At 65.5% G+C, this 113,577-nt stretch carries 107 protein-coding genes (2 of these 107 only partly in view); 34 read left to right on the top strand and 73 right to left on the bottom strand.

All coding sequences use genetic code 11. The annotated features are described in order from the left end of the window. A protein-coding gene (gene malQ, locus BDOA9_RS13085) for a 4-alpha-glucanotransferase (RefSeq protein WP_025034389.1) crosses the window boundary here: on the bottom strand, window positions 1-1,695 show its 5' portion. It extends 267 nt beyond the left edge of the window; the window shows 1,695 of its 1,962 coding nt (coding positions 1-1,695); it begins with the start codon at window positions 1,693-1,695; its stop codon lies beyond the left edge, outside the window. 204 nt (window positions 1,696-1,899) lie between these two features. Between malQ and BDOA9_RS13080 the strand changes: the two genes are divergently transcribed. The 6 genes from BDOA9_RS13080 to treY are packed head-to-tail and all read left to right on the top strand — an operon-like array spanning window position 1,900 to window position 15,915. Beyond that, window positions 1,900-3,846, top strand: coding sequence for a maltotransferase domain-containing protein (locus BDOA9_RS13080; protein WP_025034388.1), 1,947 nt, complete (start codon window positions 1,900-1,902; stop codon window positions 3,844-3,846). A gap of 11 nt (window positions 3,847-3,857) precedes the next feature. Next, a complete protein-coding gene (treS, locus tag BDOA9_RS13075) occupies window positions 3,858-7,151 on the top strand; it encodes a maltose alpha-D-glucosyltransferase (RefSeq protein ID WP_025034387.1) in 3,294 nt (1,097 codons plus the stop codon). After that, window positions 7,144-9,282 (top strand): 1,4-alpha-glucan branching protein GlgB, encoded by a 2,139-nt coding sequence (glgB, locus tag BDOA9_RS13070; RefSeq protein ID WP_025034386.1) that lies wholly within the window; start codon window positions 7,144-7,146, stop codon window positions 9,280-9,282. Before treS ends, glgB begins: the two co-directional genes overlap by 8 nt. A 3-nt stretch (window positions 9,283-9,285) precedes the next feature. Then, window positions 9,286-11,364, top strand: coding sequence for a glycogen debranching protein GlgX (glgX, locus tag BDOA9_RS13065; RefSeq protein ID WP_025034385.1), 2,079 nt, complete (start codon window positions 9,286-9,288; stop codon window positions 11,362-11,364). Continuing rightward, window positions 11,361-13,112, top strand: coding sequence for a malto-oligosyltrehalose trehalohydrolase (treZ, locus tag BDOA9_RS13060; protein WP_025034384.1), 1,752 nt, complete (start codon window positions 11,361-11,363; stop codon window positions 13,110-13,112). The genes glgX and treZ overlap by 4 nt, the downstream gene beginning before the upstream one ends. Before the next feature lies 1 nt (window position 13,113). Further along, a complete protein-coding gene (treY, locus tag BDOA9_RS13055) occupies window positions 13,114-15,915 on the top strand; it encodes a malto-oligosyltrehalose synthase (RefSeq protein WP_025034383.1) in 2,802 nt (933 codons plus the stop codon). Window positions 15,916-15,917: 2 nt separating this feature from the next. On the opposite strand, the gene BDOA9_RS13050 is transcribed toward treY, so the two are convergent. Then, on the bottom strand, window positions 15,918-16,235 hold the full coding sequence (locus BDOA9_RS13050) for a polyhydroxyalkanoic acid system family protein (RefSeq protein WP_025034382.1): 318 nt from the start codon (window positions 16,233-16,235) through the stop codon (window positions 15,918-15,920). A gap of 179 nt (window positions 16,236-16,414) precedes the next feature. Here BDOA9_RS13050 and BDOA9_RS36750 point away from each other — a divergent pair, with 179 nt between their 5' ends. After that, window positions 16,415-16,579, top strand: a complete 165-nt coding sequence (locus tag BDOA9_RS36750; protein ID WP_082847817.1) for a DUF3309 family protein — start codon at window positions 16,415-16,417, stop codon at window positions 16,577-16,579. A 129-nt stretch (window positions 16,580-16,708) separates the two neighbouring features. Here the strand turns inward: BDOA9_RS36750 and ligD are convergent, their stop codons facing one another. Next, entirely contained in the window at window positions 16,709-19,384 is a 2,676-nt protein-coding gene (gene ligD / locus BDOA9_RS13045; RefSeq protein WP_025034381.1) for a DNA ligase D, read from the bottom strand. 118 nt (window positions 19,385-19,502) lie between these two features. Between ligD and ku the strand changes: the two genes are divergently transcribed. Continuing rightward, entirely contained in the window at window positions 19,503-20,381 is an 879-nt protein-coding gene (ku, locus tag BDOA9_RS13040) for a non-homologous end joining protein Ku (RefSeq protein WP_025034380.1), read from the top strand. 126 nt (window positions 20,382-20,507) lie between these two features. Here ku and BDOA9_RS13035 read toward each other — a convergent pair whose 3' ends face one another. From BDOA9_RS13035 to BDOA9_RS13010, 6 genes are all read right to left on the bottom strand, one after another. Next, window positions 20,508-21,197, bottom strand: coding sequence for a response regulator transcription factor (locus BDOA9_RS13035; protein ID WP_025034379.1), 690 nt, complete (start codon window positions 21,195-21,197; stop codon window positions 20,508-20,510). Beyond that, window positions 21,194-23,917 carry a sensor histidine kinase gene (locus BDOA9_RS13030; protein ID WP_025034378.1) on the bottom strand — a complete coding sequence of 908 codons (2,724 nt, stop codon included), beginning with the start codon at window positions 23,915-23,917 and terminating at the stop codon, window positions 21,194-21,196. The genes BDOA9_RS13035 and BDOA9_RS13030 overlap by 4 nt, the downstream gene beginning before the upstream one ends. Before the next feature lie 40 nt (window positions 23,918-23,957). Beyond that, a complete protein-coding gene (locus BDOA9_RS13025) occupies window positions 23,958-24,563 on the bottom strand; it encodes a K(+)-transporting ATPase subunit C (protein ID WP_025034377.1) in 606 nt (201 codons plus the stop codon). Window positions 24,564-24,672: 109 nt separating this feature from the next. Further along, window positions 24,673-26,790: a potassium-transporting ATPase subunit KdpB gene (gene kdpB, locus BDOA9_RS13020; protein ID WP_025034376.1), complete on the bottom strand. Its 2,118-nt coding sequence runs from the start codon at window positions 26,788-26,790 to the stop codon at window positions 24,673-24,675. 24 nt (window positions 26,791-26,814) lie between these two features. Further along, window positions 26,815-28,518 (bottom strand): potassium-transporting ATPase subunit KdpA, encoded by a 1,704-nt coding sequence (kdpA, locus tag BDOA9_RS13015; protein ID WP_025034375.1) that lies wholly within the window; start codon window positions 28,516-28,518, stop codon window positions 26,815-26,817. A 113-nt stretch (window positions 28,519-28,631) separates the two neighbouring features. Then, window positions 28,632-28,721, bottom strand: a complete 90-nt coding sequence (locus BDOA9_RS13010) for a K(+)-transporting ATPase subunit F (RefSeq protein WP_042336023.1) — start codon at window positions 28,719-28,721, stop codon at window positions 28,632-28,634. Window positions 28,722-29,150: 429 nt separating this feature from the next. On the opposite strand from BDOA9_RS13010, the gene BDOA9_RS13005 reads away from it, so the two are divergent. Continuing rightward, complete coding sequence (locus tag BDOA9_RS13005; protein WP_025034374.1) at window positions 29,151-29,612, top strand: hypothetical protein; 462 nt, start codon at window positions 29,151-29,153, stop codon at window positions 29,610-29,612. A 23-nt stretch (window positions 29,613-29,635) separates the two neighbouring features. Then, entirely contained in the window at window positions 29,636-29,821 is a 186-nt protein-coding gene (locus tag BDOA9_RS13000; protein ID WP_025034373.1) for a hypothetical protein, read from the top strand. Window positions 29,822-29,861: 40 nt separating this feature from the next. Here BDOA9_RS13000 and BDOA9_RS12995 read toward each other — a convergent pair whose 3' ends face one another. Then, window positions 29,862-30,443 carry a TetR/AcrR family transcriptional regulator gene (locus BDOA9_RS12995; protein WP_025034372.1) on the bottom strand — a complete coding sequence of 194 codons (582 nt, stop codon included), beginning with the start codon at window positions 30,441-30,443 and terminating at the stop codon, window positions 29,862-29,864. Window positions 30,444-30,524: 81 nt separating this feature from the next. On the opposite strand from BDOA9_RS12995, the gene BDOA9_RS12990 reads away from it, so the two are divergent. The 3 genes from BDOA9_RS12990 (at window position 30,525) to BDOA9_RS12980 (ending at window position 33,592) form a co-directional block, all read left to right on the top strand. Next, the gene (locus BDOA9_RS12990) at window positions 30,525-31,265 is read left to right on the top strand and encodes a crotonase/enoyl-CoA hydratase family protein (RefSeq protein WP_025034371.1); all 741 of its coding nucleotides are present in this window, start codon (window positions 30,525-30,527) and stop codon (window positions 31,263-31,265) included. 84 nt (window positions 31,266-31,349) lie between these two features. Then, window positions 31,350-31,985 (top strand): uracil phosphoribosyltransferase, encoded by a 636-nt coding sequence (upp, locus tag BDOA9_RS12985; protein WP_025034370.1) that lies wholly within the window; start codon window positions 31,350-31,352, stop codon window positions 31,983-31,985. Between the two features lie 32 nt (window positions 31,986-32,017). Next, the gene (locus BDOA9_RS12980; RefSeq protein ID WP_025034369.1) at window positions 32,018-33,592 is read left to right on the top strand and encodes an AMP-binding protein; all 1,575 of its coding nucleotides are present in this window, start codon (window positions 32,018-32,020) and stop codon (window positions 33,590-33,592) included. A 33-nt stretch (window positions 33,593-33,625) separates the two neighbouring features. On the opposite strand, the gene BDOA9_RS12975 is transcribed toward BDOA9_RS12980, so the two are convergent. Next, the gene (locus tag BDOA9_RS12975; protein WP_025034368.1) at window positions 33,626-34,792 is read right to left on the bottom strand and encodes an acyl-CoA dehydrogenase family protein; all 1,167 of its coding nucleotides are present in this window, start codon (window positions 34,790-34,792) and stop codon (window positions 33,626-33,628) included. Between the two features lie 142 nt (window positions 34,793-34,934). Between BDOA9_RS12975 and BDOA9_RS12970 the strand changes: the two genes are divergently transcribed. Further along, complete coding sequence (locus BDOA9_RS12970; RefSeq protein ID WP_025034367.1) at window positions 34,935-35,387, top strand: MaoC family dehydratase; 453 nt, start codon at window positions 34,935-34,937, stop codon at window positions 35,385-35,387. Continuing rightward, window positions 35,387-36,238 (top strand): HpcH/HpaI aldolase/citrate lyase family protein, encoded by an 852-nt coding sequence (locus BDOA9_RS12965; protein WP_025034366.1) that lies wholly within the window; start codon window positions 35,387-35,389, stop codon window positions 36,236-36,238. Before BDOA9_RS12970 ends, BDOA9_RS12965 begins: the two co-directional genes overlap by 1 nt. A 34-nt stretch (window positions 36,239-36,272) precedes the next feature. On the opposite strand, the gene BDOA9_RS12960 is transcribed toward BDOA9_RS12965, so the two are convergent. Beyond that, window positions 36,273-36,659 carry a hypothetical protein gene (locus BDOA9_RS12960; RefSeq protein WP_025034365.1) on the bottom strand — a complete coding sequence of 129 codons (387 nt, stop codon included), beginning with the start codon at window positions 36,657-36,659 and terminating at the stop codon, window positions 36,273-36,275. A 219-nt stretch (window positions 36,660-36,878) separates the two neighbouring features. Here BDOA9_RS12960 and BDOA9_RS12955 point away from each other — a divergent pair, with 219 nt between their 5' ends. Both BDOA9_RS12955 and BDOA9_RS38815 read left to right on the top strand, forming a co-directional pair. Then, on the top strand, window positions 36,879-37,097 hold the full coding sequence (locus BDOA9_RS12955) for a hypothetical protein (protein ID WP_025034364.1): 219 nt from the start codon (window positions 36,879-36,881) through the stop codon (window positions 37,095-37,097). Continuing rightward, window positions 37,094-37,270, top strand: a complete 177-nt coding sequence (locus BDOA9_RS38815; protein WP_192859565.1) for a hypothetical protein — start codon at window positions 37,094-37,096, stop codon at window positions 37,268-37,270. The genes BDOA9_RS12955 and BDOA9_RS38815 overlap by 4 nt, the downstream gene beginning before the upstream one ends. Before the next feature lie 134 nt (window positions 37,271-37,404). On the opposite strand, the gene BDOA9_RS12950 is transcribed toward BDOA9_RS38815, so the two are convergent. The 5 genes from BDOA9_RS12950 to BDOA9_RS12930 all read right to left on the bottom strand — a co-directional run bounded on the left by BDOA9_RS12950 (window position 37,405) and on the right by BDOA9_RS12930 (window position 41,654). Next, window positions 37,405-38,514: a trypsin-like peptidase domain-containing protein gene (locus tag BDOA9_RS12950; RefSeq protein WP_042336021.1), complete on the bottom strand. Its 1,110-nt coding sequence runs from the start codon at window positions 38,512-38,514 to the stop codon at window positions 37,405-37,407. Window positions 38,515-38,676: 162 nt separating this feature from the next. Continuing rightward, window positions 38,677-39,012, bottom strand: coding sequence for a hypothetical protein (locus tag BDOA9_RS12945; RefSeq protein WP_025034362.1), 336 nt, complete (start codon window positions 39,010-39,012; stop codon window positions 38,677-38,679). 87 nt (window positions 39,013-39,099) lie between these two features. Next, window positions 39,100-39,591, bottom strand: a complete 492-nt coding sequence (locus BDOA9_RS12940) for an Hsp20/alpha crystallin family protein (RefSeq protein ID WP_025034361.1) — start codon at window positions 39,589-39,591, stop codon at window positions 39,100-39,102. Between the two features lie 78 nt (window positions 39,592-39,669). Beyond that, window positions 39,670-40,131: an Hsp20 family protein gene (locus BDOA9_RS12935; RefSeq protein WP_025034360.1), complete on the bottom strand. Its 462-nt coding sequence runs from the start codon at window positions 40,129-40,131 to the stop codon at window positions 39,670-39,672. Window positions 40,132-40,352: 221 nt separating this feature from the next. Next, complete coding sequence (locus BDOA9_RS12930; protein WP_025034359.1) at window positions 40,353-41,654, bottom strand: MFS transporter; 1,302 nt, start codon at window positions 41,652-41,654, stop codon at window positions 40,353-40,355. A 397-nt stretch (window positions 41,655-42,051) separates the two neighbouring features. Here BDOA9_RS12930 and BDOA9_RS12925 point away from each other — a divergent pair, with 397 nt between their 5' ends. From BDOA9_RS12925 to BDOA9_RS12915, 3 genes are read left to right on the top strand one after another with little or no spacing between them, the layout of a single operon-like run. After that, window positions 42,052-43,266: an ABC transporter substrate-binding protein gene (locus BDOA9_RS12925; RefSeq protein ID WP_025034358.1), complete on the top strand. Its 1,215-nt coding sequence runs from the start codon at window positions 42,052-42,054 to the stop codon at window positions 43,264-43,266. Window positions 43,267-43,274: 8 nt separating this feature from the next. After that, window positions 43,275-45,008, top strand: a complete 1,734-nt coding sequence (locus BDOA9_RS12920) for an FAD-dependent oxidoreductase (protein WP_025034357.1) — start codon at window positions 43,275-43,277, stop codon at window positions 45,006-45,008. Window positions 45,009-45,024: 16 nt separating this feature from the next. Then, entirely contained in the window at window positions 45,025-45,819 is a 795-nt protein-coding gene (locus BDOA9_RS12915) for an IclR family transcriptional regulator (protein ID WP_025034356.1), read from the top strand. Between the two features lie 153 nt (window positions 45,820-45,972). On the opposite strand, the gene BDOA9_RS12910 is transcribed toward BDOA9_RS12915, so the two are convergent. Genes BDOA9_RS12910 through BDOA9_RS12895 form a run of 4 tightly spaced genes read right to left on the bottom strand, consistent with a single transcriptional unit; the run spans window position 45,973 to window position 50,473 of the window. Beyond that, the gene (locus tag BDOA9_RS12910; protein WP_025034355.1) at window positions 45,973-46,752 is read right to left on the bottom strand and encodes an SDR family NAD(P)-dependent oxidoreductase; all 780 of its coding nucleotides are present in this window, start codon (window positions 46,750-46,752) and stop codon (window positions 45,973-45,975) included. Between the two features lie 39 nt (window positions 46,753-46,791). Then, entirely contained in the window at window positions 46,792-47,532 is a 741-nt protein-coding gene (locus BDOA9_RS12905) for an aspartate/glutamate racemase family protein (RefSeq protein WP_025034354.1), read from the bottom strand. A 9-nt stretch (window positions 47,533-47,541) separates the two neighbouring features. After that, complete coding sequence (locus BDOA9_RS12900) at window positions 47,542-48,807, bottom strand: NAD(P)/FAD-dependent oxidoreductase (protein WP_025034353.1); 1,266 nt, start codon at window positions 48,805-48,807, stop codon at window positions 47,542-47,544. A gap of 4 nt (window positions 48,808-48,811) precedes the next feature. Beyond that, window positions 48,812-50,473 carry a thiamine pyrophosphate-binding protein gene (locus BDOA9_RS12895; RefSeq protein ID WP_025034352.1) on the bottom strand — a complete coding sequence of 554 codons (1,662 nt, stop codon included), beginning with the start codon at window positions 50,471-50,473 and terminating at the stop codon, window positions 48,812-48,814. 214 nt (window positions 50,474-50,687) lie between these two features. On the opposite strand from BDOA9_RS12895, the gene BDOA9_RS12890 reads away from it, so the two are divergent. Further along, window positions 50,688-51,377, top strand: a complete 690-nt coding sequence (locus BDOA9_RS12890; protein WP_025034351.1) for an aspartate/glutamate racemase family protein — start codon at window positions 50,688-50,690, stop codon at window positions 51,375-51,377. A 28-nt stretch (window positions 51,378-51,405) separates the two neighbouring features. On the opposite strand, the gene BDOA9_RS12885 is transcribed toward BDOA9_RS12890, so the two are convergent. The 6 genes from BDOA9_RS12885 to BDOA9_RS12860 form a co-directional block, all read right to left on the bottom strand. After that, window positions 51,406-52,191 (bottom strand): ABC transporter permease, encoded by a 786-nt coding sequence (locus tag BDOA9_RS12885; RefSeq protein ID WP_025034350.1) that lies wholly within the window; start codon window positions 52,189-52,191, stop codon window positions 51,406-51,408. Further along, complete coding sequence (locus BDOA9_RS12880) at window positions 52,188-53,000, bottom strand: ABC transporter permease (RefSeq protein WP_042336018.1); 813 nt, start codon at window positions 52,998-53,000, stop codon at window positions 52,188-52,190. The genes BDOA9_RS12885 and BDOA9_RS12880 overlap by 4 nt, the downstream gene beginning before the upstream one ends. Before the next feature lie 68 nt (window positions 53,001-53,068). Continuing rightward, entirely contained in the window at window positions 53,069-54,115 is a 1,047-nt protein-coding gene (locus BDOA9_RS12875) for an ABC transporter substrate-binding protein (RefSeq protein WP_025034348.1), read from the bottom strand. Between the two features lie 22 nt (window positions 54,116-54,137). Beyond that, window positions 54,138-55,445, bottom strand: a complete 1,308-nt coding sequence (locus tag BDOA9_RS12870; protein WP_025034347.1) for an NAD(P)/FAD-dependent oxidoreductase — start codon at window positions 55,443-55,445, stop codon at window positions 54,138-54,140. Between the two features lie 12 nt (window positions 55,446-55,457). Further along, entirely contained in the window at window positions 55,458-56,174 is a 717-nt protein-coding gene (locus tag BDOA9_RS12865; RefSeq protein ID WP_025034346.1) for an HAD family hydrolase, read from the bottom strand. 30 nt (window positions 56,175-56,204) lie between these two features. Further along, window positions 56,205-57,284 (bottom strand): ABC transporter ATP-binding protein, encoded by a 1,080-nt coding sequence (locus BDOA9_RS12860; protein ID WP_025034345.1) that lies wholly within the window; start codon window positions 57,282-57,284, stop codon window positions 56,205-56,207. A 213-nt stretch (window positions 57,285-57,497) separates the two neighbouring features. On the opposite strand from BDOA9_RS12860, the gene BDOA9_RS12855 reads away from it, so the two are divergent. After that, window positions 57,498-58,436, top strand: coding sequence for a LysR family transcriptional regulator (locus BDOA9_RS12855; protein WP_025034344.1), 939 nt, complete (start codon window positions 57,498-57,500; stop codon window positions 58,434-58,436). A 170-nt stretch (window positions 58,437-58,606) separates the two neighbouring features. Here BDOA9_RS12855 and uxuA read toward each other — a convergent pair whose 3' ends face one another. The 6 genes from uxuA to BDOA9_RS12825 all read right to left on the bottom strand — a co-directional run bounded on the left by uxuA (window position 58,607) and on the right by BDOA9_RS12825 (window position 65,064). Beyond that, window positions 58,607-59,797: a mannonate dehydratase gene (uxuA, locus tag BDOA9_RS12850; RefSeq protein ID WP_082847816.1), complete on the bottom strand. Its 1,191-nt coding sequence runs from the start codon at window positions 59,795-59,797 to the stop codon at window positions 58,607-58,609. Window positions 59,798-59,809: 12 nt separating this feature from the next. Further along, window positions 59,810-60,859: an L-idonate 5-dehydrogenase gene (locus tag BDOA9_RS12845; protein WP_025034342.1), complete on the bottom strand. Its 1,050-nt coding sequence runs from the start codon at window positions 60,857-60,859 to the stop codon at window positions 59,810-59,812. Further along, window positions 60,856-62,262, bottom strand: a complete 1,407-nt coding sequence (locus BDOA9_RS12840) for a TRAP transporter large permease (RefSeq protein WP_025034341.1) — start codon at window positions 62,260-62,262, stop codon at window positions 60,856-60,858. The genes BDOA9_RS12845 and BDOA9_RS12840 overlap by 4 nt, the downstream gene beginning before the upstream one ends. A 4-nt stretch (window positions 62,263-62,266) precedes the next feature. Beyond that, window positions 62,267-62,845, bottom strand: a complete 579-nt coding sequence (locus BDOA9_RS12835; RefSeq protein ID WP_025034340.1) for a TRAP transporter small permease — start codon at window positions 62,843-62,845, stop codon at window positions 62,267-62,269. A gap of 358 nt (window positions 62,846-63,203) precedes the next feature. After that, a complete protein-coding gene (locus BDOA9_RS12830; protein WP_445291821.1) occupies window positions 63,204-64,169 on the bottom strand; it encodes a sialic acid TRAP transporter substrate-binding protein SiaP in 966 nt (321 codons plus the stop codon). Window positions 64,170-64,251: 82 nt separating this feature from the next. After that, window positions 64,252-65,064, bottom strand: coding sequence for a FadR/GntR family transcriptional regulator (locus BDOA9_RS12825; protein ID WP_025034338.1), 813 nt, complete (start codon window positions 65,062-65,064; stop codon window positions 64,252-64,254). Window positions 65,065-65,207: 143 nt separating this feature from the next. Here BDOA9_RS12825 and BDOA9_RS12820 point away from each other — a divergent pair, with 143 nt between their 5' ends. The 4 genes from BDOA9_RS12820 (at window position 65,208) to BDOA9_RS12805 (ending at window position 69,550) form a co-directional block, all read left to right on the top strand. Beyond that, window positions 65,208-66,692: a mannitol dehydrogenase family protein gene (locus BDOA9_RS12820; protein WP_025034337.1), complete on the top strand. Its 1,485-nt coding sequence runs from the start codon at window positions 65,208-65,210 to the stop codon at window positions 66,690-66,692. Window positions 66,693-66,788: 96 nt separating this feature from the next. Further along, a complete protein-coding gene (locus BDOA9_RS12815; protein WP_025034336.1) occupies window positions 66,789-67,196 on the top strand; it encodes a nuclear transport factor 2 family protein in 408 nt (135 codons plus the stop codon). Between the two features lie 115 nt (window positions 67,197-67,311). Next, a complete protein-coding gene (locus tag BDOA9_RS12810) occupies window positions 67,312-68,160 on the top strand; it encodes an SDR family oxidoreductase (protein WP_025034335.1) in 849 nt (282 codons plus the stop codon). Window positions 68,161-68,281: 121 nt separating this feature from the next. Next, window positions 68,282-69,550: a serine hydrolase domain-containing protein gene (locus BDOA9_RS12805; RefSeq protein WP_025034334.1), complete on the top strand. Its 1,269-nt coding sequence runs from the start codon at window positions 68,282-68,284 to the stop codon at window positions 69,548-69,550. A gap of 57 nt (window positions 69,551-69,607) precedes the next feature. Here BDOA9_RS12805 and BDOA9_RS12800 read toward each other — a convergent pair whose 3' ends face one another. Further along, entirely contained in the window at window positions 69,608-70,495 is an 888-nt protein-coding gene (locus tag BDOA9_RS12800) for a dienelactone hydrolase family protein (RefSeq protein WP_025034333.1), read from the bottom strand. Window positions 70,496-71,110: 615 nt separating this feature from the next. Between BDOA9_RS12800 and BDOA9_RS12795 the strand changes: the two genes are divergently transcribed. After that, window positions 71,111-71,689, top strand: a complete 579-nt coding sequence (locus tag BDOA9_RS12795; protein WP_025034332.1) for a MarR family winged helix-turn-helix transcriptional regulator — start codon at window positions 71,111-71,113, stop codon at window positions 71,687-71,689. Window positions 71,690-71,701: 12 nt separating this feature from the next. Here the strand turns inward: BDOA9_RS12795 and BDOA9_RS12790 are convergent, their stop codons facing one another. Then, window positions 71,702-72,652, bottom strand: coding sequence for a hypothetical protein (locus BDOA9_RS12790; protein ID WP_025034331.1), 951 nt, complete (start codon window positions 72,650-72,652; stop codon window positions 71,702-71,704). A gap of 818 nt (window positions 72,653-73,470) precedes the next feature. Between BDOA9_RS12790 and BDOA9_RS12785 the strand changes: the two genes are divergently transcribed. Next, entirely contained in the window at window positions 73,471-74,241 is a 771-nt protein-coding gene (locus tag BDOA9_RS12785; RefSeq protein ID WP_025034330.1) for a response regulator transcription factor, read from the top strand. Window positions 74,242-74,468: 227 nt separating this feature from the next. On the opposite strand, the gene BDOA9_RS12780 is transcribed toward BDOA9_RS12785, so the two are convergent. The 37 genes from BDOA9_RS12780 to motA all read right to left on the bottom strand — a co-directional run bounded on the left by BDOA9_RS12780 (window position 74,469) and on the right by motA (window position 105,131). After that, the gene (locus tag BDOA9_RS12780) at window positions 74,469-74,927 is read right to left on the bottom strand and encodes a hypothetical protein (protein ID WP_025034329.1); all 459 of its coding nucleotides are present in this window, start codon (window positions 74,925-74,927) and stop codon (window positions 74,469-74,471) included. Further along, a complete protein-coding gene (locus tag BDOA9_RS12775; RefSeq protein ID WP_025034328.1) occupies window positions 74,924-75,436 on the bottom strand; it encodes a flagellar biosynthesis protein FlgN in 513 nt (170 codons plus the stop codon). The genes BDOA9_RS12780 and BDOA9_RS12775 overlap by 4 nt, the downstream gene beginning before the upstream one ends. Window positions 75,437-75,474: 38 nt before the next feature. Beyond that, window positions 75,475-75,939 (bottom strand): rod-binding protein, encoded by a 465-nt coding sequence (locus tag BDOA9_RS12770; protein WP_025034327.1) that lies wholly within the window; start codon window positions 75,937-75,939, stop codon window positions 75,475-75,477. Next, window positions 75,936-76,355, bottom strand: coding sequence for a hypothetical protein (locus BDOA9_RS12765; protein ID WP_025034326.1), 420 nt, complete (start codon window positions 76,353-76,355; stop codon window positions 75,936-75,938). Before BDOA9_RS12765 ends, BDOA9_RS12770 begins: the two co-directional genes overlap by 4 nt. 7 nt (window positions 76,356-76,362) lie before the next feature. After that, a complete protein-coding gene (gene fliR / locus BDOA9_RS12760; protein WP_025034325.1) occupies window positions 76,363-77,115 on the bottom strand; it encodes a flagellar biosynthesis protein FliR in 753 nt (250 codons plus the stop codon). Next, window positions 77,112-79,193 carry a flagellar biosynthesis protein FlhA gene (gene flhA, locus BDOA9_RS12755; protein ID WP_025034324.1) on the bottom strand — a complete coding sequence of 694 codons (2,082 nt, stop codon included), beginning with the start codon at window positions 79,191-79,193 and terminating at the stop codon, window positions 77,112-77,114. Before flhA ends, fliR begins: the two co-directional genes overlap by 4 nt. A 77-nt stretch (window positions 79,194-79,270) precedes the next feature. Further along, window positions 79,271-79,537, bottom strand: a complete 267-nt coding sequence (gene fliQ / locus BDOA9_RS12750) for a flagellar biosynthesis protein FliQ (RefSeq protein WP_025034323.1) — start codon at window positions 79,535-79,537, stop codon at window positions 79,271-79,273. Continuing rightward, on the bottom strand, window positions 79,534-79,953 hold the full coding sequence (flgD, locus tag BDOA9_RS12745; RefSeq protein WP_025034322.1) for a flagellar hook assembly protein FlgD: 420 nt from the start codon (window positions 79,951-79,953) through the stop codon (window positions 79,534-79,536). Before flgD ends, fliQ begins: the two co-directional genes overlap by 4 nt. A gap of 14 nt (window positions 79,954-79,967) precedes the next feature. Next, window positions 79,968-80,378 carry a flagellar biosynthesis repressor FlbT gene (flbT, locus tag BDOA9_RS12740; RefSeq protein ID WP_025034321.1) on the bottom strand — a complete coding sequence of 137 codons (411 nt, stop codon included), beginning with the start codon at window positions 80,376-80,378 and terminating at the stop codon, window positions 79,968-79,970. After that, on the bottom strand, window positions 80,378-80,722 hold the full coding sequence (flaF, locus tag BDOA9_RS12735; protein ID WP_025034320.1) for a flagellar biosynthesis regulator FlaF: 345 nt from the start codon (window positions 80,720-80,722) through the stop codon (window positions 80,378-80,380). The genes flbT and flaF overlap by 1 nt, the downstream gene beginning before the upstream one ends. Window positions 80,723-80,788: 66 nt before the next feature. Then, window positions 80,789-81,835 (bottom strand): flagellar hook-associated family protein, encoded by a 1,047-nt coding sequence (locus BDOA9_RS12730; protein WP_025034319.1) that lies wholly within the window; start codon window positions 81,833-81,835, stop codon window positions 80,789-80,791. A 3-nt stretch (window positions 81,836-81,838) separates the two neighbouring features. After that, window positions 81,839-83,314: a flagellar hook-associated protein FlgK gene (flgK, locus tag BDOA9_RS12725; protein ID WP_025034318.1), complete on the bottom strand. Its 1,476-nt coding sequence runs from the start codon at window positions 83,312-83,314 to the stop codon at window positions 81,839-81,841. A 34-nt stretch (window positions 83,315-83,348) separates the two neighbouring features. After that, window positions 83,349-84,581 (bottom strand): flagellar hook protein FlgE, encoded by a 1,233-nt coding sequence (locus BDOA9_RS12720; RefSeq protein WP_025034317.1) that lies wholly within the window; start codon window positions 84,579-84,581, stop codon window positions 83,349-83,351. A gap of 107 nt (window positions 84,582-84,688) precedes the next feature. Then, on the bottom strand, window positions 84,689-85,270 hold the full coding sequence (locus tag BDOA9_RS12715) for a transglycosylase SLT domain-containing protein (protein ID WP_025034316.1): 582 nt from the start codon (window positions 85,268-85,270) through the stop codon (window positions 84,689-84,691). Beyond that, window positions 85,221-86,564 carry a flagellar hook-length control protein FliK gene (fliK, locus tag BDOA9_RS12710; RefSeq protein WP_025034315.1) on the bottom strand — a complete coding sequence of 448 codons (1,344 nt, stop codon included), beginning with the start codon at window positions 86,562-86,564 and terminating at the stop codon, window positions 85,221-85,223. Before fliK ends, BDOA9_RS12715 begins: the two co-directional genes overlap by 50 nt. Continuing rightward, entirely contained in the window at window positions 86,561-87,736 is a 1,176-nt protein-coding gene (locus BDOA9_RS12705) for a chemotaxis protein (RefSeq protein WP_025034314.1), read from the bottom strand. Before BDOA9_RS12705 ends, fliK begins: the two co-directional genes overlap by 4 nt. Next, entirely contained in the window at window positions 87,733-89,049 is a 1,317-nt protein-coding gene (locus BDOA9_RS12700) for a MotB family protein (protein WP_025034313.1), read from the bottom strand. Before BDOA9_RS12700 ends, BDOA9_RS12705 begins: the two co-directional genes overlap by 4 nt. 6 nt (window positions 89,050-89,055) lie before the next feature. After that, window positions 89,056-89,736 carry a hypothetical protein gene (locus BDOA9_RS12695; RefSeq protein WP_025034312.1) on the bottom strand — a complete coding sequence of 227 codons (681 nt, stop codon included), beginning with the start codon at window positions 89,734-89,736 and terminating at the stop codon, window positions 89,056-89,058. Then, window positions 89,733-91,358 (bottom strand): flagellar basal-body MS-ring/collar protein FliF, encoded by a 1,626-nt coding sequence (gene fliF / locus BDOA9_RS12690; RefSeq protein WP_025034311.1) that lies wholly within the window; start codon window positions 91,356-91,358, stop codon window positions 89,733-89,735. Before fliF ends, BDOA9_RS12695 begins: the two co-directional genes overlap by 4 nt. A gap of 303 nt (window positions 91,359-91,661) precedes the next feature. Next, a complete protein-coding gene (locus tag BDOA9_RS12685) occupies window positions 91,662-92,576 on the bottom strand; it encodes a flagellin N-terminal helical domain-containing protein (protein ID WP_025034310.1) in 915 nt (304 codons plus the stop codon). A gap of 265 nt (window positions 92,577-92,841) precedes the next feature. Further along, window positions 92,842-93,750, bottom strand: coding sequence for a flagellin N-terminal helical domain-containing protein (locus BDOA9_RS12680; protein WP_025034309.1), 909 nt, complete (start codon window positions 93,748-93,750; stop codon window positions 92,842-92,844). A gap of 264 nt (window positions 93,751-94,014) precedes the next feature. Beyond that, window positions 94,015-94,755, bottom strand: coding sequence for a flagellar type III secretion system pore protein FliP (fliP, locus tag BDOA9_RS12675; protein WP_025034308.1), 741 nt, complete (start codon window positions 94,753-94,755; stop codon window positions 94,015-94,017). Then, window positions 94,752-95,195 (bottom strand): flagellar basal body-associated FliL family protein, encoded by a 444-nt coding sequence (locus BDOA9_RS12670; RefSeq protein WP_025034307.1) that lies wholly within the window; start codon window positions 95,193-95,195, stop codon window positions 94,752-94,754. Before BDOA9_RS12670 ends, fliP begins: the two co-directional genes overlap by 4 nt. Before the next feature lie 42 nt (window positions 95,196-95,237). Then, entirely contained in the window at window positions 95,238-95,945 is a 708-nt protein-coding gene (gene flgH, locus BDOA9_RS12665) for a flagellar basal body L-ring protein FlgH (protein WP_025034306.1), read from the bottom strand. Beyond that, on the bottom strand, window positions 95,946-96,692 hold the full coding sequence (locus BDOA9_RS12660) for a MotE family protein (RefSeq protein WP_025034305.1): 747 nt from the start codon (window positions 96,690-96,692) through the stop codon (window positions 95,946-95,948). A 67-nt stretch (window positions 96,693-96,759) separates the two neighbouring features. Then, window positions 96,760-97,890, bottom strand: a complete 1,131-nt coding sequence (flgI, locus tag BDOA9_RS12655) for a flagellar basal body P-ring protein FlgI (RefSeq protein ID WP_025034304.1) — start codon at window positions 97,888-97,890, stop codon at window positions 96,760-96,762. Next, window positions 97,887-98,363 (bottom strand): flagellar basal body P-ring formation chaperone FlgA, encoded by a 477-nt coding sequence (gene flgA / locus BDOA9_RS12650; RefSeq protein ID WP_244521473.1) that lies wholly within the window; start codon window positions 98,361-98,363, stop codon window positions 97,887-97,889. Before flgA ends, flgI begins: the two co-directional genes overlap by 4 nt. A 13-nt stretch (window positions 98,364-98,376) precedes the next feature. After that, complete coding sequence (gene flgG / locus BDOA9_RS12645; protein WP_025034302.1) at window positions 98,377-99,165, bottom strand: flagellar basal-body rod protein FlgG; 789 nt, start codon at window positions 99,163-99,165, stop codon at window positions 98,377-98,379. Window positions 99,166-99,183: 18 nt separating this feature from the next. Next, window positions 99,184-99,513 (bottom strand): flagellar hook-basal body complex protein FliE, encoded by a 330-nt coding sequence (locus BDOA9_RS12640; RefSeq protein ID WP_025034301.1) that lies wholly within the window; start codon window positions 99,511-99,513, stop codon window positions 99,184-99,186. A gap of 2 nt (window positions 99,514-99,515) precedes the next feature. Next, window positions 99,516-99,932: a flagellar basal body rod protein FlgC gene (gene flgC, locus BDOA9_RS12635; protein WP_025034300.1), complete on the bottom strand. Its 417-nt coding sequence runs from the start codon at window positions 99,930-99,932 to the stop codon at window positions 99,516-99,518. A gap of 11 nt (window positions 99,933-99,943) precedes the next feature. Continuing rightward, window positions 99,944-100,345, bottom strand: a complete 402-nt coding sequence (gene flgB / locus BDOA9_RS12630) for a flagellar basal body rod protein FlgB (protein WP_025034299.1) — start codon at window positions 100,343-100,345, stop codon at window positions 99,944-99,946. Between the two features lie 63 nt (window positions 100,346-100,408). After that, entirely contained in the window at window positions 100,409-101,494 is a 1,086-nt protein-coding gene (flhB, locus tag BDOA9_RS12625) for a flagellar biosynthesis protein FlhB (RefSeq protein WP_025034298.1), read from the bottom strand. Between the two features lie 13 nt (window positions 101,495-101,507). Further along, the gene (locus tag BDOA9_RS12620) at window positions 101,508-102,548 is read right to left on the bottom strand and encodes a flagellar motor switch protein FliG (RefSeq protein WP_025034297.1); all 1,041 of its coding nucleotides are present in this window, start codon (window positions 102,546-102,548) and stop codon (window positions 101,508-101,510) included. 2 nt (window positions 102,549-102,550) lie between these two features. Further along, on the bottom strand, window positions 102,551-102,925 hold the full coding sequence (gene fliN / locus BDOA9_RS12615; RefSeq protein ID WP_025034296.1) for a flagellar motor switch protein FliN: 375 nt from the start codon (window positions 102,923-102,925) through the stop codon (window positions 102,551-102,553). Window positions 102,926-103,001: 76 nt separating this feature from the next. Next, entirely contained in the window at window positions 103,002-103,316 is a 315-nt protein-coding gene (locus BDOA9_RS12610; protein WP_025034295.1) for a hypothetical protein, read from the bottom strand. Further along, window positions 103,297-104,238 carry a flagellar motor switch protein FliM gene (locus tag BDOA9_RS12605; RefSeq protein WP_025034294.1) on the bottom strand — a complete coding sequence of 314 codons (942 nt, stop codon included), beginning with the start codon at window positions 104,236-104,238 and terminating at the stop codon, window positions 103,297-103,299. Before BDOA9_RS12605 ends, BDOA9_RS12610 begins: the two co-directional genes overlap by 20 nt. Next, window positions 104,235-105,131: a flagellar motor stator protein MotA gene (gene motA / locus BDOA9_RS12600; protein ID WP_025034293.1), complete on the bottom strand. Its 897-nt coding sequence runs from the start codon at window positions 105,129-105,131 to the stop codon at window positions 104,235-104,237. Before motA ends, BDOA9_RS12605 begins: the two co-directional genes overlap by 4 nt. Before the next feature lie 142 nt (window positions 105,132-105,273). Here motA and BDOA9_RS12595 point away from each other — a divergent pair, with 142 nt between their 5' ends. The 5 genes from BDOA9_RS12595 (at window position 105,274) to BDOA9_RS12575 (ending at window position 111,666) form a co-directional block, all read left to right on the top strand. Next, window positions 105,274-106,062 (top strand): DUF1217 domain-containing protein, encoded by a 789-nt coding sequence (locus tag BDOA9_RS12595; protein WP_025034292.1) that lies wholly within the window; start codon window positions 105,274-105,276, stop codon window positions 106,060-106,062. Between the two features lie 3 nt (window positions 106,063-106,065). Further along, window positions 106,066-106,794, top strand: coding sequence for a flagellar basal-body rod protein FlgF (gene flgF, locus BDOA9_RS12590; protein WP_025034291.1), 729 nt, complete (start codon window positions 106,066-106,068; stop codon window positions 106,792-106,794). 36 nt (window positions 106,795-106,830) lie between these two features. Then, window positions 106,831-108,156, top strand: coding sequence for a flagellar protein export ATPase FliI (gene fliI, locus BDOA9_RS12585; protein ID WP_025034290.1), 1,326 nt, complete (start codon window positions 106,831-106,833; stop codon window positions 108,154-108,156). Between the two features lie 815 nt (window positions 108,157-108,971). Further along, window positions 108,972-109,607, top strand: coding sequence for a MarR family winged helix-turn-helix transcriptional regulator (locus tag BDOA9_RS12580; protein WP_025034289.1), 636 nt, complete (start codon window positions 108,972-108,974; stop codon window positions 109,605-109,607). Window positions 109,608-110,601: 994 nt separating this feature from the next. After that, window positions 110,602-111,666, top strand: a complete 1,065-nt coding sequence (locus BDOA9_RS12575) for a ketopantoate reductase family protein (RefSeq protein ID WP_025034288.1) — start codon at window positions 110,602-110,604, stop codon at window positions 111,664-111,666. A gap of 27 nt (window positions 111,667-111,693) precedes the next feature. Here BDOA9_RS12575 and BDOA9_RS12570 read toward each other — a convergent pair whose 3' ends face one another. After that, a complete protein-coding gene (locus tag BDOA9_RS12570; RefSeq protein ID WP_025034287.1) occupies window positions 111,694-112,278 on the bottom strand; it encodes a LysE family translocator in 585 nt (194 codons plus the stop codon). Window positions 112,279-112,489: 211 nt separating this feature from the next. Between BDOA9_RS12570 and BDOA9_RS12565 the strand changes: the two genes are divergently transcribed. Beyond that, window positions 112,490-113,577, top strand: partial view of an ATP-binding protein gene (locus tag BDOA9_RS12565; protein ID WP_025034286.1) — the 5' portion only. The gene runs 427 nt beyond the window's last position; 1,088 of the gene's 1,515 nt are visible here — the first part of the coding sequence; the start codon lies at window positions 112,490-112,492; its stop codon lies off the right edge, out of view.

Here is a 113,577-nt window from a genome sequence, read left to right as displayed (position 1 = left end):
GAGCCTGCCGAGCGCATCCCAGCGCGCCTGGTCGTTCTCACCGGGATCGAGCCCGAGCGAGCGCTTCATCCTGAGATCGCTGAAGGAGCGCCAGCCGGCATAGGTCGACAGATCGTGCGTGTTCAGCGTCACCAGCGCATTGGGCCGATAATGGTCGACATTGCGGAAATGTCCGGCATCGTCGCGCTCGAACATCATGACGAGATAGGACCAGATGCCGAAATCCTGCATCGTCTCGCGGAAACCTTCCGGCACGGTGCCGAGGTCCTCGCCGATCACGATGCATCGATGGGCTGCGCTCTCGCGCGCCACGGCGGCCAGCAGCGCCTCGAACGGCATCTGCACATAGGCCCCGTTATCGGGCTTGAAGCCGCGCGGCACCAGATAGAGCCGTTTCAGACCGAGCACGTGATCCAGCCTGATGGCGCCGGCATGACGCATCGAGGCCGCCAGCATGTCGGCGAACGGGACGAAGGATTGCGCTTCCAGCCCACCGGCGTTGAAGCCCGCAAGGCCCCAATCCTGGCCGATGGTGTTGAGCACGTCGGGCGGCGCGCCGACCGCGAGATGGCGCGAGATCGCCGTCTGCTCGTTCCAGGCATCGAAGCCGTTGGACTGCACGCCGACCGCAACGTCGAGATAGAGCCCGACGCGCATGCCGAGCTCGCCGGCGAGCGCCTTGGCCGCATGCAGCTGGCTGTCGGCCGTCCATTGCACGAATTCGACGAACTCGACCTCGCGCCGATCAGGGCCATTGCGCAGCTCGGCGAATTTCGCCTCGTCCGGCTGCTGCCATTCTTGCGGCCATTCCCACCAGGGTCCGGCGAAGCGATGCCGCAGCACCTCGAAACAGGCAAAGCGGGACAATAGCGGCGCGCGCTCGGCACGGAAGGCGTCGAACGCCTTGCGCCGCGCCGCGCTCGCGCTTGTCACGAAGCTGTCGAAGGCGGCGCGCAGGCCCAGCCATTTCAGCGCCGCCATGTCGGCATAAGGGACGCGATCGCCCTGGCGCAGACGGGCGGCAGTCGCGGCCGCGTCGGGCACGAGGTCGGCCGAGAATTCAGGGATAGCCTCGACGTCGATATAGAGCGGGTTGAGGAAAAGCCGGCTGTTCGGCGAATAGGGGCTGCAATCGGCCGGGTGGTCGTCGAACAGGACGTGCAGCGGATTGAGCCCGACGCCGTCGGCCCCGAGCTGCTTGGCGAGCCGGATGAGGCCAGCGAGATCGGTGAAATCGCCGATGCCCCAATTGCGGCCGGAGCGGACGCTGTAGAGCTGCACCGCGAGCAGCCAGCCGCGGTCGAAATCGCCGCCGAAGCAGCGTTCCGGCGCCACGATCATCGGCACGTCTTCGCTCGCGCCTTCAGCGTCGGTCAGCGTCAGGCGGTGATACCCGAGCGGAAGGCCCGCGGGCCAGGCGATCACGGGCTCCCGCGTCTCGCCCGAGGCGACCACCTTGCCGTTGCCGACGATCTTCCATTGCAGCGGCGGCGCGCCAACCGACGCCAGTTCCGTGCGCGGATGGCCGAGCGCGCGCACCACGACCGGACCGCTGACGAAGCGATAGACCCGCTTCTCCGGCAGGGCGTCGAGGATGGATTTGAGCGCCTCGGGCGCGGTGACCCGCAGCTTGCCGAGGGCATCGATGAATTCGGATTGAACGCCCTTGATCCGGGCTTGAGCTAAAAGATCCATTCGGCACGCAGCTTGCAGGCCATTGTTTGGCCAGGGGCATCGATTTTAACGAGATCGCGGAAGAGGTTAGTCAGGGGTAACTCGCAAACTGCGCTTGCCGTTCCCGAGGGAACCAATGACACACAAGCGGCTTTCTATCATGGTACCAAGCGTGGGTTCCCGACAAGGGAAACGGGCTCCTGCTTTCTTGTCAATGGCATCACCGTGAACAAGACAATTCAAACTGTCGAAAGTGCCGCGGCCGGCAGCGCTTTCCTGATCGAGGACGTCTATCCCGCGATCGACGGCGGCCGTTTCGCCGTGAAGCGGATCGCGAGCGAGCCGGTCGAGGTCTGGGCCGACATCTACCGCGATGGCGAGGCCGTGATATCCGCCGCGCTGATCTGGCGGGGCGAGCAGGAGCGCGAATGGCGGAGCGAGCCGATGATCCATCACGGCAATGACCGCTGGTCCGGAGCGTTCACGCCCCCTGAGCCCGGCCCATATGTCTACGCGATCGAAGCCTGGACCGACGAGTTCGCCACCTGGTCGCACGCCGTCGCGCGAAAACGACGCACCGGGGCCGATATCACCCTCGATGCGATCGAGGGCGCCGGCCTTTTGACCAAGGCGCATGGCGCGCGTCAGGACGCCGCAGCGATCATCATCAGGCAGTGCGAGGACTATTTGAGGAACGGCGACATCACCTCGCTGCTCGCAACCGAGCTCGGCGAAGCCATGGCCGACAGCCAGTCGCGACCGGACCTGACGCGCTCGCCGCTTTTCCCGTTGACCGCCGACCGCGACAAAGCCCGCTTCAGCACCTGGTATCAGATGATGCCGCGCAGCCAGAGCCCATTGCCGGGCCGGCACGGCACGCTGCGCGACTGCATCGCGCGCGTGCCTGACATCGCCGCGATGGGCTTTGACGTGCTCTACTTCACGCCGATCCACCCGATCGGCCACACCTGCCGCAAGGGCCGCAACAACGCAGCCGTCGCCGCTGAAGGCGACCCCGGCTCGCCCTATGCGATCGGCTCGGCCGAGGGCGGCCACGATGCGCTGCATCCCGAGCTCGGCACGATCGAGGATTTTCGCGCGCTGGTCGCCACCTGTCTCGAATACGGGCTCGAGCTTGCGCTGGACTTCGCGGTGCAGTGCTCGCCGGACCATCCCTGGCTGACGCAACATCCAGAATGGTTCAAATGGCGGCCCGACCGCTCGGTGAAGGCGGCGGACGGCCCCTATTCCGACATCGTCATCCCCGATTTCAATTCGGTCGATCGCCTCAAGCTGTGGAACGCGTTTCGCGATGCCATGCTGTTCTGGATCGACAAGGGCGTGACCATCTTTGCCATCGACAATCACGACACCGCGCCGCTTGCGTTCTGGGAGTGGCTGATCCGCGACATAAGCCGCCGTCATCCCGACGTGATCCTGTTCTCCAAGACCTATGCACGGCCGAAGCTGATGAAGGGCCTCGCCAAGCTCGGCTTCGCGCAGTCCTTCACCTACTTCCCCTGGCGCACGGAAAGGTGGGAGCTGGAGCAATATCTCGGCGAGCTGACGCGCTATCCCGAGCGCGATTTCTACCGTCCGAACATGTTCGTCAACACGCCTGACCTGTTGCCCTATCACCTCCAAAGCGGAGAGGCCTGGACCTTCAAGTCGCGCATCGCGCTGGCGGCGACGCTGTCAGGCAATTACGGCACCTACAGCGGATTCGAGCTGCTGGAGCATGAGGCCATTCCCGGCCGCGAAGAATATCTGGATTCCGAGAAGTACCAGATCAGGCAGCGCGACTGGGACAGACCGGGCAACATCAAACCCTACATCGCCGCGCTCAACCGCATCCGCAGCGAGAACGCGGCGCTGCAGCAGACCGCGAATTTGCGCTTTCTCGCCATCGAGGACGGCGAGACGATCGCCTTCGCCAAGGAAGCGGCCGATCCGGGCAACATTGTCGTCGTCGTGATCGCGCTGTCGCGCCATGTCCGTGAATGCTGGCTGCCGCTGGGCGATCTCACCGTTGACGCCGGCGGACGGCGTCACCATGTGACGACACTCGAAAACCTGCTCACCGGCGAACAATCCCGCATCGAATGGGGCGGCATCAAGTTGCGTATCGATCCCGACCGCGATCCGGCACTTCTGTTCCGCTGCCTGGCGTAAGGGGTCACGCCATGAATGTTCTGTCTTCCGTCGATACCAAGAAGGCTGAGGCCGCCGAGGTCGTGGATGAGCTCTGGTACAAGGACGCCATCATCTACCAGCTCCACGTCAAGGCTTTCGCCGACAGCAACAATGACGGCATCGGCGACTTCGCCGGGCTGACCGAGCGGCTGCCCTATCTGCAGGAGCTCGGCGTCACCGCGCTGTGGCTGCTGCCGTTCTACCCCTCGCCCGGCCGCGACGACGGCTACGACATCGCCGATTACGGCTCGGTCAATCCCGATTTCGGGACGATGAAGGACTTCAAGCGCTTCATCCAGGAAGCGCAGAAGCGCGGGCTGCGCGTCATCACCGAGCTCGTCGTCAACCACACTTCGGACCAGCACAAATGGTTCAAGCGCGCGCGGCGCAGCCATCCGGGCTCAAGCGCGCGCAACTGGTATGTCTGGAGCGACACCGACCAGAAGTACCAGGGCACGCGCATCATCTTCACCGATACCGAGAAGTCGAACTGGACCTGGGATCCCGAGGCCGGCGCGTTCTACTGGCACCGCTTCTTCTCGCACCAGCCGGACCTCAATTTCGACAATCCGCGCGTGGTCAGCGCCATCATTCAGGTGATGAAGCGCTGGCTCGATGCCGGCGTCGACGGCTTCCGGCTCGACGCCATTCCCTATCTGTGCGAGCGCGAGGGCACCTCGAACGAGAACCTGCCCGAGACCCATGAGATCATCAAGCGCCTGCGCCAGGAGCTCGATGCGTATTCCAAGGGCAAGCTGCTGCTGGCCGAGGCCAATCAATGGCCGGAGGACGTGCAGGAATATTTCGGCCGTGGCGACGAGTGCCACATGGCTTACCACTTCCCCTTGATGCCGCGGATCTACATGGCGATCGCCCAGGAGGACCGCTTCCCGATCACCGACATCCTGCGCCAGACGCCCGATATCCCGGCGAGCTGCCAATGGGCGCTGTTCCTGCGCAATCACGACGAGCTGACGCTGGAGATGGTCACCGACGTCGAGCGCGACTATCTCTGGACCACCTACGCCAACGATCCCCGCGCGCGCATCAACGTCGGCATCCGCCGGCGCCTTGCGCCGCTGATGGACAACGACCGGCGCAAGATCGAGCTGATGAACTCGCTGCTGCTGTCCTTCCCCGGCACGCCGATCATCTATTACGGCGACGAGATCGGGATGGGCGACAACATCTATCTTGGCGACCGCAACGGCGTCCGCACGCCGATGCAATGGAGCCCGGACCGCAACGGCGGCTTCTCGCGCTGCGACCCGGCCCGCCTCTACGCGCCGCTGATCATGGATCCCGTCTACGGCTATGAATCCGTCAACGTCGAGGCGCAGTCGCGCAGCCTGTCCTCGCTGCTCAGCGCCACCAAGCGGCTGATCTCGGTGCGCAAGTCGACGCTCGCCTTCGGCCGCGGCAGCATGACCTTCATCCGCCCGGCCAATCGCGCCGTGCTGGCCTATGTCCGGCAATATCGCGACGAGGTGATCCTCTGCGTCGCCAACCTGTCGCGCGCCGCGCAGGCCACCGAGCTCGACCTGTCGCCGTGGAAGGACCGCATCCCGCAGGAGATGCTCGGCCGCACGCGCTTTCCCGCGATCGGCGAATTGCCCTACATGATCACGCTGGGGCCCTACGGCTTCTACTGGTTCCAGCTTCAGGAGCGCGACAAGTCCGAGCCGGTGACGCCGCGCGCGGTCCCGGAATTCGAGACCCTGGTGGTACCGGTGAACTCGAACTGGGTCTCGCTCGCCCGCGAGCGCGGCGTGTTCGAGCGCGACGTGCTGCCGGGCTTCCTGTCACGGACGCGGTGGTATCCCGAGCACAATCCCAAGCAGATCAAGGCCTCGCTGACCTCGGCGGTGCCTTTCAGCGATATCGGCGACAACAGGCCCTGGATCGCCTTCTTTGAGTCCACGCGGAACGACGTCACGACGCGTTACGTGATGCCGATGCAGATCGAATGGGTCCGCTTCGACCGCGAACGCTTCAATCCGAAGGCGCTCGCCGCCGTCCGCCAGGGTGCGCGCGAGGGTACGCTGCTCGACGTCGCGACCGAGCAGATCTTCATCGGCCTGTTCCTGCGGGGTCTGTCGCAGAACCTGGTGGTGGAGGAGAACAATCTGCGGCTGGAGTTCAAGGCGACCAGCCGGTTCGCCGACTACACCATCAAGGAGCCTGAGCGCATCCGCGCCATCGAGCAGTCGAACAGCACGGCGCTGGTCGACAACCAGTACGTCGCCAAGATCTATCGCCGGCTCGAAAGCGGCATCAGTCCCGAGATCGAGATCGGCCATTATCTCACGGAGGTCGCGCGCTTCGCCAACACCCCGGCGCTGCTCGGCAGCATCGAGCTCGTCGACGGCAACCAGCGCAGCGCGCTCGGCGTGCTCCACGCCTATGTCGAGAACCAGGGCGACGGCTGGACCGTGACGACAGGGTATCTCGATCGCTATGTCGACGAGCAGCGCCTGGCGCCGGCCGATGAGATGCCACGCGAGACCCAGGAGCAGGCGCCGTACCTGCATTTCATCGCGCAAATCGGCCGACGGCTCGCCGAGCTGCACGTCGCGCTCGCCGCGGCAAAGCCTGGTGACCTCGCCCCTGTGCCGATCGCCCCCGGCCAGATCAGAACCTGGCTCTCCGATTTCAAGACGCGTGCCGAGCGGGTTCTCGAGCGGCTCGCCGACAGCCGCGACGGGCTGCGGGAGGCAGACCGGCCCCTGGTCGACCGGCTGGTCGCGGCACGCGGCAGCCTGTTCGACGGCCTGAATGCGCTCTTGCCATCCGGCATCGGCGGGTTGAACATCCGTCATCATGGCGACTTCCGGCTCGGGCAAACTCTGATCGTGAAGGACGATATCTTCATCATCGACTTCGACGGCGATCCGCGTGTGCCGCTGGCCAATAAGCGCCGCAAGGCGCCGGCCGCACGCGACGTCGCCGGCCTGATCCATTCGATCGACCTTTCGGTCAACACGGCGCTGAGCCGCGCGCTCACAGGCGCTTCCGAAGAGCAGGATCGGCTCGCGGCCGCGCTCGACGAATGGCGCGAACGCGCCGCCGCGACCTTCCTGTCCGCCTATCGCGAAGCCATGACGGATCGGAGGCTATGGCCGGAGGATCGGTCCTCCGCGGAAGGCCTGTTGAGATTCTTCCTGCTAGACCGAGCGTTCCACGACGTAGAGTACGAGCTGTCCCACCGGCCTGAGGGGCTTCATGCGCCGCTGACCGGACTGCTTCGCATTCTGTCCAGTGCCGAGAGCGAAGCCCATGCCTAAACTGCCTGCCGAAGCCTACGCGATCATCGAAGGCCGCCACTCCGACCCCTTCCACTATCTCGGGCTGCATCCCGAGGGCGGCAAGAGCGTCGTGCGGGCATTTCTGCCCGAGGCCACCAATGTCGAGGCGGTCGGCGACCATGGCGAGGTCGCGCCGCTCGACCGCGTCCACGATGCCGGCCTGTTCATCGGCGCCCTCCCCAACGGCTCGAAGCACTATCAACTGCGCGCGAAGTTCGGCAGCAACGTCGTCGAGTTCGAGGATGCCTACCGCTTTCCGCCGATCCTGACCGATTTCGACCTCTATTTGCTCGGCGAAGGCACCCATCAGCGTCTCTACGACAAGCTCGGCGCGCATCCGATGCGGCTCGAGGGCGTCGACGGCATCGGCTTCGTCGTGCTGGCGCCGAATGCGCGCCGCGTCTCCGTGGTCGGCGACTTCAACTTCTGGGACGGGCGGCGCCATCCGATGCGGGTGCGCGGCAACGGCTATTGGGAATTGTTCATCCCGCATGCGAAGTCCGGCGATCACTACAAGTTCGAGATCGTCGGCCCGCATGGTCATCTGCTGCCGCTGAAATCCGATCCCATGGCCTTTGCCAGCGAGCTGCGGCCGAAGACGGCCTCGATCGTGTTCGACGAGGCGCATCTGCCGCGGCCGCGCCCGGCGCCCGAAGGCATCAACGCATTGTCGGCGCCGATGTCGATCTACGAGGTCCATCTCGGCTCGTGGCGGCGCAAAGGCAACAATGAATGGCTGACCTATCGCGAGCTGGCCGAGCAGCTGCCGGCCTATGCCCGCGACATGGGCTTCACCCATCTCGAATTCCTGCCCGTGAGCGAGCATCCGTTCGACGGCTCCTGGGGCTATCAGCCGACCGGCCTCTATGCGCCGACCAGCCGTTTCGGCAGCCCCGAGGACTTTGCGGCGCTGATCGATGCCTGCCACCGTGAAGGCATCGGCGTGCTGCTCGACTGGGTGCCGGGTCACTTCCCGGACGATCCGCACGGGCTCGGCCATTTCGACGGCACCGCGCTCTACGAGCACGCCAACCCGCTGCAGGGCCGCCACCTCGACTGGGGCACGCTGATCTACAATTACGGCCGCACCGAAGTGACGAACTTCCTGGTGTCGAATGCGCTGTTCTGGATGGAGCGTTACGCCATCGACGGCCTTCGCGTCGATGCGGTCGCCTCCATGCTCTATCTCGACTACAGCCGGCCGCCCGGCGCGTGGATCCCGAACCAGTATGGCGGCCGCGAGAACATCGAGGCGATCAACTTCCTGCGCCGCTTCAACACGGAGATGTTCGCCCGATTCCCGCAGGCGACCACGGCCGCGGAAGAGTCCACCGCCTGGCCCCAGGTCTCGCGCCCGGTCGAGTTCGGCGGGCTCGGCTTCGGCTACAAGTGGAACATGGGCTGGATGCACGATACGCTGAACTACATCAGCAAGGATCCGATCCACCGCAAGCATCATCACGGCGAGATCCTGTTCGGCCTGCACTACGCCTTCTCGGAGAACTTCATCCTGCCGCTGTCGCATGACGAGGTCGTGCACGGCAAGCGCTCCATCCTCGGCCGCATGCCCGGCGACGAGTGGCAGCGCTTTGCCAATTTGCGCGCCTATTACAGCTTCATGTTCGGCCATCCCGGCAAGAAGCTCTTGTTCATGGGCGCGGAGATCGCGCAGAGCCGCGAATGGAATCACGACCAGTCGCTCGACTGGCACCTGCTCGAATACAAGGTCCATTCCGGCGTCCAGGCCTTGATCCGCGACCTCAACCGGCTCTATCGCGCAGTGCCGGCGCTGCACCAGATGGATTGCGAGCAGGCCGGCTTCGAATGGCTGATCACCGACGATGCCAATCGCAACGTATTCGCCTGGCTGCGCAAGGGATTCGACGAGAACGCGCGGTGTGTCGTCATCGTCAACTTCTCGCCCAACGTCTACCAGAACTATCGCGTTCGCGTGCCCTTCGGCGGCAAGTGGAAGGAAGTGCTCAACTCCGATTCCGCCCATTACGGCGGCAGCAATGTCGGCAATATCGGCGAAGTCCATGCCGAAGGCGGCGCGCTCCGCCTCACCATTCCGCCGCTCGCTGCGATCTTCCTCGTTCCGGAAAGCTGATCGATGCGCCTGACTGCTGGATCGCCCGCACGCCTCGGTGCAAGCTGGGACGGACGCGGCACCAATTTCGCGCTGTTCTCCGCCAACGCGCAGAAGGTCGAGCTCTGCCTGTTCGACACGCAAGGCCGCCGCGAGCTCGAGCGCATCGAGCTGCCCGAGAAGACCGAGGACGTCTGGCACGGCTATCTCAACGACGTCGCGCCGGGCCAGCTCTACGGCTTTCGCGTGCACGGCCCCTACGAGCCCGAGCACGGCCATCGCTTCAATGCCAACAAGCTGCTGCTCGACCCCTATGCCAAGCGGCTTGCCGGGCGCCTGGTCTGGAGCGATGCGCATTTCGCCTACCGCACCGGAAGCCCGCGCGAGGACCTGTCGTTCGACCGGCGCGACAATGCGCGCGGCATGCCCAAAGCCGTCGTGGTCGACGAGACCTTCAACTGGGGCCGGCGCGAGATCCGTCCCAACATTCCCTGGGAAGACACCATCATCTACGAGGCCCACGTCAAGGGCCTGACCCAGAAGCGCGAGGACGTCCCGCCCAACCTGCGCGGCACCTATGGCGGCCTGTCCTCGCCTGCGATGATTGATCACTTGAAGAAGCTCGGCGTCACCACGGTTGAGCTGCTGCCGGTGCACAGCTTCGTCGACGATCGCATCCTCGTGGAAAAGAAGCTCGCCAATTACTGGGGCTACAACACGTTGTCCTTCTTCGCGCCGGAGCCGCGCTACGCCCAGGACAACGCGCTCGATTCCTTCCGCACCACGGTGGCGCGGCTGCACGATGCCGGCATCGAGGTGATGCTCGACGTCGTCTACAACCACACCGCGGAAGGCAACCATCTCGGCCCGACGCTGTGCTACCGCGGCATCGACAATGCCTCCTATTACTGGCTGAACCGCGAGAACCCGCGCTATTACGACGACTTCACCGGCTGCGGCTCCTCGGTGAACCTCGCCCATCCGCGCGTGCTGCAGATGGTGATGGATTCCTTGCGCTACTGGGTCGAGGTCTGCCACGTCGACGGCTTCCGCTTCGATCTCGCCACCACGCTGGCGCGCGGGCCGAACGGTTTTGACCGCGGCAGCTCGTTCCTGACGGCGGTCCGCCAGGATCCGGTGCTGGCAACCGTCAAGCTCGTCGCCGAGCCGTGGGACCTCGGCCTCGGCGGTTACCAGGTCGGCGCCTTCCCCTCGCAATGGTCGGAATGGAACGACCGCTATCGCAGCGCCATGCGCCGCTACTGGAGCGGGGAAGGCAGCCTGATCGGCGACATCTCCAGCCGCATGACGGCGTCCTCCGACCTGTTCAACCATGACGGACGGCGGCCGCGCGCCAGCATCAACCACATCACCGTCCATGACGGCTTCACGCTGGCCGACCTCTTCAGCTACAACGAGAAGCACAACGAGGCCAACGGCGAGGACAATCGCGACGGCTCCAACGACAATCACAGCAACAATTGCGGTGTCGAAGGTCCGACCGACGATCCCAAGATCATCGGCCTGCGCCGCCAGCTGCGCAAGAACGTGCTGGCCTGCCTGATGCTGGCGCAGGGCGTTCCCTTGATCCTCGCCGGCGACGAGGTCGGCAACTCGCAATCCGGCAACAACAACGCCTATTGCCAGGACAACGAGGTCGGCTGGGTCTCGTGGGACAATCTCGGCAAGGACGGCGACGACATGATCGACTTCGTCGCCCAGCTCGCCGACATCCGCCGCCGTTTCTCGCAGCTGCGCAGCCATCGCTGGCTCGACGGCCGGCCCAAGGACGGCGTCTCCTACGGCGCGCTATGGCTGACGCCCGAAGGCAACGAGATGACGGAGAGCGACTGGACATTCCCGGATGGGCGGTTTCTCTCCTATGTGATGGGGCCGATGGAACCGGGCGGCGCCGCGATCTTTATCGTACTGAACGCCGCTCCCGAAGAGATCGCATTCAAATTGCCCAAAATGACCGAATACAAGAGCTGGCAGCAGCTCCTGAACACGACCGATGCCAAGCTGAATACGATCGACTTCCTGCCCGGGAGCGACAGCAAGGCGCCGCCGCGCTCCGTGCTCGCCTTTGCAGGCGCGCTATGAGGCCGTCCTTCGGGGCGAGGCCGACGAAAGACGGCGTGTCGTTCCGGCTGTGGGCGTCGGCCGCGCGCCGCGTCGATCTCCTGCTCGACCGCAGGCACGCGATGCAGCGCCGGCAGGACGGCTGGTACGTCGCCGAGATTGCCGGCCTCACTGCCGGCAGCAAATACAAGTTCAGGATCGACGACGACATCGACGTGGCGGATCCCGCGTCGGCCTTCCAGCCCGACGACGTGTTCGGCCCGAGCGAGGTGATCGACCATGATGCCTTCGCCTGGCGCGCGCGCGATTGGCGCGGCCGTCCCTGGGAAGAGACGGTGCTGATCGAGACCCATGTCGGCAGCTTCACGGCGGAAGGCACCTATCGCGCCATGATCGACAAGCTCGATCATCTCGCCGCGACCGGCATCAATGCGCTGGAGCTGATGCCGCTCGCCGATTTCGCCGGACGCCGCGGCTGGGGCTATGACGGCGTGCTGTGGTATGCGCCGGACAGCGCCTATGGCCGGCCCGAAGACCTGAAGACGCTGATCGACGAGGCGCATCTGCGCGGGCTGATGGTGTTCCTCGACGTCGTCTACAATCATTTCGGCCCGGAAGGAAACTACCTCGGCCGCTACGCGCCGGCCTTCTTCACCGACGCGCACACGCCGTGGGGCAGCGCGATCGATTATCGCGTGCCGCAGGTGCGCGCCTTCGCCGTCGAGAACGCGCTGTCCTGGCTCGGCGACTACCGCTTCGACGGCCTCAGGCTCGACGCCGCCAATCACATCATGGCTGTCCCGGGCGAGCAGTCCATGCTGCAGGACCTCAGCGTCGCCGCCGGCGAGCTCGCCAAGGCCACGGGACGCCACATCCATCTCGTGCTCGAGAACGGCGACAACCGCGCCAGCCTGCTCGACGCGGCGCAGGAGCCGCCGAACGGCAAATATCGCGGGCAGTGGAATGACGATTATCATCACGTCTGGCACGTGATGCTGACCGGCGAGCATGCCGGCTACTATGGCGACTACCAGACGCCGCGCATGGACCTGGCACGCGCGCTCGCTTCCGGCTTCGTCTATCAGGGCGAGATCTCGGAATTCTGGGGCAAGAAGCCGCGCGGCGAGCCGAGCGGCGAGCTGCCGCCGGCGACCTTCGTCAATTTCCTGCAGAACCACGACCAGATCGGCAATCGCCCGCTCGGCGAGCGGCTGGAAAGCCTGGCATCGCCGAAGCAGATCGAGGCCGCGCTCGCGGTCACCCTGCTCGCGCCGATGGTGCCGATGCTGTTTCAGGGCGAGGAATGGGGCTCGACGGTCCCTTTCCCGTTCTTCTGCGATTTCCAGGGTGGGTTAGCCGATGCCGTGCGCGAGGGGCGCAAGCGGGAATATGCCTGGGCGTACGAGAAATACGGCGACGAAGTGCCCGACCCGCTCGACCCGGCAACGCTGCAATCGGCCGTGCTCGACTGGACCGGCCGCACGCCGCAACAGGATGCACGGCTTGCGCTGGTTCGGGAGCTGCTCGGCGTCCGTCGCAAGGAGATCGTGCCGCGGCTGAAGGGGGCGAGCTTCGGTGATGCCGAGGCTGAAGACAACGGCCTCCTCACCGCACATTGGCGCATGGGCGACGGCACGACGTTGCGCCTTGTCGCCAATCTGTCCGATCACGAGATCAGCTCCAGCCTCAGCATGGGCACGCCGATCTGGGGCGGCGCCGCCGGCAAGCGGCTCCCGCCCTGGTCGGTGGTCTGGCGCCTCGGAGGTTAGAATGCCTCCCGCCATTCCGCTCGCGACCTACCGGCTCCAGCTCACTGCGGATTTCGATTTCGACAAGGCTGCCGCGGTCGTGCCCTATCTCAAGGCGCTGGGGATCACCCACCTTTATGCGTCGCCGGTCATGAAGGCCCGCAAGGGCTCGAGCCATGGCTACGACACCGTCGATCACGGCCAGTTCAACCCCGAGCTGGGCGGCGAGGCCGGTTTTGCGCGGCTGAGCGATGCGCTTCAGCAGCACGATCTCGGGCTCATCATCGATTTCGTCCCCAACCATGTCGGCGTGCATTTCGCCGACAACCCCTGGTGGCTCGACGTGCTGGAATGGGGCCAGGCGTCGCCGCACGCCGTCTCTTTCGACATCGACTGGGATCAACTGGCTTTTCGCGCCCGCGGCGGCGTGCTGCTGCCGATCCTCGGCGCGTCCTATGGCGAGGCGCTGGAGGGCGGCGATATCGAGCTTCGCTACGACCCCAATGAAGGAAGTTTCTCGGCCTGGTACTTCGAGCATCGCCTGCCTGTCGCCCCGGAACGCTACGGCGAGATATTGCGGATGATCGTCAAGGAGGCGGACGCGGCGGACACGGAGCCGGGCAAGCACCTGCTCGCGCTCGCGGCACGCTACACCGGATTGCGCCGGCCCAATCGCAAGGAAGCTCCTGCCTTCAAGTCCGAGCTGAAGGAGATCGCAGGCGCCGGCGACCTCATCGCGCGAGGCCTTGCCGCCTATCGCGCCGCCAAGGACCGCCCGGCGCAGACGCTCGCGCTGCATCACCTGCTCGAGCGCCAGCACTACAAGCTCGGTCACTGGCGGCTCGCCTCCAGCGACATCAACTATCGCCGCTTCTTCGACGTCAACGGGCTCGCCGGCCTGCGCGTCGAGGACGCGAGCACGTTCGCCGCCACCCACCGCCTGGTCAAGCAGCTCGTTGCAGAGGGCAAGCTGCAAGGCATCCGGCTCGACCACATCGACGGCCTGCGCGACCCCGCGCAATATTGCCAGCGGTTGCGCCGCCTGGTGCGCGACGCCCAAAGCAGCACCGCCCAGGGCAATGCAAAGCCGTTCTACACCGTGATCGAGAAGATCCTGTGCGAGCACGAGCGCCTGCCGCATTTCGCCGGCGTCCAGGGCACCACCGGCTATGAATGGATGAACGTCATCACCCACGTGCTGATCGATCCCAGGGGACTGGAGGCGCTGGACGAGACCTGGCGGCAGATCAGCAACCGGCCGCCGCGGCTGGCGCCTTACGTCAAGGATGCCAAGCGTCGCGTGCTGGAGACGCTGCTGACCAGCGAATTCACCGTGCTGACGCGCCTGCTTGCGCGCATCGCCAACGGCCATTATTCGACGCGCGACTTCTCGGCCGACAGCCTGCGGCAGGCGCTCGAGCTCTATGTGCTGCATTTCCCGGTCTATCGCACCTACCTGACGCATAGCGGCCCGACCGCACCGGACCGCAAGCTGATCGACGACACCATAGCGCGCGCCCGCCGCGACTGGTTCGCCGCCGACGAAGGCATTTTCGACTTCCTGCGCGATGCCTTGACCATGGACCTGCTCAAGCCCGGCCGTCCGCCGCACAGCGCCCCGCGCGTGCGCCGCTTCGCACTGAAGGTGCAGCAATTCACCGGCCCGATGATGGCGAAGTCGCTGGAGGACACCGCGTTCTATCAATTCCACCGGCTGCTGGCGCTGAACGAGGTCGGCGGCGACCCCGCCAGCACCGGCCTCACCGTTCCCGCCTTCCACCAGGCGATGCAGGCCCGCGCCAGGGAATGGCCGCAAGGCATGACGGCAACCGCCACCCACGACACCAAGCGTGGCGAGGATGCGCGCACGCGCATCGCATCGCTCAGCGAGATTCCCGGCGAATGGACCAGCGCGGTGGCGCGCTGGAAGGTGCTGAACGCGCCGCATCTGACGCTGCACGGCAATTTCCGCGCGCCGTCGGCGACGTTCGAATACATGCTCTACCAGACCCTGCTCGGCGCCTGGCCGCTCGAGGAGCCGGCCGATGCCGGCTTCGTCGAGCGCATCCAGGCCTATGCGCTCAAGGCCGCGCGCGAGGGCAAGGAGGAGACGAGCTGGCTCAACCCGCATGAAACTTACGAGAACGGCATCCGAGACTTCGTCGCGAAGATCCTCGACCCCGCCAAGTCCTCGGAATTCTTGGAGGCGTTGCAGACGCTAGCGCGCCGCGTCGCGCTGCTCGGCACGTTGAACTCGCTGAGCCAGCTCACGCTGAAGGCGACGCTGCCGGGCGTGCCGGACTTCTATCAAGGAACCGAATTCTGGGACCTGTCGCTGGTCGACCCCGACAACCGCCGCCCGGTCGATTTCGCCGCGCGCCACGCGGCGCTGACATCATTGGAAGCGCCGGACTGGCGCGGCCTGATCGAGAGCTGGCCGGACGGCAAGCTCAAGCTGGCCTGGACGCGGCATCTGCTCAAGCTGCGCAACGAGCTTGCCGACGTCTTCGCGCAGGGCGATTACCAGCCGCTGGAGGTGCGAGGCGAACATGCCGACCATGTCATCGCCTTCGCGCGCCGTCATGGCCGCGATGCCGCGATCGTCGTGGTCGGTCGTCATTTCGCGCCGTTCACCCAGGCGGGCCGGGAATGGCCCGCACCGGACGCCATCGACGCTACCATCGACATCACGGGCTATGCCGTGCCCAGCCTTGCGGGCAACGACTTGCCGCTCGCGCAGGCCTTCCGCGACTGTCCTGCCTCGGTCATCACGGCCCGAATGGCGAATTCCGTCAGGGCGCCGCGGCAACGCGTGCGCGCCTGACGTTACTTCTCCCCGTCCTTGGTCAGCAGCAATTGGCCGCGCTTCCTGATCGTGGCCTGCGCCATCTCGGCAAAGCGCTGCAGCAGCCAGGGCAGCACCACCTCGACCCGGACCTGATCGTCGCCGACATCGACCTGCCCCGTCGCAATCTGGCCGAGCGCGCGGATGCGGAAGGCCATGCTGTCGCCGCTCCAGCGCTCCTCCTCGACCTGCATCACGGGAATGCTCGCTGCGGCGCGGCCGAGCCCTGTCTTGAGCCGGCGCACCGCCTCCTCACGGCCGAGGCGATGCGGAATCGAGACGACGAGCGGTGCTGACATGGTCCTGCCTCTTCTGACTGACCCTCATTCCATCATGCCCGATGGCAGGGCGAAAGTTCCATGCATGTGGAAGTCGGAGCCTGCGTTGCAAGGCCGGAACTTTAAAACCTGCGGCAAGTTGCCCCCGCATAAGGGACAGGTGCAACGACCCTTTCAAGAAAGGGCTGGAGGAGATTCGCATGACAATCGGCACGATCATTCTGATCATCTTGATCATCGCCCTGCTCGGCGGCTTCAGCGGCATCGGCGGCGGACCGTTCTACGGCACCGGCTATTACGGCGGCGGCGGCCTCGGGCTCGTCATCGTCATTCTGCTGATCCTGATCCTGATGGGTAGGATCTAGCGACGGCGGAGATCTTGTAGGGTGGGCAAAGGCGCCTCTTGCGCCGTGCCCACCTTCCTCGCCGTTGAAAAAGGTGGTGGGCACACTTCGCTTTGCCCACCCTACGACACCTCCGCCGTAATAGCAGACCTACTTCACCTTCCCCGCCAGCTTCTTCATCGCGGCCTTGATCGATGCGGCGGCATCGTCGTAACCCTCCCACGCCTTCGATCGCGCCAGCAGGCCCGGCACGGTGCGCAGCGTATAGCGCTTGGGATCGAGATCGCTCTTCACTTGCGCCCAGGTCAGTGGCATCGAGACTGTGGCCCCGGCGCGGGCGCGCGGCGACAGCGGGGCCACCGCCGTCGACATCCGGTCGTTGCGCAGATAATCCAGGAAGATCTTTCCCTTGCGCAGCTTCTTCGACATGTTGAGCAGATAGCGCTCGGGATCGTCGTCGGCCATCCACTGGCAGACGCCTTGCGCAAAGGCCTTGGCCTCCTTCCAGCTCACCTTGTCGCGCGCGCCGTGAAGCAGCGGCACCACGACGTGCAGGCCCTTGCCGCCGGTGGTCTTGCAGAAGCTGTCCATGCCGATGTCGGCGAGCCGTTGCCGCATCTCCTTGGCCGCCTCGACGACGTCGGCGAACTCCACGTCGGGCGCCGGATCGAGGTCGAACACCAGCCGGCCCGGGGTGTCGTAGGCATAGGGCGCGCAGTTCCAGGGATGCAGCTCGACGCCGCCGATCTGCGCCACCGCGGCGAGCCCCTCGATCCGATCGATCTGAAGATAGGGCTTGCGGTCGCCAGAGACCCGCGCGAGCTCCAGAAGGTTCGATGTCCCCTGCATGGCGTGGCGCTGGAAGAAGCATTCGCCCTTGATCCCGTCGGGCGCGCGGATCAGCGAGCACGGCCGGCCCTTGAGGTGCACGATCATCCATTCGCCGACGGCTTCGAGATAGCGGGCAAGATCCAGCTTGGTGACGACGCCGCCATCGCTGTCATCCGGCCAGAGCTCCTTGTCCGGCTTGGAAATGACGACGCCCATGACCTCGGCATTCTGAACGGTCTGCTTCGACCGTCCGCCCGCCTTCACGCGCGCCGCCGCCTTGGCCCGGGGCTCGGCGAGCTCGGTATCGACGGGCGTCTCGGCCTCGACCTCCTCGGCCGGCTTGTCCTGCCGCAAGCCCTTGAACGCCGCCTGGCGAATATTGCCGTCGGCGGTGAAGCCCGCGAACTCGATCTCGGCGACGAGCTCCGGCTTCAGCCAGTGGACGTCCCGCGTCTTCTTTGGCGCGTTCTTGCCGCCGAACGGGCTTTCCTTGGTCTCCATCGCCTTCAGCGCGGGCATGATGCGCTTGATCTTGTCCGCGCCGAAGCCGGTGCCGACCATGCCGACGAAAGCGAGATGATCGCCGCGCTGCACGCCTGCCATCAGCGAGCGGAATTTGCCGTTGGTGGTCTTGTAGCCGCCGATCACCACCTCATGGCCGGCGCGGCATTTCGACTTGACCCAGCTCTCGGTGCGCCCCGAACGGTACGGCGCGTTGAGCTTCTTCGACACCACGCCTTCGAGCTCGAGCTTGCAGGCCGATTGCAGCACGGCATCGCCGCCGCTTTCGAAATGCTCGACATAGCGGATCTGGCTCGACTTGCGCTTGCGCTTGTCGAGCAGCTGCTTCAGCCTGGCCTTGCGTTCGCTGAGCGGCAGGCGCCGGTCATCCTCGCCCTCGGCGAACAGCAGGTCGAAGGCGAAGAAGATCAGGTCGTCGGTCTTGCCATCGGACAGCGCAGCTTGCAGCGAGGAGAAGTTCGGCGCGCCGTTATGGTCGAGCGCGACGATCTCGCCGTCGATCATCACGTCCGGCAGTGCGGCCGCCTCCTCGGCGATGGAAGCGAACTTGGCTGTCCAGTCGAGACCCTTGCGGGTCTTCAGCGTCGCCTCGCCGTCCTCGACCCGGAGCTGGACGCGATAGCCGTCGAACTTGATCTCGTGGCACCAGCCCTGGTCGCCCGGCGGCCGCTCGACCAGCGTGCAGAGCTGCGGCGCCACGAAGTCCGGCATCGCCGACACCTTCCTGGCGTTCGTCGCGGCCGCTGCAGTTTTCTTCGCCGCCTTGCCGGCCTTCAACGCGGTGCGCGGCGCCGGCCTCACCGTGCGCCCTTTCGTCTCCTCGGCGCGATTGGACTGCCAGACTGCGTCGGCCTTGGCCTTGGTGCCCTTGGCCAGCATGAACGGCTTCGGCGCGCGGCCCTTGCGCGCGGCGATCTGCTCCATGGTGCGGCCGGAGGCAACGGACTTGTCCTGCTCGAGAATATCGTTGTCCTTACCTTCGCGCGCATCTTCGTCGCGATGCTTGATCAAGAGCCAGTTGGTCCGCTTCTCGCCGCCGCGGTTGCGCATCCGCACCAAGACCCAGCTTCCCTGCAGCTTGTCGCCATGGAGGGTGAACTTCAGATCACCCTTCCTGAAGCCGGCTTCCGGATCGTCCGACTCCCAGGTGCCGCGGTCCCACAGCATCACGGTGCCGCCGCCGTACTGGCCTTCCGGAATCGTGCCTTCGAAATCGCCATAATCGAGCGGATGGTCCTCGACCTCGACCGCGAGCCGCTTGTCATGGGGATCGAGCGAGGGCCCCTTCGTCACCGCCCAGGACTTGAACACGCCGTCGAATTCGAGCCTGAGATCGTAATGCAGCCGGCTCGCATCGTGTTTCTGGATCACGAAGCGCCGCTGTTTCGACGGCGCCACGGCGGCCTTGCCCGACGGCTCCGGCGTCTTCTCGAAATCCCGCTTCTGTCGATACGTGGAAAGTTTTTGCAGCACGACCGGTCCCGCTTCTCGTTCGGCACTCAAAGCCTATCACGGCGAAAGTCCCGCCCGGAACCAAAACCCGATGGGGCGGTTGGGGTTCCAAAACGCCTTGAAAACGCTGGAGAATGGAATGGCCCCGCGCGCCTATTGGAAGGGAACGTTGAAGCTGTCGCTGGTCAGTTGCCCGGTCGTGCTTTATCCGGCGACCACCGCAGCCGAGAAGACGCGGTTTCACCTGATCAACCGCGAGACCGGGAACCGTCTCAAGCAGCAGATGATCGATGCCGAGACCGGTGACGTCGTCGAGAGCGACCAGAAGGGTCGCGGCTACGAGCTGCGCAAGGGCAAATATGTTGAGATCGAGCCGGAGGAGCTCGAGGCGGTCCAGATCGAGAGCAATCACACCATCGACATCGAGAGCTTCGTGCCGCGCGAGGAGATCGACCAGCGCTTTCTCAACCATCCCTATTACATCGCGCCGGACGGCAAGGCGGCGGTCGATGCCTTCGCGGTGATCCGCGACGCGATGAAGGACCAGGAGCGCGTCGCGCTCGCCAAGATCGTTCTGACCAACCGCGAGCACGTCATGGCGATCGAGCCGCTCGGCAAGGGCCTGCTCGGCACCACGCTGCGCTTCCCTTACGAGCTGCGCGAGGAGGACCAGTTCTTCGACGACATCAAGAGCCCGAAGATCACCAAGGACATGGTCGAGCTTGCCGGCCACATCCTCAAGACCAAGGCGGCGCATTTCGACCCCAGCAAGTTCAAGGACGACTACGAGAATGCGCTGAAGGCCCTGGTGAAGCGCAAGGCCAGCGGCAAGAAGATCGCACTCCCCGAGCCCGAGGAGCGGCCGAGCAACGTCGTCAGCCTGATGGACGCGCTGAAGCAGAGCCTGAAGGGCGGTAAGAAGAATGCGGCGAAGTCCCATGCGCGCCGCGCGACCGGACGGCGGCACGCCCCGAAGAAGGCGCACCGGACAGCGGCAAGGCATCGGAAGGCGGGGTAGCAACCCCACCGTCATTCCGGGGCGATGCGAAGCATCGAGCCCGGAATCCATCATGCCAAGCGTGACGAGCGGAGAAATGGATTCCGGGCCCGCGCCAAGGGGCGCGTCCCGGAATGACAGCTGAGCCTACTCCCCCGCCTTCAGCCGATACCCGATCCCCGTTTCCGTCAGCACGTATTGCGGCCGTTCCGGGTCGGCTTCGATCTTCTGGCGGAGCTGGCGAACATAGACGCGCAAGTACTGCGCGTCGGTCAATTCGTCCCACAGCTCCTTGAGCAGGAAGCGGTGGGTGAGCACCTTGCCGGCGTGCTGCACCAGCACGCGCAGCAGGTCATATTCCTTCGGCGACAGCTTCACCTCGCGATCCCCGACCTTGACGATGCGGCGGACGAGATCAACCGAGAGATCGCCGGTGCGGAACACCGGGCGCTCGCCCTTGACCTGAAGCTGGTGGCGCAGCGCGGCGCGCAGGCGCGCCAGCAGCTCCTCCATGCCGAACGGCTTGGTCAGATAATCGTCGGCGCCGAGATCGAGCGCCTGGACCTTGCCGGCTTCGTCGCCGCGGCTCGACAGCACCACGATCGGCACGCCTTCGTTGCGGGTGCGGATGGTGCGGAGCAGCTCATGACCCTGGATGTCGGGCAGGCCGAGATCGAGGATGATCAGCGCCGGCTCCTCGTCGAGCTTCTCCAGCGCCGTCTTGCCGTTCGGCGCCTCCAGGATGTCGTAGCCCTGCGTCGTCAGCCCCATCCGCAGCAATTTGCGGATCGGCGGCTCGTCGTCGATGACCAGGACCTTGATCGGAGCAGCGCTCATGCGGCGGTATCCAATGCGTGGCTCTGTGCCGGAACCGGCAGGCGAATGGTGAGCACCGCGCCGCTCCGCCCGCTGCGATTGGCGGCGGAGATCGTGCCGCCCATCGCCTCGACGAAGCCGCGGGAGATCGCAAGTCCGAGCCCGGTGCCGGGACGAACGTGATCGCCCTTCTGCACGCGATAGAACTTGTCGAACACGCTCTCGAGCTCGCCCGGGGGAATGCCGGCGCCCTCGTCGGCGACCTCGAGCACGACCTGGGCACCGTCACGTCGGCCACGGATCAAGATCGTGGTCTCCGGCGGTGAGTACTTCGCGGCGTTGTCGAGCAGGTTGAACAGCACCTGCTCGAACAGCACGGCATCGAGCTGGAGCATCGGCAGGTCGGCGGCCAGCACCAGCTCGACCTTGTGGGCGGCCAGGATCTTGCTGGCGCGCCGCAGCGCGCTGCCGACGATCTCGCCGAGATCGTGCAGTGCCGTGTTGGGCACGATGGCGCCGGATTCGAGCTTGGTCATGTCGAGCAGATTGGCGATGAAGCGGTTGAGCCGCTCGGATTCGTCGATCACGGTGGCGAGCAAATCGCGCTTCTCGGTGTCGGAGAGCGCACCGGCGAGGTCGCGCATGGTGGAGGCCGCGCCGAGCACCGAGGCGAGCGGCGTCTTCAGATCGTGCGAGATCGAGGTGAGCAGCGCCGAGCGCAGCCGCTCGGATTCGACGGTGCGCTTGACGCGGTCCATGTCCTCGACCAGCAGCACGCGCTCGATCGCGAGCGCGCCCTGGTCGACCAGCGCATCGAGCAGCCGGCGCTGGTCCGGCGTCAGCAGCGGGCCGGTGCGGTCGTTGTCGATGCCGATCACACCGATCGGCCCGCGCCCGGTGCGCATCGGCAGGAACAATCGTTTGGCGCCGGGCAAGGTGTCCGAGCCGCGGCCGGCTGGGCGATCGTTGCTCCAGGCCCAATTGGCGGCGGCGAGGTCGGCCTGGTCGAGCTCGTCCTCAGGCGGATAGCCCGATTTCACCGTCAGCAGGCCCTCGTCCGGCAACAGCAGCACCACGCGCACCTTCAGCATCAATGCGATCTGGTAGGCACTGGCCCACAACACGTCGTCGAGCGTCGCCGTGCCGGCGAGCTTGCGGCTGAAGGCATAGAGCTGCTCGGTCATCCTGATCCGGCCGATCGCGGCGTCGGCCTGGATGCGCACGCGCGCCGCGACATTGGATACAATTATCGCCACCACCGTGAACAGCACGAAGGCGGCGACATTGGTCGGGTCCGTGATCGTGAAGGTGTAGATCGGCGGGATGAAGAAGAAATTATAGCAGAGCGAGGCCGCCACCGTGGCCAGCAGCGAGGGCCACAGGCCGTAGCGCACAGCCACCGCGACGACCGAGGTCAGCAGCACGAGATCGACGTTCTCGATGCCGAAATAGGGCTGGATCAGCTTGGCAGCGCCGAGACCCACAAGCACGATTCCAAGCGCCTTGAGATAAGGCAAGGGATCGAACGGCTCGGATCGTGCGGCGGTCTGCACCGCCATCTTGGGCGCCGCCTCTCCGGAAAGCTCGTTGCCGGGGATGACGTGAACGCTGATATTGCCGGCACGTCGCACCAGATCGTGCACGACCGAGCCGCGCGTCATCTCGAACCAGCGCGAGCGCGTCGACTTGCCGATCACGATCTGGGTGACGTTGTTGCCTTGCGCGAAATTGACGACGTCGTCGGCGATGCGGCGGCCGACGGCGGGAATGGTCAGCGCCTCGCCGCCGAGCGATTCCGCCAGCCGCAGCGTGTCGGCCAGCCGATCGCGCTCCTCGTCGGACAATTGCAGCGATCGCCGCGTCTCGATCGAGACCGCGGTGAACGGCGCGTGCAAACGGTCGGCCAATCGCTTGGTGTAGCGCACGAGGCCGGCTGCGCGCGGATCCTCGCTGACGCAGACCAGAATGCGCTCGCCCGCGGCCCAGGGCCCGGAAATCGCATTCGCCTGCATGTGGGTGAGCAGCTGCTCGTCGACCCGCTCGGCGGTGCGGCGCAGGGCGAGCTCACGCAGCGCCGTGAGATTGCCCGGCGAGAAATAATGCTCCAGCGCCCGCTCGGCCTGCTTGGGCACATAGACCTTGCCCTCCTTCAGCCGCTGGATCAGGTCGTCGGGCGTGAGGTCGATCAGCTCGATCGCGTCGGCGCGGTCGAACACCGAATCCGGCACGGTCTCGCGCACCCGGACATGGGTGATCTGGGCGACGACGTCGTTCAGGCTCTCGATGTGCTGGATGTTGACAGCGGTGTAGACGTCGATGCCGTGCGAGAGCAGCTCCTCGACATCGAGATAGCGCTTGGGATGACGGCTACCTGCTGCATTGGTATGGGCGAGCTCGTCGACCAGCGCGATCTGCGGCCGCCGCGCGATCACCGCGTCGAGGTCCATCTCCTCGACGATCTGGCCGCGATAGTCCAGCCGCTTGCGCGGGACCACTTCGAGGCCGCGCACCAGCGCCTCGGTCTCGGCGCGGCCATGGGTCTCGACGAACCCGACCACGACATCGACGCCGGCCTTGCGCTTGGCATGGGCGCTTTGCAGCATCTCGTAGGTCTTGCCGACGCCGGGAGCGGCGCCGACGAAGATCTTCAGCCTGCCGCTCGCGCTCTCCTCCCGGCGCGCCGCTTCCAGCAGGGCCTCCGGGGACGGACGTTGTTCGGGATCGCGGCGCTCTCGGACCATCTTGCCAGTATAATCACCCCTACACTGCGAGCCTAGACGGCTACTTCGCGGCCATGCGATCGAGCGCGAGATTCAATGCCAGAACGTTAATCCTGGGTTCGCCGAGCAGGCCGAGCAGGCGGCCTTCGGTGCTGGCGGTCACGAGCTGCCTGACCTGATCCTCGGGCAGATTCCGCGCCTTCGCCACGCGCGGCACCTGGAATTGCGCGGCTTCCGGCGAGATATCAGGGTCGAGGCCGCTGGCCGACGTCGTCACCAGGTCGACCGGCACGGCGGCGTTCGGGTTCTCCGCCTTCAGCTTGTCCACATCTTCCTTCAACCGGTCGGCCAGCGCCTTGCTGGTCGGACCGAGATTGGAGCCGCCCGAATTGGCGGCGTTGTAGGGCGCGGACACCGTCTTGGTCGAATCATTCGGGTCCGGCGCCAGCGTCGCCGAGGGACGGCCGTGGAAATATCTGTCGTCCTTGAACTCCTGCCCGATCAGGGCGGAGCCGACCACCTTGCCGTCCTTCTCGATCAGGCTGCCTTGCGCCTGCACGGGAAACAGCGCGCCGGCAATGCCGGTCATGGCGAGCGGATAGGCAAGGCCGGTGATGGCGGTGAGCGCCAGCAAGAGGACGATGGCGGGGCGGATTTCTCTGAGCATGTTGGGTCTCCTATGTCTTTCGTCATTGCGAGCGAAGCGAAGCAATCCAGGGTCTTTCCGCGGAGGCAGTCTGGATTGCTTCGTCGCTTCGCTCCTCGCAATGACGAACTCAAGCCAGGTGCAAGGCGGTCACGACGAGGTCGATCGCCTTGATGCCGATGAAGGGAATGACGATGCCGCCGAGTCCGTAGATCAGGAGGTTACGCCGCAGCAGCGCGCCGGCGCCGACGGCGCGGTAGGCGACGCCCTTCAGCGCCAGCGGGATCAAGCCGATGATGATCAGCGCGTTGAAGATGATCGCCGACAGGATGGCGCTCTGCGGGCTCGACAGGTTCATGACGTTGAGGACGTTGAGCTGCGGGTAGAACGCCAAAAACATCGCCGGGATGATCGCGAAATACTTGGCGACGTCATTGGCGATCGAGAACGTGGTCAGCGCACCGCGCGTCATCAGGAGCTGCTTGCCGATCTCGACCACCTCGATCAGCTTGGTCGGGTTCGAATCGAGATCGACCATGTTGCCGGCCTCGCGGGCGGCTTGCGTGCCGGTGTTCATGGCGACGCCGACATCGGCCTGGGCGAGTGCCGGCGCGTCGTTGGTGCCGTCGCCGCACATCGCCACCAGCTTGCCCTTGGCCTGCTCGTCGCGGATCAGCTTGAGCTTGTCCTCGGGCGTTGCCTGCGCCAGGAAATCATCGACGCCGGCTTCCGCAGCGATGGCGGCCGCCGTCATCGGGTTGTCGCCGGTGATCATGATGGTGCGGATGCCCATGCGGCGCAGCTCGGCGAAGCGCTCGCGGATGCCGCCCTTGACGATATCCTTGAGCTGGACGATGCCGAGCAGCCGGCCATCCCTGGCGACGGCCAGCGGCGTGCCGCCCGATTTGGAAACCTCGTCGGCAATGGCGCTGATCTCGCGGCCCGCCTCGGACAGGGCCGCGGGCTGCATCGCCCGCGCGGCATTGCCGGAGGCGATCGCGGTCGGTGCACCGCCGCCGACATAGTTCAGCATCGCATCGACCGCGCCCTTGCGCACCGACGAGCCGCCGGCGTCGACGCCGCTCATGCGGGTCTGCGCCGTGAACGGAACGAAGGTCGCGCCCAGCTCGGCCATGTCGCGGCCGCGGATGCCGTACTTCTCCTTGGCCAGCACGACGATGGAGCGGCCTTCCGGCGTCTCGTCCGCGAGCGAGGCGAGCTGGGCGGCATCCGCCAGCTCCTGCTCGGTGACGCCGCGCACGGGACGGAAGGCGGTCGCCTGCCGGTTGCCGAGCGTGATGGTGCCGGTCTTGTCGAGCAGCAGCGTGTCGACGTCGCCGGCGGCCTCGACCGCGCGGCCCGACATCGCCAGCACGTTGAAGCGCACCAGGCGGTCCATGCCGGCGATGCCGATGGCGGACAGCAGCGCACCGATCGTGGTCGGGATCAGCGTGACGAACAGAGCCACCAGCACGATTACCGAGATCGAGCCGCCGGCATAGGCCGCGTAGCTGGGGATCGTCACGGTGGCGAACACGAAGATGATGGTGAGGCCGGCGAGCAGGATGTTGAGCGCGATCTCGTTCGGCGTCTTCGCCCGCTCGGCGCCCTCGACCAGCTTGATCATGCGGTCGATGAAGGTCGAGCCCTGCGCGGCCGTGATGCGGACGCGGATCCAGTCCGACAGCACCTGCGTGCCGCCGGTCACCGCCGAACGGTCGCCGCCGGATTCGCGGATCACGGGCGCGGACTCGCCGGTGATGGCGGCCTCGTTGACGGAGGCGACGCCCTCGATCACCTCGCCGTCCGAGGGGATGGTGTCGCCCGCCTCGACCAGCACGAGATCGCCGACCTTCAGGCTGGTGCCCGAGACGAGTTCGTAGTCGCGGCCCGCCCCGCTCAGCAGCTTGGCCTGGCTCTCGGTGCGGGTCTTGCGCAGCGTCTCGGCCTGCGCCTTGCCGCGGCCCTCGGCCACGGCTTCGGCAAGGTTGGCGAACAGGACGGTGAACCACAGCCAGAGGATGATCTGGAAGGTGAAGGCGAGATTTTCGCCGCCGGTGACGAGATCGCGCAGGAAGATCACGGTGGTGAGCGCGGCGACGATCTCGACCACGAACATCACGGGGTTCTTGATCATCGCGCGCGGATCGAGCTTGGTGAAGGCCGCGCCGATCGCGGGCAGCACGATCTTGGGATCCAGCATCGCCGTAACAGGCATGCGCTTGTTGGGTTTGTGGACAGGTTCCATGGAGGTCACTCCGAAAAGCGAAAATCAGAAGAGGTTGCCGGCATTCATCGCGAGGTGCTCGACGATGGGGCCGAGTGCGAGCGCCGGGAAGAAGGTCAGGCCGCCCATGATCAGGATGACGCCGACGACGAGGCCGACGAACAGGCCGCCGGTGGTCGGGAAAGTGCCCGTCGACGGCGGAATCGACTTCTTGGCCGCGAGCGAGCCTGCGATCGCCATGGCCGGAACGATCATGAAGAAGCGACCGACGAACATCGCGCTGGCGAGCGTGAGATTGTAGAACAACGTGTTGCCGGTGAGCCCCGCGAAGGCCGAGCCGTTGTTGGCCGCCGCCGAGGTGAAGGCGTACAGCACTTCGGTGAAGCCGTGCGGTCCGGCATTCGCCATCGAGGCGACCGCCGCGGGATAGACCACAGCGACGGCGGCCCAGCCGAGAATCATCAACGGCAGGACGAGAATGGCGAGCATCGCCATCTTGACCTCGCGGGCCTCGATTTTCTTGCCGACATATTCCGGCGTGCGGCCGACCATCAGACCTGCGACGAAGATGGCGAGGATGACGAACAGCAGCATGCCGTACAGGCCGGCGCCGACGCCGCCGACGATGATCTCACCTAACTCCATGTTGATCAGCGGGATCATGCCGCCGAGCGCGGTGAAGCTGTCGTGCATGGCGTTCACGGCGCCGCAGGAGGCGGCAGTGGTGATCACGGCGAACAGCGAGGATGCGACGATGCCGAAGCGGACTTCCTTGCCCTCCATGTTGCCGCCGGTCAGGCCGAGCGCCTGCAGGGTCGAGGTGCCGCTGGCTTCAGCCCAATAGCAGACGGCAACGCCGGCCACGAACAGCACGCCCATCACGGCGAGGATCGCCCAGCCCTGGCGCTGGTTGCCGACCATGCGGCCGAACACGTTGGTGAGCGCGGCGCCGAGCACGAAGATCGACAGCATCTGCACGAAGTTCGACAGCGCGGTCGGGTTCTCGAAGGGATGCGCGGCATTGGCGTTGAAGAAGCCGCCGCCATTGGTCCCGAGCATCTTGATCGCGACCTGCGAGGCGACCGGGCCGACCGCGATGGTCTGCTTGGCGCCCTCGAGCGTGGTCGCTTCGACGTAGTCTCCGAGCGTTTGCGGGATGCCCTGCCAGACCAGGAAGAGCGTGAACACGATGCAGATCGGCAGCAGGATATAAAGCGTGCAGCGGGTGACGTCGACCCAGAAATTGCCGACGGTACGCATGGACGCACGGGCAAAGCCGCGGATCAGGGCAACGGCAAGCACGATGCCGGTCGCCGCCGACAGGAAATTCTGGTGCGTCAGGCCGACCATCTGGGTCAGATAGGACAGCGTGCTTTCGCCGCCGTAGTTCTGCCAGTTGGTGTTGGTGATGAAGGAGATCGCGGTGTTGAAGGACAGATCCTCGGCGACCGCGGATTGCCCGGCCGGGTTGAACGGCAGCACGGCCTGCAGCCGCATCAGGCCGTAGATGATGAGGAAGCCGCCGACGTGGAACAGCAGCATCGCGACCGTGTAGGTCAGCCAGTGCTGCTCGCGCTTCTCGTCGACGCCGGAGATCCAATAGATGCCGGCCTCGATCGGGCGCAGGACGGGCGACAGGAATGTGCGCTCACCGTTGAAGACGCGCGTCATGTACCAGCCGAGCGGCTTGGTCAGCGCCACCACGATCGCGCAGTAAAGAATGATCTGGAACCAACCGATCACAGTCATGGCATCAACCCTTCAGGCTTTTGGTCCGGCGCAACAACGGCAGGAGCAGCGCGAGCAGGCCGGCGACGAGCGCAGCCTCGGCCAGCAGCAATTTTGCGAGCAGCAGCACGGCGTCAGAACCGCTCGGGCCGCAGCAGCGCATAGGTGAGATAGATCAGGAGGCCGAACGAGACGGCGCCGGCGAGCGCATAATCGAAGAACATGGTCCGCTCCCTCACAGCCGTTCGCAGGCGTAGGTGTAACCGATCGCGAGGGCAAAGAAGAAGAAGCCCAGCGCCAGCATCAAAAGGTCCATCATGGGACGCTCCTTGGTACGACACGATCGCCGGCCGAGCTCAATGCACGCGCAACGCCCAGCCGGAAACTTCACCGCGCTGAAGTGCCACCATGCCCATAGGTTTTCGAGATGAGACCTATGGCGACGTTATAGGAATCTCATAAAGGCCGGCCCGTCCCGGCGGGCGGCCTTGGCGAGAACGAAAGTCGAGGGACGATCGCGCTGAACGGGAAGACCCGGCCGCTTATGAAATCCCTATAACTCTCGCCCGATCCCTCTCTCGTTTTCAAATGCCCTCCAGGCCATCTTGGCGAGGCCGGCCGACTGACCGACGCCAATCTCCAGGAGGCCTGACATGACCGCTCTCCACCCGCTCGATCTCCGCTCGCTCACCGAGCAGCTCCACAAGGCACATGCAATGACGCGGCCGCTGATGCTCGACATCATCGGTCACGCCTGCCGGCGCATCCCCTCGCTCGGAGACAAGCGCACCGCACGCCTCACGCGCCTGGTCGATGCGGAAGCCTGGGCCGATGCCGCGCTGGCGCTGCTGGAGCTCGATCTGCCGATGTGGCAGGTCCGCCGCATCGCTTACGATGACGGCGAGTGGCATTGCGCGCTGTCGCGCGAGCGCGAGCTGCCGGACTGGCTCGATGCCGCGGTCGAGGCGCGCCATGCCGACCTCGCGCTCGCCCTGTTGTCGGCGTTCGTCGAGGTGCGGGCGCTGGCCATCGAAGTGTCGCGGCCGAGCGTTCCGTCGGCGCGCCCTATGCTAGATCCGCTTTACGAGCCGGTCGCTTGCCACAATTCCCGCTAGACGCAGCTGAAAGGACACGAGAAATGCAGACGCTGACTCTCGGCTTTGAACGAGCCCGTCTGAGGGCTGAACGGCAGTTGCGCCTATCGAAACTGCGCAGACTCGAGCGTATCGCCCTGCATGGGCTGGCCATGCTCTCGATGGGCAGCGTGCTCACCGCGCTGATCGCGCTGAGAACCGCAATCCATATCTGGCATCTCCCCGCCTGACCGGCATTGCAGACGTCATGACCTTTCGCGGCCTCGGGGTCTAGCTCCTCACCTCCGCCTCGATCAGTCGCGCCAGCTCCGATGCGGTGACCTCGATTGGCCGGCCGCTACGCTCGACGCGGGCCTGGATCAGCGCGCCCTGGAGCGCCGACGTGCAGAGCACGGCCAGCGCCTCCGCCCGCGGCCTGGCAAACCCGTCGGCGACCAGCTTTTCGCGCAGGATCGACAGCCGCGCCGCATAGGCCTTGCGGCCGGCCTCCGACACGGCCCGCTCGCGCGGCGCAAGCTCGAGCAGCACGGTCGTGATCGGGCAGCCGTTGCGGAAGCCGGAGCCCTGCATCCAGCCTGCCAGCAGCCTTGCGTGTGCGCGCAAGAGCTCGCCGGTCGAGCCGCACTCTGCCGCGAGCGCGGTGACCGTCGCCGCGACGCGGCGGCCCGCCTCCTCTACCGCGGCCACGGCGATCGAGGATTTTCCGTCCGGAAAGTAATGGTAGAGCGACCCTTTCGGCGCGCCGCTGACGTCGACGATGTCGTTGAGGCCGGTGCGGGCAAATCCCTGGCGGCGGAATAGCGTCACCGCGGCATTGATGATGGGCTGACGGTGCTTCGGCACGGCCGGCATGGCGCCCTCCTCAGGAAAATTATATTGATTGGTCTACATCAGCCTCCGACAGTCAAGGCATGACAATGACGGGAGAGGCAGATGCCTGAGAGAGTGACCTATGAGCTGAACGACGGCGTGGCGCGGATTGGGCTCGACGACGGCAAGGTCAACGTGATGTCCGCCGCGATGCTGGGCGAGATCGGCGCCGCCTTCGATCGCGCCGAGACGGAGGCGGAAATAGCGGTGCTGCGCTCGGGCCGGCCCGGCATCTTTTCCGCGGGCTTCGATCTGAAAGTGTTCGCCTCGGGCGATGCCGGCAAGAGCCTCGAGATGGTCCGGGCCGGCGCCGAGCTTGCGCTGCGGCTGATGTCGTTTCCGCATCCGACCATCGGCGTGATGGAGGGCCATGCTTATCCGATGGGGACGTTCCTGCTGCTCGCCTGCGACGTCAGGCTCGGCGCGCGCGGAGCGCATCGCATGGGGCTGAACGAGGTGGCGATCGGCATTGCGCCGCCCAGCTTTGCCATCGAGCTCGCGCGCAGCCGGCTACATCCGGCCTGGCTCAGCCGCACCGTCACGCTGGGCGAGATGTACGAGCCGGAGGAGGCGCAGGCAGCCGGCTTTCTCGATCGGGTGGTTGCGCCGGAGATGGTCGACGCCACGATCGAGACGATTATCACGGGCTTACGGGCCATCCACAAACCGTCGCATGCCACCGCAAAGCGGCGCCTGCGCCAGGGAGCCATGGACGCCATGCGCGCGGCGATCGACCGCGAACTGACCCTGGCTGCCTATGAGGCAAGCAACCGAGCGCGCAGCGCGGTCGCGGTGCCCGGTTGAGGCCGTCTATCCCGCGGAAAAGGCTCTGCCTAAAACCACCCGCCCGATCTGGCGAAGTTTCACGGAACCGTGTAGAGCGGTTTCATGAGCACAGGCAATGTCAACGTCGTCGCCCACCCCCTGGTCCAGCACAAGCTCTCCCTGATGCGGGAGAAGGACCGCTCGACCAAGAGCTTTCGCGAGATCCTGAACGAGATCGGGATGCTGCTCGGCTACGAGGTGACGCGCGATCTGCCGCTGGAGCTGGTCGAGATCGAGACGCCGATCGCGGCCATGCAGGCGCCGAAGATCGCCGGCAAGAAGCTGACGCTCGCGCCGATCCTGCGCGCCGGCGTCGGCTTCCTCGACGGCATGCTGGCCCTGATGCCCTCGGCACGCATCGCCCATATCGGGCTCTACCGCGACCCCGAGACGCTGCAGGCCGTGGAATATTACTTCAAGGCGCCGCAGGACCTGTCGGACCGCACCGTGATCCTGATGGATCCGATGCTCGCGACCGGCAACTCGGCCTGCGCCGGCGCGTCCCTGCTCAAGGCGCGCGGCGCCCGCGACATCCGCTTCGTCTGCCTGCTGGCCGCCCCTGAAGGCATCGCTCAATTCCAGAGCGAGCATCCCGACGTGCCGATCTGGACCGCCGCGATCGACGAGCGGCTCAACGACCACGGCTACATCGTGCCGGGATTGGGCGATGCCGGCGACCGGATGTTCGGCACCAAGTAGACAGGTTGGCGCGATCGGGTTAGTCCGGTGGCATGAGCGCCACCGATTTTTCGCTGCAATCGCTGCTCCGGATCGAGACCGCCGCCGACCCCGCCCTGGTGTTCGACGGCAAGGCCGTCTCTCGCGCGGAGTTCTCGGCGAAGATCGATCAGACCGCCGCCTGGCTTGCCGCGCAAGGCATCGGCAAGGGCGACGTCGTCGCGGTCTGGCTGGTCAACCGGGTCGAATGGCTCGCCCTGCTGTTCGCCGCGGCACGGCTCGGCGCGGTCGTCGCCGCGGTCAATACGCGCTACCGCAGCGCGGAAGTCGCGCACCTGCTCAAGCTGTCAGGCGCGAAGCTCATGGTGGTCGAGGCGGCCTTCCGCGCGATCGACTTTGCCGCCATCCTCGCCGATGTCACCGAGGCCGAGGTGCCGGCGCTGCAACGGCTTGCCGTGGTCGGCGCGGATGCGATCCCAGCACGCTGGCGCTGCGTGCGGTTCGATGCGTTCGAGACGCCCTACCCGCCGGCTCCGCCATCCCAGAATGATGTCGACCTGCCCGTGCTGCTCTACACCACATCGGGCACGACCAAGGGGCCGAAGCTCGTCGCGCATTCGCAAGCGACGCTGTCGATACACGCCGCCTCCGTTGCCCGCGCGCTCCAGCTCGATTCCCACCGTCATTCGCTGCTGGCGATGCTGCCGTTCTGCGGCACGTTCGGCATGACGAGCCTGCTCGGCTTCCTCGCAGCCGGCGCGACCATTCATGTGCTCGATGCTTTCGAGGCAGCGCCGGCCCTGAATATCCTCAGCACGCAACGGATCACGCATTCCTTCGGTTCGGACGAGATGTTCCGGCGTATTCTTGCGCTCACCGATGCGCCATGCCCGTTTCCGCATCTCGAAGTCTGCGGCTTCGCCGCGTTCCAGCCCGGCTGGCGCGAGCTGGCCGCGGAGGCCGAAGCGCGCGGCCTGAAGCTGTTCGGCCTCTACGGGTCGAGCGAGGTGCAGGCGCTGTTCTCGATCGGCCGCCCCGGTGATGCCTTCGCCGATCGGATCGAGGGCGGCGGCTGGCCGATGTCGGGCGAGGCGAAAGTCCGCGTGCGCGATGTCGAGACGGGCAAGCTCGCCGCCGACGGCGTCTCCGGCGAGATCGAGATCAGCGCGCCCTCGCGATTCCTCGGCTATTTCAACAATCCGGAGGCAACGCGCGAGGCGATCACCGCCGACGGCTTCTTCCGCACCGGCGACATCGGCCGGCTGCGCGGCGACGGCTCCTTCGTCTACGAGACCCGCGCCGGCGATGCGATGCGCCTCGGCGGCTTCCTGGTCGCGCCCGGGGAGATCGAGGACGAGCTCAAATCCTGCGCCGGCGTTGCCGACGCCCAGGTCGTCGCGGTCGATCTCAAGGGACAGGCGCGCTGCGTCGCCTTCGTGATCCCGACAACGGAGCCGCCGGCACAGGAGACGCTGATCGCGCGTCTGCGCGAGCGGCTCGCCGGCTACAAGGTGCCGGCGCGGATCTATGTCGTGGATACCTTCCCGGTCACCGACAGCGCCAACGGCGTGAAGATCCAGCGCGCCAGGCTTCGGGCCATGGCGATGGAGCGGATCGCCGCCGAATAGACCCGTTCAGTACGACTTGTTCAGTACGACTTGTCAGTACGATTTGGCGAGCCCCAGCACCTTTTCCGCGATGAAGCTGAGCGCGAGCTGCGGACTGACCGGCGCGATGCGCGGGATCAGCACCTCGCGCAAGTAGCGCTCGACGTGGAATTCCTTGGCGTAGCCGAAGCCGCCATGGGTCATCACCGCCTGCTCGCACGCCGAGAAGCCCGCTTCGCCGGCCAGGTACTTTGCGGCATTGGCCGCCGCACCGCAGGGCATGCCCTTGTCGTATTGCCAGGCCGCCGACATCACCATCAGCCAGGCCGCCTCGAGCTCGACCCAGTTCACCGCGAGCGGATGCTGGATGCCTTGATTCTTGCCGATCGGGCGGTTGAACACGACACGCGTCTTGGCGTATTCGGTCGCGCGCGACAGCGCGAGCTTGCCGAGACCGACCGCCTCGGCCGCGATGAGAATGCGCTCCGGATTCATGCCTTCGAGGATGTACTGGAAGCCTTTGCCCTCCTCGCCGATGCGATCCTCCATCGGGATCTCGAAATCCTCGAAGAACAGCTCGTTGGAATCGACGATCTTGCGGCCCATCTTCTCGATCTCGTGGACCTTGATCCTGTTGCGGTCGAAATCGGTGTAGAACAGGCTGAGGCCGTGGGTCGGCGAGCGCACCTCCTCCAGCGGCGTGGTGCGCGCCAGCAGCAAGATCTTGTGGGCGACCTGCGCGGTCGAAATCCACACCTTCTGGCCGTTGACGATGTAGCGGTCGTTCTTGGCGACCGCGCGGGTCTTGAGCTGGGTGGTATTGAGGCCGGTGTTCGGCTCGGTGACGGCGAAGCAGGCCTTCTCGCGGCCTTCGACCATCGGCGGCAGCATGCGCCGGCGCTGCTCCTCGGTGCCGAACACCACGACGGGGTTCAAGCCGAACACGTTGATGTGCACCGCCGAAGCACCGGACATGCCGGCGCCGGATTCGGCGATGGTGCGCATCATGATCGCAGCTTCCGTGATGCCGAGCCCGGAGCCGCCATATTCTTCCGGCACGCAGATGCCGAGCCAGCCGGCATCCGCCAAGGCCTTGTGGAAGTCGTGCGGGAAGCCACCGTCGTGGTCCTTCTTCAGCCAATAGGCGTCGGGAAAGCCTTCGCAGATCTTGGCGATGGCGTCGCGAATGGCTTCCTGCTGATCGGTGAGCGCGAAATCCATGGTCTTGACCTCCCTTCGCGTTCTTTAGCTCGAAAAACCGCAGGCAGATACGTGAATTTGCCCGCGAAGTGTGCCACCCATGCATGGGGTCATGCGGCGCTACGTGAGAAGCGCGCCGTTATTTCGTGAGGAGGAAACCGCCATGGCCGGGCTTTATTTCGAGGACTTTTCCGTGGGCCAGGAGTTCAGGCATCCCTTGACCCGGACCGTCACGGAGATGGACAACACCCTGTTCAGCCTGCTGACGCTCAACCCGCAGCCGCTGCACATCGACGCACATTTCGCCGAGAAGACCGAGTTCGGCCAGCGCATTTTCAACAGCCTTTACACCCTCGGCATCATGATCGGCATGACGGTCTATGATACGACCTTGGGCACAACCGTCGCCAATCTCGGCATGACCGACGTCACCTTTCCAAAGCCGGTCTTCCATGGCGACACGTTGCGGGCGACGACGAAGGTGCTTTCGCTGCGGGAATCAAAATCGCGCCCGAAGGCGGGCATCGTCGAGTTCGAGCACCACGCCCTGAACCAGAACGACGAGATCGTCGGCAAATGCCGCCGCATGGCGATGATGCACAAGAGGCCGGTCTGATGCGTTCGATGCTGTTCGTGCCGGGCGATTCCCCGCGCAAATTCGAGAAGGCGAGCGAAGGCAAGGCCGACGCGCTGATCATCGATCTCGAGGATTCCGTCGTCACCGAGAAGAAGGCGGCGGCGCGCGAGCTCACGCTCTCGATGCTGAAGAGCCGTCCCGGCCCGCACCAGCTCTATGTCCGCGTCAACGCGCTCGACACCGGGATGACGCTGGCCGATCTCGCCGCGGTGATACCGGGCGGGCCTGACGGCATCGTGCTGCCGAAATCGCAAGGCGGCGACGACGTGCGGCAGGTCGCGACCTGGCTCGAGGCTTTGGAAGCCGCGGCCGGCATCGCGATCGGTTCGACCCGCATCGTCTGCGTCGCGACGGAGACCGCCGGCTCGATCTTCGCCCTCGGCAGCTACAAGGGTTGCTCCCCTCGCCTTGCCGGCCTGATGTGGGGCGCGGAAGATCTCTCCGCCTCGCTCGGCGCCACCGAGAAGGCGAGCGGCGGCGTGTTCCACAGCCCCTATCGTCTCGCCCGCGATCTCTGCCTGATGGCGGCGGCGGCGGCCGAGGTCGCGCCGATCGACACGGTTTACACCGACATCGACAATCTTGCCGGCCTCGAGCAGGAGACGCGCGCCGCGCGGCGCGACGGTTTTTCGGCCAAGGCGCTGATCCATCCCAAGCATGTCGACATCGTCAACGCGGCCTTCGCGCCGACGGAGGCCGAGCGCGCCTGGGCGGAGAAGGTGATCGCGGCGTTCGCGAGCAATCCCAATTCGGGCACGCTGCGGCTCGACGGCCAGATGATCGACAAGCCGCACCTTCGCGCGGCGATGAAGATTCTCGGCCAGCCCTAGATCGGGACGCAGGCCGCGTCAGCCGGGCTGCGCCTCAGTCGAATCCCTGAACGGGCGGTGCCGGCGATTGCGCCGGCGCGGCCGGCGCGGCTTGAACCGGCGGTGCCGGATTGCCGGCGGCTCTCATCTGGCCGTTGGCGGCCATCGCCTCGCGCGTGCGCGATGGGGTGCCGGTCGCAGCCGCGCGACGCGGCGGCGGCGGCCGGTGCCTTGCCGATTGCGAACCTCTCAGGCCCCAGGAACGGGCGATCGACGGTCCGGCCGTATAGCCGATCAAGGCACCGGCGACCGCACCGACCGGCCCCAGCACCACCGCACCCGAGACCGCGCCGAGCGCCGCATCGCCCGCGCGCTCCTGCGCGAGCGCGCTCGCGGGTAAGTAAGCCAGCATTGCGACAGCTATGATCAGTGCCTTGGTCATCGGAGCGCCTCCCTCGCGAAAGACCACTCCTGCTCAAATATGGCCACACGAGGTTCGCTTGCCGGCCAACTAAAGGCAATCGCGCCCCGGAACCCGGCCGTCAAGGACAGCGCCAACATCTTGACACCGCTCACCTGCTGAATATTTTTTTCGCCGAGAAGAGACCTTCTCATCTTCGCACAACCAAAGGATCTAACGCGACCGTCTGGAGAGACGACGATGCTCGATGAGAATCTGGCCCGCATTCGTGCGCACCGCAACAACATCCACCGCTACCGGCGCCTGCTGAAGACCAGGCTGTCGCAGCTCGAGCGCCAATTCATCGAGAGACGCCTCGCAGAAGAGCAATCGGCGCTCGATGGCCTGACCGCAGCGAACTTTCCCGTCGGCTTCCGCGCCGCCGAGGCGCCGGCTGGCGCAATGGGGATGGCGCAATGAACAGCCAGCGCGACCTGCTGATCCGCGGCAGCGAGAAGGTCATCGGCCATTACGAGCTGCTTCTTGCCAGCGCCAGGAGCGAGCACGAGCGCGAGCTCTATCGCCAGCGCATCGAACGCGAGCGGCGGCTGATCCGCGACCTGCAAGGCGAATGGGATCACCGCGCGGCTTGAGCGGGGAGATCACTGGCCCGACAGCATCGCAGGCAAGGCAATCGCATATGGCGTGCACGATGCGGCGGCATCGGCACTGGGCTCCCTCCCCCGCTTGCGGGGGAGGGCTGGGGAGAGGGTCCCCGCATTCGTTTTCAGCGGACGAGGCGATTGGGGCCTGCGAGCGCGCTGCTCGGCTCGGTTGCGGGCGCCACGCGCACCGTGGCGGTGAACGGCGCACCGTTGCGCAGCAGCGTGAGCTTCACGTCCTCGCCGACGCGGGCAAGGCCGATCGTGTTGCGGAGCTGGGCGGCGGTGCGGATCGGGCGGTCATCGGCGCCGGTCACGATGTCGCCCTTGCGCAGGCCCGCCTTGTCTGCGGGCGAATCCGCCGCGATCTCGGCGATGACGGCGCCCTGATTCAATCCCCTGTTGACCGACGGATGCAGGTCCTTCAGCGAAATGCCGATGCGGCCGCGCTCGACGCGGCCGCTCACGATGATCTGCTCCATCACCTTGCGCGCCATGTTGACCGGAATGGCAAAGCCGATGCCGACATTGCCGCCCGCCGGCGAGATGATCGCCGAGTTGATGCCGACGAGCTCGCCGCGCAGGCTGACCAGCGCGCCGCCGGAATTGCCGGGATTGATCGCCGCGTCAGTCTGGATGAAATCCTCATAGCCCTGCTTGCCGAGCCCGGTGCGGCCCAGCGCGCTGACGAGCCCCGAGGTCACGGTCTGGCCGAGGCCGAAGGGATTGCCGATCGCGAGCACGAAATCCCCGACGTCGAGCCCGTCGCTGTCGCCGAAGGGAAGCGCCTTGAGCCCGACCGGGTTCTGGACCTGAAGCACCGCGACATCGGTGGGCGGATCACGGCCGATGACCTTGGCGGAGAACTGCCGGCCGTCCTTGGTCGTGATCTGAACGGCGGAGGTGCCCTCGACCACGTGATTGTTGGTCAGCACATAGCCGCGTTGCGCGTCGACGATGACTCCCGAGCCGGTCGCATTGACCTCCTTCTCGATCTGCCGGGGCACGTCGAAGAATTCGCGAAAGAGCGGATCGCGATAGAGCGGGTTGTCCTCGCGCACGCGGCCGTGCACGGAGATGTTGACCACGGCCGGCGTCACCTGGCGCACCAGCGGCGCCAGGGTCGGCACCGGGCCGCCGGTCTTGAGATCCGGAATCTGACCGGCGGCAGGCTGCGATGCCGTGAGCGTCAGCATCAGCAAGACCAGGAATAGCAGACGCACAGCATTCATCATCGTCACCCTGCCGCGTTGTGTTGGTGGGGATAGTCGGAGCCTTGGTGCTTCAGCCTTCGTCGCCTGATGCGACGATCCAGCCCTGCAGGGCCAGAAACGGGACGCTCCAGGCTGCCGCGGCCTGGCCGAGCAGCACGAGGGCGAGGACGGTGGGCGTGACCATCACGCCGCCCGGCCTTCGGCGGCGGCCCATGGCCGCCGCAGCCGCATCGGCACGCCGCCGCCCCGCGGCGGGTCGTCATTGTCGTTGTCGCCGTCGAGCTTGCGCAAGGCGGCCAGAATGTCGGCGAGCCGGACCGTGTGGCTCATGCCGGGAATCTCGCGCAAGGCGGGACAGGATTCGACCGCGTACATGTCCGATGCCCAGGACGACAGGATGACGCGCTTCTCGGGCGACGAGAGCTCCTCGGCATTCAGGACGTCGGCTGGCGAGTCGTAGTGCGCAGCAGGATGAAACAGCGGATTGAGAGTGCCGGAACTGGTATTCACGTTGGTCATCGATAGGTCTCCCACATGCTCCTTTCCAGGGGGACGGCTTGTTGACGACGAAACGGCGGCGCCACATCGCCGCCGTCCCGCTTGACGTTAATGCGTATTGATCGCGATGCGCTTGACGCCTTCGCGCGCCTTCTCCGATTTCGGCAGCGACACGGTCAGCACGCCGTTGTTGAACGACGCCTCGGCCTTGTCCTCCTCGACACCTTCCAGCGGAATTTGCCGCTCGAAGGCGCCGTAATAGCGCTCGGTGAAGAACCTGCCTTCGCCGTTGCGTTCCGCCTTCTTCTCACCGCGGACGGTGAGGACGCCATTGGCGATCTCGACCTGAACGTCCTTCTCGGTCAGGCCGGGAAGCTCGGCCGAGACGGTCAGCGTCTTGTCGCTCTCGCTGAGCTCGACCTTCGGCCAGCCGAAACGGCCTTCCATCAGCGGCGACAGGCCGGTCCCACCGAAGCCGCGGAAGACGTCGTCGAACAGACGGTTCATCTCGCGGTGAAGCGTCAGGAACGGATCGAAATTGTCGCGCGTCGGCGCAAGCTCCTGGTTTCTCGACCAGGGAATGAGATCACGAAAAGCCATGGGTCTCTCCTTCATGCATCGGAAGGCGCGGCACGCGCATGCGCGCGCCGCGTTCCGTTAACCGCTTCGACCGAGCGCTCAGGCTGCTTTCTTCTGCTCGATCTGCGTTGCCGCAGGAGCGCCGCCCGCGATCGGAATGCGGCGCGGCTTCATGGCTTCCGGAACCTCGCGGACGAGGTCGATGATCAGGAGCCCGTCCTGGAACGAGGCCTGCTTCACCTGGACATAGTCGGCAAGGTTGAACACGCGCCGGAACGGACGCGCGGCGATGCCCTGGTACAGATATTCGCGCGCGGCGGTCTCGGGCTTCCTGCCCTCGATGGTCAGCGCATTCTGCTCGGCCGTCACGGTGATGTCGCTGGCGCCGAAGCCTGCCACCGCAAGGCTGATCCGGTAATGGTCTTCGCCGGAGCGCTCGATGTTGTAGGGGGGATAATTGTCCTCGGTCGCCTGGCGCAGCGTGCTGTCGACGAGGTCGGCCAGGTGATCGAAGCCGATGGTGGAGCGCCACAGCGGCGCGAAGTCGAAACTGGTCCTCATAACCAAGTCCTCCAAAGAGCAAGATGGATACGAAGGAGCGCAAGGCGGGATTTCAGACGGGTCCGAAAGACCAGCCCGGCGCCCGTGCCGGACCCGATCTGGCACCCGGCACACCGCTCTCGCGGCGAAAAACGACTTAGAAGGCCACAAACCGGTTTCAAGGGGCCGGCCCAAAAAATTTTTTGGCCCCGCCAGGCGCCCCGCCCCCGGGGCACTGATCCTCAGGATCTCAGCGCGCCCCGTGCCGTCTCCGGCGCCAGCAGCGTCGCGATGATCGTGACGATCGACAGCGCGACGATGTAGACCGAGACCGCCCAGTACGATCCGGCCCAGGCCAGCAGCGCAGCCGCGATCAACGGCGAGAAGCCGCCGCTGAGCGCAGCCGCGACGTTGGCGCCGAGCGAGGCACCGCTGTAGCGCACCTGGGTGCGGAACAGCTCCGGCATGAACGCGGCCTTCGGCCCGAACAGCAGCGCATGGGTGAGCGTCATCGTGACGACGAGCGCGAGCGTGATCAGCGCCGGCTCCCTGCTGTCGAGGAACCAGAACAGCGGAAATGCCAGCGCCACCGAGAACACGCCGCCGGCCAGATACAGCGCCTTGCGTCCGAACATGTCGGACAGCCAGCCGGCCAGCGGCAAGGTCGCGAACTCGACGATGGCGGCATAGACCACGGCATCCAGGATCACCTGCCGGGGCAGGCCGAGCCTGGTCGTCGCATAGACCACGGTGAAGACGGTGAGCAGATAAGCGAGCCCGACTTCCGACACGGTGATGCCGACGGCCAAGAGAAAGCTGCGCCAGTCGCGGCGCAGCACCTCGAGGGCCGGCTGCGCCAGCACCTCCTTGCGCTCGACGATCTCCTTGAAATGCGGCGTCTCCGCGAGCCTGAGCCGCACGATGAAGCCGACGCCGACCAGCAGGATGCTGATCAGGAACGGCACGCGCCAGCCCCAGCCGAGGAAGTCCGCCTCCGGCAGCTTCGTCATCAGGGCGAAGATGCCGGTGGAGGCGGCGACGCCGACGGGGAAGCCGACCTGCACCAGGCTGCCATAGAAGCCGCGGCGATTGCCGGCGTGCTCGATTACCATCACCACCGCGCCGCTCCACTCGCCCCCGAGCCCGATGCCCTGAACGAAACGCAGGATCACGAGCAGGATCGGGGCCCAGACGCCGATCTGATCGTAGGTCGGCAGGCAGCCGATCAGGAAGGTGCCGAGCCCCATCGCGATCATGGTCGCAACCAGCATGGTCTTGCGGCCGAGCCGGTCGCCGTAATGCCCGATGATGGCGCCGCCGATCGGCCGCGCGACGAAGCCGACCGCATAGGTCGAGAACGCCGCGAGCGTGCCGACGAAGGGATCGAAGCTCGGGAAGAACAGCTTGTTGAAGACGAGGGCCGCGGCCGTGCCGTAGATCAGGAAATCGTACCACTCGATCGCGGTGCCGAGCGCACTCGCCCACACCACATGCGCCGTCGTGGATCTCTCCGCGGAAGCGGAGACCCCCGTTGCTGTCGTCATGCCCTGCCCCACCGATTCCAGTGGGCATCATGGCCAAACGTGCGGAGGGTTGCAACCTGGGGAAGAGTTCTCTCTCACAAGATGACGCCGCGGGATTTTTTGCATGCTCTATCAGCACCGTCATTGCGAGGAGCCCTCGCGACGAAGCAATCCAGACTGCCTCCGCGGAAAGATTCTGGATTGCTTCGCGGAGCCTGTCATCGGGCCGCGCTTCGCGCGGACCCGGTGGCTCGCAATGAGGGGTGTTGAGGCATTAGCGCCACCTCCGCGACACGGCCCAATGATCGTGGAACCTGCCTCGTCTCTTATTCGCAATTGACAAACTCATTCGCCATTATCTAATTTACCTCCACAAACAACCCCTGCCGCACCAAGCGGCCAATAAGAGGAAACGACAATGAGAGGGCTCCTGGCCTGCACCATGCTCGCGGCGATGGCTTCGGCTGCCATGACCACAACAGCGACCGCACAAGTCTCCGACGACGTGGTGCGGATCGGCGTGCTCACGGATCTGTCGAGCTGGGGCCGCGACAATTCCGGGCCGGGCTCGGTCGAGGCCGCGAAGATGGCGGTTGAGGAATTCGGGCCGACCGTGCTCGGCAAGCCGATCGAGATCATCAGCGCCGACCACCAGATGAAGACTGATGTCGGCGTGCAGATCGTCCGTGGCTGGTTCGACAACGGCAAGGTCGATGCGGTCGTCGACATCCCCAATTCCGGTATTGCGATCGCCGTCCACAACATGGTGCGTGAGCGCGGCAAGATCGCCCTGCTCTCCGGCCCTGGCGCGAGCTCGCTAACGGACGAGCTGTGCAGCCCCAACACCGTGCACTTCACCTACGACACCTATGCGCTGTCGAAGGTGACCGCCTCCGCCGTGATCAAGGAAGGCGGCAAGTCCTGGTACTTCATCACTGCGGATTACGCCTTCGGCCAGCAGCTCGAGAAGGACGCCACCCGCTTCATCAACGAGATGGGTGGCAAGGTGCTCGGCGGTGTCAAGCATCCGACCAACACCGCAGACTTCTCCTCCTTCGCGCTGCAGGCGCAGAGCTCGAAATCCGACGTAGTCGCCTTCGCCAATGCCGGCCAGGACACCGACAACGCCATCAAGCAGTCCGGCGAGTTCGGCCTGGTCCAGGGCGGCCAGAAGCTGGTTGGCCTGTTGATGTTCGACACCGACGTGCACGCCATCGGCCTGAAGGCCGCGCAGGGCACCTATATGACCACGGCGTCCTACTGGGCCATGGACGAGGCGACCCGCGCCTGGTCGAAAAAGTTCTACGAGCGCACCAAGGTGATGCCGACCATGATCCAGACCGGCGTCTACGGCTCGGTGCTGCATTATCTCAAGGCGATCAAGGCCGCCGGCAGCGACGAGTCCGCCAAGGTGATGGCGAAGATGCGCGAGCTGCCGATTGAGGATATCTTCGTCCATGGCGGCAAGTTGCGCGAGGACGGTCGCGTCATTCGCGACATGTATCTCGCCAAGGTGAAGTCGCCCGAGCAGTCCAAGGAGCCGTGGGACTATCTGGACATCGTCAAGACCGTGAAGGGCGAGGACGCCTTCCGCCCGGTCTCCGAATCCAAGTGTCCGCTCCTGAAGAAGTGAGGCCCGATATGGCTGGCAACGAGCATGGCGCGATGGAGACGTACGAGTGCGACGTGCTCGTGGCCGGATCGGGTTGTTCCGGCATGTCGGCGGCGATCACCGCGCGTTATCGCGGGCTCGACGTGCTGATCGTCGAGAAGGAGCCGCGCTTCGGCGGCACCACCGCCCGCTCCGGCGGCTGGCTCTGGATTCCCGGCACGTCGCTGGCGAAAGCCTACGGCATCGAGGAGACGCCGGAGCAGGCCCGCACCTATCTTCGCCATGAGGCCGGCAACAATTACGACGCGGCACGGGTCGATGCCTTTCTGAGCGCCGGCCCTGAAGCGGTCGATTTCTTCACCACCAAGACGGCGCTGCGCTTCGACATGCCGCTGGTGTTTCCCGATTACCACGCCGAGGCGCCCGGCGGCGCCCAGGGCGGCCGCTCCATGGTGACGCGCCCGTTCGACGGCCGCGAGCTCGGGGACCTCATCAAATCGCTCGGCATGCCGCTGCCCGAGCTCACCGTGTTCGGCATGATGCTGGGAAGCGGCAAGGAGATCATCCACTTCATGCGGGTGACGAAGTCGCTGACCTCGGCGGCCTATGTCGCCAAGCGCCTGTCGCGGCATCTGATGGACGTGCTGCGCCATGGCCGCGGCATGTCGCTGACCAACGGCAATGCGCTCGCCGGCCGCCTCGCAAAGTCCGCGCTCGACCTGAAGATTCCGATGTGGCTGTCCTCGCCGGTGCGCGAGCTGACGGTCGAGAACGGCGTCGTGACCGGCGCCATCGTGTCGCGCGAGGGACGCGACGTGCGCGTTCGTGCACGACAGGGCGTCGTGCTCGCCTGCGGCGGCTTTCCGCACGACGTCGAGCGGCGCAGGAAGATGTTCCCGCACGCGCCGACCAGCGTTGAGCATTATTCGCCCGGGCCAACCGGCAACACCGGCGACGGCCTCCGCCTTGCGGAAGGCGCCGGCGGCCGCATCGAGGACCGCCTGCCGAACGCGGCGGCCTGGGTGCCGGTATCGCTGACCACGCGCAAGGACGGCTCCAAGGGCGTGATGCCGCACTTCATCGACCGCGCCAAGCCCGGCGTGATCGCGGTGATGCGCGACGGCAGGCGTTTCGCCAATGAAGGCAATTCCTATCACGACTTCGTCCAGGCCATGGTCAAGGCGGCCAGGCCCGGCGAGGAGATCGCCGCCTTCCTGGTCTGCGACCACAAGGCGCTGCGCAAATACGGCCTCGGCTGCGTACCGCCCTTCCCGATGCCGCTGGGTCACCATTTGAAGACCGGCTATCTCATGCGCGGCGACACGCTGGAGGCGCTGGCGGCCAAGGCCGGCATCGATGCCAGGGCGTTCGTCGAAACGGTTAGGCAGTTCAATGCGACGGCACCGCTCGGACACGACCCCGCCTTCGGCAAAGGTTCAAAAGCCTATAACCGCTACCAGGGCGATGCGCTGCACGGCCCCAACCCCTGCGTCGCGCCGATCGAGAACGGCCCGTTCTACGCCATCAAGATGGTGATCGGCGATCTCGGCACCTATGCCGGCATCGTCACCGACGAGAACGCGCGGGCGCTCGACGCCGAGGGACGGGTCATTCCCGGCCTCTATGCCGCCGGCAACGACATGGCGAGCATCATGGGGGGCAATTATCCCGGCGCCGGCATCACGCTTGGGCCGGCGCTGACCTTCGGCTACATTGCCGGCAGACATCTTGCCGACAGCGCCGAAAAGCGCGACGCGGCTTAATCACGCCAGGAGGCGCATGAGCAGGGAAAGCCGCGGCATCCAGTCGATCGAGGTCGGCGGCGAATTGCTCCGCGCGCTCGCACGCAGCGGCGAGCCGATGATGCTGCGCGATCTCGCCCGCGAAGCCGGCATGGCGCCGGCCAAGGCGCATCCCTATCTCGCCAGCTTCTCGCGCATCGGCCTGATCGAGCAGGACGAGAGCACCGGCCGCTACGAGATCGGCGCGCTGGCGCTGGAGCTCGGCCTGATCAGCCTGCGCCGCCTCTCGGGCGTAGCCATCGCGCGTCCCAGGATCGCGGGCCTCGCGAGCCAGATCGGCCACGCCGTCTCGCTCGCGGTCTGGGGCACGCACGGCCCGACCGTGGTGCAGCTCGAAGAGCCGGCCCAGCCGGTGCACATCGTGATGCGCGCAGGTTCAGTGATGGCGCTGCTCGAGACCGCCACGGGCCGCGCCTTCGCAGCGTTTCTGCCGGAGAAGACGATCAGCGCGGCGCTCGAGAGCGGCCTCGACCGCCATGGCGTCGGCTACAATCCGAAGCGCGCCGTGAAGGGTGCCAAGGTCGCCGAGATGCTCGCCGAGGTGCGCAAGCACGGCCTCGCCCGTGCGCTCGGCGATCCCCTGCCCGGCGTCAACGCGTTCGCAGCACCAGTGTTCGACCATTCCGGCCACGTCGCGCTGGTCGTCACCGCGATGGGCCCGGAAGGCACCTTTGACGCGCGCTGGGACAGCCCGATCGCGCACGCGTTGCGCGACTGCGCGGGGGCCATCTCGAAGCGGCTGGGTTACGGGCTGACGGTTGCGGCGGAGTAAGGAGCAGGCTGCCAGCCTCGCGACGATAGTCATTCCCCGCGAAAGCGGGCAATCCAGTACGCCGCGGCCTCTCGGTTGAATAACTGGCGTCTCGGAATACTGGATCGCCCGCCTTCGCGGGCGATGACACCGAGTGTGGGGCGACAACGCCCCCTACTTCTCCTTCACCGGCACCGTGTAGTTCAGGACCAGCCGGCCGCCATCCGGGTAGATCGTCTGCCCCGTGATGTAGGACGCATCGTCGCTGGCAAGGAACGCCACGACGGAGGCGACCTCGCTCGGCTCGCCGCCGCGGCCCGCCGGCGTGCGCGACAGCACCGTCTTGCGGGCGTCTTCCGAGGTGTAGATGGACGAGGCCACCATGTCGGTCAGGATCGTGCCCGGCCCGACTGCGACGACGCGGATGTTGTGCGGGGCGAGCGCGACGGCGGCGACGGAGGTGAGCTGCTTCATGCCGCCCTTCGACATCGCGTAGGTCGCCAGCGCCGGGATCGCCAGCAGCGCGTTCACCGAGGACATGTTGATGATGACCCCGCCGCCGCCCTGCGCGATCATTTGTCTGGCCGCCGCCTGCACGCCGAAGAACGCGCCTTTCAGGTTGATGCCGATGATCTCGTCGAATTCCTCTTCGGTGATGTCGAGGATGTCGCGGTTGCGGGCGACCCCGGCATTGTTGACCATGATGTCGAGCCGGCCGAACTCCTTCACCGCCGTCGCGACCAGCTGATCGACATCGGCACGCCTGGCGACGTTGCCGGCGACGGTGCGCAGGGCATCCGGCCGGCCGAGCTCGGCGGCCGTGGCGGCGAGGCCCTCGGCATCGACGTCGGAGATGACGACCTTGACGCCGTCGTCCAAAAACCTCTTCGCGCAGGCCTTGCCGATGCCGCGCGCCGCGCCGGTGATGGCGGCGACCTTGCCGGATAGTTTCATGGCTTCACTCCTGGATGTGTGACGATCTCACGGACGCATTCACGCGAACACGCGTGGGCGCAGCCCGGCATGAAACCAGGTGATCATGGAATAGATGTCGTAGACCGGCAATCCGACCTCGGCCTGAAGCGCAGCGGCATAAGGCGGCATGTTGGTGCATTCGAGCACGATGGCGCCGACATCCGGATGCCTAGCGACGAGCTCCTTGCCGGCCTCGACCACGTCGCGCTCGGCTTGCGCGACGTCCATGTCGTCCTTCTCGGCCTTGATCAGGACGCGGAAGAACTCCTTGCCGTTCTCGGTGCCGACCAGCGGCGTATCGAGCGGCACGCCGGCGCCTTCGAGGTGGGCCGGCGTCAAGGTCGAGCCCGACACCGTGACGAGGCCGACGCGCTTGCCGGGCGGCAGGGTCGCCTGCACCCACGGCACCTGCATCAGCGAGGAGGTCGCGACGGGAACGCCGACGGCGGCGGCGATCTCCTTCTGGAACAGCGAGAGGAAGCCGCAATTGGTGGTGATGGCCTCCGCCCCCAGCCGCACCAGATCCTTCGCCGCATCGATGAAATCCGGCAAGAGGCCGGCCGCGCCCTTCAGCACCACCTTCTCGGGCGAAGCGCCGCTCACCACGCGATAGAGCACCGGGAACGGCCAGGTCGTGCCGTTACCCATGTCGCCGGGAATGCGGGGAAAGCGCGCCTCCAGCATCAGGATGCCGAGCGGCGCGCCGTAGATGGCCTTGCCGCCACGGGCGATGCGGGAGGAGTTGCCGGGATAGGTCATGGTGCGCTCTCAGAGAAAACGTTCGGGCGCGAACGGCGCGAGTGGAATCTCCGGCGCCTTGCCGCTCACGAGCTGGGCGACGAGACGGCCGGTGCGGGCCGAGCCGACCAGGCCGACATGGCCGTGGCCGAAAGCATAGACGATGTCGCGCGTGGCGCGCGCATAGCCGATGCAGGGACGTCCGTCCGGCATGCTCGGGCGATGGCCGAACCAGGTCTTGACGCGCGCGGCCGGAATGTCCTTCGGCAGTTTCGGGAACATGCTGACGAGGTGGTTGCGCAAAATCTCGGCGCGCTTCCAGTTCGGCGCGGCCTCGAGGCCGGCGATCTCGACCGTGCCGGCGGCACGCAGGCCCTTGTTGGTCCAGTTCACCACCATCTTGGCGTCGGAGGCCATCATCGAGCTGCGCGGACCTGCTTCCGGATTTTCGATCATGACGTGATAGCCGCGCTCGGTTTCCAGTGGCAAGGGATCGCCGACCGACGCGGTGAGCTGTTTTGAGCGCGCACCCGCCGCGACCACCGCGGCATCGCAAGCAATCTCGCCGCTCTCGGTGACGACTGCGACGAGCCTGCCGCCGGAGAGCTTCAGCCCGGTCGCCTTGGCGCGCACGTGCTTGGCGCCGCTGGCAATCGCATGATTGGCAAGGGCCGCGACATAAGCGCCGGGATCGCGGCAGCGGCCGGCCTCCTCCACCACGACGCCAAAGGTGTAGCGCGGATGCAAGTCAGGCTCACGCTGGCGCATCTCGTCGGCATTGAGCTCCAGCCATTCGACGCCGACCTTCTTGCGCAGGCGCCAGCCGAGATCATTGTCGAAATTGCCGCGCGAGGTGAAGACATGCATCACGCCGTTGCGTTCGATCAGCTCGGGGACGCCGGCTTCTTCCGCGAGCTTCCTGTGCAGCAGCGGCGCGTCCTTCAACAGGTCGCGCAGCGCGAACGCGGTGGTCTCGACCCGCGCCGCGGTCCAGCCCGAGAGCAGATATTTGATCAGCCAGGGCAGCGCCTTCGGCAAGTAAGACCAGCGGATCGCAAGCGGGCCGAGCGGATCCATCAGATAGCCCGGCACCTTTTTCCAGACGCCCGGTTCCGCCGGCGGGATCACCGAATGCGACGACAGCCAGCCGGCATTGCCGTAGCTCGCCGCCTGCTCGCCGCCGGGCTCGCCGGGATCGATCAGCGTGACGCGATGCCCTTCGCGCAACGCCTCGATCGCGCTGATCACGCCGACCGCGCCGGCTCCGATGATGGCGACGTGGCGGCCGTCCGGCATCGCTTTAAGCTTTCACCGCGGGCGTAAAATCCTTGCCGACCGAGATCGCGCGCGGATCGATGATGCAGTGGAGGATCGACGGCTTGCCCGAGGCGAGCGCGCGCTCGAACGCCGGAGCAAACTCTTCGGTCCGCTCGACACGCTCGCCATGGCCGCCGAACGCCTTCGCGTACATCGCAAAGTCCGGGTTCTTGAGCTGGGTGCCGACGACGCGGCCGGGATAGTCACGCTCCTGGTGCATGCGGATGGTGCCGTATTGCGAATTGTCGATGATGATGACGATCAGCGGCGCATCGTACTGCACGGCGGTCGCGAATTCCTGGCCGTTCATTAGGAAGCAGCCGTCGCCCGCAAACGCGACGACGACGCGATCCGGATATTGCCGCTTGGCCAGCACGCCAGCGGGCACGCCGTAACCCATCGAGCCTGAGGTCGGCGCCAGTTGCGCGGCAAAGCTGTGGAAGCGGTGATGGCGATGGATCCAACCGGCGTAGTTGCCGGCGCCGTTGCACACGATCGCGTCCTTCGGCAGGCGATCGCGCAGCCAGGTCATCACCTGGCCGTACTGGAACGTGCCCGGCAGCTCGCGCGCCTTCCCGGTCCAGGCCAGATAATCGGCATGCGCCTTGGCGGCCTCGCCCTTCCAGGCCACCGCGCCGGACGGCTTCAGCGGCTCTACGGCAGCGGCGAACGCGGCCGGCGTCGCCTGGATCGCCAGATCAGGCTGATAGATGCGGCCGAGCTCCTCGGAGCCCGGATGCACATGGATCAGCTTCTGCTTCGGATTGGGAATGTCGAGCAACGTATAGGACGAGGACGGCATCTCCGACATGCGGCCGCCGATCAGCAGGAGGACGTCGGCATTGTCGATGCGCGCCTTCAGGCCCGGGCTCGGCCCGATGCCGAGGTCGCCGGCATAGTGCGAATGATCGGCATCGATCAGCGAGGCCCGGCGGAACGAGGTCGCGACCGGCAGGTCGAACCGCTCGGCGAACCGCGCGATGCTCTTGGTCGCCTCGTCGGTCCAGCGCGAGCCGCCGAGAATGACGAGCGGCGCCTTGGCACCGGCCAGCATGGCGCCGAGCTTTTCGATATCGGCAGGCGCCGGCCAGCTCACGGCGGGCTCGATGCGCATGGCATCGGCGACGGCCGCGGTCTCGGTCAGCATGTTTTCCGGCAGCGCGATCACGACGGGGCCGGGGCGGCCCTGCATGGCGACGCGGAAGGCGCGCGCGACCAGCTCCGGAATGCGGTCGGGACGATCGATCTCGACCGCCCATTTCGCCATCGAGCCGAACACCGCCTTGTAGTCGAGCTCCTGGAACGCCTCGCGCTCGCGCATGCCGGTGTCGACCTGCCCGACGAACAGGATCATCGGGGTCGAATCCTGCATCGCGATGTGGACGCCGTGGCTGGCATTGGTGGCACCGGGGCCGCGGGTGACGAAGCAGATTCCGGGCCGGCCGGTGAGCTTGCCGTAAGCCTCCGCCATCATGGCGGCGCCGCCTTCGGCGCGGCAGATCACGACGTCGATCGGGCTGTCATGCAGCGCATCGAGGGCCGCCAGATAGCTCTCGCCCGGCACGCAGGTGACGCGCTCGACCCCTTGCGCGACGAGCTGATCGATCAGGATCTGGCCCCCGGTGCGGGTGTTGCGAATGGTCATGTCGGCTCCTCGAGACTTCGGCGATGCGCACTTGTTTCGGGAACTGGCCTAGGACAGGCCGCGAGCGTGCGCAAGGTCGAAAGGCTTCTCGCAGCCTGCGCAGGCGTCATGCCCGTCCCTGCCGTTTGCACTACAGGCCATGCCGCGGCCACGATGGCGAGCTTCGGCATCTTCGTCTACGATCCGGCCGAACCAACTCCTCTGGAGCACCGGAATGCAAACCATTGGCCTGATCGGAGGCATGAGCTGGGAGAGCACCGCGCTTTACTACAAGCTCATCAACGAGCGGGTCCGCGACCGCATGGGCAAGCTGCATTCGGCTCCGCTCTTGATGTATTCCTACGATTTCGAGGAGATCAAGCAGATGCAGTATGCCGGCCGCTGGCAGGAGGCGGCGGCGAGCCTCGCGGAGGTCGCGCAGCGCCTCGAAAGTGCCGGCGCGCGGGCGATCGTCTTGTGCACGAACACGATGCACAAACTGGCGCCCGAGATCATAGCCGGCGTGAGCGTTCCGTTCATCCACATCGGCGATGCGACGGCCGAGCGGATCCGGGCCAAGGGATATCGGCGGGTCGGGTTGCTCGGCACCAAGTTCACGATGGAGGAAGACTTCTACATCGACCGATTGCGCGCGCATGGTCTCGACGTCTTGGTTCCTCCCGCACACGAGCGCGCCGAGGTGAACCGCATCATCTACGACGAGCTGTGCCTCGGGACCGTTGCCGCCCGCTCGCGCCGGCGTTATCAGGACGTGATGGCAGCGCTCGTCGCGGACGGTGCGGAGTGCATTATCCTCGGCTGCACCGAGATCACGATGCTGGTCGGCCCCGACGACACGTCTGTCGAGACGTTCGACACAACCGCCATTCACGCGGAAACGGCCGCCGATTTCGCGATCGGGTGATTTGATCTCCTGGGGACGTGGGCTGTCCTCACCCGCTCCGCTTCTGTCGCGCACTCGCCGCGAGCACCAGCATGAATGAGGCCGCCGTCATCAACGTCGAGATCGCGGCGATGGTCGGATCGATCTCGTCGCGCAGCGCGGTGAACATGCGTTTGGTCAGCGGCTGATACTGGCCGCCGGAGATGAACAGCGCAACGATCGTCTCGTCCATCGCCGAAATGAAGGCGAAGACGCCCCCGGCGACCACGCTGGACTTGATCTGCGGCAGCGTCACCGCGAAAAAGCTGCGCAGGCGGTTCATGCCGAGACTGCGCGCCACCATCTCCTGCGCGGGATCGAAGCTCTGCAGGCCCGCGAGCACCGAAATCACGACATAGGGCAGGCCCAGCATCACGTTCGCCAGCACGAGACCTGGCATGGTCGCGACCAGACCGACCTTGGCATAGACGAAGAAGATGCCGACGGCGATGATGATGATCGGCACCACCAGCGGCAGCAGCAGCGCCATATGGATCAACCGCATGATCCGCAGCTTCGACTGGCTGATGGCATAGGCAGCAGCCACCCCGAACGGAGTCGCGATCACGACGGTGAGGAGCGCGACCGTCAGCGTCACCCGCGTCGCCTGCATCCAGGCGGGATTTGAGAAATATTGCTGGTACCAGCGCAGCGAGAAGGACGGCGGCGGGAAGGTCAGGAAGCGTGCGCTGGAGAACGAGATCGGCGCGATGATCAGGACGGGGATGATCAGATAGACCAGCACCAGCGCGCTGATCACGTAAAGGGCAATCCGTGCGGGCGTGGCGCGCATCATTTCTGCCCCAGCACGCGATCGAGCGAGATGAAGCGGCTGACGACGCAGAAGATAGCGAGCACGCCGAGGAGCAGCACCACCGCGACCGCGCTCGCCGCCCCGAACTGGTTGTAGAGCTCGACATTGCGGCTCACCAGCATCGACACCATCACGGTGCGCCCGCCACCGAGCAGCTCCGGCGTGATATAGAAGCCGAGGCAGAGCACGAACACCATGGTGCAGCCCGCGAGCACGCCCGGCAGCGACAGCGGCAGGAACACGCGGAAAAACGTCAGCGACGGACTAGCGCCCAGGCTGGCGCCGGCCTGCATGAGATCGTTCGGAATCTTCTGCATGCTGGCGTAGAGCGGCAGCACCATGAACGGCAGCAGGATGTGCACGGTCGCGACCACCGTGCCGAACGTGTTGTGCACCAGCGCGAGCGGCTCGGAGATCACATCGAGATAGCGCAGCAACTGGTTGATCACGCCGGTGCGCTGCAGCAGCGCCAGCCAGGCATAGGCGCGCACCAGCACGCTGGTCCAGAACGGCAGCACGACCAGCGACAGGATCAGGATGCTCCATCCCCTGGGCACGGAATTGGCGAGATAGGCCACGGGATAGCCGAGCAGCAGCGCGATCACCGTGACCGCGAGGCTGATCTCAAAGGTCAGCGCGAAGCTGCGCCAATAGACGTCCTCGGTGAAGACCCGGCGATAGTTCTCCAGCGTGAAGCCGTCATTGTAGATCGACTGCCAGGCCAGCCAGCCGACCGGCAGCACGATCAGGGCCAGGATCACCAGCAGCGCCGGCGACACCAGTGCCAGCATCAGGCCGTGCTCGCGGCGCTGATGCTTTTGGGAGGGATCTGGCACTGAAGTCGTCAACGCTGCCTCGCTCACTTCTGCATGAAGGACGCCCAGCGCTTCTCGGCGGCCTCTCCGGCCGGCGAGGACCACCAGGCGTAGGACATCAGCGTTTGCTTGGCCGCATTGGCCGGCTCGCTCGGCAATTGCGCGGCGCGCTCGGGCTTGATCACGCTGGTCTCGAACGCCTTGGGATTGCCCGGACCGTAATCGATGTGGAGCGGCAGATTGGCCTGGTGCACGGGATCGACGGCCTCGTTGAGGAATTTCACCGCCGTGCCGAGATTCGGCGCGCCTTTGAGGATGCAGAGCGAGGTGCTCTGCAAAATGCCCTGGTTATAGGTGAAGGCGACCTTCGCGCCTTCCTTGGCGACCGCGCTGACGCGGCCGTTCCAGGCCATCTCCATGTCGACCTCGCCGTCATTGAGCAGCTGCGCCGACTGTGCGCCCGAGGTCCACCACACCGTGATGTGCGGCTTGATCTCTTCCAGCTTCCTGAAGGCGCGGTCGACGTCGAGCGGATAGAGCTTGTCGGGCGCGACGCCATCGGCCATCAGCGCGGCCTCGAGGGTCGCGAACGGGTGGTTGCGCAACGCACGGCGGCCGGGGAATTTCTTCACGTCCCAGAAATCGGCCCAGCTGTTCGGCGCATCCTTCGGGAAGGTCTTCTGGCTGTAGGCAAGCACGCTCGAATAGAACTCGTAGGACACTGAATAGGGGCTGCGATACGCCTCCGGCATCGCCGCGCCATTCGGAATTTTCGAGAAGTCGAGCTTCTCCATCAGCCCCTGCTCGCCGCCGCGCAGGCAGTTGCCGGTCGGGGTGTCGACGACGTCCCAGATCGGCTTGCCGCTGCCGACTTGGGTCTTGATCGCGGGCCAGGCGTCGGGAATGGAGTCCTGGTTGATGGTGATGCCGAGCTTCTTGGCGGAGGGATCGAGGATCGCCACCGTCTGCGCCTGCTGATAGGCGCCGCCCTGCGAGACGAAGGTGATCTGCTCGGCGGCATCGGCCGCACTGCTCAATCCGATCGCGCCCAGCAGCGCCCAGCCCAATCCAAATTTCTGCGTCGTCGTCATCCTCACCTCCTCCAAATCAATCTCACTGACCGATCGCATCGAGAAACTGGTACCAGCCGGCGACCACGCGCACGGCAGGCTCACGCAGCGGATAGAACGGAATTGCTTTCAAGCGCCTCGCGTCGAGCAGGCCGACGTCGGGCGTCTCGCCGCGCACGAAGGCGGCGAGATAGCGGCCCATCAGGCTCGACATCGCAACACCGGCGCCGTTGTAGCCGACCGAGACCAGCGTGCGGTCGTCGAGCCGGCCGATATGCGGCACCGAGTCCAGCGTCATTGCGACGAGCCCCGACCATTTGTATGCGAGCGGGACATCGGCGAGATCGGGGAAGATGCCGACCATCGCCTTGCGCAAGGCGTCGAACGCGGCTTGCGAATCCTGCTTGCCGAAGGCGCCGCGGCCGCCGAAGATGACGCGGTTGTCGACCATGCGGAACCAGCGCATCATGCGCTTGGTCTCGGTATAGGTGCGCCCCGTCGGCATCAGCTTTCCCGCAAGATTACGCGGCAGCTGCTCGGTCGCGACCATGGCGCTGCGGAACGGGATCAGCGTGCGCTGCAGATGCGCGGTCGCGCCGGTGAGATCCGAATAGCTGTTGGTGGCGATGATCGCCTGTTTTGCGCGCACGGCGCCGTGCGGCGTCTCGGCGACGATGCCGTCCCTCTCGCGCCGAAGCTTGACGACCGGCGACTGCTGGAAGATGGGGACGCCGCGGCGCGCCACGCCGTCGGCAAGGCCGCGCAGATAGTTCAGCGGATGGATGCCGCCGGAGCCGGGATTGAGCACGCCGCCGACGAAGATGTCGGAGCCGGTCTCCTCACGCACGCCGTTCTTGTCGAGGATGCGGACCTCGGCGGAGCCCATCTCGCGCGTCATCCAATTCGCTTCGTCGATCGCGGCCTTTAGCGTCGTCTCATTGTGCGCGGCCTTGACCTGACCGGTGCGCACAAGGTTCGCGCTGGCGATGCCGAATTCGGACACGAGCTCCTCGACCATGTCGGTCGATTCATGTGCGATCTCGTACATGCGCCGCGCCATGGCGCGGCCATGCGCGGCATCGATCTCGCGGAACGACAGGCGGAACTTTGCGGTGATCACGCCGCCATTGCGCCCGCTCGCGCCCCAGCCAGGGCGGTTCGCTTCGAGCACAACCGGAGCAAGTCCGCTCTTGGCGATGTGGTGCGCGGCGGAGAGACCGGTGTAGCCAGCGCCGATGATCACCACATCCGCCTGTTGCTCGCCCGACAGCACGGGAAACGCGCGCGCCGGCTCCGCCGTGGCTTCCCACAGCGAATTGACCGACGGCAGCGCGCTAAAGTCCCGTGTCATGCCACCTCTCCGTTACGCCGCCGGCCCGATCGCGGCGTCCGCGAGCGCCTTCAGGGTCGGATAATGGAAGTCCGGCTTGGTCAGCGTCTCCACCGCCGGCGTGCCGCCGAAGCCGGCGATGCCCTGGCGGCGCTCGATCCAGCACACCTTGTAGCCGAGCTTCCGCGCGATCCCGATGTCGTGATACTGGCTCTGCGCGACGTGCAGGATGTCGGACTGCTTGTAGCCGAACGCCGACTGGCGGCCCTTGTTGTAGGCGAAGAATTCCGGGTTCGGCTTTGCAACGCCGGTGTCGTCGGCACAGACGGTGTCATCAAAGGGATCGCCCAGCGCATGCGCGTAGCAGGACAGCGCGACGCGGTCGGCATTGGTCATCGCCACCAGGCGGAATTTCGTGCGCAGCCGCTTCAGCGCCTCGACGGAATCGGAGAACGGCCCCCAGCGCAGCACGGCGAGCTGGAACACGTCGCATGAGGCGTCATCCGCCGGCAGCCCGAGCTCCTTGGCGAGATAGCGATAAACGTAGAACATCACCTCGCTCGAACGCTCGTAATGCTTGTCGCGCCCGCGCTTATAGGATTCGAAGATCTTGTCGTCGCTGAGCTCGGCCGGCGTCTTGCCCGAGATCTTGCGCACCGCGGACAGCACGCCGGTCTCGAAATCGATCAGGGTGCCGACGACGTCGAAGGTGAGGACCTTGAAATTGCTGAACGCGGTTTGGGTCGTCATGTTCTTCTTCTCTCAGGTTGCAACAAGACTTCAGTCCACCCTGGGGACGACGATGGTGTCCTCGGGGTGGAGCGTGACGGTGAGGCTGCCGCCGAGCGGCGGGATGCGGGTGTAGGCCTGGTGATAGCTCGGCTGGCGCAGGCTGAGCGCGATGCCGTCTTCGAGCGCGATGAAGATGCGCAGGCTCTCGCCCTGGTAGACGATATCGGTGACCGTTCCGGTCAGCCGGTTGCAGGCGGCATCCTGCGCGCCGTCGTCGATCAGCAGTTTTTCGCTGTGCACGGCCAGCATCAGGGCATCGCCATCGGGAATGGCGCGCGCGCTGCGCAGCAAGGCATTGCCGAGCGCGACGCTGGAGGCATCGACGCGGCGGACCGGCAGCATCGTGGCTTCGCCGATGAAGCTGGCGACGAAGGAATCGGCGGGATGATCGTGCAGCCGCTCGGGCGCGTCGATCTGGACCAGCCGGCCGTCCTTCATGACGGCGACGCGGTCGCTCATGGTCAGCGCCTCGCGCTGGTCATGGGTGACGTAGATGATGGTGGCCTGGATACGCTTGTGCAGCGCGCGCAGCTCGATCTGCATGGATTCGCGCAGCTGCTTGTCGAGCGCGGAAAGCGGCTCGTCCATCAGGATCAGGCGCGGCTCGAAGATCATGGCGCGCGCCAAAGCCACGCGCTGGCGCTGGCCGCCGGAGAGCTGGGCGATGCCGCGCTCCTCATAGCCGGCAAGGCCGACCATCGAGAGCGCTGCGCGCACCTTGTCGGGCCAGGACGATTTCGGCAGGCGCCGCGCACGCAGCGGAAAGGCGACGTTCTCGCCGACGCTCATATGCGGAAACAGCGCGTAGTTCTGGAACACGACGCCGATGTCGCGCTTGTGCGGCGGCATGTAGGTGACGTCACGGCCGCCGAACAGGATCGTGCCCGACGAGGGCAGGATGAAGCCGCCGAGGATTCCGAGCAGCGTGGTCTTGCCGGAGCCGGAGGGGCCGAGCAGCGAGACGAATTCACCGGCGCCGACAGTGAGCGAAACGTCGTCGAGGGCGCGAACGGCGCCATAGGTCTTGCTGGCGGACCTGATCTCGACGCTTTCCGCTCGTTTGTCCAACGATCGACCTCGCGATGTCCCTTTAGCTGGCGTGCCTCACTGCGCGCCATAAGCCTGCTTTATAGACAGGGGTTTGGAGCACTCTCGGTTGCAGCGTGCGCTGCAACTCATCCTTCGCTCCAAGCCGCTATCTTCAGGCTATGAAGCCAATGACAACAGAGTTGGCAAAACCCGGCAATTGCCAAATTATTACGGGCCCCATAACATGACGTTATGCCAGAGCTCCGCCGCATGCTGCCGTCCAGCAACGCCCTGTTCGTCTTCGACGCAGCGGCGCGCAATGGCAGCTTCACGGCTGCTGCCGCCGAGCTGAACGTGACGCAGCCAGCGGTGAGCCGCATGCTCGGACAGTTCGAGGAGCATCTCGGTGTCCGCCTGTTCGATCGCACGGCGGGGCGCGCGGTGCTCACCGAGGAAGGCGAGCTGCTCTATCGCCGCGTCCTCGAAGGCTTCCGCAGCATCGAAAGCGGGCTCGTTGAGATCGAGCGGCGCCGCAAGGGCACCGAGACGGTGACGCTGTCGGTCTCCTCCGCCTTCACCACCCACTGGCTGATGCCGCGCATCGACAAGCTGCAGAAACAGTTTCCCCAGGTGGACCTGCGGTTCCAGCTGATCTCCGGCGCGCTCCGCGGGCCGGTGGAGAACGTCGATCTCGGCATGCGCTTCCGCGACCGCGACGAGCCGTCCTCCGGCGGCACGCTGGTGATGAAGGAAGTGATGCTGCCGATGTGCAGCCCTGGCTATCTCGGCGAGACCGATCCCACCGAGGGCAACACCATCATCCGCCTCGCCGAGACGCCGGGCGACTGGGCCGCGGATTACGCATCGCTTCTGACCGGGCGCCGCGGCGCGGCCAAGGCGCTGAGCTTCACCGACTATGCCGTCGTGGTGCAGGCCGCGCTGCTCGGCCAGGGCATCGCGCTCGGCTGGCTGACGGTCGCCTCGCACTGGCTGCTCACCGGCGCGCTGGTGCCGGCCTCCGACACGCTCACCACCACGCGCCGCATCTGCGAATTCCTGCCACCGCGCAACCGGGTCATGCGTCCCATCGCCGCCGAGATCCGCGACTGGATCATTGCGCAGATGAAAAGCGAGATCGCCGCGATCGACCGGCTCTATCCGAAGCTGGGTGCGATGGACGCGTGCTACTAAGCAGGCGGAGCTGAAGTGAGGCGCCTCTCCCTCCACGTCATTGCGAGCGCAGCGACTTGTCCGCCGAAGCCTCGGCGAAGGCGGAAGCAATCCAGAGTCTTTCCGCGAAGGGATTCTGGATTGCTTCGTCGCAAGGGCTCCTCGCAATGACGGTGGGGAGAGCTTCGTCTCTACCGATGCTCGATCGCCCGGATCGCGCCGCGGAGCTCGGCGAGGCCGCGCAGACGGCCGATGGCGGTGTAGCCGGGATTGGTGCGCTTGGTGGCGGCGAGATCGTCGAGCATGCGGTGGCCGTGGTCGGGGCGGAACACGATTTGCTCGTCGGGTGCGCGCCGCGCGTTCTCCTTCAACAGCGCCTTCAGCACCGCGATCATGTCGACGTCGCCGTCGAGATGATCTGACTCGTAGAACGACAGGCCGTCGGCCTCGCGCCTGGTCGCGCGCAGATGGGCGAACGCAATGCGCGGGCCGAAGCGCTCGGCCATTTCAGGCAGATTGTTCTCGGCGCGAACGCCGAGCGAGCCGGTGCAGAAGCAGATGCCGTTGGCCTTGGACGGGACGGCGTCGAACAGCGCCTGATAATCGTCGGCGCTGGAGGCGATGCGCGGCAGGCCAAACAGCGGCCGCGGCGGGTCGTCCGGGTGCAGCGTCAGCGACACGCCGAGCTGCTCGGCGACTGGCGTCACGCGCGCGAGGAATTCGGCGAGGTGCTGCCGCAGGATTCTCGGCGTGATGTCGCGATAGGTCTCCAGCCGGTCGCGGAATTGCGGGATCGTCATCGGCTCGGTGGTCGAGCCCGGCAGCGCGCTGGCGATGACCATGACGAGATAGTCGATGTCCGCCTGGCTCATCTGCTCGAACAGCTTTTTCGCGCGCGCCTGCGTTTCCGGCGAATATTCCTGCGCGGCGGCCGGGCGCTTCAGGATGTGCAGCTCGAACGCAGCAAAGCGGTCCTGGTCGAAGCGCATGGCGCGGGCGCCGTTCGGCAGCTCCCATTCGAGGTCGGTGCGGCACCAGTCGACGACGGGCATGAAATTGTAGCAGATGATCTTGATGCCGGACGCGGCGACCGCCTCCAGGCTCGCGATCCACGCCTCGATCGACTTCGTCGCTTTTCCGCCGAGCCGCTTGACGTCGTCGGGGATCGGAATCGATTCCACCACCGACCAGGTCAACTGCGAGCGGCCGGGCTGGCCGTTCTCGATGAAGTTCTTGCGCTCCTCGACCGCCTTGCGCGTCCAGGCCTCCCCGATCGGCACGTGATGCAACGCCGAGACGATGTCGCTCGCCCCGGCCTGCCTGACGTCATCGAGCGAGACCGGATCATCCGGCCCGTACCAGCGCCATCCCTCCAGCATCATGGGTCTCTCCCATCAGTTCGCGGTCAGCACGACCTTGACGCTCTGCGAGCGGTCCAGCGCCAGCCGCAGCGCATCGGGCGCGGTCGAGAGCGGCCGCTCGGCGGTGACCAGCGACAGCACGTCGACGCTGCCATTGCCGATCAGTTCCACCGCATTCATGAACTCGAAGCCGAAGCGGAACGAGCCGCGCAGGTCGATCTCCTTGGCCATCACCGCATTCGACGGCGTCGGGATCTGCCCGCCCGGCAGATTGCCGATCTGCACCACGACGCCGCCGCGCCTGACGATCTGAATCGCGCTCGCAAGGCCCGCAGCCGTGCCCGAGACCTCGAAGGCGACGTCGTAAGGACGCGCGGCAGCCTGTGCCTTCAGCCCTTCGTCACCGCCCGACACGATCTCGACGTGCGAGGCGCCGAGCTTGGTCGCAAAGGCCAGCGGCGCCGGCGCGATGTCGGCCACGGTGATGTCGGCCATGCCGGCGCGGTGCGCGGCGAGCATGGTCAGAAGCCCGATCGGGCCGGCACCGAAGATGATGCCGCGCTTGCCCTCGATCTTGCCGGCGCGCGCGACCGCGTGCAGGCAGACCGCGAGCGGCTCGGCCAGCGCCGCGGCCTGATAGGAGACGTGATCCGGGATCTTCACGCATTGCGCGGGGATCGCATCGAAGTAATTGGCGAAGCCGCCCTGCATGTGCGGCGTCTTCGAGGCGGAGCCCATGAAATAGATGTTCTCGCACAGGTTCGGCCGGCCCTCGCGGCAGGCGACGCAATGGCCGCACCAGCGCGACGGGTTGACGGCGACGCGGTCGCCGATCTTCAGGTTCGCGGCGGCCCCGGAGATCTCCACGACCTCCCCCGAGATCTCGTGGCCCAGCACCAGCGGCGACTTCACCACGAAGTCGCCGGTGCGGGCATGGCGGAAATAGTGCATGTCCGAGCCGCAGATGCCGCCGGCGCCGAAGCGGATGCGGACCATGCCCTCGCCAAGCTTGTCGAGCGGATGCTCGATCATGCGCAGGTCTTCGGGGCCGAACAGGGTCGCGGCAAGAGCGGTCGAGGTCATTTGGAGAGTCCCATGTATTTTGGCAGCCAGAGGGTCAGGTCGGGAATATAGGTGATCGCGATCAGCGCCAGCAGCAGCGGCACCAGCCAGGGCAGGATCGCGACCGTCGTGCGCTCGACCGAGAGCTTGGCGACGCGGGCGAGTACGAACAGCACCATGCCGAGCGGCGGATGCAACAGGCCGATCATCAGGTTCAGCGTCATGATCAGGCCGAAATGAATGGGGTCGATGCCGAGCTTGAGCACGATCGGCAAGAGGATCGGCACCAGGATCGTGATTGCCGCCGTGGTGTCGATGAAGCATCCCACGAACAGGATCAGCACGTTGGCGAGCGCCAGGAACACCCATTTGTTGTGGGTGATGCCGAGCATCCAGTCCGACAGCATCTGCGCCGCCTGCGACACCGTCAGCAGCCAGGCGAAGATCGAGGCCGCCGTGACGATGAACAGCACCGAGGCCGTGGTCTCGATGGTGTCGAAGGTCGCCTTGGCGACGGTCCGGAACGTCATGGTGCGGTAGCGCACCAGGCCGAGGAACAGCGACCAGATCACCGCGGCGACCGCGGCTTCCGTCGGCGTGAACCAGCCCAGCGTCATGCCGCCGATCAGGATCACCGGCGCCATCAGCGCCATCACCGCAGAGAAGTCGAAATACCAGTCGATCACCAGCAGCGTACCGAGGCCGATGACGACGGCCATGTTGACCGAGAGGCCGGCGAGCACCATCAGCCAGATCGCGAGCGGGAAAGCGAGAACGATGACGATCTCGAGCCCGGCCGAGCCGAGCTGCGGCCAGGAGAACGGCGTATCGCTGCCCCATTTGTTCTTGTGCGCGAAATAGCTGACCGTCACCATCATGAGCAGCGTCAGCACGACGCCGGGAATGAGGCCGCCGAGGAACAGTGCGCCGATCGAGACGTTCGCCATCATGCCGTAGATCACGAAGGGCAGCGACGGCGGGATGATCGGCCCGAGCGTGGCCGAGGCCGCGGTGACGCCGACCGAGAACTCGGTGGAGTAGCCGTGGTCCTTCATCGCCTTGATCTCGATGGTGCCGAGGCCGGCAGCGTCCGCGATCGCTGTGCCGGACATGCCGGAGAAGATCACCGAGCCGATGATGTTGACGTGGCCGAGGCCGCCGCGCATCCACCCCACCAGCGCGACGGCGAACTTGTAGATGCGCCCCGTCACGCCGGCGATGTTCATGAGGTTGCCGGCCAGGATGAAGAACGGCACGGCAAGCAGCGGAAAACTCTCGACGCCGGCGATCATGCGCTGCGCCAGCGTGACGTCGGGCGTCACGCCGCTGACCAGGATGTAGAGCAGCGACGACACGGCCATGGCGATCGCCACGGGAACGCCGAGCAGCATGAGGACGAGAAAGCCTCCGAGCAACAGCAGCATGGTCTTATCCTTCCGATCCGTCGTAGGCACCGGGACGTTCGAGGACCGAGTAGCCCTGCCGCCAGTTCTGTATCGCCACCTGCACGGAGCGTGCGAACATCAGCACGAAGCCGAGCAGCACGGCGTAATAGACGTAGTCCTTGGGAAGATTGATCGTGGTCATCTGCTCGTCGCCGATGATCTGGATGTAGACCCAGACCAGCTTGATGGCGTAGCCGAAGAAGGCAATCCGGATCAGGTCGATCGCCGTCGACAGCATGCGTCCTACGGCATGCGGCAGATAGCGATAGACCAGGTCGACCTGGATGTGCCGCGACAGCCGCACGCACATCGAGGAGCCGATGAAGACCACGCCGATCAGGCAATAGGTCGCGATCTCCTCGGTCCAGGCGTAGCTGTCGTTGAGCACGTAACGGGTGAAGAACTGCAGGAAGACGGCGAGCGCCATCACCCAGAAGATCGCCAGTGCCACCCAGTCCTCGAAGGCGTAGACGCCGAGATCGACCTTCGGCGTCGCCTCTTCATCGAAGGTGTGCGCGATCTCGTCCGCGGTGATCTGCCGGTGGATTTCGGCGGTGGACATGGGTACCTCTCGAACCTCTCTCACGTCTTTCCGGGGCGACGCGTACCAGTGCGCAATGCGCGCCCTGGCTCGGTCCTACGGACCGCCCCGGGATAACGCGGGGCTGTCGCATATGCTTTCACGGGGACTGTCCGCGGGCTTGCTCCGCCTCTCCCGCTTGCGGGAGAGGCCGACGCGCTCGCAGAGCGCGGCGGGTGAGGGCTCTCACCGCGCACATGCTCGGCAGATTCTCGACAACCCCAACGCGGAGACACCCTCTCCCCAGCCCTCCCCCGCAAGCGGGGGAGGGAGCCCAGTGCCGATGCCGCCGCGTCGTGCGCGCCATATGCGATAGCCCTGCGGGATGACGACTACGTCGTCACTTCACCGCCTGGATCTTCTCCCAATCCGCCTTGCGGTAACCGAACGTCTCGAACGCGACATTCTTCAGCACGGTGTCGCGGAACTCGTTCTTGTCGACCTCGGTCACGGTCAGGCCCTTGTCCTTGAAGAAGGCGACCAGCTTGGCCTCGTTCTGCTTGATCTCTCCGGTGGCCTTGGCAGCGGCCTCCTGCGCCACGTCGGTGAAGATCTTCTTGTCCTCGTCCGAGAGCTTCTTCCACAGGGCGCCGGCGATCACGGTGTTGAGGTGGTCGACGATGTGACCGGTCAGCACGATGTGCTTCTGCACCTCGTAGAACTTCTTGGCCTCGATCGTGGTCAGCGGATTCTCCTGCGCCTCGACGGTGCCGTTCTGGAGCGCGAGATAGACTTCGGCGAACGCGATCGGCGCGGTGTTGGCGCCGCAGGCGCGCGGCATGGCGAGATAGGCCGGAACGTCGGGCACGCGGATCTTCAGGCCCTTCATGTCGGCGCAGGTCTTGATCGGCTTGTTCGACGAGGTCTGGCGCACGCCGTAATAGGTCACCGCGACGATGTGGTGGCCGCTCTTGTCCTCATAGCCCTTGGCGAGCTCCTTGAAGATGTCGCTCTTGGTGTAGGCGAGCAAGTGATCGGCATCGCGGAAGGTGTAGGGATAATAGGTCACGCCGATCGGCGCGTAGCTCTTGGCCGCGAAGCTCGAGCCGGAGATGATGATGTCGACCGAGCCGAGCGACAGGCCCTGGTTGATGTCGGCCTCCTTGCCGAGCTGGGAGGCCGGATAGACCTCGATCTGGTAGCGCCCGTTGGTGCGCTTATTGATCTCCTGCCCGGCCCAGACCGATGCGGTGTGGAACGGCTCCGAGGTCTCGTAGACATGGGCCCATTTGAGCTTGGTCTGCGCCATGCCGGCGCTGGTGGCCGCCAACAGCGTGGCGGCGGAAATCATTGCTGCAATCGTCATTTTCTTCATCATCGACATTTCCTCCATCGTTCAAGTCTGCTTCTTGTTCGCCCGCCCCGGCATGGATGCGGGCCGCCCAATCTCACCGCCGCCGCGAGCTGCCGCTCTTGGCCTGTTTCTTCGACGGTCGTTTTGGTTTCGCCGGCTGAACCCCTGATAGTGCCGCCCGCTTCCGTGCAGCCGGCGCCCCTGCCGATGTCTCGGCACCAAAATTCTGTGCAAAGCGCTCCTGCGAATGCGCGAGATGATCGCGCATGGCGTCATGGGCCGTCAGCGGCCGGCGCGCAGCGATGGCGTCGCGCACGGCCCGGTGCTCGCTAAGCGCGGTTCGCCACGTGGTGGGGTTCTCGAAATAATGCGCTAGCTGCGCGAAATAGGGATTAAGGCGCTGGTCGAACAACTCGCCGACAACCCGCACCAGCACGGCGTTGCCGAGACATCCTGCAATGGCGATATGGAAGGCGCGATCATGAACCATCGAGGCTTCGCCGGGATGGTCGACATTCTCCATCGCGACGAGCGCGGCGTCGATGCGGTCGATGTCATCCTTGGTCGCCACGCGCGCGGCTTGCTCTGCGATGGCGCTTTCGAGGAATTCGCGGGCACGCAGCAGCTCGAACGGGCCTTCTATGATCGCTGATGGCGCCGGCGCGGCGATTGCGGCGGGCTCGATCACGTAGATGCCGGAACCGACGCGGATGCGGACGCGGCCCTCGACCTCGAGCGCGATCAAGGCTTCGCGAACCGTCGGCCGCGACACCTTGAGCTGCTCGGCGAGCTCGCGCTCCGTCGGCAAGCGGCTGCCGACCGCGTACTCGCCGCTGTCGATCAGGCTTCGCAATTGATCGGCGACCTGGCGATAGAGCCGTCTCGCCTCCACAGCTTCCAGCGGCACGCTGGTCCTCCCGAAAGGTCTCGCGCGGTCGTTAAAGACCCGCGGCCCGCCAATTTTGGAAAATTGGTCTTACCAATTGACCGGAGCATTGACCTGGTACGGACGCCGTGTCAAGCAGCGGCAAAGCAAAGGGGGAGACGTCCATGCGCCAGAGCTCGATGCGCCTTGGCCGCGCCAATCTCGACCGGCTGGCGCCAGGCATCCGCCGACCGGCCTATGACAGATCGCGTCTCACGCCCGGCATCGTGCATTTGGGCCTGGGGGCCTTTCATCGCGCCCATCAGGCTGTGGTCATCGACGACTGCCTTGCCGCGGGCGCCACGTCCTGGGGCATCGTCGGCGCCAGCCTGCGCAGCCCGGATACGCGCGACGCGCTCGCCCCACAGGATCATCTCTACACGGTCGCCGTGCGTTCCGCCGAAGGTACCGAGCACCGGGTGATCGGCGCCCTGCTCGACAGTCTCGTTGCACGCGAGAAGCCGGCGGCCCTGGTCGAGCGGATGGCCGATCCCGCCACCCGCATCGTCTCGCTCACGGTCACCGAGAAGGGCTATTGCCATACGCCGCAGACCGGCGATCTCGACGAGCGGCATCCCGACATCGTGCATGACCTGAACAATTTCGACGCGCCGCGCTCGGCGCCGGGCTTCATCGTCGCGGCGCTGGCACGGCGGCGGGCGCAGGGCCTTTCGCCCTTCACCGTGTTGTGCTGCGACAACCTCGCCGCCAACGGCCACACCGTGCAGCGGATCGTGACGCAGTTCGCCGCACTGCGCTCTGGGGATCTCGGCAAGTGGATCGCCGATACGGTCGCGTTCCCCTCGACCATGGTCGACCGCATCGTGCCGGAGACGACGGATGCCGACCGCGATGCGGTATCATCCGCGCTGGGCATGCGCGACGCCTGGCCTGTCATGACCGAGCCGTTCACGCAATGGGTGATCGAGGACCGCTTCACCGCGGGCCGGCCGGACCTTACTGCTGCTTGTGTCGAGCTCGTCGGCGACGTCAAGCCGTTCGAGCTGATGAAGCTGCGTCTGCTCAACGCCAGCCATTCCGCGCTGGCCTATCTCGGCTATCTCTCCGGCTACGAGACCATCGCCGACACCATGCAGGACCCGCACTTTGCGCGCCTCGCCGCCCGGGTGATGGAAGAGGCCGCGGTGACGCTGACCATGCCCGCGGGCACGGATCTTGCCGCCTACCGCGCCTCGTTGCTCAAGCGCTTTTCCAATCCGGCGCTGCATCACCGCACCTGGCAGATCGCCATGGACGGCTCGCAGAAGCTGCCGCAGCGGCTGCTCGGCGCGATGCGGGATCGCCTTGCGAGAGGCCTGCCGATCGCAACGCATGCGCTCGCGGTGGCCGGCTGGATGCGCTACGTCACCGGCCTCGACGAGCGGGGACGGCCGATCGACGTGCGCGATCCGCTCGCCGGCGAGTTCGCCGCGCTGGCGCGCGAGGCGGGACCCGTCGCCAAGCGCCTCGCGCCGGCCCTGCTCGGGGTGGCGAAGGTGTTCGGGCCGCTCGGCGCCGAGCCGCGCCTGCGCGAGGCCGTCACCGCAGCGCTCGGCCAACTCTACCGGGTTGGTGCGCGGCGGGCGGTGGAGACGCACGTCTCGGCCTGACCATAAAGCGGGCAATGCTGCACTGCGTCCAAATCGACGCGAATTCGAACGGAAGTCGCGCTTGATTTTTGCCTGTCCTTGCCCCACCCGAGAGCGATGGGAAACGACACCAAGGTCATCGCCGCCAACGCGGCCTTTTACGCCGCGTTTTCAAGTGGCGACTTCGCCGGCATGGAACGGATGTGGGCGGACGACGACGGCATCTCCTGCATCCATCCCGGCTGGCCGGCCATCATCGGACGCGCCACGGTGATCGGAAGCTGGCGCGACATCCTGCAAAACCCGCAGCGGCCGCAGATCGTCTGCGCCGAGCCGCAGGCCATCGTCGACGGCGACAGCGCCCGCGTGCTCTGCATCGAGATCGTCGACGGCACTGCGCTCGCCGCCGCCAACCATTTTCGCCGCGTCGGCGACGACTGGCGCCTGGTGCACCATCAGTCCAGCCCGATCGCACAGATTGTCGAGCAGGCTGAGGACGATAGAGCCAGTCATCGGGTCCACTGAGTACGGCGATCACGGCGGCGTGATCTACTGTGCATGGGGTTGTTTTTCAGCTTTTGTTTAGCTGTCTTGATGCGGTGAAGCTCGCCGCTTCCATTTCGACCTGCACCGGAGACGCATGCGGCTCTTCATCCTCGGCCTCGGCTATACCGCCCGGCATTTCGTCCGCAAGCACGGCGGCAGCTTCTCGCATGTCGCCGGCACCGTGCGCGATCCCGCGCAGCGGAACGATCTCGCGGACGTCGAGGTGCATCCGTTTTCCGGCAGCCATCCGTCGCCCGCGACGGTTGAACGGGTTCGCGACGCCGACGTCCTCCTGGTGTCGATCCCGCCCGGCAGCACCGGCGATCCCGCCATCGCGGCGTTTGGCGGCGTGCTCAAGGGAAACCGCCGCAAGGTCGTCTATCTCTCCACCATCGGGGTGTATGGCGATCACGCAGGCAGCTGGGTCGACGAGAGCACGCCGCCGCAGGCCGTGCTCGACCGCACGCGCATGCGGATCGCGGCGGAGCAGGCCTGGACGGACGCGACGGGCGGCGATGCGGCGATCCTGCGGCTTGCGGGCATCTACGGTCCCGGCCGCAATGCGCTGGCGACGCTGCGCGCGGGAACGGCGCGGCGCATCGTCAAGCCGGGACAGGTTTTCAACCGCATCCACGTCGACGACATCGCGAGCGCGATCATGGCCGCGATCCAGCATGGGCGCGGCGGCACCTGGAACGTCTGCGACGACGAACCCGCGCCGCCGCAGGACGTGATCGCCCATGCTGCACAGCTGATGGGCGTGGCGCCGCCGCCGGAAGAAGCGTTCGCCACCGCCGAGATGTCGGCGATGGCCCGCAGCTTCTATGCCAGCAGCGCCCGTGTCGCCAATGCGAAGCTGAAGCACGAGCTCGGCGTCACGCTTGTCCACCCCACCTATCGGCATGGCCTCGACGCGCTCTGGCGCGCAGGCGAAGGACGATAGGGTTCCTGCACCCCGGCGCCTGCCAGACATGTCTTGCCTGCGGTTGACTTCGTCGCTGCGCGGTCATGATCTAGACCTCGAGCGAGCCACCACGCAACGCGCTCGCCCTTGGGAGGATGCAATGAACAAGACGATCGCCATGATCGCGGCGACGATTGCCGTGGCCACGCTCGGTGCCGCGCGCGCCGCGCCGCTGCCCGAAGCCAATCCCGACGATGTCGGATTTTCGAAGCAAGGCCTCGCACGCCTCGATGATTTCTTCGCGCGCGAGATCGCGGCCAAGCGCGTGCCCGGCGCGGTGGTCGCCATCGCGCGCGACGGCAAGCTCGTCCACTACAAGGCCTATGGCCTGCTCGATCCGGCCAAGGGCACGCCGATGCCGCTCGATGCGATCTTCGCGCTGGCCTCGATGACCAAGCCGATGGCCGCTGTCGCCGGCCTGACGCTGATGGAGCAGGGACGGCTGCCGCTGCAGGCCAAGCTGTCCGATTACTATGCGGGCTTCGCCGACATGAAGGTCGGCGTACCCCAGGCCGACGGCTCGCTCAAGCTCGAGCCGCAGGCCTCGCCGATCTTCATCCACGATCTCTATCGGCATACGTCGGGGTTGATGTATGGCGGCCGCCCGGACTCATCGAGCCCGGTGGCGCGGCAATATCCCGATGGCACAGCGCCGGCGATCGAAGGCGACACCCAGGCCTTCATCGATCGCCTCACCAAGCTGCCGCTGGCGCACCAGCCCTCGACCGCGTTCGAGTACGGCTTTTCGATCGACGTGCTCGGCGCTGTCGTCGAGAAGGTGAGCGAGCAGAAGCTCGGCGACTATCTCGCGGCCAATGTCTGGCAGCCGCTCGGCATGAAGGATGCGACCTTTCATCCGACCGAGGCGCAGCGCCCGCGCCTCGCCCGCCCCTTCGCGAACGATCCGCTGACGGGCAAGCCGCAAGCCATCAAGCTCCTGGACACTCCGACCAAGTTCGATTGCGGCGGCGCCTGCTCGTTCGCGACGGTCGGCGACTACATCCGCTTCGGACAGATGCTGCTCAACGGCGGCGAGCTCGACGGGCAGCGCATCCTGGGTCCGAAGACCGTGCATCACATGACGACGAACCATCTCGGCCCCGAGATCAAGAACAGCGTCGCCAATGTCGAGCCGCATCGCGGCGGCTTCGGCTTCGGCCTTTCGGTGGCGGTCCGGACCAGCGAAGGACTGTCGTCGGTCCCCGGCAATCCCGGCGAGTTCACCTGGAACGGAGCCTACGGAACGCAGTTCTTCTGCGATCCCAAGGAGCGTCTCGTCGTCGTGGTGGGGACCGCGGCGCCGGGTGAGCTCAGGAAATATTACCGCGAGCAGGTCCAGGACATCGTCTACGGCGCGATGACGAAGTGAGATCGTCACGCCCTGGAGGAAAAGGGCGGCCGCTCCGGCCGCCCTCTTGATTGAGCGTCAGCTCAACACGCCGTATGTCTTGAACCAGGCCTCTGCCTGCTTCCACGCATCTTCCGCGGCGTCCTTGCGGTAGCTGCCGCGATAGTCGGCATGGAAGCCGTGCGGCGCTTCGGGATAGATCTTGAAGTCGGCCGTCTTCTTGCTCTGCTCGAGCGCGGCCTTCATCTGCTCGACCTGGGCGACGGGAATGCCGGTATCGGCGCCGCCGTAGAGGCCGAGCACCGGCGCCTTCATCTCGGGCGCGAGCTGCAGCGGACTCTTCGGCCACAACGGGTTGGCGGGATCGACCAAGGTCCCGTAGAAGGCTACGCCCGCCTTGAGCGCACCGCTGTGGGCGGCATATTCCCAGACCGTGCGGCCGCCCCGGCAGAAGCCGATGATGCCGAGCCTCGTCGTATCGCCGCCTTGCGAACCTGCCCAGGCGACCGTCGCGTCCAGATCCGACAGCAGCTCCGCGTCCGGCTTCGCATTCACCACCGGCAGCAGCTCCTTGATATCCGAGATCCTGGTCAGGTCGACGCCCTTGCGGAAATAATAGTCGGGCGCGATCGCGAACGCGCCGAGCTTGGCGAGGCGGCGCGTGACATCCCGGATGTATTCGTGCAGGCCGAAGATCTCCATCGCCACGACGATCACCGGCGCCTTGGTGTTGCCGGCCGGGCGGGCGAAATAGGCGGGCATTTCCTCGGAGCCGACCTTGATCCTGGCATCGCCCACCTGGAGGCCGCTTGTATCCGTCGTGATGATGTCGGCCCGGACCGGACCTGCCGCGAGCGTGTAGCCAGCCGCGACGGCCGCGGTGGCGCTCATAAATCCGCGGCGCGAGAGCGGGGCGACTTTCGTCAGTCCGATGGCGTCCGATGTCATGGCGGTTTCAAAGCTCATGGTTCTTCCCATTCCTGATTCCCATGCTGTTGCCCTTCGGGCGCCGCATTCGCCGATAATTCCCGGGCAAAGGCAACTCACCAGCCTGCGAGGATGCCGCTCGCCACCTCACCCCTTCGTTGGCGAACACAGATGTCCGCCGCTCGCCGGAGCATGGGTCGTGTGCCGGACTTAACCGTCTGGCCGCACTGCATCGCGACATCCATTAACCGAAAAGAATGGTTCTTTGCGTGCCGGCCAGGCCGCTTGGCGCTGCACAGAATGCGCCCGAGCGCACACCCGACAGGCTCTGCCGCAACAAATAGCAATCGCAGTGACGATGATGACACATCATGTTGCTTTCGCATTGCCCATCACGGCCAATTCACGCGCGAACCGCCGTCATTTGATTGAAATTTTCGGAGGATGTCGGCTGCGCGATTTACCCGGTCTTTCTTTGTCACACCCTAGTTCCACGGCCGGAAGTTCCATCTTCGGAAACGCAGAGGCTTCTTCCCGCGACGCGCGATGCTCGCCCGCAACGGACGACGGAGCGCGACCGGTCTCATTCTCGTCCGCTCCGATTGCGCTACCCAAGGCCCAATTGAATAAACGTTTATCCGACCTGGAACTGAAATGAATTTGGCTCGTGAATCGATCGAACTGCTGGAGCAGGCCGCACGCATCCTGTGGTTCGAAGGCACCAAGCATGGTTTGCGCGACCGCGAATGGATGGCGCTGCGCTTCCTCTCTCGCGCCAACCGATTTTCCCGAACCCCCTCGGCGCTGGCAAGCTACGTCGGCACCACGCGCGGCACCGCCTCGTTCATCATCGGCGAGCTCGAGCGGCTCGGTTATCTCGAGCGGAAGCGCTCGGCCACGGACAAGCGGTCGGTGACGTTGAGCGTGACCCAGCAGGGCAAGAAGTTCCTGGTGCGCGATCCCGTCAACGTTCTTCTCGAAGCGATTGCCGTTCTCGGCGACGAGGTCAAGATCCGCTTTCGCGACACGTTCCGGCACGTCCTGGACCACTCCGACGCCGCCGAGCAGCGGCACCACACCGACGTCTGCAAGCGGTGCATCTTCCTGCGGGAGGATCGCGCCAGTGCCGACAGCAAGACGACGGTCGAGTTCAGCTGCCGCCTGTTTCGCGCGCCGATCGCCGAGGCGGAGGTCGATCTGCTGTGCACCAGCTTCGAGCATCACCGCCAATAGAAGGCGGCTCGATCAGGGCGTCGCCTTGCGCGACGAATAGATGACGCCGCCGCTGGCTTCCACCACCAGGCGCCCGTTCTCGTTCCTGATCTCTTCGATGCGGCCAAGACCGGGCACCTGCTGTCCCAGCACGGCCTCGATGACGCCGTTCGGCCCTTGCAGGATCGCGATCCCCTCATAGGCCTGGCGGACCGACCAGCCCTTAATTGCCTTGCGCGGCACAGGCGCACGCTCGGGTGCAGGCACCGATCCCGTGAATTCGGGCGCTGCGACCGCGGCCATCATCGGCCCTTGCGGTGATACCGGCTGCGTTTGCACCGTTGCCGGCGCAGGAGCCTGGGCCTGCACCTGAGCGAGCTTGTCGAGCTTTGCCGTCGAGGACGAGCTCACCCGCTCGATCCGGTCGAGATTCTCGGCAAACCTGCCGAAGCGATCGTTCGTGACCTTGCTGGATTGATCGACCGCGGTGCGCAGGCCGTCGAGATTTTCGGACACGCCCGACACCTGCTTGCGCAGTTGCGCGACGGTTTCGCGCAGAATCCTGATCTCCGCATTGGCCGCAGCGTTGTTCGGCGCGGGCTGGGTGGTGAGATAGGCGATCACGCCGGTGCAGGCGCAGACCACCAACATGGCAGCGACCGCCAGCGTTGCGAGCGGCACGACCCATGTCGGACGGGGCGGCGGCGGCTTCGCAACGATCACGGCCGGCTTGATCACGGCCGGCGCGGGTTTCGGAATCGCCATCTTGTCGAGGCGTGCCTTGGCACGAATACGCTTCAAGCCCTCGAGTGCTTCCTTTGCGAGAGCCTCGTCGCTGGCTGCGGCCGATACACGCTTTCCGCTCGCGGCAGGCCTCGCCGTTGGCGCCGCGTTGTCCATTGCATCGCTCGCCTCCGGCGCCGGCTTGGCCGCCGCGGAAGCATTCGCGGTCGCGTTGGGGCGAGCTTGTCCATCGGACAACATATGAAAATGCTCCGTTCGGTTCGGTCTGTCGAACGGCGACGTTATCTGCCGAAGCTTGCCTGAAACGTGCGCGTCGAAGCCCCTCATCGCGCGCGATGCGACGTCGCATGAAGTCGGTCAAGCCATACACGTGGCGATAGTGCGACTCGAAAGACACACACTCGCCAAGATTTCATCAAACTGGAGTCGCGGCGCAGACGTGAGTCGAACTGCCGCATGTGGAAAGGCGAGTTCCAGAGTCAATCCGGGGTTGAAAACTCCTCAATGTGCGTGCCCCGGAGCACCACCCGAAATAGCTGTAATTGTACGGGGATGCGGAACTATACAACCAGCACGGTGCAGAAGTAGTTCGGAATCAAAATCAACTGATGCGATTGGATATATCAAGAAACAACCCGAAACGAATCAACAGCATCAAGCGCGTATAGCAATCGCTTTCTTCGGCACGCTTGATCGGAAATCGGCAATCGTTACGGTTCTACTCAAGTGATTCTCGCCAGTTGGCGAGGAGATCGACACGGTTCAGCAGTGTTCGGACGCAATGAGCAACTTGGCGCAACTGTTCTAGGTCGTTTCTCAATCTGCTCCGCGAGGTGATCAGTATGACACCCGCCGAGCCTCACGCAGTAAGCGTTTCAGTATCGAGTTGAAGTCACAGGCCTGCGAAACGCAGGTACTGAACGCGTAGGGCTGCCCGCGAATATCGAAACCACAACAACGGTTCGCGGGATGGAATGTCGTCAAACAGCATCGTTGCGGGCCGGAGCATCACAACAACCAACCGGCCGCAACAAGTGCGAAACAGGGGCGAAAGACTGATGTATATTATCGTTGATGATCGCGAGAGCGTCGCGAACAGCTACGTCGGAGGGCTCGTTCGCGAAGGCGTATCGTCGATCGGCTTCTCCTCCGGAGAATTCTGGGACTGGCTGCAATCTGCGAGCGAATCCGATCTGGCGGCGGTGGACGCCTTTCTCCTCGGGGATTGCGATGCCCGCGGAACCCTGCCGCGGGCAATGCGCAAGCGCTCATCGGCTCCCATCATCGCCATGAGCGGCCAGAAGATGCTCAAGAACACGCTGGAGCTGTTCGAATCGGGCGTGGACGACGTCGTGCACGTGCCGATCCACCTGCGCGAGATCCTCGCCCGAACGGCCGCGATCGCGCGCCGCCGGGTGGGCGAGCTGCCGAGGCCCTGCGAGAGCAGGATCCAGGTCTTCTTCAACGGCCGTGACCCCGAAATCGCGGGCCACGCCCTCACCCTGCCCCGCCGCGAACTGCGCATTCTCGAATATATGGTGGCCAACCACGGCAAGTGGATCACCAAGACGCAGATCTTCAACGCGGTCTACGGCATCTTCGAGTCCACCTTCGACGAGAGCGTGATCGAGAGCCATGTCAGCAAGCTGCGCAAGAAGCTCCGCGACCGCCTCGGCTTCGACGCGATCGTGGCAAGGCGGTACGTGGGCTACCGCCTCAACATCCCGGCGGGCGAAAGCCTCGACGAACGGGTGCAGGAGCTCGAGGATGTCGGCATCCTGCTGAACCGGGCGCAGGCCGCCCCGGCGGCATACCCAGCCGGCAACTGACAGGGCAGGACATCGCCACGAAACGGCAACGGCCCCTGCGAGCAGCAGAGGCCGTTGCGCTTTCAGCGACGCGCTGAGCGCACGCCCCGTCCTTCGAGACGGCGCTGACGCGCCTCCTCAGGATGAAGCTAATCGGCCCCGGTGCGCGCTGGATCGGAGCCGCGCATTCCGCCCTCATCCCGAGGAGCCGCGTAGCGGCGTCATCGAAGGATGACCGCAGAAAGGCCCTACGGCTTCTGCTGGAACTCTTCCTTGGAGACGTAGTTGAAGTCCTCGACCAGGACGTCCTGGACGATGTCACCCTGCATCCGTTCGTTGACACGCTGCTTGATGGCTGTCGTCAGGATGGCGAGGTCGTAACGGGCGAGCTTCCTGAAGTCGAGACGATCGTCGGCGTAGATCCTGCGGAAGGCCTCGTCGACGACGAACGGCTCCGGCGGAACGTTCAGCTGGTGCATGGTCCGCCCCTCCATGGTGTAGACGAAGCGGGCGACGATGTAGCCCTGCACATTGCCGTTCTCGACCATCGGCACGCTCAGCGCCCGCGTCTTGTGATATTGCAGCCCGTCGAGATATTCGTCCTTCGCCGGCAGCAGGCTGCCCTTCTCCTTCCAATAGGCGACGGCATAGCTCGTGCCCGCCGTGAGGATGCATACCCAGAGCCCGGCCAGCACCAGCCTGATCATTTTCCGTCCTGCGCTGTGCGACCGGTATAGGTGCCGTCGGACTCGGCGTCCTTGACCGCCTTGACGATGATGCTCGCGACCTCGCGGACCGCGTCATAGTGCATTTCCAGAATCGAGCGGTTCCGCTCGAGCTTCTCGCGCAGCCGCTGAATCTCCTCGGTGATCTCGACCTCGCTGCCGAGGTGCATCCGCGCCCGCATCAGGCGGACGAACTCGAGCATGCTCCGGCTCTTGCGCGCGCTGAAGTCGTCGAAATCGATCTTCTGGCCGGTCGCGAGCGCGGTCGTCTCCTCCTCGACGATACTCGCGAGCCGGCGGATTGCGGCCAGCAGGCCACGCATCTCGTCCGATCTCACCGCGTCCGCGGCATCGACCATCGCCTCGCCACCCCCGATCGACAGCAGCACGGGCAGCAGCGCATCGCTCGCTGCGGCTGCCGTCGTCGTCATTTCGGTGTCCGCGACCGCCTGGTCCATTGCCACGGCCATCGCGCCTTCTTGTGCCTGCATCTCAGATTCACCTCTCAACTTCTGTCACCGTTCGCCGATCATGATCCGGCCTTCCCCGCAGCGTCCGGTCCGGCCGGATGTGCGGCGGCGAGCTGCCGGGCGATGCCGACGCCGTTGCCCTTTGCCAGCTGGTTGCCGAGCTGCTCTGCAAGCATCGACTTCCAGACGCCGCCAGCCGTGCCCTTGCCGAAGACCTCCTCCGACTCCTTCGGCAACATCGTCTCGACGAAGGTCTGGAGGATGAAGGCTTCGAACTTGCGGTAAACCTCGCCGGATGCCGGCGCCTTGACCGCCTGCACCGGCGCCCCGTTCACTGCACCCGACTGAGCTTCGGCGGTTTTCGCGGCGGCCTGATCGGAGCTCGCCGTCGCCTCCATCGTGGCGGCGAAATCGGCGTCCGATGATTTCAGCGCGTCGAGCTTCGCGGTCGCGGCGCGCTGCGCCACGGGATCCGCGGCTTCGAGGACGTCGAGGACGAGGTCGGGCGTCGCTGTCACGATCATGTCTTGTTCCGGTTGGCTGACTGTGGCGTCCAGGCTTGCGCGATAAGGGTCGTGCCCGTCATGTCCTCGAGCGAGCGCTTCTCGGCCTCGCGAAGCTTGTCGGCGAGCGCGGCCTTGGCGACCTCCTCGAGCTGTTTGACGCGGCGGGTCTCCCGGCGAACCTGGTCGAGCTGCTGCGCGGCCTCAGCCTGCACCGCGCGGGCGCCGACGCTCGTCCTGTTGAGACGCCGCGCGATCGATTCGCTCGACGATCCCGCCGGCGGCTGTCCATCGTTCAGAGCCCCGACCAGCCATTCCTGCTCGTCCTGCAGAACGCGCTCCTGCTGCCGCAATTGTGCGAGCTGCCATTCTGAGAGCCGGAGCTGCAGCTTCACCAGCGAGACCATCCGGCCGAGCTTGTCCGCGCGCGACGTCATGACAGGGTCACTCCGCCAGCCACGACGAGACGCCCAGCATGAACTGCGTCAGCAGCTCGTCGCTGGTGAGGTAGAGCAGCAGGAAGCCGCCGAACAGGACGAAGGGCACCGAGATGAAATAGACCGGAACGGCCGGCGTCAGCTTGTTGATCAGGCCGACCGCCAGGTTGACGATGACCGAATAGACGATGAAAGGGCTCGAGATCCGCAACGTCAGCACGAACGCTTCCGAAAGGCGGCCGACGAGCAGGTCGAGCGCGACGCTGCCGCCCAGCCTGCTGCCGGGCTTCCAGACGTCATAGGAGTTCATCAGCCCCCGCAGTACCTGCCAGTGCTGGTCGGTCATGAAGAATAGCGTGGTGACGGCCGCCATGATCAGCGGCACCAGGGCCGGCGCCGGATCGGTGTCGGCGACCGGCGTGCCCGGGATGTTGCTCAGGCCGATTGCGCCCGCGATCATGGTCGCCATGGTCTGGAGGGCGAGGAAGAACACGCGCCCGCCGAGCCCGATGACGCTGCCGACCACGAGCTCGGAGCAGATCAGGAGTGCCAGCGTCAGCGGTGCCGCATTGTCCGTGAGCGGCTTCAGGACCGCGATCAGGATCGGCGTCAGCGCAAACGTCGTGACCAGCGCGACGAACAGGCGCACCTGGGGCGGAACGTTGACGCTGGAATAACCGGGCACCAGCACCAGGCAGGCGCCGATGCGGCAAAACACGATGAACGTCACCAGCACGCTGTCGGCAAGACCGGAGATCACGATATGGCTCCGAGCGCCCTGATCTCGGCGCTGCGCGCGACCTCGACATGCGACAGGATCGGCAGTGTCGGGAACACCCGCTCCAGGATCATCCGGACATAGGGGCGCGCTTCCGGCGTCACTGCCAGCACCACGCTGGTGCCGCTCTCGGTGAATTTCCGGATCGTGGCGCTGGCTTCGGTCGCGAACTGCTCGATCAGGCGCGGGTCGGCGTCGAACTCGACGACGTCGCCCTTGGCGTCGCGCTTCAGGCTCTGGTGGAAAGCGAGGTCCCAACGGTTGCCGAGACGGACCACGTTGAGCACGCCATTGTCGGAGAGATCGCCGCAGATCTGCTGGGCAAGCCGGGTCCGCACGTGCTCCGCCACCTGCTCGGAGCGCCGCACATGGGGCGCGATCTCGGCGATCGCCTCGAGGATCAAATGGAGGTTGCGGATCGACACCCGCTCGGCCAGCAGGATCTTCAGGATCGCCAGCAGGCCCGAATAGGAGATCTGCGACGGACAGAGATCCTCGACCAGGCGCTTGTATTCGGGATCGAGCCGGTCGAGCAGAGCACGCATGTCCTTGTAGGACAGCAGCTGGGCGAGGTTCGCCCTGATCACTTCGCTCAAATGCGTGAGCAGCACCGACAGATTGTCGACCGGCTTGCAGCCTTGCCGCTTGACTTCATCGGTGAAGGCTTCCGTCACCCACAGCGCCTTCATGCCGAACGCAGGCTCGATCACCTCGTCGCCCGGCACGTCGGGCTTGCCGTCCTTGTCGACCAGCACCAGCACCTCGCCGAGCCTGAGCTCGCCATGGGCCACGCGCGTGTCGTGAATCCGGATCTGATAGCTCTTGGGGTCGATCGACAGATTGTCGGTGAGCTTGATCTCCGGAATGACGAAGCCGTACTGCTTGGCGAACTTCTTGCGGATCTTGGCGACGCGGTGGCCGAGCTCGGTGCGCGATCCCAGCAGGTGGACCGAAAGGTGGCCGCCGAGCGCCAGCTCGATCTCGGCGGTCTTGAGCTGCTCCTTGACGGCTTCCTTGGCCTCGGCCTGGGCACGCTCGTCGGCCTTGCGGGCATCCTCCTTCTGTTTCAGCGCGGCTTGCCGCCTCGGCAGCGAATAGCCGACGAAGGCCATGACGCCCCCGAGCAGCACGAACGGCGCCATCGGCAGCCCCGGCATCAAGGCGAGCACGAACATCATCAGCGCGGCAGCCGACACCGCGCGCGGATAGCCGCCGAGCTGCCGCAGCACCGCCTGCTCGGCCGAGCCCCTGGTGCCGCCCTTGGAGACCAGGAGGCCCGCCGACAGCGATACGATCAGCGCCGGCATCTGCGACACCAGGCCATCGCCGACGGAGAGCTTGGTGTAGACGTCCGCGGCGCGCGACAGGGTCAATCCGTGGTGAGTGACGCCGATGACGATGCCGCCGAAGATGTTGATCGCGGTGATGATGAGACCGGCGATGGCGTCGCCGCGGACGAATTTCGAGGCGCCGTCCATGGCGCCGAAGAACGCGCTCTCCTCTTCGAGCTCGCGGCGCCGGCGCTGGGCCTCCTTGTCGTCGATCAGCCCGGCAGACAAATCCGCGTCGATCGCCATCTGCTTGCCGGGAATGGCGTCCAGGGTGAAGCGTGCGCCGACTTCGGCGATACGCGTCGCACCCTTGGTGATCACGACGAAGTTCACCGTCACCAGGATCGCGAAGATGATGAGACCGATGACGAAGTCGCCGCCCATCACGAACTTCGAGAAGCCGGCGACGACGTGGCCGGCCGCATGTTCACCCTCTCCGCCCCGCGACAGGATCAGGCGCGTCGTCGCGATGTTCAGTGCCAGGCGCAGGATCGTCGCGATCAGCAGCACGGTCGGGAAGGCCGAGAAATCGAGCGGCCGCTGAATCCACAGCGCGACCATCAGGATCAATGCCGACAGTGCGATCGAGAAGGCGAGGCCGAGATCGATCAGGATCGGGGGAATCGGCAGGAACAGGATCGTGAGCATGGTCACGATGCCGGCGGCGAAAAAGGCATCCGTTCCGAGGCGGCGCGGATTGGGCAGGCTGGCAGCTAACGTATCGGCCATGGGTCACCGGCAGAGGGGTCCGCCCGTAATCTGCCGCGCAAAGCTTACGCGGGGATGGTGGCAGGTCGCTGTCCGGATCAGAAGCCGCGCTCGATCCTGGAATAGACCATCTCGGTGAAGGTCGACAGATGCGCGCCGATGAAGGAGCCGGAGACGGCAACGACCAGGAGAATGACGATGATCTTCGGAACGAAGGTCAGCGTCACCTCCTGGATCTGGGTCAGCGCCTGGATCAGCGCGATGACGGTGCCGACCAGCATGGCCGCGCCGACCGCGGGCCCGGAGGCGACGATGATGGTCCAGATCGCCGCCTGGACGATATCGAGGGCGTCCCGCTCGTTCATGACTGACTGATCGTGAGTCCCGGTCCGACCGCGACCTTGGTGCCGTCCTGAAGGGTCGCGATCGAGCCATCGCTGTTGATGGAGACCGAGACGACCTTGCCGGAGAAGCTCGCGCCGGTCGAATCGGTGAAGCTGACCGTCTTCCCGATCAGCCCGTTCGCCTGCGACAGGGACTGCGAGGACAGCAGCGCGTCCAGCTTCGCATTCGTCTGCATTGCCTGCTCGACCGTCGAGAGCTGGGCGAACTGGCTCATATATTCCGCGGTGTCCATTGGATTGGTCGGATCCTGGTTCTTCATCTGGGCGATGAGGAGCTGAAGGAACGTATTGTAGTCGACACTGTTGCTCGACGTCGTCGAGTTGGTGTCGGTCGCGCTGGATCTGCTGGTGCTGTCGGTCGCGCTGGTGACGTTCATCTGTCTCTCCGCTGTCAGGCAGCCTCGACGGGGGTAATGGTGGCCGCGCCGGCCAGGATGGCCTGCTCCACCGGGAACAGGGTCCTGATCCGCTTGAGCGCCTCGAAATAGCGGGTCGCCTGGACCAGCTCGTCGACCGCGCCGAGCCCATCCAGCATCTCGCCGTTCTCGCACACGGCGCGCAGGGCCGCGTGATGCTGCGCGTAGAGCGCCGCGGCGTCGCGGACGTCGGTCGGGTTCATCAGCATCAGCTGGACGATGAAATAGAGCTGCCGCAGCGCCGTGGTGGCGTCGGAGGCCTGCATGACCTGCCCCTCGAGCAGGAACATCACGTCGTTGACGAGCTCGACGGAGACCTTGCGGTCGACGCGGAGCACCGCGCCGTTGATGTAGATCCGTTCGCCCGCGCGCAAGGAGATCTTCATTAAAGCGCGTCTCGGATCAAGCGGTTGATTTCGATGAGCTGGACAACGTCGCTCGACCGCTGTTCGCGCAGACGGTCGGCTTCCTTGACCACCCACAGGCCGATCGAGATGATGTCGGCGCGCAGCTTGTCCGGCAGGCCGTTCTCGGGGTGCGCGAGATCCTCGATGAAGATCGTCCACAGCCGTCGCACATAGAGCAGGCTCTCTACCAGGTCCTCCATACTGAAAGGACCCGTCTGGATCCGCTCGAGCCGGTCGATACCGAGGCTGAGCGCCTGCCGCTCGCGGCTGCGCGCCTCGTAGCCACTATCGTCAACGACCGCTTCATAGGCTTCAAACGTCATCAGGACCACTCTTCACAGAAGACCGAACAGCTGGACGAAGGTTTCGAGCCTCAAGGCGCCCTCGGCTCAGAGATAATTGATGAGGCTGATCTTCTGGAGCTGCGCGGTGAGCGCCAGCGCCGTCTGGATCTGTGTCTGCAGCGTGTTGACCCGGACCGAGGCTTCGGTCGGGTCGACCGCTTCCATGCCGACGATCTGATTGTTCAGGATGTCCTGCTGCGTCTTGAGCTTGGTGGTTGCGGTGGTGACCCGCTGCTGGACCGTGCCGACGCTGCCGCCGAGCGCAGCGAGGTCGTTGATGGCGTTGCCGACCAGGCCGATGGCCTTGTCCACGACGACCTGGAATGTCTCCTGGCTCAGATTGACGTTCCCGAGATCGGCCATCATCGTGTAGGCCTCGGCTAGCCTGCGGAAGCCGATCTCGTTGGCGCTCACCGACGTTTCCGCGATCTCGGTCGTGGAGATGCGGCTTTGCATGGTCTGGTCCGTCGCCGACGACCAGTTGGTGTTCCAGGCCGGACTGGCAAACTCGGCATCGAAGGTGGTGTCCAGGAACGTCTGCATCTGGGCCGGCGTAATGGTGGCCACGGCGGGTGAGGATTGCGGGAAGCCGAAGGCGCCGAGAAAATCGGCATCGACCTGGTTCTTGCTGGCCGAGCCCGCGGCGTAAGGCGTGATGGGCGCGTTCTGCGTGTTGATGCCCGAGAACAGCGACGAGCCGTTATAGGAGACATTCAACGCGCCGATCAGATCCTGGAGGTTGGAGGCTGCAGGCGGCAGGATGACCCGCCCGCCGCCGTCGGTGCTGCGGGCCGCGATCAGATCCTTGAGGAAGTCGGTCGCAGTCTTGTTGAGCTGGGTGATCCGGTTCTGCGTCACGTCGAGGCGTCCCGCGACGAGCCCGTTGGTGTCGACGAGCTGGTCGGCAAAGCTCCAGTCCGCCCGCAGCGTGAGGTCGCTTCCCGTCGTGGCACCGAGCTCGAGGCCGACGTCGTAGAAGCGCCCGGTGGTCGCCTCCGTCGTGGCCCTGCTCAGCGCCGCCTGATTGCTCGTGATCGAATACCTCAACGACGAGGACAGCATCAGGGTGGAAACGTAGTTCGCGCTCATCATGACTCAATTCCCCACGGCAGCGAGCAGGCTCTGCAGCATTTCATCGACCGTCGAGATGATCTTCGACGAGGCCGAATAGGTACGCTCGACCTGGAGCATCAACGCCATTTCGTCGTCCATGTTGACGCCGTTGACATTGGACAACGCCGTGATGCTGCGGTTGAGCAATGTACTCTGGTACTCGGAGTTGGCGTCGGCGGTCTTGCGCTGGTTTTCGATCCAGCTCGCCGATGACGATGCGAAGTCGATCAGGCTGCCGCTCGGCTTGCCTTGTGTCGTTGCATCGAACGGCTGCGAGGCATCCATGCCGCCGATGAGCTGCTGCAATCGGGCCGAAAAGCCGCCGTTGCCGGCGGTGTTGTACCGGTAGGCCGGGTTGCCGCTGATCGCACCGTCACGCAGCAGATTCGGGTCGCCGCCCAGGGTCGGATCGACCGATGCGGCGATCGAGATCGTGCCGGCGAGGCCCACCGAGACGGTCGCGCTCGCCGGCATCGCGGGAGCGCCCGGATAGGTGAAGAGACCGGGAACGTCGGGCAGCGCTGCGGCGGTCTGATCGCTTTCCCTGAACGTATTGATCAGGCCGCGCGCGATTTCGTCGAGCTGGCTCTGATAGGTGACGGCGTCCTGGTCGCGCAGCTGGGCAAGGCCCGCGAGCTTGCCCGATTTCAGCGGCATCACCGAATTGGCGCCGGTCACCGGGACGCCGTCGATGTAAACGGCATTGCCCGTGGTGCCGGCGGTGTAGGCATTCGTCGGCGCGAAGCTCACCGTCCGCGCCACCTTGTCGAACAGCACGACGCCGCTGTCGGCGTAGAGCGCCGCGTCGCCGTTGGGACGGATCGACATGGTGACGCCGACCTCCTGCGACAGCTGCGAGACGATGCTGTCGCGCTGGTCGAGATAGTCGGTGATGTCGTCGCCGGAGATCGTGCCCTTCACGATCGCGGTGTTGACGGCCTCGAACCGGGAGAGCAGCTGGTTGATGTTCTGAACCGACGTCTTCATGTCGGCATCGGCGCTCTCGCGGACCGACTGCACGGTCCGGGTCGCCTGGTTGAGCGCGGCCGCCATGTCCTTGGCGGACGCGACGGCCGCCTGCGCCAGCGTGGTGTTGTCGGGGGCGTTGGCATATTTCTGCAACGCCTGCTTCAGCGCATTGAGCTGCGCCGTCGGCGACTGCTCGAGCTCCGGATCGTCCACCGTCGCGGAGGCGATCTTCTCCAGGCCCTCATAGATCGCGGTTTGCTTGGCGGACGACGAGGTCGCGATCAGGACGTTGTTGTAGAGGCCCGAGCTGGCGGCGCGCTGGATCGCCGCGACATAGACGCCGGCGCCGGGCAGATTGTCCAGCACGGTGAGCTTGCGCGAATAGCCGGTGGCGCCGGCACCGGCGATGTTGCGCGAGATGACCGACGACTGGACGCTCGACGCCATGAGCGAGGAGCGGGCCGAGTTGAGAGCGGCGGTAAGCGACATGGAGTGCTCTTGCCCGAAACGAGCGCCGAAGAATTCAGCGCTTCAGGTTGACGACGACGTCCAGCAGATCCGAGCCGGTCTGGAACGATTTCGAGTTCGCCGTGAAGCCGCGCTGGGCCTCGATCATGCCGGTGAGCTCGTCCGCGAGGTCGACGTTGGAGTCTTCCAGGGCACTGGACTGGATCGTGCCGAGCCCACCCGTGCCGGCATTTCCGACCTGCGCGTTGCCGGAATTCATGTTGGTCGAATAGACGTTGCCGGGCTCGGGCGTCAGATTGTCGGGGCTCGCGACGTCGGCGAGCATGATGGTGTAGAGCGTCAGCTGCTGTCCGTTCTTGAGGATCGCCGTCACGTGGCCGGCATCGTCGATATCGACCTTGTCGATGGCCGAGGGAACGCTGCCATTGACAGTGGCCTTGAAACTGAAGTCGGTGCCGACCTGGGTCAAGTTCGACAGGTCAAAGGTCATCGCCGCACCTCCGGGGACGGTGAAGGCGAGACCGGTCGGGCTCGCAGCGGCGAGCGCGCCCCTGCCGGCCGCCGTGGTGTCGAAGGTGAAAGTGGTGGCGGCGCCGAGCGAGGTGCCCGTCGCGGAGTCGTAGACCCCGATCTGCCAGGTATCCGAGCCGGCAGCCGTCGCCGTGTGGGACATGTAGACGTCGAGCGTAACGGCCTGGCCGATATTGTTGTAGGCCACGATCGAGCTCTTCGATGAATATGACGCCGGGCCGGGCGGGCCAGCAATGACAGCCGCTTTCGGATCCAGATTGCCGGTCGTGAGCGTCCCCGCCGTCGACGGCACGGGCACCTGCGAAACCTGGGCGATGTTGACGATCTGCATGCCGGACAGGCTGTTCTGCGAGAAGTTGGTCACGTTGCCGGGCTGGCCCAGAAGATAAAAGCCGGCCCCGTTGACCAGATTGCCCTGGCTGTCGGGCACGAACGAGCCGGCGCGCGTCAGATATTGCTGCGTGTTGTTGGCGTTCGACACCACGAAGAAGCCATTGCCCTGGACGCGGAGGTCCGTGGTCGACGTGGTGTACTGCGTATTGCCCCCGTCGCTGATGGCATATCGGACCTTGGTTTCGACCGCGCCGGAATCGTAGTTGCCGGAGCCGCTCTTCAGGATCAGCGAGGAGAACTCCGTCGAAGCCCGCTTGTAGCCCGTCGTGTTGACGTTGGCGATGTTGTCCGAGACCGTCGACAGCTTGTTGGACTGCGCGTTCATCCCGGAAACGCCGGTGCGCATAACACCATACAGGCTCATGAATTGGGCTCCTTCGGTAGGGTTACGGCTACAATGGGGGTTCTTGCTTGCGCGGGGCTGATGATGGGGCGCGATGCACAACTTGTCGTGGTCCGGTCAGCTCTGCTTCAGCTCGTCTTGGGCTGGCAGAACGAGCGCGCCTTGTCGGTCCACGCGCCGAAACCGCTCGAGACCAGATGCGCAACGATATGGCAGACATAGCGCTTCTGCGCAGGCTGATTGTTGGGACCCGCATTGTAGCGCGCGACCGCCATGGTCCAGCTGCCCTCGCGCTGCTTCAGCTCTTTCAGGAAGCGCGCAGCATATTCGACGTTCCTGGCAGGATCGAACATCGCTCGCACCGAGGCAAACTTGTCGCCGTGATAGTAATGGTTGATCTGCATGCAGCCGAGGTCGATCAGCTTGACGCCTTTGCTGCGCATCGCCTCGAAGTTCGCCATCGCATCGTTGATGTCCTTGGCGAACACGGTCTGGCCGTCGGCCCCGAGCGCGTAAGGATGGAGCGCGCCGCGCCGGCCGGTCTCGGTGAGGCCGACGGCATAGAGAATGCCGAGCGGAATCCCGTGCTGCCGGGCGGCGCGCGCCATCTCGCGCTCGCAGGGGCGCGCAGTTTCGGCGGCGGCTTCCGCAGCGCTCGCGTTACAGATAAACAGGGCCGCGACGAGGATGCGGCGCCACGTCCTGATCATGACGCGTCTCCTGGGTGAACTGGCGCTCCTGGCGGGCCTGTTTCGCGCCGCCGTCGGACTGCCCCGACGACGTGCCGGCACCGCCGAATGCGCCTTGCGACTGCGGCGAGGATTGCTGCTGGGCCGGGTGCTGCGGCTGCGACTGGCCGGAGCCGCTCTGAAATCCATCCAGCGAGCCGTGCTGCACCGGCGCGACGTCCGCGACATAACCCGCCGACTGCATGAGATCGCGGATCTGGTCGCGCTGCTGGTCGAGCATCTGGCTGGTGTCCTTGCGCTCGGCCGCGAGCTGAACGGACACTTCGGTGCCGACCAGGCGCAGGCGCACCGTGACGTTGCCGAGCGCGGGCGGTTCGAGATTGACGGTCAGGATCCTGAGCGGCTGATCCGGTGCGTTGGTCTGGGATGCCGCGAGATCGGATGCCGCGGACGCAGCCGGTGCCGAGGACTCCTTCAGCTCGGCGACGACGGCATTGGCGACCTGCTGCGGGGCGTTGAACTGCGCCGGTGGCAGATGGGTTTCCTGCTGGACCACGGTGACCTTGGTCGTCTCGGGCAGCGCCGCGCGCGCCGAAGCCCTGGCAGCGCGCTCGACTTCGGCCGTGACAGCCTCGAAGCCAGGCGATGCCGGCATTGCACTCGAAGGCTCCGTGCCTTGCGTCAGAGCCGGCTGCGACGCGGCCATCGCTTGCGAAGCCGCAGCCTGCGAGCGCGCGCCGGCCGGGACGGGACCGGATGGACCGGTATCGGCGATCGCCGCCTTCACCGCGCCCGGAGCTTCGTGCTTTGCCGAGGTTGACCGCTCGTCGCGCGCGGGCGCGTCCTCGCCCGCGGGCGACAATTGCATCTGCGGCTTCGCGGCAGGCGCGGTAGCGATCTCCTGGCTGACCATGACAGCAACGCCGGATTGGTCCTGGCGGTCTGTCCCGGCGACGTGATCGACAGCACGTTGTTTCTCCGCCAGCTTGTCGGACTTGGCGTCGGAGGCCTCGTCCATGGACTTTGGATGTGCGTCGGTCTCGACGGATTGGCGCAGCGTCGCCTGCTTCGGCTTTTCCTGCTCGGCCGGATGGATCGGGCGCGTGCGCAGCGTTCCGGTCTTCGCGGCCGTCTCGCTGCCGTCTTCGCTCACTGCCTGCTTGGCGAGGTTCGAGACGGTGTGGAGCAGATCGTTGAAGGACGAGTTCGCCTGCGGCTTGGTCCCGGCGCCCTTTGCCGAGCGCGACCCGCGCACGTTGAGGCTCTCGGCGAGACCCGAGAAGAGCTGGCCTGAGGTTCCACTGAGCTTGGTCATGGACGGCGGTCCTTGGTCAGGAGTTCGAGCTCGCCGAGCTGCTTGTGCGCCCGTGCGAGCGTCGCGATCGATGACGACAGATCGAGCCGCGCCGGCGTTGCCGGGGGCTTGTCCGCCGCCGCGGCGGATCCGCTCGCGAAGGGCTTGCGGACGTCGAGCGCGAGCTGCACCGCGGCATTGAGAAGGGGGACGTCGCGCTCGGGCAGCTTCGACCGGTCGAGCGTCTTCAGTTCGGCGAGACCGCCGTCATATTCGTCGGTGAGCACGCGCGAGGCGCCGCGGAAGAAATGGGCGCGCTCGCGTTCCGCCGATGCATCCGCGCTGAGGGTCAATGCCCGCTCGCCGGCCAGCCGGGTCACGGCCAGCCGTCCGCGCACCATCGCGGCGCGCGCGATCACGAGATAGAGCTTGAGGCGGCTGGCACGATCGATCTGCTCCAGCAAGGCCGAGATCCGCGCGAAGCGGCGCTCGTCGAGCGCCAGGCTCGATTGCGTCAGCCCCGCGGAGAAGCGCTGCCAGAAATCGCCGGCATAGATCGAGTTGCGGTAATGGCGGATATAGGCCAGCGCCAGGAACTCGAACTTCTCGAAATCCTCCGCCTGCCCCACCAGCAGGATCTCGCGCCGCAGCGCCGCTTCCTCGACCAGCGTGCCGGGCAGCAGCAGGCGCGCATCGTCCAGACGCTCGATCGCGAGCGACGCCTCGGCGCGCGCGAACAGCGCGCCCTGAACCAGCGCGACCTGTCCGCCCAATCCTGAGGGAATGGTCCGCGGTTTGATCTCCTTGAGCAGCTCCCGCGCTTCCTCCTGACGGCCCTCGACATAGGCGAGCGCACCGTTGAACAGCCGCTCGTCGACGTTCATCTTGTCCAGCGGCAGCTTGCGGACGATTTGCGGCGCACCGCCGCTCAGCAGGTAGATGACGACCGCCTGGCCGTTCCGTGGATTGCTCCACACCGCGGGATCGGCCGCGAGAAACTTCTCGCCGATCTGCCGGATCAGCGCGATATGACTGCCATGTGCGGCGGTGTCGCCATTGGCGATGCCGTCCTGCACGGCTTGCAAGCCGCGGACGAACTCATAGGGTTCGCCTCCCTGGGGCGCAGGCTGGGCAAGCGCATTTGCCGCCATGAACGGCAGCAGCAAGGCGGCGCGGCGCAGCAGCCTGATCACGGGCGCTTCTCCCGGATCAGGATCTCGATCCGGCGGTTCTGGGCGGCCGCGGGGTCGTTCGGAAGCTTCAGCCGCCGATCGGCGTAACCTTCGATATGCTCGATCCGCCGCGCATCGACACCGGAGCGAACCAGCATGTAATAGGCCATCTGCGCACGAGCAGTCGACAGCCGCCAATTGTCGTAATTCTCCGACCGATACGGCCGATTGTCGGTATGGCCGCGGACGATGATCACGCCCTGGCGCTTCATCAGCAGCGGCCCGATCTTGTCGATCACGCGGATCAGCTCGGGCCGTGGCTCGGCCGAGCCGACCGCGAACATGCCGAAGCTCGCATCGTCGGTCAGGCTGACCAGGAGCCCTTCCTCGACTTGGCGCACCTCGGCCGCCGGCCCCGCCCCGGCTTTGATATCCGACAGCGCCTCCGCGATCGCGGATTGAAGCTGCTTGAGGGTCGGCTGCTGCGTTTGCGCCACCTCGCGCGCTTCGGTTTCCTTCGCCGTATCGTTGAGACGGGCCTGCGGGGCCGCGCTCGCCTGAACGCCAGCTTGAGCGCTGCCCTCGCGTGCCGACTGCGTCGCTGCGGGCCCCGGCGGCAGCAGAGGCGACAGGCTTGCGGAAGAGTTCTCCGGGGTTGGAGCCACGCTGCCGCCGGCATCATCCGTTCTGGTCCGGCGCGCCTGCACCTCGCCCGGATTTGCTCCGGCGGCTGCGCCGTCTCGCGCGGAGGCATTCGGCTTCGGCTCGCTCTCGATGAAGCGATCGGCGTCCTTGGACGCCTGCGGCGCCAGCTTCCAATAGCCGGGGTCGAAGGGATCGCGATAGGCATCGCCCCCCTTGAGGCCGTCCTCTTCGGCGGAGGTCAGAGCGCCGGCGCGACGCTGGCCCGTGGACTGGTTCGCGCTGTTGGCGATCTCGGCGAGGGTCGCATAGGGATCGCGGAACAGGACCTTCTCTTCGAAGGAGGCCGGCTTCTCGACCGTCGGCGAGTCACCACGACGTTCTTCGTTCGAGCCAGCCGGCTGGCGCTTGCCGTCCTGACCTTCGAACGACGTCGGCTCCTTCTTGGAGAGATTCTTCAGGCCCTTCGGCGCGGGGGCATTTTCCGCGAGCTGGATCGGGTTGAAATAGCTCGCGACGACCTGCTTTTGATCCTGGTTGAGCGCATTGAGAAGCCACATGACCAGGAAGAACGCCATCATCGCGGTCATGAAGTCCGCATAGGCGATCTTCCAGACGCCGCCGTGATGCGCCTCCTCGGCGAAGGCGCTGCGCCGGCGGACGATCACGATCTCATGCTTGACCTCCTCCATGGCGGACTACCGGCGCGCTTCCTTGAGGCGTTCACTCCAGGCCGTGATCTGCGTCTCGATCACGGTCTGGTCGGCCACGACGCGGACCTCGAGCGTCTCGGCGGCCTCGTATGCAATGCCCGTTCGCCTGGATGCCTCGAGCTGCGTCTTGACGAGGTCCAGCAGCTCGCTCGGGCCGGTGACCTTGAAGGCCGGCGCCGACGAGCTGCCGGTCAGCGCCGCGATCTGCTCGACCAGCGATCCGATCGCCTTGTCGCGCACCGCCTCGGTGAGAAACGGCAGCAGGATCCGCGCCACGGAGCTTGCGATGTTGGTCTCGATCTCGCGGCAGGCCGCCTCGAAACCGCTGACGATCGCGACCGCCTGCTGGTCCGACCATTTGGCCCGCTCCTCGCCGAGCCGGATCGCGCTGCGGACGCGCTCCTCGGCCAGTTTGGCGTCGGCTTCCGCGACGCCCGCCGCATGGCCGCGCCGCCAGGCATCGTCCAGGAGATTGACCGGCGGCGCTTCGGTCGCCGGCGACGGCGACTGATGCTGCGTCTGGGGCTGCGGTTGAGGCTGCGGATCGCGCCTCGCCTCCTTCGGCCGGGTCAGCACGTCCTGGATTTTCGGCGGTGGCGGCGGCGCCGACTTGACCCGGCCATTCGCATCGAACTGCGTCAGGAGTTTTCCGATTGCCGCGTTCAAGCCGCCTCCTCGCGTCGCATCCAGTCTTTAAGGATCGCCGCCGCCTGCATCTGATCGAGCCGGACGATCTGCTCCAGCCGCTTCTGCGGCGTTCGCTGCATCTTGCCTTCGAGGTCTTCGACGAGGTTGAGCTCGGCCTCCTCGCCGTCGGGCAGCGCAAGGGCCGCCGCGGCCTCGAGCTGGGCGGCCTCGGCCGCCTCCGCCTGCTCCTGTTCCGCGCGATGGGTCAGAATGCCGTTGACCGCCGGCCGCAGCCCGAACCAGACCAGCATCGAAGCCACGGCCAGGATCGTGATCGCGTTGATGACGCTGCCGAGCTGCTTGTTGATCATCTCGACGAAGCTGATCGGCGGCACCGGCGCCAGCTCACGCGACCCCTCGATGAAGTCGACGGCCGTCACCTGGATCTGATCGCCGCGAGCCTTGTCCAGTCCGCCCGCCGTCGCCGCGAGCTGGCTGATCTCGGCGAGCTTGCTGTCGATGATGGCCTGGTTGCTCTTGTCGCCGAGATCGGCGACCAGCCGCACGCGGTTCACCAGGACGGCGATGAACAGCTTCCTGACCGAATAGCCGTCGCTCACCGTCGTCGTGGTCTTGGACGAGACCTCGAAATTGGTGACGTCCTCACGGCGGGTCTTGTCCTCGCTGGAGTTCTTGCCGCCGCCCGCATTCACCTGCTGGTCAGGAAGGTTCTGCTGCACCGTGGTCGGCGACGAACGGTCGGCGTTCTGCGAGGATTCCTTCTCGCGCACGTTCCGCACCGAGCGCTCGGCGCGGTTCTCGGGATCGTAGACCGTCTCGTTGATCTGCCGCTTGTCGGTGGACAGCTGCGGGGCGACGCTCACCTCGAAATTGTCGAGACCGAGATACGGCGTCAGCGCCTTGCGGATGCTCTCCTGCACCATGCCGCTGACCGTCTTCTGCAGGCTCGCCATCTTGGTCGGCGCGGCGCTGGCCTCGTCCTCCTCGGCGAGCAGCATCGAGCCGTCGGCATCGAGCACCGTCACCTTGTCCCGGCTCATGCCGGGGATGGCGGCGGCGACGAGATGCCGGATCGACTGCGCCGTGCGCGCCTCGATCGCGCCGTCGGTGCGCAGCACGACCGACGCCGAAGGCGGCTGCTGCGTCGCGCGGAACGAGCCGCGCACCGGCAGCACGATGTGCACGCGCGCCGCTTTCACGCCCTTCATCAGCTGGACGGTGCGGGCGATCTCGCCCTCGAGCGCGCGCAGCTTGGTGACCTCCTGCATGAACGAGGTCAGCCCGAGCGAGCCGATCTTGTCGAACAGCTCGTAACCGGAATTGGCGCTGGTCGGCAGCCCCTTCTCGGCCAGCAGCATCCGCGCCTGCATGGTCTGGCTCGGGCGCACCGAGACCGCATCGCCGGCAGAATTGACGTCGAAGGTGATGTTCTGCTCGCGCAGTGCCGCGCCGATGCGCGTCACGTCTTCGCGGGTGAGGCCGGTGTAGAGCGTTTCGAACTCGGGCCGGCTGAGATAATAGGCGCCGCCGACGACGGTGACGAGAACCGCAAAGCCGATCAGTCCCAAGGCCATCAGGCGCCGCGGCCCAAGCTCCAGCAGATTGTTGAGCAGTTGCTGTATCTGCGCACGACTGAGCATATGACCTCGTACCAATGCGAATGGTTAAGGACACTCAGCTGCCAACCTTGTCTGAAGGTTGCGCGGGACCGCGAATGTGTCAGTTCGCTGGCGAGGCGTTGCAATTTTACCAGACGGGGTGGCGCAATCGGTTGGGCGGCCACGAGCGAGCGCTCGGGCGCGCGGCAGCCCGAGCGGCTGCGACGTGTCGCAAGACGTCTGGCGTCGGGAGATCGATTGCCGGCACATCGCGCGTCGGCGTGCCCACCATCACGGCGGGGACCGTGCTCCCTGAGGGAGCACGGTCGTTTTCGAAAGCGCCGCTTAGCCGCGGAACAGCGACAGGATGCTCTGGCTGTTCTGGTTGGCGATCGAGAGCGCCTGAACGCCGAGCTGTTGCTGGGTCTGCAGGGCCTGAAGGCGGGTCGATTCCGCGTTCATGTCCGCGTCGACGAGCTGGCCGACACCGCGATCCACGGAGTCCATCAGGGTCTTGACGAACTCCGAGTTGGTCGAGATGCGGTTCTTGACCGCACCGAGATCGGCAGCGGCCGAAGCCACCGAGTTGATCGCCGCGGTGACCTGCGCGATGTAGGCATCGAGCGTGGTCTGGTCGGCCGCCGAGTCGGTCAGCGCGGAGATGTTGATCGTGTCGACCGAGGCGCTGCCGGCCACGGTGTCCAGGATGCCGGTCTGCGTGGTCGAGTAGAGCGTGTAATTGGCGGTCGTCACCGTGATCGAGCCGATGGTCGGCGTGCCGCCGACACGCGAGTAGGACGACACCAGGTTGAAGCTCGTCGGTGTGGTGCCCGTCGTGGTGCTCAGCCAGTTGATGCCGTTGAAGGTCGCCGAGTTGGCCTTCAGCTTCATGTCCTGCTGGATCTGGGTGATGTCGGCCTGGATCTTGGTGCGGTCGATACCGGCGGTCTTGGACTGGACCAGCAGCGCCTGGAGCTTGGTCAGGCCGGATTCCTTGTCGCCGATCACCGAAGTCAGAGCGGTATATTCGGTGTCGACGGTCGCGGCCGACAGGCCGAGCGAGTCCGAGACCGCCGACAGCGCAGCGTTGTCGGAGCGCATCGAGGTCGCGATCGACCAATAGGCGGCGTTGTCCGAAGCGGTGGACACGCGCTGACCGGTGGAGATCCGGTTCTGCGTGGTGGCGAGTTGCGCGCTGACAGACCGCAGGGTCTGGAGCGCGGTCATGGCGGAGGAGTTGGTGAGAAGGCTAGAACCCATTTTGATGTCCCTTTGAAGATTGACTTGAGTTGGGGACATACCGGGCTTGCACCGGTACGACAGGGCGGCGTCATGCCTTTGGGCGTGCCGCAAACGCGGGTTCAAGGCCCAATCTGTCGTAGCGGCGAGGTTAACGAGCGAAGCTTGTGCGGGGCTTGTGGCTCTGTGTTTCCGCCGCAACAGGCAGCGGAAACTGGGTGCGTGGTCGCGCCAAGCAAAAGGGCCGCGCTTTGCGAGAAGCGCGGCCCCCCCGATGATCGAAGCCTTAGCGGAACAGCGACAGGATGCTCTGGCTGCTGTTGTTGGCGATCGAGAGCGCCTGAACGCCGAGTTGCTGCTGAACCTGCAGCGCGGCAAGGCGGGTGGATTCCGCATTCATGTCCGCGTCGACGAGCTGGCCGACACCGCGGTCAACCGAGTCCATCAGCGACTTCACGAACTCCGTGTTGGTCGAAATACGGTTCTTGACGGCACCGAGATTGGCGGCGGACGCGGCCACCGAGTTGATGGCGGTCGTGACCTGCGCGATGTAGCCATCGAGCGTGGTCTGATCGGCGGCCGAGTCGGTCAGCGCGGCGATGTTGATCGTGTCGACCGAGGCGCTGCCGGCCACGGTGTCCAGGATACCGGTCTGCGTCGTGGAGTAGAGCGTGTAGTTGGCGGTCGTCACGGTGATGGAGCCGATGGTGGGCGTGCCGCCGACGCGAGAATACGACGACACCAGGCTGAAGCTCGTCGGCGTGGTGCCGGTCGTCGTGCTCAACCAGTTGATGCCGTTGAAGGTCGCGGCATTCGCCGTGCTCTTCATCTGTTGCTGGATCTGGGTGACGTCCGCCTGGATCTTGGTGCGGTCGATACCGGCGGTCTTCGCCTGGACCAGCAGCGACTGGAGCTTGGTCAGGCCGGACTCCTTGTCACCGATGACCGTGGTCAGCGCGGTATATTCGGTATCGACGGTCGCAGCCGACAGACCGAGCGAGTCGGAGACGGCGGAGAGCGCGGCGTTGTCGGCGCGCATCGAGGTGGCGATCGACCAATAGGCGGCGTTGTCCGAAGCGGTGGCCACGCGCTGACCGGTGGAGATCCGGTTCTGCGTGGTGGAGAGTTGCGAACCCACAGACCGCAGGGTCTGGAGTGCGGTCATGGCGGTCGAGTTCGTAAGCAGGCTTGACATTGCGAATGTCCCTTTTTTGTACGCGATACATTTTCACGAGGGGACATACCGGGCTTTCACCGGTACGGAGGGGCGGCATCATGCCTTTGGACTGATGTGGGTGGGTCCAATCCGCCGTGCCGCATTGCTAGCACGCCGAATCTTGCCTCCAGCTTAAAGCCGGCCTGAATTACCCAATAAAATCATATAGTTAATATTACGGACTGCTAACCATATCCAGCGCACATTGCTTAACCATAGCGGGCCGATCGGCGATCGCCGCTGTTACGAGAACGACCGCACCAGTCCGGAGGCGAGCAGGTTCCAGCCGTCGATCAGCACGAAGAACAACATCTTGAACGGCAGCGCGAGGATCGTCGGCGGCATCATCATCATGCCCATCGACATGGTCAGCGTCGCCACGATCATGTCGATCACCAGGAACGGCAGGATGATGAGGAATCCGATCTCGAACGAGCGCCTGAGCTCGGAGATCATGAAGGCCGGAATGATGACGCGCAGATCGATCCGCTTGTCGTCGAATTTCCTGCGGAAGCTTTCGGCGGCGAGCGCTTCGAAGGTCTGGAGATCCTTGTCGCGGACATGGGCCAGCATGAACTCCCGGAACGGATCGGTGATCTTCAGATAAGCCTCCTCCTCCGAGATCTCGTTCTTCATCAGCGGCTGCACGCCGGTCTCCCAGGCGCGGTCGAAGGTCGGCGCCATGACGTAGAAGGTCATGAACAGCGCGAGGCTGATCAGCACCAGATTGGCCGGCGTGGTCTGGAGCCCGAGACCGGCGCGCAGGAACGACAGCGCCACCGCAAATCGCGTGAAGCTCGTCACCATGATGAGCAGCCCCGGCGCCACCGACAGCACCGTGATCAGCGCCATCAGCTGGATGATCCGGCCGCTGGTCGAGCCGTTTCCGGGCGGCAGCAGGGAATTCAGGTCGGGAATCTGGGCCAGCGCCGCTTCGGGCAGCACGACCAGAACCAGCGCGAGCAGCAGGACTTTCACTCTCACTGAATCACCAGCGTCTCGATGATCAATTCGCGGACCTTGCCCGACGAGCGGATATTGGCGCGCTCGGTCAGGTCGTCGCGCAGATGCTGGAGCCCGCGCGATCCCTCGAACTGCGCCACCGTCGCCGAGCGCAGATAGGTCACGATGTCCTCGCTGATATGGGCGGCCAGAATGCCGGCATCCTCGTCGCTCATGCTGTCGGTCACCATCGAGGCTTCGATGCGCGCCCAGTTGTTGGCCGGCGCGGCGAGATTGGTCACGATCGGGGACAATTTCCTGAGCCGCGCGCTGCCGGCGTAGCTCGAGGCGATCGGCGGCGGCGTGGCGCTCTTCTTGGCATCGGCGACGCGCTCGGCGGTGGCGATCAGATGCAGGCCGGCAATCGCCCCCGCGCCGATCGCGATCAGGGTCAGCACGACGATGGCGGCGATCAGGCGCATGGGGTCCCCCGCCATCGCGGCGCAGTCCGGCCGGCTCGGACCTCAGAACGGTGCCACGGCGTCATAGATCCGGTGTCCCCATCCAGGCTGCTGCACGTCCGACAGATTGCCGCGGCCGCCATAGGAGACGCGCGCCTCGGCGATCTTTTCGTAGGAGATGGTGTTGGTCCGCGAGATATCGCGCGGACGCACGATGCCACCGACCTTGAGTACGCGCATCTCCGTGTTGACGCGAAACTCCTGCGAACCGCTGATCATCATGTTGCCGTTCGGCAGTACGTCGGTGACGACGGCCGCGATCGAGAGCCTGATGTCCTCGGTGCGGTCGATCTGGCCATTGCCCTTGATCTGGGTGTTGGTGCTGAGATTGGCGTTGGCCGAACCCGTGTCGTTCCATCCGGCGATGTCCATCAGCCAGTCGAGCCCGAACTTGACCTGCGAGTCGCGCGAGCGGCCGGTCTTGTTGTCGAGCTTGGCCTTGTCCTGCATCGAGATGATCACCGTCACGACGTCGCCGGTGCGGCGCGCGCGCGGATCGCGGTAGAGATCGGTGCCGTCGTCCCAGGTGGAGCGGTAGCTGACGGGCGTCCGCATGCGCGGCGTCACCGGGATCGGATCGGCCTGCATCCGCAGGCCGCTGCCGACAGGCGACATCTGCGGACCGGTCAGCACCTCGGCCGGATCATGATAGCATCCGGCCAGGAGCACGGAGACCGCGAGCAGCGAGGGGATGAGGATCGGCTTGGTCATCTATTTGCTCTTTCCGTCGTCCACGCGACGCATGCCGCCGAGCAGGTCGGCGAGGTGCGCCGCGCGTGCCGTGTCCATCTCGTTGAAGATCGCGCTCGAGCTGCGCGGGCTGAGCTTGGCGAGCACGGCGGCGGCGGTCTCGTCGGCCATGCCGGCGATCTGGGTCGCCGCAGCTTCGGGCTTCATGCGCGAATAGATCTCGACCACGCTCGCTTCGGCCTTCTTCAGGAAGTCGTCGCGCAACACCATCCATTTCTCGTATTCGACGCGCTTGGCCTCGACTTCGGCGATGCGCTCGCGCAGCAGGCTCTCCGCCTTCTCGAGCTCCTTGAGCTGCCAGGCCAGCCTGGCGTCGACGGCGGGATCGGCGACGTTGCTGCAGAACAGCGCGATTTCGTTGTCGGGGGCCGGCGCAGCCTGCGGCGGTGCAGGCTTCGGCGGCGCCGTGACGCTGCCGGGCTTGGCCGGACGGACCGCTGCGGGCGCAGGTGTCGGCGTCTCCGGCACCGCACCGGTGACGACGGGGCTCGAATCTTCAGCCGCCCATGCCGTGGCCCGGACCGCAGCATTGTCGCCAGGTATCGCGCTGGCGGGCGACTGCGGCTTCTGCGGTCCGCGGGCGAAGGAGAGCAGGTTGAGTGGCTTCGACGACCTGGCCTCGTCGAGGGCGAGCACCGGCGAGACACTCGCCAGCATGGTTGCCGCGGCCAGCAGGAGGAGTTTGACTTTGTGATCCAGCTTCAGCATCGGGCCGCGTGCGATTCTCGCTTCAGACCTGAGCATTGAGCGACCAAGCTTGCACGACGCTTGCGCATCATTGCACGATGACGTCGGCCTGGAGCGCGCCTGCCGTCTTGATCGCCTGGAGGATCGCGATGATCCCTGACGGCTTGAGGCCGATCTGGTTCAGCCCGCGCACGAGGCGCTGGAGATCGACCCCACTGAGGATCGCCACCTGCGATCCGGCCTCGTTGGCCTCCACCACTGTCTGCGGAACGACCACCGTCTGCCCTCGCGAGAATGGCGCCGGCTGGGATACGACCGGCATCTCCGTGACGCGAACCGTCAGATTGCCGTGGGTCACGGCAACGGTCGATATGCGCACGTCGCGGCCGATGACGACCGTGCCGGTGCGCTCGTTGATCACGACCCGCGCCGGCGTGTCCGGCTCGACCACCAATTCGCCGATCTCGGCGAGGAAGCGGACAGGGCCGACATGCCGCGGCTTCGACAGCACGATGGTGCGGTAGTCGCGCTCGAACGCGATCTGCGCGCGGTAGCGGCCGCCGGCGTAACGGTTGACCGCGTCGAGGATGCGCGTTGCGGTGACGAAGTCGGGGTTCTTCAGCTGCAGCACCAGAAATTCCATCTCATGCAGACTTCCGTGCACCTCGCGTTCGACCAGCGCACCGTTCGGGATGCGTCCGGCCGTCGGCGTGCCCTGGCTGACGTTCTGCGCCTGGCCGCCGACGCTGTAACCGGCGACCGTGATCGCGCCCTGCGCCACCGCATAGACGGCGCCGTCCGCCGCGCGCAGCGACGTCATCACCAGCGTGCCGCCGAGCAGCGACGTCGCATCGCCGAGCGACGACACGGTGACGTCCATGCGCTCGCCGGGTCCGATCGAAGGCGGAAGGTCCGCCGTCACCATCACCGCTGCGACGTTGCGCGTGCGCAGCGTCGTCGGACGCGGGGGGTTGTTGGTGCTCGTGGTCTCGTTCCTGACGTTGATGCCCATGCTCTCGAGCATCGATTGCAGGGACTGTTCGGTGAACGGAGCATTGCGCAGCGTGTCGCCGGTCCCGTTGAGGCCGATGACGAGGCCGTAGCCGACGATCTGGTTCTCGCGCAAACCCTTGATGTCCGCGATGTCCTTGATGCGGACGCCGGCTTGGGCGCTGGCGGCCGACACCAGCAGGACGAACGCAAGCAGGAGTCTCATCATGACCCGTCCATGACCTTGACGGTGCCGTCCGGCTGGACGACGCCCCTGATGATCACGCCGGTGTCCGTGTTGCGCAGGGGGATCAGCGCGCCGGCTGAACCCGACTGCATCGCCGAGCCGTAAGTGACGATGGACAGGCCGCTGTCCTCGACCACGACCTTGACCATGGCGCCGCGCGCGACGGTCCAGGGATCCTCCACCGCATTGGTTGGAATGGGCTGGCCCGGCAACAGCGCGCGCCGCGCCATGCGTCCGACCAGGACCTGACGTTGGTCGATGAACATGGCGACGCCGAGCAGGCTCGGCGCGAAGGCGCGCTCGGCGATCATCTCCTCGCGGATCAGCTCGCCGGCGCGGATCGAGACGGCCGGCACCGGAAGCCGCTTCTCCTCGGCCGCGGCGACCCGCGCCGCGGCGAGAACCAGCAGCACGGCGGCCAACCCGCGCATGATCAGGCCCACCCAGTTCAACATCGAGACACCGGAGCTAGCGCATGCCCTTCGAGACCGTCTGGGCCATTTCATCCGAGGCCTGGATGACCTTGGCGTTCATTTCGTAGGCGCGCTGCGCCGAGATCAACTCGGTGATTTCCTTGACCGGGTCGACGTTCGAGGCTTCAAGCCATTTCTGGCTGATCTTGCCGTAGCCGGCATCGCCGGGCAGGCCGACGACCGGCGTGCCTGACGCCGTGGTCTCCTTGTAGAGATTGCTGCCCAGCGGCTCGAGACCCGCTTCGTTGGCGAAATTGGCGAGGTTGAGCTGGCCGATCTGCCGCGGATTCACCTCCGTGTCGAGCTTGGCAAACACCTGGCCGGTCTGATTGACCGTGACCTCGACCGTCCCCTGCGGGATGGTGATCGCGGGATCCAGCAGGTAACCGTCGATCGTGACGAGCTGGCCGTTGGCATTGGTATTGAACGAGCCCGCACGGGTGTATTGCACCTCGTTGTTGGGGCCGAGCACCTGAAACCAGCCGCGGCCGTTGATCGCGAGATCATAGGGATTGCCGGTCTGCGTCAGCGCGCCCTGGATGTGCAGCTTGCGGATCGCCGCGGACTTGACGCCGAGGCCGAGATTGGCGCCTTCCGGAATCGGCGAGGAGCCGTTGGTGTTCGCGACGCCCTGCATGCGGTCCATCTGGTAGAACAGATCGGTGAACTCCGCTCGCGCCCGCTTGTAGGAGGTCGAGTTGATGTTGGCGATGTTGTTCGCGATGACTTCGATGTTGGTCTGCTGGGCGTTCATGCCCGTGGCCGCGATGGCGAGCGATTTCACTAGTCCCACTCCTTCAGATCAAATCGACATCCGAACGACTTCCTGGTAGGCCTGAACGACCTTGTCGCGAACCGCAACCGCGGTCTGCAGAGCCTGCTCGGCCGACATCAGCGCCTCCACGACGCGGCGCGTCGATTCCTTGCCCTGCATTGCCGAGATCGACGCCGCCTCGCCCGCCTTCAGCGTCCCGATCGCGTCGGATGTCACCTGCTTCATCACCGATTCGAAGCCGACATCGCCGCTGGCGTGGACCGAACTTGTCGCGGCAGGCGCGACCGCCTGCGTCTCGCTCGCGCGGCTCGCCGCCTGCCCTGCGGAAATCGCGGTGGATGAAATCGCTTCAAGCATGGTCAGCTCCTCAAGAGATCGATGGTCATGCCGAGCATGGACCTCACCTGCTTCACGACCTGGAGATTGGCCTCATAGGAGCGGTTGACCTCCCGCATGTCGGCCATCTCGATCATCATGTTCACGTTCGGCAGCTTGACGTAGCCGGCCTTGTCGGCGGCGGGATGCCCCGGATCGTACTCCACCCGGTAGGGCGTGGTGTCGACCCCGATCTCCTTGACCTTCGCGAGCTGCGCGCCCGAGGCGCGGTCCATCGCGGCATCGAAGGTGATGGTCTTGCGCTGATACGGATCGGCGCCGGCGATGCGTCCCGTCGCGGTGGCGTTCGCGAGATTCTCCGAGACGATGCGCATGCGCGTCGATTGCGCTTCGAGCCCGGAGCTTGCGACCGTCAGGGAGGCGCTCAGTGAGTCCAGCATGTCAGTTCACCTCAGCCCTTTGCACTCGACAGCATCATGCGGTGAAACGACCGGACGATCGCCGCGTTCATCGAATAGTCTCGATTGACGTCGCTGCCCTTGATCATTTCCTGCTCGAGGCTGACGGAGTTGCCGGAGTGAACCACCTCCCAGCTATCCTTCTTCGAGGTCGCCCGCGTATCGGTCTCGGCTGCGGACAATTGCAAGTGCGAGGGCGACGTCGTCGCAAGCCTCACCGGCATGCCGTCGAGCACCTTGTTGAACGGCTCGACGTCGCGCGCCCGAAAGCCCGGCGTGTTGGCGTTGGCGACGTTGGTCGCGATGGTCGATTGGCGCAGCTCGAGATAGCGCGCCTGAGACGATGCGAGTTCGAAGAGATAAAGCGGTCCCACGACGATCCCATTCTGATCCAACGGGACGAGCCTAGGACGTTAAGCTTTCGTCAAGCTGTTGCGCGACGCACCACCTTCGGAAATCTATCGGACGTTCTCGGGCCGCGGCGCCTGCTTGGATTGGAGGAAGTAGATGATCTCGGCGACGGGCCGGAAGAATTCCGCCGGAATCACCTGATCGACCTGAACCGCCTCGTAGAGCGCGCGCGCCAGCGCCTTGTTTTCGATGACGGGAATTCGGTTCTGCTCGGCGACCTCGCGGATCTTCAGCGCGATCACGTCCATGCCCTTGGCTACCACGAGCGGCGCGGCGCTTTCCTCGCGCTTGTAGCGCAGCGCGATCGCGAAGTGCGTCGGGTTGGCAATCACCAGCGTCGCCCGCGAGGCCGAGGCGATCATGCGTTGGCGCGAACGGTCGCGTGCCAGCGAGCGCAGGCGCGCCTTGATGAGGGGATCGCCCTCCGCCTGCTTGTGCTCGTCCTTGATCTCCTGCTTGGTCATGCGCAGCTCGCGCCGCCAATGGAAGCGCGCCCAGGCGAGATCGATCGCCACCAGGACGATGGTGGCGATGCAGATCGCCGAGACGATGCGCATCGCGATGTTGAGGATCATCTCCGGCAGCGCGACCGGATCGGTGTACATCGCCTCGAACGCTCTCGCTTCGGACGAGCGCAGCACGAAGGCGACGACAGCGGTTACCGCGGCAAGCTTGAACAGCGACTTGGCGAACTCGATCAAGCCCTGCGTTCCGAACAGCCGGCTCCAGCCGCTGACCGGGGAGATTCGCGACAGGTCCGGCTTGATGCGCTCGAGCACCAGGCGCGGCGCGTTTTGCAACAGCGAGGCGGCGAGTCCGAACGCCACGAGGATGACCACCAGCGGCACCAGGAACCTCAGGGCCTGCAGGCCGACCACGGTGAGCAGGTTCTGCGCGTCCGCGCCGGTCGAGAGCGGGAAGCCCTCGGGATCGTCGAGCAGGCTCTTCAGCGTCGGCGTCAATTGCTGCACGCCCGGGCCGATCAGGAACGCCTGGATCACCATCAGCGCGGCCATCGAGGCGAAAATGGACGCCTCCCGAGAGACCGGAATCTTGCCCTGTTCGAGCGCATCGCGGACTTTCTTCTCGGTCGGCTCTTCTGTCTTGCTGTCCTGATCGGATGTTTCTGCCATGCCCGTTCAGCGGTCAGCGAAAGACCAGCTCATCCTCCTGCTCGGGGTTGAGCTCGATTTCGCCCTTCTCCGCCAGCTCGAGAGCAAGGTCGGTGATCACGCGTCGTGCCTCCAGCACGTCGCGCTGGTTGGACGGCTCGCCGATGGCGAGCTCGTGCTCGACGACGCGGCGGACACGCGAGGCGACCGAGGACAGGATCAGCTCGCGGAAGTTCTTGTCGGTGCCCTTCAGCGCCACGACGATGCGATCGGTCGGCACCTGATCGAAAATCATGGTGCGCGCCTTCGGCGTCAGGTTGACGACGTCGTCGAAGGTAAACAGCAGCTCCTTCAGCACTTCGGCCGATTTCGGCCGCTTCTCCGACAGGCTCTTCAGCATGTCCTCGATGTGGCCGCGCTCCATCTTGTTGATGATGTCGGCGACGCGGGCGTAGGTGTCGGCGCCGAGGTTGCGGGCGAAGTTCAGCGTCAGGTCTTCGTGCAGCGTCTTCTCGAGGACCTTCATCGCGTCGTCGACGATCGGCTTGAGGCTGAGCACGCGACGCATCAATTCGTTGCGCAGGCTCGACGGCAGCTGGCTCATCACCTTGGCGGCGCAGGACGGCTTGACTTTGGACAGGATCAGGGCCGCGGTCTGCGGATGCTCCTTGGACAGGTAGGTGGCCAGCGAATTTTCCGACACCGACGAGACGCGGTCCCACACCGAGCGGCTCGAATTGCCGAGCAGGTCCGTCATGATCGCCGAAACCTGATCGGCCGGCAGCACGTCGCCGAGCACGGCTTCAAGGCCACCTAGGGTGCCGAGGATGTTCGCGCCCATCGAGAACTGCTGGGCGAACTCCTCGACGATGCCCTCGAGCTCCTGCGCGGTGATCGGCCGCAGCTCCGCCGCCGCCTTGGTGACGATGCGGATCTCCTGCGGCTCGAACTGCTGCAGCACGCTGGCCGCCGCCTGCCGACCCATCGCCAGCAGGAGCGCGGCGACCTTTTCCGTGCCGCCCAGCGTGGTAACGCCTCGCTGCTTGACGGGAGCGATGCCGACCGGTGCCGCCATGGTCAGGTATCACCCTGCCCCAGCGGCCCCACGATCTCCGTGAGCGAGACGCCGAAGCGGGAATTGTCCTCTTCGACGACGACCACCTCGCCGCGGGCGACGATGCGGCCGTTGACGACAACGTCGACGGGCTCGCCGACCCGGTGATCGAGCGGAACCACCGCACCGCGTCCGAGCTTCATCAGGTTCGCCACCGGGATGGTCGCCGATCCCAGCACCACCTGCATGGTGACGGGAATGCGCAGGATCGCGTCGACGTTGGCGAACTTGCCGGTCTCCTCGGCGGTGCGCTGGGCGATCTCGGCCAGGCGCTCCAGCGGTGAGGTCTCGGCCTCGGTCGATGCAGGTGCAGACTCATAGTCGTAGGATTGCGCCATTTGGTATCGCCTCTTGGTACTTCCGCCGCCGGAGCGCCGTGGCGTTCCGGCCGTATTGTTCTGCCGGTGCCGGCTTTCAGTGCTTGTTCAGCTCGGCGGTCGCCGTCGTCGCCGCGGGTACGAGCCCGCCGCGCGCGTCGAGCGCCGCGATCGCCTCGTGGGCCTGATCGATCTTCGTGCTCAGCACGTTGGCGAGGCGTCCGAGATTTGCGGTGGAATCGTGCGCCGCGGTGATGACCGTGTCGAAGGCACCCGCGGTCTCGTGCATGATGGTGGAGAATTCGCCCTGATAGCTGCGTAGCCGCGCCAGCTCGCGGTGCATCCTGGTCACCCGCATGCTGGTGAAGGCGAGCGCAACCAGCAGCACGATATCAACGAGATAGGATATCATCGACGAACTCCCGCTTCTGATCGACGGGATCTGCCACCTGCATGGCGTAATAGCCGTCGAGCTGGCCGATCTGGCACCAGAACAACACCTGGTTGTTGCTTTCGAGACGGGCCAGCGTGCGCGGCGTAGCCTCGAGCTCGAGCACCTGCCCGACCTCGAACTTCACGACATCGCCGAGCGTCACCATCTTCTCGTCGAGCACGGCACTGAGCGTCACCTCGGTGCGATGGACCTCGCTCTCCATCTGCTCGCGCCAGCGTGGGTCGGCGGCGCGACCGTCGCTGACGACCACGTGGGCGAGCTTCTGGCGCAGCGGATTGAGCGCGGAGTGCGGAATGATGAGGAACATCTGGCCGCCGCGGTAGAGCGCCTGCAGCATGATGTTCGCGCAGATCGACATGTTGCCGCTCCGCCCGATCGCGAGCGAGGCCATCGCCGTCTCGACCCGCTCGACGCGGAAGGTGACGTTCGACGTGCCGGCGAAGGCGGATTGCAACGCCTTGGCGAAGCGTTCGAACAGCGCCTGGACCAGGCGAAGCTCGATGTTCGAGAACGCGCGCTCGACGTCGAGCGGCGGCTCGGCGCCGTCGGAGCCGAACATCGCCTCGACCATCGTGAACACGAAGTCACGGTCGAGCATGATGATGATGCGGGAGTCCCACTGCTCGGCATAGAGCACCGCCGCGACCGCGTTGGCCTCGTAGTCCTTGATGATATCGCCGACACGGTCGTTGGTGATGCCGTTGACCGAGAAATAGCAGGGCGTTCCAGCCATCGGCTGCAGGCTGTCGGTGCACGATGCCGCCATGCGATCGAAGATCACATTGAGCATCGGCATACGCTCGATCGATATGCCGGCAGCGTCCAGCAGGTAGTTCGGCAGCTGCTTGCGCTGATCGACTTCGGCGTCTTCCATCATCATGCGCGCGCCGCCTTGGGTTCAGCGTCGGCAACGACGGGCTTTGGACCTGCGATCGTCTCGTTCTCGACGACGTCGATCGAGGGACGCTCGCTGCTCGAGATCATCTTGCGGCCGTGCTCGACGGCGATCTGCGGCATGGCACCGTTCATGAAAGCCAGCAGCGTCTGCTTGACGATGATGTAGGGCCGGCACTTCTTCTCGCGCGTCATCTTGATCTTGATCGCGAAGGGCGAAATGATGCCGTAGGACAGAAAGATGCCGGCGAAGGTACCGACGAGAGCCGCGCCGATGAAGCCGCCCAATAGCTTCGGCGATTGATCGAGCGCGCCCATCGCCTTGATGACGCCGAGCACCGCAGCGACGATGCCGAGGGCCGGCATCGCCTCCGAGACCGTCACCAGCGCGTGGTAAGGAGCCAGCTTGCCCTTCACGATGGTGTGGATCTCCTCGTCCATCAGCGCTTCGATCTCGTGCGTACGCGCATTGCCCATGATGATGAGACGGACGTAGTCGCAGATGAACTGGAGCAGCGAGGGGTCGCCGAGCACGCTGGGGAATGCCTTGAAGATCTCGGAGTTCGAGGGGTCGTCGATATGCGCCTCCACCTCGTTGCGGCCCTTGCCCCGCAGCTCACGCATCAAAGCGTGCAGCGCGCCGAGCAGGTCGAGGTAATAGCGCTGTCCCGGCACCGCGTTGGTGATGGCCTGCATGCAGGCGACCCCGCTGTCGACGACCGTCTTCCACGGATTGGCCACGATGAAGGTGCCGACCGCAGTGCCTATGATGATGACGAATTCCCACGGCTGCATCAGCACGGCGAGGTGCCCGCCCATGGCGGCAAAACCGCCGAGCAGCGCCGCTACCGTGATGAAAATCCCCACGAAACTGCCCAACGCGCCGCTCCATCGCCGATCCCACCGAGAATACGTAGTCGGCGACGCTTGCGCGAAGCTGGTTTCGAGGTCGCCAGCCCCGCGCAAGCAATTGGCGGCAGCTTGAAGCGGCGTCGCAAACGGCGCCAGAGGGGCGCGTGTCATGCTATCCACCATCGCGGACTACACCCGGTTGACCAAGGACATGGGCAAGTCGCTGACACAGGTCGCGCAGCAGCCGGATGTCAGCCGCGAGACCGATTACTTCCTCGGCCATATCGGCAACGTGAAGACGATCGACGATTTCCTGAAGGACTATCGCCTCTACTCCTACGCGATGAAGGCCTATGGCCTCAGCGACATGACCTACGCCAAGGCGTTCATGCGCAAGGTGCTGACCGAGGGGGTCGCGAGCAAGGACGCCTTCGCCAACAAGCTGACCGACACCCGCTACCGGCAATTCGCAAGCGCCTTCAATTTCGCCGCACTCGGCGACAAGGCGACCCAGACCGCCGCGGCCACGACCGGCACGGCGACCCAATTCGTCACGCAGACGATGGAGGAGAAGGCCGGGGACCAGAACGAGGGCCTGCGATTGGCGCTGTATTTCACCCGCAAGGCTTCCACGATCGCGACCGCCTACCAGGTCCTGGCCGACAAGGCGCTGACACAGGTGGTGCAGACCGCCCTCGGCCTGCCGGCGACGATCAGCTCGGCCGACATCGACGCCCAGGCCAAGATGATCGCGGACAAGATCAATCTTGCCGACTTCCAGGACCCGGCCAAGGTGACCAAGTTCGTGCAGCGCTTTGCGGCGATGTGGGATGCGACCCAGGCTAAGGACGACAGCTCGACCAATCCCGCGCTGGTCCTGATCGCCGGCGCCGCGACGTCAGTCAGCATGGACACCAACGTGCTGACGACGCTTCAGAACATCAAGTTCAACAGGTAAGTCATGCAATCGGCTCTCTATGTGGGATTGTCGGCGCAGGTCGCTCTCGAAAAGCGCCTGCAGACGATCGCCAACAACGTCGCCAACGTCAACACGGCGGCGTTCCGCACCGACGTGGTGAAGTTCGAGACCGTGCTGTCCAAGGCGGGCCCGACGCCGGTGGCATTCTCCTCGCCCGGCGACAACATCATCTCGCGCGAGATGGGCAACATCACCGAGAGCGGCAACCCGCTCGACGTCGCCGTGGTCGGCCAGGGCTGGATCGCTTTCGCCGGTCCGAACGGCACGGTCTACACGCGCGACGGAAGGCTCCAGATCGCCCCCAACGGCGATCTTCAGACCGTGAGCGGCTTTCCAATCGTCGATTCCGGCGGCGCGCAGATCACGCTCGACCCGAACGGCGGACCGATCTCGATCGCGCGCAGCGGCGCGATCATCCAGGACAACAACGAGATCGGCACCATCGGCCTGTTCAGCATCCCGGTCGACGCCAATCTCGAGCGCTACGGCAATTCCGGCGTGACGCCGGACCGGCCCGCGACCGCCATCGCGGACTTCTCCCGGGACGGCTTCAAGCAGGGCTATGTCGAAGGCTCCGGCGCCAATCCGATGATGGAATTGACCAAGCTGATCGCGGCCTCGCGCGCCTTCGACGGCACCAACTCGATGATCGAGGGGACCGAGAGCTCGCTGCAGAACGCGATCCGCACCCTGGGTGAACCCGGCAAGTAGGCTGCGCCGCGTGCGCGATGAGGTTGGACTGATACCTTGAACGCTCTTCGGCAACTCGAGTGGGCGCTGCTGGAGCTGCAGCAGAGCACTCCCCTGGCAAGCGTCAGCGGCGCGATCTCCGAGATCGCGCCGACGCATTTCCGCGTCTCCGGCCTGTCGCGCTTCGTCAGGCTCGGCGAGCTCATCGGCGTCGATGCGGCCGGCAAGCGCCAGATCGGCGAGGTGGTGCGGATCGACAGCGACGGCATCATTGCCAAGCCGTTCGACCGGCAGTTTGGCGGCGGGCTCGGCTCGGTCGCCTCCCGCATGCCGCCGCTGTCCTTTGCGCCCGATCCGAGCTGGAAGGGCCGCGTCATCAACGCCCTCGGCGCACCGCTGGACGGACTGGGGCCCCTCACCCACGGATCCCAGGCGGTCTCGGCTGAGACCGAGGCGCCGTCGGCCATGAAGCGCGCGCGCGTGCACAAGCCGTTGCGCACCGGCGTACGCGTCATCGACCTGTTTGCGCCGATCTGCGCCGGCCAGCGCGTCGGCATCTTCGCCGGATCGGGTGTCGGCAAATCGACGCTGCTCGCGATGCTGGCCCGCAGCCAGGGCTTCGACACCGTCGTGCTGGCCCTCGTCGGCGAACGCGGCCGCGAGGTGCGCGAGTTCATCGAGGACGTGCTCGGCAACGACCGTCATCGCGCTGTCACAATCGTGTCGACGGGCGACGAAAGCCCGATGATGCGGCGGCTGGCGCCGAAGACGGCGATGGCGGTCGCCGAATATTTCCGCGACCGCGGCGAATCGGTCCTGCTGATGGTGGATTCGATCACCCGCTTTGCCCACGCCGCCCGCGAGGTCGCGCTCGCCGCCGGCGAGCCCGCGGTGGCGCGCGGCTACGCGCCGACGGTCTTCACCGATCTGCCGCGCCTGCTCGAGCGCGCCGGCCCGGGCGAGGAGGGATCCGGCACCATCACCGGGATCTTCTCCGTGCTGGTCGACGGCGACGATCACAACGAGCCGATCGCCGACACCATCCGCAGCACGCTCGACGGGCACATCGTGCTCTCCAGGCACATCGCCGACCAGGCGCGCTATCCGGCCGTCGACGTTCTTGCCTCGGTCTCCCGCCTCGCCCACAACGTCTGGGATCCCGAGGAGCGCGAATTGGTGAGCAAGCTGCGCGCCATGATCGCGAAATACGAGGACACGCGCGACCTTCGCCTGATGGGCGGCTATCAGCCGGGGCGTGATTCGGGCCTCGACCAGGCGGTCGAGATGGTTCCGCGAATCTACAGCGCGATGCGGCAAGGCGTTTCGGCCCCGCCGAGTGCCGATCCGTTCCGCGAGCTTCGGGACATGCTCAAGGGCGAGTGACGGCTGGAGAGGCGTGTGGCGCCTGCCCCGCCTGCCGTCCGCCCTGCCCGTGGTTTTCGACAAGAGATTGCGCATGTCGCTACGCTTCCAGCGCATGCGCGTCCTCACCGGTCACCGATCTTCCCCGTGAGGGAATTTGCCGTTCGGATGTGCACGAGCGCGCGAGCGATCCGGACAGTGGATTCTGCAAGTGCGGCGAAAACAACCGCCACGTGCAATTCCTATGAGTTCCCTCAACGATTCTCCCGCAGAACGCACAAGTTGTGGATGATGTGCCGCCAAACGTCATCGTGATGCACAAGCTTCGATCAGTTTGCATCAACCCAAGACAACAACCTGCGTGCAATCAAACTCTCACAATATCGAGTGCATATTACTCGCCGTGCCATGTATTACGTTCACCATCATGTGTCCCGAACAGCGAGATTGTCCTTGAACGTTACATTCGCCTGCGACGTCATCACAGTCTGTGAGAGGGTCTCTACTTGATTTTGTTGAGAAGCTCATCCATCGTTTTGGTTGAGTATAAGAAACGTCTGCTTGTGACTTGAACTTTTGGGGGCTTCGGTTGAGCTACTCCGATCCACCGTTTGCCGGCGACGGCAACCCGAGCTCCCGCGCGACGACGACGTTGTTGGCATGCCATCAGCGCTACGGCTTCTCGCTGCGGACGATGCGACGCTCATCGGCCCAGCTCGGACGCGGTGCGATCCGCGCCATTGTGCGAGAGTTCGACAGGACATGCTCGTCTGACACTCAGGGCGCAAAGCGGCTTCGGGACGCCGCAGACGAAGTTCCGGGGACGAGGTAGATTCATGCCATTGGCGCGGGAAGCCGTCGAGCTGCTGGTTCAGGCGGCGCGGGCTTGGTATTTCGAGGGCAATCAGCATGGATTGCGCGATCGGGAATGGATGGCGCTGCGCTTTCTCGGGCGTGCCAACCGGTTTTCGCGCACGCCGTCCGCGCTGGCCGGCTTCATCGGCGCCACGCGAGCGACTGCATCTCAGATCGTGAAGACTCTGGAGAGCAAGTCGTTCCTGGTGCGCAAGCCGTCGCACGAGGACAAGCGTTCCGTCGTCCTCCACGTCACGCCCCAGGGCGAGAAATGCCTGAGCCAGCACGACCCGATCAATCACGTGGTGAACGCGGTGACGGCGCTCGGGACCGACGAGTGCATCAGGCTGCGCGACTCTCTCCGCGAGATCCTCAATCACCTCGACGCGGCGCATCAGCGGCTCGAAGCGAGCATCTGCCGCGACTGCATGTTTCTCGCAGAGCGCGGCCCGGGCACCGGCAAGGGACGCGGAAACGCCGAATTCATGTGCCGGCTCTATCGTGCTCCGATCTCGCTCGAGGAGACCGAGCTGCTCTGCACCAGCTTCGAGCGCACGCGCGACCGCCCCAAGATCGAGCAGAATCTCGACCGCGAGCGCGTGGCGAGCCAGGGCTGAGATCGCTAGGGAGCGGCGCTCTCTCCACGTCATTGCGAGCGAAGCGAAGCAATCCAGAGTCTCTCCGCGGAAAGACTCTGGATTGCTTCGTCGCAAGGGCTCCTCGCAATGACGGAGGATGATGCAGCGGCATCGCTGTTCCCGCACCATCTCACTTGCGGACACGCCTTCGCGATCTCGCGGCTGATTTCGCCCGAGCTTTGCTTGGTCTCGCCGCCCTCCAATCCAAGAGGGCGCAGGGAAGGCCGGGTGCCGACATCGCACCCGCGGTCTGCTGCGCACAATGCACACGCAGAAAACCGCACAGCAGCATACAGGTGGTGCCGATCACTCGGCCTTCCCTGCGCGATGGTCGGACGGCTTATGCCGCGCTCTCCCGGGAGCCGAGTTCCTTCTGGCCTCCCTCGCGCTCACGGAATTCACCGGCATCCGCGCCGGTTGACGCAGATGCCGCCTCCGCAAGCGCTTGACCGTAGCAACGACGGCCAGGACCACACGGTTTTGCCGTACGCACGGCCCGCCATTGCCCGCAGTATTTCCAGCCCCGTTGACGAAGCCGGAAACTTACAGACGAGACGAACCTAGCAGCGCCGTTCGTCCGCGCGCGGCCGCGAGCTCACGGAGAGCAATCCGCCCTGCCCTTGGCCATTCGCGCCCGACGCTGCCGCGTCCACCGCAAGCCCGGCTCGCGATCAAGACGACGACGCGATCGCCCCTCAAGATAAGCCGGGATGGGCGAGACATACGCCATTTCCGAATTTCGGTAAAGCGGAATATTTTTGCCTGACCGGGTTGACGGCGGGCGAAACAGGCCGATCGAGCGGCCGGAATGGAGCGCAACCCGGGACAGGGAAGACGTCGGGCGAGCCGCCGCCTGGCGCTTTGTATGCATTATCCCAGTTGCCATCCCTCCGCGGTTCGCTTTACATGCCCCCAACTGGCCCGCGGATGACGCCGGGCCCGAAAAATCACACAAATTTCGTGGGGACGGAGCATGGCGCGCAACATATTGATTCTTGGGGCTTCTTACGGCTCCCTGCTGGGCACGAAGCTGCTGATGGCCGGGCACAACGTGACCCTGGTCTGCCGCGCCAAGACCGCGGAGCTGATCAACCGCGACGGTACCGAGGTCCGGATCAAGCTGCGAGACGAGGCGGTGCACCGGGCGATCTTTTCCCGCAACCTGCCCGGCAAGCTGGATGCGGTGACACCGGCCAATGTCGATCTCTCCCGCTACGATCTGGTCGGCCTCGCGATGCAGGAGCCGCAATACACCAACCACACGGTGCGCGTCCTCATGGTCAAGATCGCCGCGGCGAAGCTGCCGTGCCTGTCGATCATGAACATGCCGCCGCTGCCCTATCTGAAGCGGATTCCGGCGCTCGCCGACATGGATCTCGAGGAGGCCTACACCAATGCGCAGGTCTGGGAGCGGTTCGAGCCCGGGCTGGTGACGCTGTGCTCGCCCGACCCGCAGGCCTTCCGGCCGCCGGAAGAAGCCGCCAACGTGCTGCATGTCGGCCTGCCCACCAACTTCAAGGCGTCGGTCTTCGCCGACGAGACGCACAACAAGCTGCTGCGCGAGCTGGAGGCCGACATCGACGCGGTGACGCTCGACGGCCACGACGTGCCGGTGAAGCTGAAAGTGTTCGAGTCCCTGTTCGTGCCGCTGGCGAAATGGTCGATGCTGCTCACCGGCAATTATCGCTGCATCACGCCGAACGAGCCGCAGTCGATCCGCGACGCCGTGCACGGCGATCTCAAGCGTTCGCAGACGATCTACGACCATGTCGATGCGATCGCCCGCAAGCTCGGCGCCGATCCGCAGGACCAGGTGCCGTTCGCGAAATATGCCAAGGCCGCCGAGAGCCTGCTCAAGCCGTCATCGGCCGCGCGCGCGGTCGCGAGCGGCGCGCCCTTCATCGAGCGCGTCGACCTGCTGGTGAAGCTGATCTCGCATCAGCTCGGCGTGCCCAATGCCGAGATCGACCGCACCGTCGACACCGTGGACCAGAAGCTGAACGAGAAGATCGTGCAGGGCGGCTCCGGCGCACAGTAGCGCGGCGCGCCCCGGCAACGCCGGCGCTCAGGCAACCAGCAAGGATTGCAGCCAGACGAGGCCGGTCACGGCGACCAGCGTGACCGCGCCGGTGCGTGTGACGAGGTCAGGGCACCCGAGGCGACGGGCGCCGCGTCCGAGCATTGCGCCCAGAATGATCCACGCGGCGCCGGCGGTGAGAATCTGAAGCGCGATCATACCGAGCCACGGCAGCAGTTCGAGCGGTCCGGCACCGAGCGGCAGCAGCAGGAACGCGAAGACCAGTGCTTTCGGGTTGAGCAGCGTCGTCAGCAGCACCTGGCCGAACGTCACCGCAGCGCCGCCGCGCAGCTCGCGCGTGTTGACGCGCCAGAGCATGACCGCGAGGCACAGGATGTAGATCGTCACGGCGACACGGAGCACCAGTGCCGCAATCGGGATGTCGCTGATGAGGGGACCGAGCGCCAGCCGCAGCACGGCGATCGCCAGCAGATAGCCGCACAGCTCCGCCGCGAGCAGAGGAAGGGAGCGCGAGATTCCCGCTCCGGCTCCCGATGTCGCGAGCAGGGTATTGGTCGGCCCCGGCACCGCCAGCAGGAAATAGGTCGCCGTGAAGAAGGTCAGAAACGTCATACGGCCGGATAGCAGGTCTCGGGTCCGTTGATCTTGATCTGAGTCATTTCGGGCCAGCCGACGCCGTTCGGCACCGGGTTCCTGCCGCTCACGGCGGAGCCTTCTGGTTTTAGCGTGGGCAACACCGCCTGATTCGCGCCGGAGCGCTCGACGTGCCGCGGCTGGATTGATAAGCCGCTGTCCGCGAATGACGGGACTTTGAGTCGGGGACATGACGGTTGCGATCGAGATGGGGCAGACCACGGCAGGCGCCGCGGCCGCCATGGACCTCGAGGAACTGCTGGCGACCCGCCTCCTGGTGCAGGGCAATTCGGGTTCCGGCAAGTCGCATCTCTTGCGGCGGCTGCTGGAACAGAGCGCGCCCTGGGTGCAGCAGGCCATCATCGATCCCGAGGGCGATTTCGTCACGCTGGCCGAGCGCTTCGGCCATCTGGTGATCGAGGCCGAGGATCACACCGAGCGAGGCCTTCAGGTCGCGGGCGAGCGCGCGCGGCTGCATCGCGTCTCCACCGTGCTCAATCTCGAAGGGCTGGATGCCGAAAACCAGATGCGGCGCGCAGCTGCCTTCCTCGGCGGGATGTTCGACGTCGACCGCGATCATTGGTACCCTTTGCTCGTCGTCGTCGACGAGGCGCAGCTGTTTGCGCCGGCGGTGGCGGGCGAAGTCTCGGACGAGGCGCGAAAACTCTCGCTCGGCGCCATGACCAATCTGATGTGCCGCGGCCGCAAGCGCGGGCTTGCCGGCATCATCGCGACCCAGCGCCTCGCCAAGCTCGCCAAGAACGTCGCGGCAGAGGCCTCGAATTTCCTGATGGGCCGCACCTTCCTCGACATCGACATGGCGCGCGCCGCCGATTTGCTCGGCATGGAGCGGCGGCAGGCGGAAGCCTTCCGCGATCTCGAGCGCGGCCAGTTCATGGCGCTGGGACCTGCGCTGTCGCGCCGGCCGCTGCGTCTCAACATCGGTCCGACCGAGACCTCACCGCGCAATTCGACGCCGCGGCTGATGCCGCTGCCGGAGGCCACGCTTGAAGATGCCCGCGCGGTCATCCTCGCCGCGCCACCGCCCGATGCGAGCCGGCCGCAGCGACGGCCGGCGCCGGATCTGCTCGAGCAGCTTCGCGCGGCGAAGGCCGCCGCCGTGCCGGAGATTCGGCTGGAAACGGTCGAGGCGCCCGTCAGCGCCGAAGAGCTTGCCGAGCGGCGCGAGCGGGTGGATCGCACGCTGCGTGCCGTGATGGCCGAGCCCGATGCCGGCTTCCGTGCCATCGGCGTGCTCTATCAGGAATTCGCGGTCCG

It is taken from the genome of Bradyrhizobium sp. DOA9, assembly GCF_000617845.2.
Lineage (GTDB): Bacteria > Pseudomonadota > Alphaproteobacteria > Rhizobiales > Xanthobacteraceae > Bradyrhizobium.
The sequence above is the reverse complement of the archived record's forward strand: the minus strand, read 5'-3'. Positions and strand labels throughout refer to the sequence as shown.

Bases quoted from the DNA above. Each gene is read 5' to 3' on its own strand.
- BDOA9_RS12580 (WP_025034289.1), top strand. From the start codon at position 108,972: ATGCCATTGGCGCGGGAAGCCGTCGAGCTGCTGGTTCAGGCGGCGCGG.
- flgH (WP_025034306.1), bottom strand. From the start codon at position 95,945: ATGACCAAGCCGATCCTCATCCCCTCGCTGCTCGCGGTCTCCGTGCTC.
- upp (WP_025034370.1), top strand. From the start codon at position 31,350: ATGAGCACAGGCAATGTCAACGTCGTCGCCCACCCCCTGGTCCAGCAC.
- BDOA9_RS12885 (WP_025034350.1), bottom strand. From the start codon at position 52,191: ATGATGCGCGCCACGCCCGCACGGATTGCCCTTTACGTGATCAGCGCG.
- BDOA9_RS13010 (WP_042336023.1), bottom strand. From the start codon at position 28,721: ATGTTCTTCGATTATGCGCTCGCCGGCGCCGTCTCGTTCGGCCTCCTG.
- BDOA9_RS12940 (WP_025034361.1), bottom strand. From the start codon at position 39,591: ATGGCTTTTCGTGATCTCATTCCCTGGTCGAGAAACCAGGAGCTTGCG.
- BDOA9_RS36750 (WP_082847817.1), top strand. From the start codon at position 16,415: ATGACAATCGGCACGATCATTCTGATCATCTTGATCATCGCCCTGCTC.
- BDOA9_RS12920 (WP_025034357.1), top strand. From the start codon at position 43,275: ATGGCTGGCAACGAGCATGGCGCGATGGAGACGTACGAGTGCGACGTG.
- flgK (WP_025034318.1), bottom strand. From the start codon at position 83,314: ATGTCGCTTACCGCCGCTCTCAACTCGGCCCGCTCCTCGCTCATGGCG.
- BDOA9_RS12730 (WP_025034319.1), bottom strand. From the start codon at position 81,835: ATGATGAGCGCGAACTACGTTTCCACCCTGATGCTGTCCTCGTCGTTG.
- treY (WP_025034383.1), top strand. From the start codon at position 13,114: ATGCCTCCCGCCATTCCGCTCGCGACCTACCGGCTCCAGCTCACTGCG.
- fliN (WP_025034296.1), bottom strand. From the start codon at position 102,925: ATGGCGCAATCCTACGACTATGAGTCTGCACCTGCATCGACCGAGGCC.
- BDOA9_RS12660 (WP_025034305.1), bottom strand. From the start codon at position 96,692: ATGCTGAAGCTGGATCACAAAGTCAAACTCCTCCTGCTGGCCGCGGCA.
- BDOA9_RS12950 (WP_042336021.1), bottom strand. From the start codon at position 38,514: ATGATGAATGCTGTGCGTCTGCTATTCCTGGTCTTGCTGATGCTGACG.
- BDOA9_RS12900 (WP_025034353.1), bottom strand. From the start codon at position 48,807: ATGCCGGACGGCCGCCACGTCGCCATCATCGGAGCCGGCGCGGTCGGC.
- BDOA9_RS12880 (WP_042336018.1), bottom strand. From the start codon at position 53,000: ATGCTGGCACTGGTGTCGCCGGCGCTGCTGGTGATCCTGGCCCTGATC.
- BDOA9_RS12980 (WP_025034369.1), top strand. From the start codon at position 32,018: ATGAGCGCCACCGATTTTTCGCTGCAATCGCTGCTCCGGATCGAGACC.
- BDOA9_RS12570 (WP_025034287.1), bottom strand. From the start codon at position 112,278: ATGACGTTTCTGACCTTCTTCACGGCGACCTATTTCCTGCTGGCGGTG.
- BDOA9_RS12840 (WP_025034341.1), bottom strand. From the start codon at position 62,262: ATGCTGCTGTTGCTCGGAGGCTTTCTCGTCCTCATGCTGCTCGGCGTT.
- BDOA9_RS12670 (WP_025034307.1), bottom strand. From the start codon at position 95,195: ATGCGCCTGATCGCCGCCATCGTCGTGCTGACCCTGATCGCGATCGGC.
- ku (WP_025034380.1), top strand. From the start codon at position 19,503: ATGGCCCCGCGCGCCTATTGGAAGGGAACGTTGAAGCTGTCGCTGGTC.
- BDOA9_RS12895 (WP_025034352.1), bottom strand. From the start codon at position 50,473: ATGACCATTCGCAACACCCGCACCGGGGGCCAGATCCTGATCGATCAG.
- BDOA9_RS12910 (WP_025034355.1), bottom strand. From the start codon at position 46,752: ATGAAACTATCCGGCAAGGTCGCCGCCATCACCGGCGCGGCGCGCGGC.
- BDOA9_RS13000 (WP_025034373.1), top strand. From the start codon at position 29,636: ATGCAGACGCTGACTCTCGGCTTTGAACGAGCCCGTCTGAGGGCTGAA.
- uxuA (WP_082847816.1), bottom strand. From the start codon at position 59,797: ATGATGCTGGAGGGATGGCGCTGGTACGGGCCGGATGATCCGGTCTCG.
- BDOA9_RS12780 (WP_025034329.1), bottom strand. From the start codon at position 74,927: ATGATCAGGCTGGTGCTGGCCGGGCTCTGGGTATGCATCCTCACGGCG.
- flhA (WP_025034324.1), bottom strand. From the start codon at position 79,193: ATGGCCGATACGTTAGCTGCCAGCCTGCCCAATCCGCGCCGCCTCGGA.
- BDOA9_RS12800 (WP_025034333.1), bottom strand. From the start codon at position 70,495: ATGAGCTTTGAAACCGCCATGACATCGGACGCCATCGGACTGACGAAA.
- BDOA9_RS12610 (WP_025034295.1), bottom strand. From the start codon at position 103,316: ATGATATCCTATCTCGTTGATATCGTGCTGCTGGTTGCGCTCGCCTTC.
- BDOA9_RS12905 (WP_025034354.1), bottom strand. From the start codon at position 47,532: ATGACCTATCCCGGCAACTCCTCCCGCATCGCCCGTGGCGGCAAGGCC.
- treS (WP_025034387.1), top strand. From the start codon at position 3,858: ATGAATGTTCTGTCTTCCGTCGATACCAAGAAGGCTGAGGCCGCCGAG.
- fliF (WP_025034311.1), bottom strand. From the start codon at position 91,358: ATGCTCAGTCGTGCGCAGATACAGCAACTGCTCAACAATCTGCTGGAG.
- BDOA9_RS13005 (WP_025034374.1), top strand. From the start codon at position 29,151: ATGACCGCTCTCCACCCGCTCGATCTCCGCTCGCTCACCGAGCAGCTC.
- BDOA9_RS12845 (WP_025034342.1), bottom strand. From the start codon at position 60,859: ATGACCTCGACCGCTCTTGCCGCGACCCTGTTCGGCCCCGAAGACCTG.
- BDOA9_RS12640 (WP_025034301.1), bottom strand. From the start codon at position 99,513: ATGCTTGAAGCGATTTCATCCACCGCGATTTCCGCAGGGCAGGCGGCG.
- BDOA9_RS12795 (WP_025034332.1), top strand. From the start codon at position 71,111: ATGAATTTGGCTCGTGAATCGATCGAACTGCTGGAGCAGGCCGCACGC.
- kdpA (WP_025034375.1), bottom strand. From the start codon at position 28,518: ATGACTGTGATCGGTTGGTTCCAGATCATTCTTTACTGCGCGATCGTG.
- BDOA9_RS13050 (WP_025034382.1), bottom strand. From the start codon at position 16,235: ATGTCAGCACCGCTCGTCGTCTCGATTCCGCATCGCCTCGGCCGTGAG.
- kdpB (WP_025034376.1), bottom strand. From the start codon at position 26,790: ATGGAACCTGTCCACAAACCCAACAAGCGCATGCCTGTTACGGCGATG.
- BDOA9_RS13030 (WP_025034378.1), bottom strand. From the start codon at position 23,917: ATGGTCCGAGAGCGCCGCGATCCCGAACAACGTCCGTCCCCGGAGGCC.
- flgI (WP_025034304.1), bottom strand. From the start codon at position 97,890: ATGATGAGACTCCTGCTTGCGTTCGTCCTGCTGGTGTCGGCCGCCAGC.
- BDOA9_RS12605 (WP_025034294.1), bottom strand. From the start codon at position 104,238: ATGATGATGGAAGACGCCGAAGTCGATCAGCGCAAGCAGCTGCCGAAC.
- BDOA9_RS12830 (WP_445291821.1), bottom strand. From the start codon at position 64,169: ATGACGATTGCAGCAATGATTTCCGCCGCCACGCTGTTGGCGGCCACC.
- flaF (WP_025034320.1), bottom strand. From the start codon at position 80,722: ATGACGTTTGAAGCCTATGAAGCGGTCGTTGACGATAGTGGCTACGAG.
- BDOA9_RS12575 (WP_025034288.1), top strand. From the start codon at position 110,602: ATGGCGCGCAACATATTGATTCTTGGGGCTTCTTACGGCTCCCTGCTG.
- fliQ (WP_025034323.1), bottom strand. From the start codon at position 79,537: ATGAACGAGCGGGACGCCCTCGATATCGTCCAGGCGGCGATCTGGACC.
- BDOA9_RS12925 (WP_025034358.1), top strand. From the start codon at position 42,052: ATGAGAGGGCTCCTGGCCTGCACCATGCTCGCGGCGATGGCTTCGGCT.
- BDOA9_RS12810 (WP_025034335.1), top strand. From the start codon at position 67,312: ATGCGGCTCTTCATCCTCGGCCTCGGCTATACCGCCCGGCATTTCGTC.
- BDOA9_RS12890 (WP_025034351.1), top strand. From the start codon at position 50,688: ATGCAAACCATTGGCCTGATCGGAGGCATGAGCTGGGAGAGCACCGCG.
- BDOA9_RS12595 (WP_025034292.1), top strand. From the start codon at position 105,274: ATGCTATCCACCATCGCGGACTACACCCGGTTGACCAAGGACATGGGC.
- BDOA9_RS12770 (WP_025034327.1), bottom strand. From the start codon at position 75,939: ATGATCGTGACAGCGACGCCCGACCTCGTCCTCGACGTCCTCGAAGCC.
- BDOA9_RS12965 (WP_025034366.1), top strand. From the start codon at position 35,387: ATGCGTTCGATGCTGTTCGTGCCGGGCGATTCCCCGCGCAAATTCGAG.
- BDOA9_RS12915 (WP_025034356.1), top strand. From the start codon at position 45,025: ATGAGCAGGGAAAGCCGCGGCATCCAGTCGATCGAGGTCGGCGGCGAA.
- fliK (WP_025034315.1), bottom strand. From the start codon at position 86,564: ATGACCAAGCTCAGTGGAACCTCAGGCCAGCTCTTCTCGGGTCTCGCC.
- BDOA9_RS12775 (WP_025034328.1), bottom strand. From the start codon at position 75,436: ATGCAGGCACAAGAAGGCGCGATGGCCGTGGCAATGGACCAGGCGGTC.
- BDOA9_RS12875 (WP_025034348.1), bottom strand. From the start codon at position 54,115: ATGACGACGACGCAGAAATTTGGATTGGGCTGGGCGCTGCTGGGCGCG.
- BDOA9_RS12855 (WP_025034344.1), top strand. From the start codon at position 57,498: ATGCCAGAGCTCCGCCGCATGCTGCCGTCCAGCAACGCCCTGTTCGTC.
- BDOA9_RS12820 (WP_025034337.1), top strand. From the start codon at position 65,208: ATGCGCCAGAGCTCGATGCGCCTTGGCCGCGCCAATCTCGACCGGCTG.
- BDOA9_RS12975 (WP_025034368.1), bottom strand. From the start codon at position 34,792: ATGGATTTCGCGCTCACCGATCAGCAGGAAGCCATTCGCGACGCCATC.
- glgX (WP_025034385.1), top strand. From the start codon at position 9,286: ATGCGCCTGACTGCTGGATCGCCCGCACGCCTCGGTGCAAGCTGGGAC.
- BDOA9_RS12765 (WP_025034326.1), bottom strand. From the start codon at position 76,355: ATGACGTCGCGCGCGGACAAGCTCGGCCGGATGGTCTCGCTGGTGAAG.
- BDOA9_RS12945 (WP_025034362.1), bottom strand. From the start codon at position 39,012: ATGACCAACGTGAATACCAGTTCCGGCACTCTCAATCCGCTGTTTCAT.
- BDOA9_RS13035 (WP_025034379.1), bottom strand. From the start codon at position 21,197: ATGAGCGCTGCTCCGATCAAGGTCCTGGTCATCGACGACGAGCCGCCG.
- BDOA9_RS12700 (WP_025034313.1), bottom strand. From the start codon at position 89,049: ATGGAGGAGGTCAAGCATGAGATCGTGATCGTCCGCCGGCGCAGCGCC.
- treZ (WP_025034384.1), top strand. From the start codon at position 11,361: ATGAGGCCGTCCTTCGGGGCGAGGCCGACGAAAGACGGCGTGTCGTTC.
- BDOA9_RS12720 (WP_025034317.1), bottom strand. From the start codon at position 84,581: ATGAGCCTGTATGGTGTTATGCGCACCGGCGTTTCCGGGATGAACGCG.
- glgB (WP_025034386.1), top strand. From the start codon at position 7,144: ATGCCTAAACTGCCTGCCGAAGCCTACGCGATCATCGAAGGCCGCCAC.
- BDOA9_RS12715 (WP_025034316.1), bottom strand. From the start codon at position 85,270: ATGATCAGGACGTGGCGCCGCATCCTCGTCGCGGCCCTGTTTATCTGT.
- BDOA9_RS38815 (WP_192859565.1), top strand. From the start codon at position 37,094: ATGAACAGCCAGCGCGACCTGCTGATCCGCGGCAGCGAGAAGGTCATC.
- BDOA9_RS12685 (WP_025034310.1), bottom strand. From the start codon at position 92,576: ATGGGTTCTAGCCTTCTCACCAACTCCTCCGCCATGACCGCGCTCCAG.
- BDOA9_RS12680 (WP_025034309.1), bottom strand. From the start codon at position 93,750: ATGTCAAGCCTGCTTACGAACTCGACCGCCATGACCGCACTCCAGACC.
- flgD (WP_025034322.1), bottom strand. From the start codon at position 79,953: ATGAACGTCACCAGCGCGACCGACAGCACCAGCAGATCCAGCGCGACC.
- BDOA9_RS12990 (WP_025034371.1), top strand. From the start codon at position 30,525: ATGCCTGAGAGAGTGACCTATGAGCTGAACGACGGCGTGGCGCGGATT.
- BDOA9_RS12870 (WP_025034347.1), bottom strand. From the start codon at position 55,445: ATGACACGGGACTTTAGCGCGCTGCCGTCGGTCAATTCGCTGTGGGAA.
- flgA (WP_244521473.1), bottom strand. From the start codon at position 98,363: ATGTTGAACTGGGTGGGCCTGATCATGCGCGGGTTGGCCGCCGTGCTG.
- BDOA9_RS12805 (WP_025034334.1), top strand. From the start codon at position 68,282: ATGAACAAGACGATCGCCATGATCGCGGCGACGATTGCCGTGGCCACG.
- flbT (WP_025034321.1), bottom strand. From the start codon at position 80,378: ATGAAGATCTCCTTGCGCGCGGGCGAACGGATCTACATCAACGGCGCG.
- BDOA9_RS12785 (WP_025034330.1), top strand. From the start codon at position 73,471: ATGTATATTATCGTTGATGATCGCGAGAGCGTCGCGAACAGCTACGTC.
- flhB (WP_025034298.1), bottom strand. From the start codon at position 101,494: ATGGCAGAAACATCCGATCAGGACAGCAAGACAGAAGAGCCGACCGAG.
- BDOA9_RS12935 (WP_025034360.1), bottom strand. From the start codon at position 40,131: ATGAGGACCAGTTTCGACTTCGCGCCGCTGTGGCGCTCCACCATCGGC.
- BDOA9_RS12955 (WP_025034364.1), top strand. From the start codon at position 36,879: ATGCTCGATGAGAATCTGGCCCGCATTCGTGCGCACCGCAACAACATC.
- BDOA9_RS12815 (WP_025034336.1), top strand. From the start codon at position 66,789: ATGGGAAACGACACCAAGGTCATCGCCGCCAACGCGGCCTTTTACGCC.
- BDOA9_RS12835 (WP_025034340.1), bottom strand. From the start codon at position 62,845: ATGTCCACCGCCGAAATCCACCGGCAGATCACCGCGGACGAGATCGCG.
- BDOA9_RS12865 (WP_025034346.1), bottom strand. From the start codon at position 56,174: ATGACGACCCAAACCGCGTTCAGCAATTTCAAGGTCCTCACCTTCGAC.
- flgC (WP_025034300.1), bottom strand. From the start codon at position 99,932: ATGCTGGACTCACTGAGCGCCTCCCTGACGGTCGCAAGCTCCGGGCTC.
- flgF (WP_025034291.1), top strand. From the start codon at position 106,066: ATGCAATCGGCTCTCTATGTGGGATTGTCGGCGCAGGTCGCTCTCGAA.
- BDOA9_RS12995 (WP_025034372.1), bottom strand. From the start codon at position 30,443: ATGCCGGCCGTGCCGAAGCACCGTCAGCCCATCATCAATGCCGCGGTG.
- BDOA9_RS12620 (WP_025034297.1), bottom strand. From the start codon at position 102,548: ATGGCGGCACCGGTCGGCATCGCTCCCGTCAAGCAGCGAGGCGTTACC.
- BDOA9_RS12790 (WP_025034331.1), bottom strand. From the start codon at position 72,652: ATGTTGTCCGATGGACAAGCTCGCCCCAACGCGACCGCGAATGCTTCC.
- BDOA9_RS12970 (WP_025034367.1), top strand. From the start codon at position 34,935: ATGGCCGGGCTTTATTTCGAGGACTTTTCCGTGGGCCAGGAGTTCAGG.
- BDOA9_RS13025 (WP_025034377.1), bottom strand. From the start codon at position 24,563: ATGCTCAGAGAAATCCGCCCCGCCATCGTCCTCTTGCTGGCGCTCACC.
- BDOA9_RS12930 (WP_025034359.1), bottom strand. From the start codon at position 41,654: ATGACGACAGCAACGGGGGTCTCCGCTTCCGCGGAGAGATCCACGACG.
- BDOA9_RS12960 (WP_025034365.1), bottom strand. From the start codon at position 36,659: ATGACCAAGGCACTGATCATAGCTGTCGCAATGCTGGCTTACTTACCC.